The following is a 115343-nucleotide window of genomic DNA, read 5'->3' as shown; positions in this document are numbered from 1 at the left end:
TATCCATAAACTGTTTGGGTTTGGCCGTTCGGCTGAGTGGCCAAAAGCGGCTTCCCAGTCCGCCGGCCATAATTACGCAATACGTATCGTTCATTTTTTGTTTGTTTCGTGCGGGAATCAGTACAAACTTTCTTTCAAAAGGATTTTGGCGTTTGTACCTTGCTTCCTTGGCTATCCTCTGTTTCCCATAAAAGTACCAAATTAAACATCATATCGAAATAACTACGAAGGAATTTTATTTCTATTGTGCGGAATCCGTGAGGCAAAAATTTTGTATCCATTTTATAAGTTGTAATTTTATCCGGACAGAAAAGCAGGAATCGAATGCGAATGGGATTTTTTTTTCACGTAGGCCGTTACTTTTCGATGTTATCGAAAGTATTCGCCCGTCCCGAAAAATCAAAAATGTATGTGCGGCAATTGTTTCTCGAGATTGATAATCTGGGAGTAAATTCGGTGTGGATCGTGGTCATCATCTCCATCTTTATTGGTGGCATTATGACCATCCAGTTTGCGCATGCGCTGGCCAATCCTCTCTATCCGAACGAGCTGGTAGGACTTGGCACCCGAGACACTCTCTTACTTGAGTTCTCATCAACCATGCTCGCGTTGATCATGGCCGGAAAAATAGGATCGAATATTACCTCCGAAATCGGCACCATGCGGGTGACAGAACAGATCGACTCACTGGAAATTATGGGGGTAAACTCGGCCAGCTACCTTATCTTTCCAAAGATCGTTGCTGTAGTATTTATCTTTCCCTTCCTGTACATCATGAGTGTTTTCTTTGGTCTGCTGGGAGGACTATTAACCGGCCCATTGGTTGGCGTGGTTACCGTTCCGCAATTTATCGATGGAATTCAGTGGCTGTTTTATCCGTATTACATCACCTTTTCCATTATAAAATGCCTGGTTTTTGGCTTCCTGGTTTCATCGGTGCCTGCCTATTTTGGGTATTATGTACAGGGTGGCGCGCTTGAGGTGGGAAAAGCCAGCACCAAAGCCGTTGTTAACACCAACATCCTGATTCTGTTTTTTGACCTTCTTTTAACCCGTTTACTGCTTACATGATCGACGTAAAAAATATATCAAAATCGTTTGATGGCAACCAGGTTTTAAAGAACATATCGATAACCTTTGAACCCGGAAAAACCAATCTCATCATCGGCCGAAGCGGCTCGGGTAAAACCGTTTTGCTGAAATCCATACTGGGTCTGTTTGATATTGACGAGGGCGAGATTTGGTACAACGACCGCAACCTGGTAAAAATGAGCAACAAGGAACGAAAACTGCTTCGTAGCGAAATTGGAATGGTTTTCCAGGGAGGAGCTCTTTTTGATAGTATAAATGTGGAAGGGAATGTTCGTTTTCCACTCGATATGTTTACCAATATGAGCGGCCCTGAGAAGACCCAACGGGTTCAGTTTTGCCTCGACCATGTAAATATCGACCGGAAAGCCTACAAACTTTTCCCCAGCGAAATTAGTGGCGGTATGCAAAAGCGTGTGGCTATTGCACGTGCCATTGCCCTCAACCCTAAATACCTGTTTTGCGACGAACCCAACTCGGGCCTCGATCCGGAAACTTCCACAGTGATCGACCAATTGATCCAAAGCCTGACCAAAGAATTTCAGATGACCACCATCATCAACACTCACGATATGAACTCGGTTATCGAAATCGGTGAATCGGTTTTGTTTATCAGCAAAGGCGAAAAAGAATGGGTGGGGACTAACCGCGAAATTCTGGATTCGGGCAGCCAAAAACTCGACGACTTTATTTTTGCCAACAAGCTTTACGCGCAAATGAAGAAGGGGAAGTAATCTTCATCGTTAAAGATTAATATTTTAGAGCCCTTTGCCGAAATCCATCACAGCTAAATTGATGGATAACTTGTCGAAAATATGCACTTTTGTTCACCTTTTGAAGTTCTTTCTATCTTTACACCATGAACTAACAATGCTTGATTTGCCAGGTAAAAGCCCTGGAAAAACGAATGGATAAATACGAAATCGCGGAGGAGAAGCGAAACACACTGGTAAGTGAGTTGATTCAATCTATTGCCGGGATTGATCTGAACACCAGCTATTCTCCCGACATTTCGCGAAATATTATTGAAGAACTGGAGAAACACTCCCTGATTTCCGACCCCTACAAAACAGAAAAAGAAGAAAGTAACCGCGAGATGCTTGCCCGCTACGACGGCTTTCAGGAGATGGTCAACCAGGCTCCCGATCCGTTCGATACGGCTCTGCGGTTGGCCATTGCCGGCAACATCATCGATTTTGGCCCCACACACCATTTTGATGTTTGGCAAACCATCGACCGGGTAATGAGCAGCGATTTTGCCATCGACGACTCGGATCAGTTGCGGAAAGAAATCAAAAAAGCAAAGTCGGTTCTTTACCTCGGTGACAATTGTGGCGAAGTAGTCCTTGACAAGCTTTTTCTGGAAACCATTCAGCATCCAAACGTGATTTTTTCGGTTCGCGAGCGAGCCATTCTAAACGATGTAACCCTTGAAGAAGCTGAAGAAGTGGGCATTCCTCAGGTAGCAGAACTAATATCGAACGGCGACCATGCTCCCTCCACTTTGCTCCACAGGGTTAGCCCGGAGTTTAAAGCAATTTACGATTCTGCCGACCTGATCATTTCAAAAGGAATGGGAAACTACGAAGGACTGATGGACCAGAACGATCCCCGTTTGTTTTCCCTGCTCATGATCAAGTGCCCGGTTATCGGCAAAAAGATCGGTGCACAAAAAGGCGATTTTGTGATTAAGCGCAGTGCTTATTGCTAAGACTTCTGTGTTGAACGCCTATTTTTTAGGAACCAAAGTTACCACCGGGACAATCATTTCTTCCATCGAAATCCCCCCGTGCTGGAAGGTATCCTTGTAATAATTAGCATAATAATTATAGTTATTCGGATAGGCAAAAAAGTCGGTTCCCTGTGCAAAAATATAGCTTGTACTCACGTTTCGCGATGGTAGATAGATCTTTCGCGGGTCACGAATTTCAAATACGTTTTTCGATTTAAAATTAAGGTTCCTACCCAGTTTGTATCGAAGGTTGGTATTGGTCTCCCGATCTCCAATTACTTTCACCGCATTATCGACCCGGATGGCGCCGTGGTCGGTAGTAATAATCAAACGGATATCGTTATCGGCCAATCCTTTCAAAAGTTCCAGTATGGATGAATTCCTGAACCAGCTGAGTGCGAGCGACCGATAGGCTTTTTCGTTGTTCGCCAGTTCGCGAATCATATCCATTTCGGTGCGGGCATGCGAAATCATATCCACAAAATTGACCACCATCACCGACAGATCGTTCTCCAGAATGTTTTTCAGGTTATCGGTTACCCAACGCTCTTTACGAACTCCGGAAGCCTTCTCGAAATACAAACTCTCTTTCCGCCCGTAACGTGCCAGTTGTTTTTGGAGCAGGGTATCTTCGTTCTGGTTCTTGTAGCCTTCGTTGTCATCGTCTTCCCACAATTGTGGATATATTCTCTCAATCTCAGAAGGCATCAGGCCCGCAAACATCGAATTCCGGGCATACATCGTGGCCGTGGGCAAAATACTGAAATAGAGATCTTCGGTTTGCGTACGAAAATACTCGTTTACCACCGGGCTAAAAATCCGCCACTGATCGTAACGCAGGTTGTCGATCACCAAAACCAGCGTTTTTTTCTTTTGATCGAGTTGCGGAAAAACTACGTGCCTGAAAATGTCAGTCGACAACATGGGACGGTCGCCAAAGTCACTGCTAAACCAATCGATATAATTGTCTTTTACATAACGAAAAAAGGCATTATTGGCATCCTCTTTTTGCATCGCCAGAATCTGATCCATGGTCGAATCCTCCGATTCACTCAACTCCAGTTCCCAGTATACAAGCTTTTTGTATATTTCTTTCCATTCTTCAAAGCTAAGCCGGTCGCTGATTTCCATCCCAATCTGAGCAAACTGCATCTGGTATTTGGAAGTGGTTTGCTCGGTTACCAAACGTTTCTGATCGATGTTCTTTTTCAACGTCAGTAAGATCTGCTTGGGGTTAACCGGTTTAATGAGGTAATCGGCGATTTTGGCCCCCACCGCCTCATCCATAATGTTTTCCTCCTCGCTCTTGGTGATCATTACCACCGGAACATTCGGAGAAACGGTTTTTATGCGGGTCAACGTTTCCAGACCGGTCAGGCCGGGCATGTTCTCGTCCAGAAAAATAATATCGAAATAACTACCACTTACTTTCTCAACCGCGTCGAGTCCATTTGTAGCCGTTTCAACTTCGTACCCCTTTTCCGTTAAAAACAGAATATGCGGGCGAAGCAGGTCAATTTCATCGTCGGTCCAAAGTATACGTGGTTTATTCATACTCATTGTTTTATTCTTATTCATGTAAAGATAAAAACAAAAAAAGTACCGCTAAAGTATGGCATTAACAAAGTTTAACCACTTTGTGAGCGAAGAGCTTCGAGCCACGAGCTATGAGCTAATGGCTGCTAAAATGTAGTTGTACCTCCTTTTTTATGAATTAAGGGTGAAACGAACTTGCAGTTAATTCCCCAGGTACACTTTTTTGTAGAAATCCATGTATTGGGTGATGTTCTTTTCTTTCAGGAACACATCGAAGTTCTCGTCTGAAATCAGGAAGTTTCGGTATTCGGCGTTACCCAACGGATTAAACAGACTTCGGGTACGAACCAGATTGCTGAAATACATTCTTCCGGTCTCCTTGTCTTTCATGCCCGAAATAATAACCAAAACACGATAGGCATCCAAAGCCTGCTCAGTTACGGTAAATTTTGATTCGGCAAAATTGTCGCTATTGTACCTTTGAATACCCTGAATAAATGCAGCCTTGTCGATTCCTTCGGCCGGAATTACAAACACCACTGTGTGTGCTCCTTCCACTTCAGGGTTATACGGGCCTTCAACATCAGTTACTTTTGCAGCTTCCTGAACCGCTCCTGAAGTTTGTTGGGTAGCAGTATTCGTACTCTGCGTATTCGACTGCGAAGTACTGCCTCTCTGCGAAGTACCCCGTTGGATGTAATAATTCCGGAAGAAAGTAATGTACTCCTCTACTTTATTCTGGTCAATCAAAGTCTTTAGGTTTTCATCCGTAATCAGGAAGTTTCGGTACGTAGCCTGTCCCAGCGATTCAAATAAACTCCGGTTGGTAACCACCTGGCGGAAATAGGACATTGACTCGTTAAGATTGGGAATACCCGTTACCACCATTAACTGATATTCGTCGGCTTGTTTCGGTTGCACTCCGAGATTCCAGTTTCTGAAATTTTCGCGGTTAAAATCGGCAAAAACACGCAACAACTGGCGAAGCGACATTCCTTTGTCTTTAACGGCCAGCACAAAATTCTGGGTAGTATCCACGTCGGTGTTGAAAGTTCCCGGCGCAGCAGTACTTACACTCACAAAACGTCCTTTTTCCTTCAGGGCATTTGATTCAGCCTCGGCACGCGCCATCAGTTCTTCGGGCGAAATATCCGGACCTTCGTCGGTAAAATTCGAACGAATAAAGCGGCTGTAATTCTTCACGAAGAACTTCAGATAATCGGCTATTGATTTCTCTGACATCATCTGGCGGTAGTTGGCAGATGAGATCACAAAATTCATATAATCAACGCCATGAAGCGATTGAAACACCAGCGCCTTGCGAATGATCGCTCCGTGGTAAATCAAAGCATTTTCTTTGTTTTGCATCGACCGAACCAGCACAAGAGCAGTGTTGTCGTTCAGATTTTCCGTTTCAATATCGTAATCGACTTTTGTATAATGGTCGATGTTGTAGTTGGCAATATCAAATTTCAGGCGGTTCAGATCGATCTTCTTCTCATCTTTTCGCGGATAAGCGATCACAAAATAGTGCAGCAGATCTTCGTCGTACGAGAACTTACCGCCAAACTCATCATCAGCATTTTCGTTGGTCAGCAGTTCTTCATTCTGAATTTCTTCGTTGATGTACCCCATTTCCACCAGTTTCTGGTAGTTGGCCAGTGTGCTGTCCTGAATCAGCCGAAGTATCTCTTTTGCCAGCGGCGACGGTTCTTTTTTCGGATATTTTTCGAGATAGCCTTTCATCAGCGACTCAAACTGACTCATATCCGACTGGGTTCCGCGGGCAATAGTTTCCATAAAATCTATTTTTGGAATGATCACCGTGTCGGGCTTCATCTGCTTCATTTCCGATGCGAGAGTCAAAACTGTCCGGTACCGGCCTGCTTTGTAGTTTTTGAAGGTCTCCTGGTACAGCTTGTTAAGACTGTCGAGACGGGCTTCCATTTCTATAAAGAAGTTCGGGTTAAGCAGGTACTGAGCATATTTGCTTTCAGGATACTGCGAAATAATCAGGTTGCGGTAATAATCCGATTGGGTTTTGTTGCCCATTAACTCGTACAAATCATACAAATCGAAATAAGCTGAAAGCACGTAAATATTGGCCGGGTAGCGTCTGTTCAAATCCTCAAACGACTCTGCCGAGCGCGGATAGTCTTCGAATTCGGCTTTAAAGATTTTTCCGGCATTGTACAGAGCATCCCGAATCCGGTTATGTGAAACCTGCATCAACGAATCGGTTAATGGCAGATCCTGCGTATAAAATTCCTTTTTCAGCGGGTCTTCTTCCCGTTGTTCTTCGGGTTGGGCCTCCTCCGCTATTTCATCTTCTTCACCCAACGAAATCGTATTTTTATTGGCACGCCGCCAGTCGTCTTCCAAAGGTCTTCTGCCCCACTGTTGCTGGAAAGTCACCCTCCCGTACGAGACAGTTTGCGGGTTATAAAAATACCATCCGGTTCCGCCCGAAGTTCCCATTCCCATCCGGTACCGGTTCGAGCGGTAATATCCCTGATCGCGGGAACTCTGCATCGCCAGGTTTTCCATGTTACGCTGGCGTTCCTGCTCTTCCTGCATCAACCGGGCTATCAAAGCTTCGCGCTGGGCTGCCGGCATTTGAGCCACTTTTTGCAGACTATCCTGGCGTTCAACCATTAACAGGTTATCTACCAAACTGGTGAGGCTTTTATATCTTAATTCAACGTTCTTGTAGTCCGGATAATTTTCATCGATGATGATCATGGCACTGTCGTAATACGCCTGTGAACCGCGATAATTTCGATCTTCGAAATACAGATTTGCCAAGGTTATCGATGACAACGCACGCTGGTATTGGTTTTTAAAGCTCGACGCCACCGACAAACGATAATTGTTTTCGCCTTCGCCGCGGTTACCTTCTTTCATCAACAAATTTCCCAATGCGTAATAAATCTGGTCGCGGAATTCGATGTTCTTTTTATCGCGCAGCATTTTGTTCAGATCCTTTTTAAGCTGAGCAATATCTCCTTCACCCGAAAATATTCCCGCTGAGTTGATCCGTGCATTAAAAGCCATCGTATAATTGGGACTGATGCGCGCCACCTGGCTGAATGTTTCCGAGGCTTTGGCATTTTCCCCCATTTCCTGGTACAACTGTGCAACAATGTAAAGGATACGCGCCCTGTCTTTTCGCCACAATGTTTTGTTCACCGCAATGTCCAGCATTCGGATGGCTTCGCTGTAACTTCCTTGTTTTTTATAATAATCGGCAGTGGCAAGCGCCAGTTCGCGTTCGTATTTGCGCGGAAAGTCGTCGTAACTCTGAATGGCCTGAATTACTTCGTTGGCCTCGATGTATCTTTCGAGTTGCGTGTAGGCCCTGATCAGGTAGATCTGCGCCATGCTGGCGGTTTCTTCCTTCGGATATTTACGGACTACATACGAGAAATTATCGATGGCCGCAAAATAATTTTGCTGATAGAAGTAAGCCCTACCCATCAGAAGATAACTGTCATCGACCCATTTGTTGAATTCTTCCTGACTGGCAAATTCCTGGTACTTGCGTGATCCTCCTCCTTTTTTCCTTTTAGGTTTTTTGGTAATCGAATGAATTTCAACCAGCTTCGAACATTTAATAACGGCATAATCCATATCCGATTTTACCATTTTACCGGCTGCCGGATCGTTCTCCTTAAAAATTGGAAGGATGTGGGTGTAGTCGTCTTCAATGCGCGAATCGATCATTTCGAGTCCCGATTTTACACTTTCGTTGGCATTAAAGTAGATGTTGTACTTCGAGGTTATATTATGAACAGTACGCGATGCCCGGGTATTCTTTTCGGTGGAACACCCTCCAAATACAGCAACCAATAAAAGAAATAGTATGGTATGTAAAAAAAGTCTCTTCAAACAGGTATTTTATTTGCTCTAAGAATAAACTCCCGAAACATCAGATTATTGTTGATAATCATTATTTATTCTCATTACGGGTGTAGCAAAAATAAGAAATTTTGATTGCGTAAAAACACCCAAAACAATTTGGGTAAAAATACAGAAGAGATCTGCTGTAAATGAACAGATCTCTTACGTTTCCGAGGCCTCCGCAACCGAAAGCCTATTTTCTTGAAATTTTTACTTTTTTGGTAGGCGCCATTTGCAGGTTTCGCAGGTGTATCCTGTGTTTTACGCTTCCGGCAATTTCGGCAAAAGCCTTTCCGGTAATCGACCCGGCGTCAGCAGCAACCGGACTACCCGAGTCCCCTCCTTCGCGAATACCCTGTACAATCGGAATCTGACCTAAAAATGACAGTCCCAGTTTATCAGCGAGCTTTTTACCACCATCTTTACCAAAAATATAGTACTTATTTTCAGGTAATTCTTCCGGAGTAAACCAGGCCATGTTTTCAACAAGTCCAAGTACCGGAACATCAATCGATTTACTCTGGAACATGCTGGCTCCACGCACTACATCGGCCAGTGCCACATCCTGGGGAGTGGTAACAATTACAGCTCCTGTAACAGGTACCGATTGCACCAGTGTTAAATGAATATCGCTGGTTCCGGGCGGAAGGTCGATCAGTAAATAATCGAGATCGCCCCAGTTTCCTTCAGAGATCAGTTGCTTTAAGGCATTTGAAGCCATAGGCCCGCGCCAGATTATAGCGCTGTCGGGATCCACAAAAAAACCTACCGAAAGAAATTTAACGCCATATTTCTCTAACGGATTGATCATCTCGCGACCATCAATCTTGATTCCTGCCGGGCGGTCTCCTTCTGCACCAAACATTTTGGGAATGGAAGGGCCAAAAATATCGGCATCCAACAATCCTACTTTTGCTCCTGAATTGGCCAGTGCCACTGCCAGGTTTACCGAAACAGTTGATTTACCCACACCACCTTTCCCGGAGGCAATAGCAATGATATTTTTTACATTTGGAAGTACCGGGCGCTCCATATCGTGGATGTATTTTACCGCGATATTATCCTCGATCTCCACTTCTTCGCCCACATAGGTTTTTATTGCTTTCTCGCACTCGAGAATCAGCGTTTCGATATTGGGATCATCACTTTTCTGAAAAACCAAGGAAAAACTTACGCGTTGTCCGGCAATCCGAATTTCCTGTGGCATTTCCAGCGCAACAATGTCTTCATTACTTCCCGGGTATTTTACCGTACGCAAAGCATCGGTAATATTTTTGGGGACAATTAACTTTCTTGGTATATCAGCCATTTCAAATGAATCTTAAGTTCTTATCTAATCTTAAAACGATGCAAAAGTAACAATTGCCCTATAAAAACACCTGGATAGGCGAATTGTTTTTGAGAATATTCATTTGAACATTTGTTTGTTTTAATCCAAGCCGAGTTCCTTCGCCGGGTCCCAGAATCGTTCTTTAAAATTCTGTATTTGGTCGTCCTCAATAAGAAATCCTTCGGCTTCGAGCAACTCCTGCATGGCATTGGGCGTATCAAAATGATGTTTGCCGGTGAGTAAACCGTTGCGGTTCACCACGCGGTGTGCCGGCACATAATCGGCAGAAGAATGACTGGCATTCATTGCCCAGCCGACCATCCGGGCCGACCCTCCCGTTCCCAGGTAGCGGGCAATCGCTCCATAGGAGGTTACCCTACCGGGAGGTATTTGTTTTACAACTTCGAAAACCTGCTGAAAGAAATCAGACATTACTTAGATTTTAGACATTCGTAGTGAGTCGTGAGTACCAGTGCATTTTGCGACTACAATCTCACTTCTTTGTACTCGTTACGCTTTACGCTCTATTCCCGCGCCGAGCGGCCAAAACTGCGGTACTCGTCTTTTTCGATTTCTACGTTTGGTTCCAGAAATTCTCCTTCACCCGGTTTAAAAGCGATGTATTTGATTTTGATTCCGCGGTCGAGCCACTGTTTTTCATAAAAAGTACGAATACGAAGTGTATCATCCAGATGTTCCCATTCATACACATCGTCGGTATCAGCCAGAATTTCAAACTTGTTCAGTTTCACCAACTCCCGGGTGTAATTGTACTGGAAACTACTGTCGGTTTTTAAATGAATGATACCTCCGGGCTTCAGAAACTCCCGGTATTTATTCAGAAACATAGTGGAAGTAAGACGTTTGCGTGCTTTTTCCATTTGCGGGTCAGGAAAAGTCAGCCAGATTTCATCTACTTCACCGGAACCATAAAACTGTGTAACCTGCTCGATATTTGCACGCAAAAAGCCAACGTTGGTCAATCCCTGGTCCTTGGCAAGCTTTGCCCCTTTCCAAAGCCGGGCGCCCTTTATGTCGACTCCCATGTAATTCACATCTGAATTTTTTGCCGCCAAAGCCACGGTATATTCTCCCTTGCCACACCCCAATTCCAGGATCAGCGGATTTTCATTCTTAAAAAATTCTTTACCCCACTTTCCTTTTAACTGAAAATCGTTGTGTTCAACCACATTAAACGGAGCCTGAACCACATGTTCGAAGCTCATCAACTCGTTAAACTTTAAAAGTTTTCCTTTTCCCACTTTCGTCTATCGTTACTTTTACTGTTTTACTGAATTATTATTGCCGGCTAAGTATTAGCCTTTTCGATACGCACACCGATATCGCTGATTCCTTTTAACACATCTTCCCGCATTCCCTGCTGAAGCTTGATTGTATAATTTCCTGATGAGGGGAAAAAGATATTGTGGCGGAACAAAACCTCACGCGTTTTTAGTCCGCCCATTCCTTCTCCGAGCCATTTCCCCGAAGGTTCGGCCAGCGTAACTTCAAATTTGTTCTTAATGGATTCTCCATCCGGTTGCTCGATAGTGACAAAAAGCCATAAATTGCTGTATCTGTAGTTTACATCGTTACGAACGTTGATGTAGAGGTCAAAATTATGGGTGGTATCTGTCACCGGAATCTCGAACACCGCCAATGAGTCTTTATTCCAGCTACGCTGATCAATTTCCTTGTATGTTTCGTAGATAATTTTTGGCTGACAGGCAGCTATCCAGCACAAGCAAAAACCAGCCAAAGCCCACTGAAAAATCTTTTTCATCTATCTCCTTCTAATTCGGTTTTGATCCCTTTCTCCTGTATTTCTTTGCCCGGCATCGTTTGCCGATCCGCCTCCTCTTCGGTGAGAACGTTTATTGCTGCGATTCTTTTTCCTGCTCCGTGACGGATTATCAAAACGATTCAAATCTTCCTGTCCGACTTCATTACGAAACGTATCTTCCTGCTTGGTAGTATTCTCGTAACGCTCCGTAACCAGTTTTTCCGGTTTCCGCCCTTTGCGGTTCATCCGAATCACTTCTTTCACCCGTTCAACCGGAACCCCGACAAGGCTTGCAGGTCCATCGCCCCGCTGAGAATACCAGTAAGTACCACTGAAAATATCAGCTTTCAAATATATATAGCTTGCCTTTTCGGTTTCAAGCGGAACATTGGTAGGCGGAAAATCCTTTTGCGCATCGATGTAAGCATCTACTTCAAAATTCAGACAGCATTTGAGTTTTCCACACTGCCCGGCCAGCTTTTGCGGGTTCAGCGAAATTTCCTGGTAGCGCGCTGCGTTGGTGGTTACCGAAATAAAATTGGCCATCCAGGTAGAGCAGCAAAGTTCGCGGCCACAGGGACCGATTCCGCCGATACGACCGGCTTCCTGTCGTGCTCCGATTTGCTTCATTTCGATACGAATACGGAATGTATCGGCCAAAACTTTAATAAGCTGCCTGAAATCGACACGTCCGTCGGCGATATAATAAAAAATAGCCTTTGTTTTATCGCCCTGGTACTCCACATCGCCGATCTTCATATCCAGATTCAGATCTTTTACCAACTGTCTCGACCGGATCATGGTTTCGTGTTCGAGCGTAATGGCTTCTTTCCATTTTTCAATATCCACCTGCTTGGCCAGCCGGTAAATCTTCCGAAGTTCACCGTTGTTCAGCGTAACACGGTGGCGCTTCATCTGGTCGTACACCAGCTCTCCTTTTAAAGAAACCACTCCGATATCGTGCCCCGGGTTTCCCTCAACAGCAACAATATCGCCAACTTTTATTTTAAGATTATTGACATTCCGGTAGTAATCCTTGCGCGTATTTTTAAACCTGACTTCCACAATTTCGTCGCCCTGAACCACCGACTTAATATCGGCCAGCCAGTCTGTAACATGCAACTTGGCACAACATACGTTATCCGATTTGCAGACTCCCCGCTCTATTGTATTAACTTCCGGCATAGTAATTTTCTACGTTTAGATTTTTCTTTCAGGTTTAGCTTACCTACACAAAAATAACGATTAATACCATTTGAACCGGAAATGCCAACTATTTTGAACGAATCTATACCGATTTAGCGTTTTATCAGCCTTACCATCCGCAAGGCGGTATCTAAAAACACGATGCGCGGGTTACCGTTCATCCCGATGTGCTGAATGCCCAGTTCAAACTCTTTGGCAAAGGGAACGATGTTTCGTTCGTTGATAAACGGAGCAAATTTTTGCCCCCATTCTTTTTCCTCGCGGTTCATATAAGAGAGTTCCTCCCGTTTGAGGTTCGAAATAAAATATTCGCGCACCAAACGCAGCGAAGCCGCAAAAAAGGCTTTTTGCTTATCGCGCCCAATACCGGCCATTTCGTCGGCCCAGGTGATTAGCTCACTCACTTTACGGGCATAGGCAAACCGCATCATCTCCTGAAATTTCAGCAGATAGAACCGTTCATCTTCTCCGGGATTGAGGTAACTAAGCGCCCTGATGTAACTCCCCGAAGCCAGGTGTACCGCATCGGGAACAATTTCCGGATCGATGCCTTCAATTTTCAACAAAGCATTTTCAATTTCCCCGGCTTCAATAAACGGGAACTTCACCAACTGTGAACGAGAACGAATCGTTCCGATAAGGTCTTCTTCGTTTTCGGTGATCAGCAGGAAAAGTGTTTTGCTCGGCGGTTCTTCAATCATTTTGAGCAATTTGTTGGAACAGGCCACATTCATTCTGTCGGCCAGCCAAATAATCATCACCTTAAATTCCGACTCAAACGATTTCAGGTTCAGTTTACGAAGGATCGATTCGCTTTCGCGTTCGTAAATTTCGCCTTGTGCATTTCCGGCATCGATGTGTTGCAGCCATTCGCCCAATCCGAAATAGGGCGACTTTAAAACTTTTTCGCGCCATTGTGGCAGAAAATCGTCGCTCACCGGCTTGTTCAGGTTTTTTGCATTGAAAATCGGAAATACAAAATGCAGGTCGGGATGTGCAAGCTTTTGGTATTTGTGGCACGACGGGCAAACGCCGCACGAATCCTCGTCGGTGCGGTTGCGGCACGATATATACTGGGCATACGCCAGCGCCATGGCCAGCTTACCTGTTCCCGACTGCCCGGCAAACAACTGGGCATGACTGATCCGCTGTTCCTGCACCGAGCGAATCAGGCGCTTTTTGATTTCGTTTTGTCCTACAACGTCTTTGAAAAACATAAGCCAAAAATAACCAAATTCCGGCGGCAAAAAATACCTTCGAAACAAATTAAGGCTTCAGGTCTTCTCCAGCATTCTAACAGTCAGCGCATCCGCGTAAATACAAGTTATCCAAACATTAAATTACAATACGCGCATATTTCGCGATGTTCTCACGTTGCTTTAATTTTTATCTTTGAATGATTTTTTCAAAAAATACTAAAAACATAATATCATGCAAACGATTAGCAGCTATGACTTTAAAGGAAAAAGAGCACTTATTCGTGTTGATTTCAACGTTCCTTTAAACGAAAACTTCGAGATTACCGACGATACACGTATGCGTGCAGCAGTTCCAACAATCAAAAAAATTATTGAAGGTGGTGGCTCGCCCATTATTATGTCGCACTTCGGTCGTCCGAAAAACGGACCGGAAGACAAATACTCTATGCGTCATTTGGTGGGACACTTAAGCGAATTGCTGGGTGTTGAGGTAAAATTGGCTCCCGACTGTATTGGTGCGGAAACAAAAGCAATGGCCGATGCACTTCAACCCGGAGAAGTATTGGTTCTTGAAAACCTTCGTTTCCATAAAGGTGAAGAAAAAGGTGATGTTGAGTTTGCAAAACAACTGGCCGACAACGGCGACTGCTGGGTAAACGATGCCTTTGGTACCGCTCACCGTGCACATGCTTCAACCGCTGTTATTGCTCAATTCTTCCCGAACGACAAAATGTTTGGCTACCTGATCGAAAGCGAAGTTGAAAGCCTCGACAAAGTGATGAAAAATCCACAACGTCCGTTGACTGCCATTATGGGCGGGGCTAAAGTTTCATCGAAAATTACCATCATCGAAAACCTGCTTGACAAAGTAGACAACCTGATTTTAGGCGGTGGAATGAAATTTACGTTCATAAAAGCACACGGCGGTAAAGTTGGCAGCTCTATTTGTGAAGACGATTTCCTGGAAACAGCGCTGAATATTGAAAAACTGGCCAAAGAAAAAGGCGTGAATTTATACATGGCCACCGATGTTGTTGCAGCCGATGCATTTAGCAACGATGCCAACATTAAAGTTCTTCCCGTAAACGAAATCCCTGACGGATGGATGGGATTGGACTCCGGCCCTGAAGCCATCAAAAGCTTTACAAAAGTAATCGAAAACTCAGGAACCATTCTTTGGAACGGCCCTGTTGGCGTTTTCGAAATGGAGAATTTTTCGGCAGGATCCAAGGCCATTGGAACCGCCATTGTTGAAGCAACAAAAAAAGGCGCTTTCTCGCTTGTAGGCGGTGGCGATTCGGTTGCCTGTGTGAACCAGTTTGGTTTTGCTGATGGTGTATCGTACATCTCAACTGCAGGTGGCGCATTACTGGAATACCTCGAAGGAAAAACACTTCCGGGCGTTGCAGCTGTTCGCGGCGAATAAGCAATCAACTGAAATAAAATAGTAAGACCCGGTTCGTTATCTGACGGACCGGGTTTTTTATGCTTTCTTTTGAAGAAAAAATATTCAGCTGAAATAATTGACACCGCAAATCCGTTTTGTAACAGAACAACGATGGTGTTATGATAATCAACCTGAAATTGAACAGATAGGGAATCAAAAAACTTTCTAACTTTAAATAAAAAATGGCCAACAAATCAAATCAAGTCGACGAGCGTTTCTCCGTTTTTAACTGTGCACAAACCGTTTTTAGCCTTTACGCCGAAGAGTTGGGGCTGAATGAAGAAACGGCGTTAAAAATTTCGAGCGGGTTTGGAGGGGGAATGAATTGCGCCGAAACCTGTGGTGCAGTTACCGGATCGTACATGGTAATTGGGTTGCGCCACGGAAACGCAACTCCTGATCCCGAAGCCAAAGCGCTCACCAAACAAAAAATCCTCGAATTCAACGAACGATTCAAAAAGGCTCACGGAAGTTTGATTTGCAAAGAATTAACAGGCTACGACATTTCAACACCCGAAGGCAATGCCGCGGCAAACACCGAGGATGTTTTTCGGAAAAAGTGTCCGCATTTTGTTAAAACAGCCTGCAACATTCTGGATACACATTTCTAAGCAATTAAACTCATTGAATAATAGGTTGTTTCAAAATAGATAACTTTAAAACAAATCAGGTATGAAAAGTAATGTAGGTGCAATCGATCGGCTGATAAGAATTATTTTCGGAATGATTCTGGCCATTGCAGGTATTATTTTCGACAGTTGGTGGGGACTCATCGGGATTATTCCGCTGGCAACGGGATTATTAAAATTTTGTCCGCTTTATGTACCTTTCAAACTGTCGACCACCGAAAAAGACAGTTAAAGTCCTGAACAACAACAAAAATGCCATCTACCCCTCGTTAGATGGCATTTTTGCAGGAACTCTTTTTTAACAATAAATCTAGGTAATTCGAAGTGAAATTGTCATTTTTAACCACGCTTTATAATACAGAAATATCCATGCATTCTATCTTCAAAACAACCGTAATGGCGGCATTTGGCTTGCTTTTGGCAAGCTCCTGCCAGCAAAGCTCAAAAGATCCCAACCTGATGGTCATAAAAGAAATAAATCAGGACTGGACATTCAAACAGGCCGATAAAGAAGAATGGCTGCCCGCACAAGTACCGGGAACCGTGCATACCGATTTACTGGCTGCCGGAAAAATTGAAGACCCGTATTACCGACTGAACGAACTCGATCAGCAATGGATCGATAAAGTGGACTGGGAGTACAAAACAACCATTGCCGTTGACTACAATTTCCTGGATCGCGACAATATTGCCCTCGATTTTAAAGGACTTGACACTTATGCCGATGTATTTGTGAACGGGAAAAAAGTACTTTCGGCCGACAATATGTTCCGCGAATGGAAAGTGGATGTGAAAGAACTGCTGGAAGAAGGAGATAACGAACTCCGCATTTTGTTTCGTTCGCCCATAAACGAAGGCCTGAAAAAATACGATGCCAACGGTTTTGTATACCCAGGCGCTGAAAACGACCAGGCAGAACGCGGACAGGTGGAGGGAGGAAAACGGGTAAGCATTTATACACGCAAAGCAGGCTACCACTTTGGGTGGGACTGGGGACCACGACTGGTGACCAGCGGCATTTGGCGCCCGGTGTACCTGAAAGCCTGGGACAAGGCAAACATCGAAGATCTTCAGATCGTTCAGCATGAAGTTTCGGAAAAAAAAGCCACATTTACCGCAGTTTTTGAAATTACCTCAGATAAAAAAAGAAAGGCCACCCTGGCCGTTACCAACGAAGGAACCATCCTGGCCACGCAAACGCTTACACTCAGCGAAGGCACAGCCAATTACCCGGTTGATTTCGAAATTGCCAATCCGCAATTGTGGTGGTCAAACGGATTGGGAGAAGCACATTTATACAACCTTTCGGGAAGCCTGGAAATTAAAGACAGAAAGGAAAACAAAAATACGCGCATCGGGATTCGCACGCTGGAACTGGTCCGGGATAAAGACGAAGACGGAACGTCGTTCTATTTTAAACTGAACGGGCACCCGGTGTTTATGAAAGGAGCCAATTACATTCCCAACGATATGTTCCTTCCGCGTGTAACCGAAGAGAATTACAAAACCGTAATTGAAACCGCCAAAAACTCGAACAACAACATGTTGCGCGTTTGGGGAGGTGGAATCTACGAAAACGATATTTTTTACGACCTGTGTGATGAAAACGGAATTCTGGTTTGGCAGGATTTTATGTTTGCCTGCGCCATGTTCCCCAACAATCCCGACTTTTTGGAAAACATTAAACAGGAAGCGATCGACAATGTAAAACGTCTGCGCAATCATCCGTCCATTGCCTTGTGGTGCGGCAACAACGAAATCCTGACGGCCTGGAACACCTGGGGTTGGAAAGCTCTGGCCGAAAAAGAAGGAGCAGACGTACCGGAAAAAGTATGGCAGGCTTATGTCGACATTTTCCACAAAACGTTGCCCGACGTGGTAAAGGAACTCGATCCGCAACGCAGTTACTGGGGCTCCAGTCCGTCGTCGGGTTTGGGAGTGCAGGCCGACCTGGTGAATGGCGACGATCATTATTGGGGCGTTTGGTGGGGGAAAGAGCCTTTTAGTACTTATGCGACCCACCTGGCTCGTTTTATGAGCGAATACGGATTTCAGAGTTTCCCCGAGATCTCAACCGTCAGAAAATATGCTGAGCCCGAAGATTACGACATTTATTCTGAAGTAATGAAATCGCATCAGCGTTCGTCCATCGGAAATGGTACCATCGAATACTACATGTTGCAGGAATACAAACACCCGAAAGACTTTGAGTCGTTCCTGTATGTCAACCATGTGCTGCAGGCTGATGGAATCAAGTTCGGGCTGGAAGGACACCGCCGTGCCATGCCTTATTGTATGGGAAGTTTGTACTGGCAAATTAACGACTGCTGGCCGGTTGCATCCTGGAGTTCTACAGACTACTACCAAAAATGGAAAGCGCTTCAATACGCCGTAAAAAAAGGATTCAGCCAGGTATTAATCAGTCCTTACGAAGAAGATATAAAATTTAAAGTGGGAATTGTAAACGATCGTTTGGAGCCCATTAAAGCAGAGCTTCGTATGCGTTTGGTTGATTTCGACGGAAAGGTAATCTGGGAAGAAGCATCACTACTCGACATTCCTGCCAATTCAAGCGACGACTATTTCGATGTAAACCGGAACGAATGGAGGTTTAAATACCGCAAAGAGCTTAACGAGGCCGTTTTTGTAGCTGAAATTGTGGAAAACGGGCAAGTTCTTTCTCAGAACAAATACTATTTTGAAGCCTTCAAAAACCTGAAAATCAAGAAACCAACCGTTGAATACAACATTCAAAAATCAGATAACGGATTTGACATCACTTTAAGCACTGACAGGCTGGCTAAAAATATTTACCTGCAAATCGATGATGAAGAAGGCTACTTCTCAGATAACTATTTTGACCTGCTACCCAACGAAAAACTAAGCGTGAATCTCAAAACTGCTATTTCAGAGGAAAAACTGAACGAAATACTAAGTGTACGAACGCTGGATGATGCATTTTAAATAACCAGTGGTCATTCTGTCAGGCAGGATGACCATTGTTTTTTAACTCAAAAACTGACATGAAAATATTAGCCGTTCTTTTCGTAATTTTTAATTTCCTAACTCCCGGAAAACCGACCCCAAAAGCTGAAGTTTATCTTGAAAAAGGGGCCGAAACCATTGCTTATCAATCCACCGGCGAAACAGGCAAAGCAATTTTTCACTACCTCGATGCCGGCAGCTACCGACTGCTACTTACCTTTCCGCAACAGGAAGGAAAATTTATCAAAGACAAGCCCCGGAACCGTACGCTTACCAAAGCTACTTACAACGCCAAAAACAAAACCTATTACTACCAAAGCGCCGAAGGATATTTTGCCGTTCGCTTTTACGGACTTTCAAAAATAAGAAGTGAGAATTTTCAGGCTTCGTTTAGCGAGGAAAAAGAAGAAGAAGTCAAATATATCGTTATCGCAAAATTTGGCGCCCATCAGCGCAATGCATCCATCGGCGTATCCATTCGGGCAATAACGGCTGCCCGGTTTAAAAAAGCAGCCGAAAAGGCCCAATCTAACCTTTCCTCGCTCTCTACTCCCAACATCAGATAACAAAATGCCATCGCTTGGTGTTATTAATTCATCGATAATGGACAAGAGAGTTCATTTTCAATTAATTTTACCAACCGATAGTCAAATTTATGATCAAGTCTGCATCGCTGCTGCTTCCGATCTACGTGACGTTCATGTGGACCCTGGTGTTCCTGTTTCAAAAAAGAACGCATCTTAAAGCCAACAAGGTACTGGGCGTATTAATGCTTTCGGCCTGCACCATCTACTTAACCCTTGCGGCATTCTTTCTACACTACTACCAACTATATTCTTTTATCGAATGCCTTTATTTTCTTACTCTTCTATCCCTTTATCCCCTGTTTTATCTCTATGTTCTGCTGCTTGCATCCAACAAAATAAGATTTGAACGGTATTTCGTTCACTTTCTACCCGGAATCATTTTCTGCATTTTTTCTCTTGCCTTTACCTTGTTGCTTAATCACAACCAGCGCTTAGATTATATAACGAAAGTACTTGTTGACGGAAAGATGAAAGGCATGAATTTCGCATCAATTGAAGGGCTAAAGGGATTAATGAATCTGATGGTTCGATTAATATTTATTGCACAATCACTGGTCTACCTTCTGGCAAGTATCCGGATTACCAACAAACATACCAAAGAGCTTAATGAATACTATTCCAATATTGAAGGCAGAAGTGTACACTGAATTCGAAATATCAGCATCATTTTAATCCTCATTTCGGTTCTTGGAATATTTTTCACCATTTTGGGGCGGAGTATTTTTGCAAAAAATGAAGTACTGCTGTTTTTCCCTTCCTTCATATTCAGTGTAATATACTTTCTGATCGGCTTTTTTGGCAACCAACAAATTGTAATTACTGAAGAGTTAACGGATCAGACCGAATCTGCTGCCGCCGAAAATGAAATGTTGGGAGATTCACACCTAAAGCTTTTAAGAACCAAACTCCTTTCCCTATTTGAAGAAGAGAAGATCTATCGCCTTTCCGATTTGCGCATTACAACCGTGTCGGAAACACTGCAAACCAACCGCACCTACATTTCCCGGCTGATCAATGAAGAATTTGGTGTAAATTTCAACGAGTTTGTCAATAAATACAGGGTAGAGGAAGCCGAAGCACTTCTGAAAAACGAAGACAACGCCCTGTATACACTCGATTACATTGCTGAAAAAGCAGGATTCGGGTCGACAAACTCTTTCACCCGGGCTTTTAAGGAATACAAAGGCATAACTCCGGGCACTTTCCGAAACAAGCTCACTGAAGCATAACCGATTTCCGAGCTGCTTCCCGCACTACGAATCAAATATCAAAACGCATTTTACACAAAATCAATAGCTTCGTAACCTTTTTGTGATACTTTCTTGTTAACAGTTACAGGAACAAAAGAATTGTATCATGGACAGGCTTTTGTTAATTGAAGACGATCCGCACATTGGCGAACTGGTCAGCATCCACTTAAAAGTTCTGAATTGCGAAGTAGATATCTACATCAGCATCAATACCATTTATTCGAAAAGCCTGCCCTTGGTTTATGCCGACATTCAAAATGACCGACCGCGTTTTTCAAAATATTCTGGATGATGCCATCAAAAATTGCAGCCCCGGCGACGTGTTTACCTTTGAATTCGAATTGCTAACAGATTCAGTGCTCGTAAAAATCAACGATACCGGAAAAGGCATCACCGAAGATGAGCTCCCTTACATTTTTACACGCTACTACAAAGGCAGCAAAACGAAGGAAGAAAACAGTACCGGATTAGGACTGGCCATCGTCAAAAAATTCCTTTATTTGCACAAATCCACTATCCGGGGATACAGCAAAATTAACCAGGACACCCGCTTCGAATTTCAACTGCCCCTTTACGGCTAGGATAAAGGATTTTTGGCGGCAAAAGCCACGAAACAAAAACAATCTTCTATTTTAATAGTAGTTCAAATTGCCTTATTTAAAGGGACATTCAGACCTGTCAATTACACTATTCATAAATATGAAACAGCGCTTCTACCGTTCTATATTCCCGTCAAAAAAAGGTGATTTATAGTCCGTTTTAAAAGCTTTGCACAAACCAGCCAACAAACACACCCTACTATTTTTGTAGTATTTTTTTAAAGCTGATTTTCAAGGACTTTAAATATGTAAATTAAACATTAACGCGCCAAGAAACAACCAATAGAAATGAAAGTAAAGATGCCTACTCCTATCCGGGATTGATTTTTAATTTTTAAAACAGAATATCCAATGCCAAATGCCCAATATCCAATTTTTCGGATTTTGTTGAATACTTTACATTCAAAATTGAGAATTGGATATTTTTAAAAATTAACTTTCAGAAAAAAGGCAACCTCAATGAGATTGCCCAATCTGATATTCTTGTGAATTTCTTAAACTTTTGGAAGTTCCCAGGGCGCCCGGTACTGAGGAACCAGCAATTCGTTAGCTGCATCGTTACCAATAAAGCGGCTATTGTCGGCATCCCAATAGAGGCGTTGCCCCATTTTAAGTGCCATATTCCCGAGGTGAGCCACCCTTGCGGTGTTGGCCGCAATTCCGATGTTACAATGTGTATTCTGATCGTTATCGCGAATACAGTCCACAAAGTTTTGCATGTGATTGCTTAACCCCTGACCATCGCCTTTGATTAACTCCACACGCTCCATTCGCGGATTCTTGCTTCCGCCTTCAGGTATTACTTCCCAGCCGTTACGATCGACGACAAGCGTTCCTTCGTTTCCAACAAAACCAACACCATGGCTTCTTCCGTAATAACCCCCGTCAATTCCGATTGCATGATCCCACAACATGGTATAGCCATCGAATTCATAAAGCGCCTGCATCGTATCCGGAGTTTCTGCTGCATCCTCGGGGTAACCGTATTTGCCGCCCATTGCCATTACCGACTTGGGAGCTTTGGCCTTCATCCCAAATAATCCGTAATCAATAATATGTACGCCCCAGTCGGTCATCAAACCTCCGGCATAATCCCAAAACCACCGGAAATTGAAATGAAACCGATTCTGGTTAAACGGTCTGGCTTTTGCCGGCCCCAGCCACATATCGTAATCCACTCCCTCTGGCACGAGCCCGTCGGGTTTTACCGGTATCGATTTCATCCACCCCTGGTACGACCAGGTTCTCACGGCACGTATTTGCCCCAATTTTCCGGAATGAACAAATTCAACGGCATCCAGCCAGTGCTTGTCGCTTCGTTGCCACTGCCCTACCTGAACGATGTTCCCGTAACGTTTTTGTGCGCGTTCCATCACATTGATTTCCTCGATGTAGTTAGCCAGTGGTTTCTCACAATAAATGTGCTTACCCAACTGGGCCGCATACACAAAAGGCAGGCAGTGCCAGTGATCGGGTGTACCGATAATAATTACATCAATGCCTGGTTCTTCGAGCAATTTCCTGAAATCCTTAAATCCCTTCGGACGTTTACCCTGGATCTTTTCCACTTCGTCGATTCGCCTGTTTAACACATGCTCATCCACATCACACAGTGCTGCACACTCTGTATTTTTCTTCTCCAAAAATGCCTTAAGGTCAGAAAATCCCATCCCGTTAACTCCGATTGCACCGCAAACAATTTTATCGTTTGCCCCGGCACAGGAGTTCATAGCCAGTGGCATACCTGCCGCCATTGATACTCCGGCAGTGGCCATGGCTGTTGTTTTAATAAAAGCTCTTCGATCTGTCATTGTAAAAATTAAATTCAGTTGGTGATCCTTTCCGGATCGTATAGGTTGCAAAATTACTATTTCTGCATAGCATCGTCAAAGGCAATATCAGATGGTGCAAAATCCATCTTTTTCACAAAAGCACAAGCTTCTGTTGCTCCATGCTCACGGTTCATACCGCTGTCTTCCCACTCTACAGAAAGCGGCCCGTTGTAACCAATATCGTTTAGCGCCCTTATGATGTTTTCAAAATTAATTTTCCCTCTTCCCAAACTCCTGAAATTCCAGTAGCGGCGGTTATCCCCAAATTCCATGTGCCCACCGAAAACACCTACCGTTGTTGGGGTATCGCTCCAGTAAGCATCTTTCATATGAACATGAAAAATGCGGTCGGCAAACTCATAGATAAACCGCACATAATCCACATGCTGGTATCCGAAATGACTGGGATCGTAGTTGAAGCCAAAAGCCGGATGATAATCCAGCGCTTTTAACGCCAAATGTGCCGTGTGAATGTCAAAAGCAATTTCGGTCGGATGTGCTTCCAGACAGAATTTTACGCCCAAGCTTTGATATTCATCCAGAATAGGCTTCCACCTTCTTGCAAATTCGGCATATCCTTCTTCAATCATTTCGGGCGGAACAGCAGGAAACGAATACAGTAAATGCCATATCGGACTTCCGGTGAACCCAACCACCCGGTCGAGCCCCAGCTTTTTGGCAACTTCAGCGGTTTTCACCATTTCCCGGGCAGCCCGCTGGCGAACGCCTTCCGGATCGCCATCGCCCCAAACATGAGCACTGGCAATGCTTTTGTGCCGTTGATCGATGGGATCACACACACATTGTCCGTCCAAATGACAAGAAATGGCAAACAATTTCAGGTCGTATTTGGCGAGTAATTCAAGTCGTTGATCACAATACGCCTGGTCCGCTTTCGGGATTTCCATGTGATCTCCCCAGGTACACAGTTCGAGCCCGTCGTAGCCAAACTGCTTTGCTTTTTGGCACATGGTTTCAATAGGTAAATCGGCCCATTGCCCGGTGAATATAGTTACAGGTCTGGACATGATTATTCGTTTATCAGGTTTGAATACTTAAATTGTTTTTCCGAAAGGCACCCATTTCACCTCATCGTTGTAACCCGCGCTAACTGCGGTTTCAATAAACTGCATCCCGCGAATTCCATCTTCCACTCCCGGAAAATCGAGCATCTCAGGACTTGGTTCTTCTCCGTTTGCTTTGGCACGAACGGTTAAGGCAAAATTCCGGTAAATATTGGCAAAAGCTTCTAAATAACCCTCCGGATGACCTCCCGGAACGCGCGTGTTATGAGCCGCAATCGCACTGTCGAGGCTTGTTCCCACACGCAAAACCTGCATGGGTTCGCCCAGCCACTTCACCCTTAAAGTATTAGGTTCCATCTGCTCCCAGTCGACACCTCCTTTGTCGCCATAGATCCGAATCCGAATGGCATTCTCCTCGCCCACCGCAATCTGAGTGGCCATCAAAACGCCTTTTGCTCCGTTTTCGAACCGAAGCAGAACGGCTCCATCATCGTCGAGCAAACGATTGGGAACAAAAACATTCAATTCGGCACACATTTCGGTGACTTTCAAACCCGTCATATATTCCGCCAAATGATGCGCGTGCGTACCAATATCTCCCATACAGCCGGCTTTCCCAGAGCGTTTTGGGTCGGTTCGCCACGATGCCTGCACATTTCCGGCATCTTCCACTTTTGAAGCCAGCCAGCCCTGCGGGTATTCCACAAATACTTTCCTGATTTTACCCAATTTTCCGTCAGCGATCATTTTTTTGGCGTGCTTCACTGCCGGATATCCCGAATAGGTATGCGTCAATGCAAAGGTCAACCCCGTTTCGTCCAGTTTGTCCTTTAGCTGAAAAGCTTCTTCAAGCGTAAACGTCATGGGTTTATCCAGAACAACGTGAAATCCATGATCCAGGGCCATCATTGCCGGAGCAAAATGCACAAAGTTTGGCGTTACAATCGTAACAAAATCCATTCTTTCGCCTTCCGGCAGTTGCGACTCTTTCTCAAACATTTCCTGATAAGAAGTATATACCCTATCTTCCTGAAGAAAATAAAGTTTCCCTGAAGACTTTGAAACTTCAGGATTTACACTAAAACAGCCACAAACCAGTTCGATTTGATTATCCATAAAAGCAGCCAGCCGGTGAACTGCACCAATAAATGCGTCGGTACCTCCACCGACCATTCCCATTCGAAGTTTTCTATTCATTTAGTGATAGTTTAAGTTGATTCAGAAATCAGTTGTTAAATGTAATAACTCTTTTTATCGGAAGCAATTTTGACAGAAAGCAGTTTGCTTGAATAAAGCGATAAAGATATCCCGAAGACTCGAAAAACAGAAGTACTTACTTCTCTTTAAATGCGTTACGCAGATCTTCGTCGGGCTTAATGATGTTGTAATTTTCCCAGTATTTTTCATCAAACTGTCCCAACCGTTCCACAAAAACATCGTCGCGGTTAAACCGCTCGTCGCTGGGGAAACGCTTTAATTCGGTGGGCTGAATGTTGGTTATGAGCAAATCGGAAACGCTGTGAAATTCGCTGTTTAACCGATCACGTTTACTTTTGACTTTAAATTTCACGGAAGCCTGAGCGGTCGACAAATGCCATTTCCCCTGATATTGCTGGTAATTCACGTTGTATTGAACGTAAGTGGGACGCGCTATTACTTTTGGCGGCTTTTTGCGGATCATGGTCGAAGTAGCTTCTTTTAAACTGCTTTTATTAAAACGAAAGCTGGCGTGCACAATCGCAAAACTTTCGCGATGCACATACAATTCACCCATGTAACCCGGAAAAACATTTTCCGACACCGGAGTAAATGTCAACACATAAACCGGTTGTTCGTGGTACCAGACCACCCTTGAAACCTCGTATTTGTAGTTCCCCTGAAATTCTTCACTGATAAAGCTCTCCATGGTTTTCACGACATCAAGTTGGACGATTGTAAACGGACCTCCCTGGAGCTTAAAATTCAGCCAGCGAAAAGGCTGCACATCCGGACTTTTTCGGCCTTTTACCAACCGAACCAAATCGGTTCGAACAGTATTGGCATAAGGCGACTTCAGGATTTCGAGCACCGCCTCCGACACATTAATATAAGCGTCGTCCTGTTCCACAGTTTCCCGGTAAAAGGCCGTCATCAAACGTGGGTGAGCCGTGTAGTTCCGCTCCAGGTTAAGACGGATATTCTCCAGCAATTTTTGCGCCGAGATTGCAGTAACCGTCACTTCTTTTATACGGATGGATATGGGTTTCAGAATAAACAAATCCTCGTCGAGCAATTTGCAGGCAGGCAGCAAAATTTGTGCATAACCCATACTCGAGATCACCACCGTATCATTAATATTTTTGGGATGAAGTTTCAGCAAGAATTCACCATCCAAATTGGAGATCGTACCGATGGGCTGATTCAGCACAGATACAGATGCGTAAGGAACCGGTTTCGCCTTGCGGTCTTCCACCAGTTTTCCACTCAGAAAAAAATATTTAACAGGAATACTGTCGGCGCGGATTTCGTCGACCGGCAACATTTCGGGCCTTAGCGAAATAATGATCTGATTTTCGCGCTCAATCAGGTTGTATTTGTCCGAATCAAACAATTGGTGCAGCACCGTATACAGCGATTTGTTTTCAGCCTCCACCGAACATTTTTGATCAGCCTTTACCGCCACAGCATCATACGAAAAATAAACACCGGCCTGCCAGCTGATTTGCGCCAAAATATTATCGATCGCCTGATTTTCAACACGAAGCGTAACTCGCCGCTCCAATACAGAACCATCCTGCTGCTGGCCCTTCGCTAGAAAAGCAAACAACAGGATGGCAATTGATATGACTATTTTTTTTTGCGGGTGCATCTATTAAAACATCCTTTTCAGCTCAAATGAAGTTTTAACTTCCTCCCCATTTCGCAATACTTTGACGCGAATCTTCTTGTTTTCCTTGCTTTGAAGCAGTAAGTTAATATCGTTAAGTTCCATCGACCGGTGACTGCTATTGTTGATCGACAGAATCTGATCGTCTTTTTGCAACCCGGCATTATAAGCCGGCGAATCCTTCCGAATATCGGTAATCGTAAAAATCGGCAAACCGGGCATCGGATTAATCACTTCCATGCCACTCATGTTATAATTGAAATCTTCTTTTACCCGGGATGTTGGGCGCAAAGTAAGCCTGCTGTTGCGATAATCGATGGTAACATCGAACCGTCTCAAAATTTCGGCACCAATGGTTCCGTTGCGATCGTTTGCCGTAATCAGGCGTTCCATCAATTCCGAGTCAGGAAAAGCAACAATCGGATGCGACATCAAAAGCGGGCCCACCCAAATGGCATCTATCCTGCCTTTTGTGCCGTAAACATCTCCGCTCAATCCTCTTCCAAGGAAAGTTTCAACGTGTTTTTGCGGCAGTTTAATACGTTCATCCGACATTTCAGAAAGCCAAAGCGCATCGCTGGCGCCCGTGTCTACCAACAATTTCACCGGAACATCCTTCATTTCATCTGTAACAATAGTGGTACGAACAAAAGGTTTGTTACCGTCGAAATGCAAAGGCATAATAATATCACTTTTGCGATCGCGGTATTTGTAGTACTCCGGTTTATAAAGCATCAGTCTCTCGGCTGCGTAGTCGATTTCCACCACATAATCTTTAAAAAGGTTGAAACCGATCATTCCATGAACCGGGATTCCCAAAATGTGTGAAATCTGAAAGTCCTCATCAATCACCATCTGCACTTCCTGGTTCCTGGCGGTAAGCCCCTCAATGTGCATCGTATTTCCTCCCGAACGATAAGCTGTTAAACCTTCGCCATCGCCAAGGCCTTTCACTTTTACCGGCATCATGTAGTTCAGGTTCAGCTTATTCACAAACGGAAGCTCGGTAATAATGGGAAAACGAACCCCGGTATCCAGAATAAAGTTCAGGGTATCCGAATCGTTAATATTTACCGGGATAATAATAAGGTTACTGGCCGACTTAAATTTGATGCTGACACGCTTATCGCGTGGGTCATCGAATAAGAAACCACGGTTGCTGGAGTAAAACTGCTGCGCGTTATTCTCAAAATCGATACTCTTATCGAGCGGAACATAATCGCGCACTACCAACAGGTTATCTTCGATCTCAAATAAGAGATAGAAATCGTTCATCAGTTTATCCAGCACATATTTGATCGGCTTATTGGAAATGTTCAGGCTGATCTTTTTACCCTCTACCAAATCAGCATTATACGAATAATCGATATTCAAGTACTTACAGATCTTTTCAATGACGCTGGAAAGCGGTTCATCCTCGGCAAAAATAGAGATGTTCTGGTCGAGTGCCTGACTTTTCTCTTCCTGTGCATTTAACTGACCGGGCATAACCATCACTGCCATCCCGATCAGGAGGATGAAGATTTTTATTTTATTCAACATTGTTTTCATAGCTCATACGTTTTACTGGTCGTTTTTACGGCCCGAAAGTGTGTAATGTTCGTTTTCGCCGGTGAGTTCGAGATTGAATGTGAGCCGTATAACATCCAAAACAAAATCAGCGGGTTTCCGGTCGAAATGACCTTCGTACAACAAATCATTTAACTCAGGCTCAGCAACGTCGACCGTTATGTGGTAAGTTTTCTCCAAACAACGGATTACTTCGCTTAACGGAACCTTGTTAAAAATGAGATCATGTGTCTTCCACGACAGGAAATTGGGATCGGCATTGACCGATTTCTCCAGTGTTTTGTTTTGGGTGAAAAAAGTTCCTTTCTCTCCCGGAATCAAAAACACTTCTGCCGTTTCTGTTTGCTTTTCAGTGCTTTTGCCGATCACCTGCACTTTGCCGGTTTCGACAATTACTTCCACGGTTTCATCTCCCGGATACGCACTCACGTTGAAAGAGGTACCTAAAACTTTCACCTGAGTTTCGCCGGCATTAATTACAAAAGGCTTTTCGGGATTGGGTTTTACATCAAAAAATGCTTCTCCTTCGATGCTTACTTCACGAACGTCGCCTTTAAATTTTTTAGGAAACGTAAGTTTCGAATTGCTGTTCAGAGCAATTACAGAACCATCGGGTAAAACATACTGTTGCAAAACCTGGTTTTCCCCCGAAATTACCTCGCTGTAAACAGCCGGAATCTGGTTTCTGAAACCAATGTAATATCCAACTGATCCCAGTAAAAGAGCCACCACCAGTATCGCAGCATATTTGTAAAATGTTGCAATTCCCTCCTTTCTTTTTTTCTGAAGCGATACCACTGTGCCTTTTTTTGTCGGGACAAATTGTGCATGAACGTTTTTCCAGGCAGCATTTGTATCAAAACGCTTTTCCTGGTAATATGAGTCAACTTTCGAGAGCATCTTCCTGCTCTCCTCCCACTCAGCCCGGTTTTCTTCAGCTTGTTCCAGCCAGGCTTCCAACTCCGCTTTTTCCCGGTCGCTTGCTTCTCCAACCAACTGCTTGGCCATTAGCTCACGGGCCTGATTCTCGATGTTCTCCATTTTACTCATTACATTTAAATGACAATGCACAATGATTTTACCCCTAACCTATTTTCTATAAAAAGGCACAAAAAAGAATAAGAAGGTGTTATATCGTTTCAATTTTTCGCGTAATATTTTGATAGCCAATCCCATTTGAACTTCCACCGTTTTTATCGATATATTCAATCGTTCAGCAATTTCGCGGTATTTCAAGCTTTCTTCACGGCTTAGACGAAATATCTCGCGACGTTTCTCGGGCAGTTCGTTAATACTTTTTTCGATGGCGAGCTCCAGGTCTACTTCCAGGAAATGATCTTTGTAATCATTCGCTTCGGCTTCAGCGATAGACTGTTGCGCATGCTTCAGTTTAATTTGCTCGTGCTTAATTACATTAATGGAAAGATTTTTGACCGACCGAAACAGGTAATTTTTAACAGAAGTGTCAACAATAAATCCTTCCTTTCTTTCCCAAAGTTTCACGAAAAAATCCTGAACAACTTCTTCAGCCATTTCATAATCTTGCAAAATTCGGGTGGCAAAAACGCATAGGGGCCGGTAGTATTGGCGGAATAGTTTTTCAAAAGCCAACTCGTTGCCAGCTCTGATTTTATCCACCAGTATTTTTTCTTCGTTCAGGTTCATTTCTTTCGGTTCAATCACTTGAAGCTAAGTTAGAAAAAAGAATTACCCCGGAAAAGGATTCTGTTTATGTTAAAAAACGTAGATTTTGCCAAACCGGAGAGTCTGTTATTTTTGTGGCTCAAATATTTAAAATCAGAAATGGAGAAAAAAGAAACCTGGAAATTTCCACGGGCATTTTGGGTAGCCAACACGGTAGAATTGTTTGAACGGGCTGCCTACTATGGCTTGTTTATAGCTATCACTTTATATTTATCACGCATCATCGGTTTTAACGACATTGAAGCCGGAGCAATTGCAGGTACCTTCTCTGCATTATTATATTTTCTGCCAACTTTTGCAGGCGCTTATGCCGATAAAATCGGATTTCGCAAGTCGTTGATGCTGGCTTTTGGGCTGCTTACGCTCGGATATGCAGGAATGGGGGCCCTTCCCAGCTTGTTTGAATCAGCGGGCCTGGCAGAATATGGCGACACCACCGTCTTTAAAGGACTGGAAACATCGTCCTACCGCTATGCAGTAGTACCGGCCATGGTACTCATCATCCTGGGAGGATCTTTTATTAAATCGGTAATTACCGGAACGGTTGCCAAAGAAACCACAAAAGAAAACCGCGCCAGGGGATACAGTATATTCTATGCAATGGTAAATATCGGAGCCTTCTCCGGAAAAACCATTGTTAAACCCCTGCGCGAAGCCTGGGGTAATGAAGGATTGATTTGGATTGGTTACTTCTCGGCTGCCATGACTTTGATCGGACTCCTGGTCGTTTTTTTCCTCTTTACCAGTAAAAAGCATGAAGGAGAAGGAAAATCAATTGCTGAACTTTGGAAGGGCTTCTTACGCGTTCTCACAAATGCGAGATTAATTTTCCTCATTCTGATTATCACCGGTTTCTGGATGGTACAACACCAGATGTATGCGACCATGCCCAAATACGTTCTTCGGCTTGCCGGAGAAGGCGCTTCGCCCGAATGGTACGCCAACATTAACCCGCTGATTGTATTTACCACCGTTGGGCTGATTACCCACTTTATGCGTAGGCGATCAGCTCTGTTCAGTATGACAGTGGGTATGTTCATCATGCCTGTATCAGCGCTCTTTATGGCTTCAGGAAACCTGTTCCCCAACGAAATTATGGGAATGCATCCGGTAGCATTTATGATGGTTATTGGGATCGCTTTTCAGGGGTTTGCCGAAACCTTTATTTCTCCGCGCTTCCTTGAATACTTTTCGTTACAGGCTCCCAAAGGAGAGGAAGGACTTTACCTCGGATTCAGTCACCTGCATTCATTTCTCTCTTCCATTTTAGGCTTTTTAATGTCGGGGGTGCTGCTCGACCGGTATTGTCCCGATCCGCGATTGTTCGGTTCGCACGAAGAATGGGCAGTAGCAGCTCAAAATGCCCATTATATCTGGTATTACTTTGTAGGAATTGCAATGATTTCGGCCATTGCGCTGATTATTTACGGGCAGGTGGTAAAAAGAATTGACCGACCAAAACAAATTGCTCATTAATATTTTGGTAATTCGAACGAAATAGTTAGTTTTGCGCACCAATTTCCGTTAAAGGAAAAGCCCGGGTGGCGGAATAGGTAGACGCGCTGGATTCAAAATCCAGTTCTGGCAACGGAGTGCGGGTTCGATTCCCGCCTCGGGTACAAGCAAAGCCGATTCAGAAACTGAATCGGCTTTTTTATTTATTCTTTCATTAGGTTTATTACAACGAATGAAATTCAGTAACTTTTTTGGGATCAAATCAAAAACATCGCGAGGCTTTACTTCTGACCACGCTCCTAAGCCCTTCCTGAAAATGATTTTCCACATTGGGCAGACGATAAAAAATGCTTATTTTGCACTCCTCCGGTGAGGGTAAGCCTAAAATTATGCATTCAGTTAGAATATTATTTTGTTTAGTATTTTTTGCGCCGGGTGTTGCTTTCGGACAGCATTCGCTCGACTCGCTTATGATACGGCTCGATGCAGCTATCGAAAATCATCTTGTCTATACTTCGCAAAAAGAGGAACGTATTCAGGCTTTCAAAGAAAAATTGAAAACTGTCGAAAGAAATTCGATCGAGGAATACAAAATTAATGCTGAACTCTATAATGAATACCGCCCCTACATTTGTGATTCAGCGATTTATTACAAAAACAGAAATATTGAAATTGCAAAGCTCCTGAAAAACACTGAACTTCAATACGAGAGTGAGCTTCAGCTCGCCGATCTCATGGCATCAACAGGAATGTACCTGGAGGCCGTGGATTTGATTATTTCCATAAACCGGGAAAAGGTTCCCGAACATTTACTGGAGGAATACTACAATACCTACAAGCATGTTTATTCTGAACTGGCTTTTTATACACAAGATAAGGCAGGAGCCGAGAAGTACTGGAAAATATCGTCGAAGTATGCTGATTCGTTAAACCTTGAGCTTACTCCTGCCGATAAATTGTATTATACGGTAGAAGAAGACAACCTTCGAAATTCAGGAAAACTGGAGGAGTCGCTAAAGGTAAACGATACTATTCTGGCGAAATATTCTTTGGGAACACGCGAATTTGCCATAACAGCTTACACCCGTTCGTTGACCTACCGAAAGTTGAAAGATGTGGATAACGAAAAGTATTATCTGGCATTGTCAGCCCTTTCCGATATATTGTCGGCAACAAAAGATCACGCCTCTCTCTGGATGCTGGCCGAAATACTTTACAAAGAGAACGATATGGAACGGGCTTACAATTACATTCGCTTTTCGTGGAGCGAAACTGTATTTTACAATGCACGTCTCCGAAGTTTGCAAAGTGCAGGAATACTGTCGCTAATAGACCTGACTTACCAGGCTACCATTGAAAAGAAAAACAAGCAGTTAAAAAACTATCTGTTTCTTACCAGTACACTGGGAATATTGCTGGCGATCGCTTTATTCTTTATCTACGCCCAGATGAGGCGTTTGTCGGAAACAAGAAAATATTTACAGGAAGCCAATACGAGTTTGAAAAAGCTGAATACTGAATTACAGCAGGTAAATCAGCAGTTGCAGGTCGTTAACAGGGATCTTTCCGAGTCGGATCACATTAAAGAAGTATACGTTGGTCATTTTATAAAACTTTGCTCTACCTACATCGATAAGATGGATGGATTCCGTCGGATGGTGAACAAAAAACTAACAACAGGTCATATTTCCGAATTAGTTACGATCACCCGTTCGCAGGAAATGATGGAAGCTGAGTTTGAAGAGTTGTACCGAAATTTCGATAAAGCCTTTCTGCGTATTTTTCCTCATTTTGTAGAAAAGGTAAACGAACTACTCGCTGATGACGAGAAAATGGAGTTGAAGGAGGATGAACTGTTGAATGTCGAATTGAGGATTTTGGCTTTAATTCGACTGGGAATCAGCAACAGCTCTCAAATTGCTGAATTTCTACGCTATTCGGTAAACACCATTTACAACTATCGCGCTAAAATAAAAAGCCGGGCTGTTTCGAGAGACGAATTCGAGGATTTACTCATTCAGATTCGGTAAAACACCTGGCATCCTAATTTCAATTGAACCTGTCACCATCGACAACTTCATGAAATAACCACAATTCCATCAGATTTCGGAAGATAAAGCCCAGAAATTCTGCTAATCAAAACGCAAAAATTTGTTCCATCCAATCCCTTTGCATCCACTTTTTCCATCATCACAATATCCAATAATCACCTGCATGCCTGCCGATTATCCAAAATCTGACAGCAACAGCATCCACTTTAATTACCCTCATTTTTTTAGCAGTTTACCCATTAAATATATTTGATCGGAAAAAACAGACAGGCTAATTCACCAGAAAAACCGTTCGGTATTTAATATATCGAAGGTTGTTTTTAGTCGCATTTGCAAAGGCTATTCCCTTTGGGAAACAAAATAAATTATTGCTTAATGATTAAGCTGATACTAATTAAATGACTTATCTATGGGAACAAATTTCTTAAAAGTAAAAATTCCTCTTATTTATTTGCTTTTGGTTCTTGGCTTGAGTTTATCCGTTCAGGCTCAAAATCCGATAACTGTTAGAGGTGTGGTAAGCGACGTAAAGGGCGAACCGTTACCCGGTGTAAATATCGTGGTAAAGGGAACATTACAGGGAGTAATGACCGACCCGTACGGCAATTACCAGATCAGTGTACCCGGCAGCGATGCCGTTCTGATGTTTTCCTACATCGGATACATTTCACAGGAAGTTACTGTGGGCAGTCGTAATGAGATAAATATTTCATTAAAGGAAGATCTGCAGGAGATTGATGAAGTGGTAGTAATTGGCTATGGTACCGTAGCCCGGAAAGACGTAACCACTGCAGTTTCTACGGTTTCAACAAAAGACATTAATGAACGCCCGATTATTTCGGCAGCACAGGCCATTCAGGGAAAGGCAGCCGGTGTAAACGTGTACTCGCCCAGCGGGGCGCCCGGTGGAGAGATGGTAATCAGGGTGCGCGGTACGACTTCATTTAACGGAAGCAACAGTCCGCTGTATGTGGTCGACGGAGTTCCGGTGGATAACCTGAACTTTCTTTCGCCCCAGGATATTGCCAGCATGCAGATTCTGAAAGATGCTTCTTCAGCAGCCATTTACGGTTCGCGGGCGGCCAATGGTGTTATTCTCATCACAACCAAACAGGCCAGTGGCGAGGCAAAAATTTCTGCCAATGTTCAATACGGAGTCAGCCGGGTTGCCAATCAGATTGAATCGTTGAATGCAGCCCAGTATAAAACACTGATGGACGAAATTCGTCCGGGCGCCATCCCTGAAGGAACAACCGATCAAACCAACTGGTTTGACGAAGTTTACGGCACAGGAATTACTCAAAACTACCAGCTACAGATTTCGGATGGAAACGAAAAAACACGTTACTTCGTTTCCGGTGGTTATCTAAACGAAAAGGGCGTACTTAGTTCGGCATTTTTCCGCAGGTATAACATGCGCAGCAATATTGAAAGCCAGGTGCGCAGTTGGCTGAATTTTGGACTGAACCTGTCGTATTCCGACAATACAAGTAACGGTGTTACTACCGGAGCAGGATCCAACCGTGGTGGTGTGGTGCTTTCCGTAGTTAACCTGCCAACCGCGTCAAGCATTATCGATCCGGAAACAGGATTGTATAACCGCACCTTCTTCGGACAAAACATAACCAACCCGATTGAATCGATCGAAAACGGAAAAAACAACAAGAATAACGAGAACCGTTTGATCGCATCGGGAAGTACAACGATTACTTTCCTTCCCGAACTCAATTTGAAATCATCGTTTACGCTCGACCGCAGAAATGGCAAAGTAACTGGTTTTACTCCTCCGGTTCATGGTGCCGACCGTGACGATTGGGGAAGCGCATGGGATACAAGAAGCACCAACACTCTGCTGGTGTTTGACAACGTGATGACCTACAAAAAGACTTTTGCTGAAAAACACAATTTTGAAGCCATGGCCGGTACTTCCTGGACCGATTCACAATGGTCTCAAAGTTACATTAACGGAACGCATTTCAGAGATAGCAACATTCAGACACTGAATGCGGCGAACAAAATTGCATGGAACAACACCGGATCAAATGCTTCGGATTGGGGAATCATGTCGTTCTTCGGACGCGTTTCATACAACTACGAAAGCAAGTATCTGTTTACCTTCAACATCCGCGAAGACGGTTCATCCAAACTGCATCCCGATTATCGCTGGGGAACATTCCCGTCGTTTTCAGGTGCATGGCGTTTGTCGTCAGAAGAATTCATGAAAGACCTGAACTGGATCGGTGATTTAAAAATCCGCGGAGGCTGGGGACAAACCGGTAACCAGTCGGGTGTTGGTGACTATGCTTATCTGCAACGTTACAGCATTACCCGCCAGGCCTGGTTCGTAACGGGAAAGGACAACGCACTTCCACTTATATCACAAGCAAACCTTCGAACATCAGATCTTACCTGGGAAACCACTTCGCAGATGAACATCGGGTTAGATGCCACATTGTTCCAAGACAGGCTGACCGTAGCAATGGACTATTACTCGAAGCATACCACCGACATGTTGATGTATGTTTCGTTGCCCGAAGGAGCTGCAGCAGCAAGCGACATTGTAAGAAACGAAGGCGAGATGCAGAACCGCGGGTTTGAATTCTCGGCAAGTTCCAGAAACTTTACCGGAGCTTTTAGCTGGAATACCGATTTCAACATTTCGTTTAACAAAAACAAATTAAAAAGCCTCGAACTGCAGCAGATCTATTACGATGCTGAAACTACAGATGCTTTCCATCAAACACGTGTTGTCCGCAACGAACCCGGACGTGCACTTGGGGGATTTTACGGTTACATCAGCGATGGCGTTGACTCAGAAACCGGAGAATTAATGTACCGCGACATCAACGAAGACGGAAAGATTACTGCCTCAGATAAAACCTATATCGGCGATCCAAACCCGCTATTCACCTTTGGATTTACCAATACTTTCTCGTACAAAGGATTCAACCTGAGTGTTTTCATGCAGGGATCCGTTGGAAACGATATTTTTAATGCCTCAAAAGGTGATATCATGGGAATGTACGACCTGAAAAACCAATCGGTGGAGGTTTTGGAACGCTGGCGTACTCCCGGACAAATTACCGATGTCCCAAAAGCCGGATTTAACATGCAACCATCGAGCTATTTTGTGGAAGATGGCAGTTACCTCCGCGTAAAAGACGTGACCCTGTCTTACAATTTCCACGGCGGTATCCTAAACCGTTTGGGTGTTTCGCGTTTGCAACCTTATGCAACAGCAAGTAATTTGCTAACGCTTACCAAGTACAGCGGAATGGACCCCGAAGTAAACCAATGGGGAAACAGTGGCGCTGTTCAGGGAATCGACTGGGGTACATACCCACACAGTAAATCGTTTGTTTTTGGGGTGAATGTTGAATTTTAAAACTGTACAAAATGAAGACAAAATATATTTTAACCATTCTATCTGCCTGTCTGCTTGCTGCCTGTTCGCTTGAATATGATCCGATCGATACGTTTTCGGATGTAACCGAAGGGGTAAGCCAGGACAGTGTACAGGTGGTATTTAAAGACAAAGCAGCTGTATTATTACACCGCCAAACCTTGCTCGATCGGTTTAAAAACGGACAGGAACACTGGTACCTCGATATGTTGCTGCTTGCTGAATCGCATTCAGATAATGCTTATGCCGGTAATCCAAGCTCAGAAACAACTCCGTTTGAGGTAAATTCAATCGAAGGATCAAACACGAACCTGAAACGTGACTGGAACGGCCACATGGCAAATGTTGCCCAGGCCAATAAACTGATCAATTACATCGATGATGTAAACGACGCTTCATTAACGGAAACTGAACGTCAGCAGTATAAAGCGGAAGCAAAAATCCTCCGGGCCATGATCTATTTCGATATGGTAAGAATCTGGGGAAATGTTCCGCTGGTCACAACCGTTGCAGGTGACATTACATCTGAAACAATTGCAGAAGTTTACCCGGCTTATTTCCCTCCTCAAACCGATGCTTTGACCATCTACCAACAGATAGAAAAAGATCTTTTGGAGGGCTTGCAATATGCCCCTGAAAACAATGCGCAGGATAAAACACAACTTTCGAAATCAGTAGCCCGCGCTTTACTGGCAAAAGTTTATGCCGAAAAACCGCTGCGCGACTACGACAAAGTGATTAAATACGCCGATGAACTGGCAGGCGATGGCTTTGAACTGGTGGATGATTTCAGTGATCTTTTTGGTATAATACTCTCTGATCCGAATCTTCCTGCATCGCAGACTAACATGGCGATTGATGCAAAAGCACGCAATACAAAAGAAACCATTTACGAAGCGCAGTTTTTCTCCGGCGATGCCAACTGGGTAACCTGGATGTATGGTCGTTCGATAAATGACTGGACATTTTATTTTGATTGGGTAAAATGGATCACACCATCACGCGACCTCATCAAAGCTTTCAACAGCGAAGTGGGTGATAAACGTTATGCAGAATCCATTGTCTTCTATAAATGCGACTGGAACATTTACTATCCTGCAGACAATTATCCATTTATGTATAAATGCCGCAGTGCATACAACAGCATCATTAAACTGCGTTATGCCGATATTTTGCTGCTAAAAGCAGAAGCATTGATTGCTAAAGGCGATTACAACGGAGCCGCTTCCATTATCAATCAAACCCGCAACCGTGCCGGTTTGGGGAACTTGCCCTCGTGGGCCACTGCCGGACAGCAGGCAATAACCGCTGCCTATCTCAAAGAACGCAGACTTGAACTTGCCTTCGAAGGACAGCGTTGGTTCGACCTTGTGCGATTGGATAAAGTGGAAGAAGTGATGAACACGGTTAACGACAGAGATAATGGACGCCCTGCCCAGGTGTATCCATTTACGAGCCTGTCTTACATTTTGCCCATTCCTCAGGATGTTATTGACCAGAACCCGAATCTTGTACAGAATCCTGGTTACTAAAATTTGTATTGTAAACTTTTAAGAAGGAAAAAATTATGAATTCGATATATAAAATATTCATGTTGATCGGGGTAATCGGATTATTCTTCGCTTCGTGTGAAGATGAATACGGCCCCCGCAAAGAATCAATACCGGTTTTCGAATCGGTAGCGGTTACCCCGGCCAGCTTTTCGTTTGGCGATTCAATTACATTGACCGCAACAATCAGCGATCCGGCCACAATGCTCACTTCCCTGAAATACGAAATTGTTTCAGAAGGCAGGGTGATCACATCGGGGGAAATTCTACTTGTGGGAGATACTTACGAAGTGAATCAATCGATTTTTGTTCCTTTACGCGACAACCAGGCAGACAATGCTGATGTAGTGATGAACCTTGTTGCCAAGAATGTTTTAAAAGGAGCAGACTCATATGAAGTTACCGGTTTAACAGGGAAACGCCCGGTTTACAACCAACTTTACCTGGTGACCGACGATGGAGCCGTTGCAGTACTTTCACCCCGGTCTTCAGATAAAGATAAGTTTGAAGGAACGGAACTGACGCTTGAAACATCTTTCCGCTATAAACTGGCTGAAAAACTGAATGCCGATAAAACCATTGATTACAGCGGTGCGGTTTATGGCAACGTAGATGGTAAAATCGCCATGATCAGTGAAGGTGGAGAATCATCGTTTATTTACACACCGGATGCCGATTACACCCAGGTTTTTACTTACGATAATTATGCATTCAGCGCTTCAACCACCGGAAGTAATTTGGGCGCCGACGACCTCGCATTGTCGGCTTTCGGAGACCAGGATATTTATGGTGAAACATTCCGCACGCTTAAAAGAACACTCGAAAAGGATAAAACTTATACCGTGTTTGGAAAACTGGGCGATGCTGCAAATATTTACAATCCTGATTTCTTTGAACGTATTTCCGATTCACAGGTGAAATTTTTGGGAGAAACCGGTGAATACACCATTTATTACAACCCGGTTCGTAAAAACATAATTGTAGGCGTTGATAATCCTGCATATCCGCAGTACCTGCTGGCATGTGGTTACGGTTTGGGCTATCCCACAAACGTAACTTCCGACGAAATTGGTGCCGTGTATTCAGGACATCACAAAGTTCACACAGAATGGGGCTTTGGTCACATAATGAATTACGTTCTGCTTCGTCAGATCAGTGATGGCGTTTACCAGGGAACATTCTTTACTCCGGGCGATCACGATCATTATGCCGGTTTTAAACCATTTGAAAATACCGGTTGGGCCAACGAAAAGAAAGCAGGCAATTTTACTTTCACCGGCGAACAAATCATCACGGGTGATAACGACTGGACCATTGCCAGTGATTCCGGAACAGAATCGGCAAACTACCGGTTCACCATTGATCTGAACAACAACACAGTGAATATTGAAAAGGTAACGCTTTAATAAAATGAAGATATTATTCAACTATAAAATTCTTTTACTGGTAGCAACGCTTTGTGGTTTTGCTTCGTGCAGCGAAGCAAGCAACGACGATGATGGCGGAGGAGTAGTTATTCCGGACACCGAAACCGGCGATGTGACAATTTATGTTACAACCAACACGCGGACACAGGATTTTAAGTTCCACGCTGTTGACTTTAGCGAGAAAAGTAACATGTCGCCCACCACCATCAAACTGGAGCCATCAACCCGTTACCAGGAAATGGATGGTTTTGGAGCTGCAGTAACCGGGTCAACCTGTTACAACCTGCTTCAGATGACATCAGAGAACCGAACCAGGTTTCTGAAGGAAACCTTTTCTCCAACCGAAGGCGTGGGGATGAGTTACATCCGGATTTCGATCGGTTGTTCCGACTTTTCGCTGAGCGAATATACCTGCTGCGACAACAAGGGCATCGAGAATTTTGGGCTTACGGCAGAAGAGAACGATTACGTTATTCCGATTCTGAAAGAAATACTGGCTATTAATCCGCAGATCAAGATCCTGGGTTCTCCGTGGACCTGTCCCCGCTGGATGAAAGTGAATAATCTGACCGATTTGCAACCTTTCAACTCGTGGACAAGTGGCCAGCTGAACCCAGCATATTATGCTGATTACGCTACTTATTTTGTAAAATGGATTCAGGCTTTCGAGCAACAGGGAATTAATATTTACTCGGTTACTCCTCAGAACGAACCCTTGAATCGGGGAAATTCTGCATCCCTTTTTATGGGCTGGGAAGAACAACTCGAGTTTGTAAAAAATAACCTGGTTCCTGCGCTTAAAGCGGCATCGCTAAACACTAAAATCTATCTGTTCGACCATAATTATAACTACGATAACATGGTTGCTCAGAATGATTACCCGGTGAAAATTTACGATGCCGGAATCGACGACGAGCTGGTTGCAGGAGCTGCTTTTCACAATTATGGAGGAGATAAGGCAGAACTTCTGGATGTACACGAACAATATCCGGAACGGGAGTTGATTTTTACCGAAACATCAATTGGCACCTGGAACGACGGGCGCAACCTACAGGTTCGTCTGATCGACGACATGCGCGAAGTGGCGCTGGGAACCGTGAACAACTGGTGCAAAGGTGTAATTGTGTGGAACCTGATGCTCGACACCGAGCGTGGCCCGAATCGCGAAGGCGGTTGCCAGACCTGCTATGGCGCAGTTGATATCGACCGGTCAAACTATTCGACCATTACCCGCAATTCGCATTACTACATCATCGGGCATTTATCGTCGGTGGTGAAACCGGGCGCAGTTCGAATTGGTACTTCTGGTTTTTCCGATGCCGGATATTACATGTCAGCTTTCGAAAATACCGATGGAACGTATGCTGTGGTTTTACTGAACAGCACTACTTCCGCAAAACTGATTACCCTCGACGACGGTACTCATCACTTCAGTTACGAAGTGCCTGCTAAATCTGTTATTTCATACCGATGGAAAAAATAAAAACTAACACAATGAAGAACTTAAAATACTTGATATTAATACTGGCGGGTTTTGTTGCTTTTATCTCGTGTACTGACGAGGTGAGCGAAATTCAGCCAGCGGGAAATCCTGTGATGGAAGTTGAATCCACCTTTTCCAACGTACATTTCGGCGACGTTTTGCCTTTTACGGTGAACGTAAGTGATGAAATTTCACTTTCAACACTTACTGCTATCCTGTATTTTGGCGACGAAGAAGTGGAAAGAACAACGATCCGTACCAAAGAAAACGGCGAATATTCAGGAACAATTGAAATTCCGTTTCATAAAGATATTCCTAACGGAACAGCCACACTCGAGTTTGTGTTGCTGAATACTACCATGAAAAGTACAACTCAAACTTTTGATGTGCCCATTACCCGTGCTCAATATCCTTACCTGATTTTGGTGACTGAAAACGCATCGTACCCGATGTTGCCCACCGGAACAGCCAACGAATATGCAGCAACCGAAGCATTCCCGTCAACCGATTTGCCCGCATATATTAAAACTCCGGTTCTCGACGAAAAAGGAACTGAAATCGTATTCGGATGGGATGCAGGTGCAGTAATCGAAGGCACCACCACAAATATTCCTTTTGTAAGTCCGGTTGCCGGAACCTTCGCCGTTACGTTTAATACCCTTACCTATGAAGCAGCTCCGTTCTTCGAAATCCTGCTCAACGGAGTAAAAATGAACATGGTTGATAAGGAAAACTATCAGATCGATGTTGATCTTACACAGGGACAGGACGTTACTGTTGAAGGCCTCGAAAACATTGCAGACTGGTGGATCGATGCCGATTACCTGACGAAAAAAGAAGACGGTCTTTATACCTTTGTTCCGATCACTGGAAAATACCGCATTTCAGCCAATCTTAAACTGAACTATTTCAGGGTGGAAGTACTTAGCGGAAATTCGGTTGCATCGTTAAATGCCGACGGAACAGGAGCTATCTGGGTGATTGGAGATAATCTTGGTAAACCTTCGTTACAAGATAATTATTTAGGTTGGAATACCGACAAGGCCTTATGTATGGCTCCGGTAAGCGCTAAAAAATACCAATTGACAGTGGTTGGTGGTGAAACCGTCTCCACTGATGGAATCAATTTCAAATTCTTCCACCAAAAAGGTTGGGGAGGTGAGTTTGGAAGCGCCGCTATTTCAACCACCAGCGAAATTGTATTTATTGGCGATGGTACGAATGGCCGCGATAACGGTAACCTTGGTCTGGTTTCCGGAGTAACACTTGAAGAAGGTGCTACTTATGTGTTCACTGTTGACGTTACGGCAGGAATTGAACAAGCCGTGCTGACCGTTACAAAAAAATAACAGAGAAAAGTGAAGTGTCAAAAAGGTTGTGCATCTTCTTTTAAGCAGATGCATGGCCTTTTTTGCTAAACAGGTTTTAAAAATCATAATCATGAAGAATCCTTTGAAAAGATCAGCTTATCTTGTTGCTGTATCGTGCTTACTAGCTTCGGGGTGCGGCAACCACGATGCGAATAAAATTCTAGAGCAGCCTGCAGAATCCTTTAATCCGCAAAAGGCAAGCGTATTTGTAACCGCAAAAGATACCAATCTTCGGTTGAGTAATGTAGGCGATTTCAGTTTTCAGGTCGTTGATCAACCGCTGGAAATACAGCCCTTTGTTTTTATCGATCCGTCAAAAACCTTTCAAACGATGGAGGGGATCGGCGCTGCTTTGTCTGATGCCTCGGCAGAAACCTTTTATAAAATGCCGAAAGCAATCCAACAGCAAATTCTAACCTCTTTTTTTGATTCAGAGGCAGGTATTGGTTATGATTTTGCGCGTACCAACATTGCGAGTTGTGATTTTTCAAGTGGTTCTTATAATTATGTCGACGAAAATGATTCGTTGTTAGCTACTTTCAGCGTCAAGCACGATGAGGAGTTTCGTATTCCTTTTATTAAGGAGGCTATCGGGGCTGCCGGCGGAAAGCTGAAATTATTTGTTAGTCCGTGGAGTCCGCCAGCGTGGATGAAAGATAACAACAACGTATTACGCGGAGGTAAGCTGCTCGATCAGTACAAACAATCGTGGGCGAATTATTACGTGAAGTTTATTCAGGAATACGAAAAGCGGGACATTCCGGTGTGGGGACTTTCTGTTCAAAACGAACCAATGGCGGTTCAGAAATGGGAGTCGTGCGTTTATACGGCCGATGAAGAACGCGATTTTATAAAAACTTACCTCGGACCAACTTTGCATAACAGCGGAATGAGCGATAAAAAACTGATTGCCTGGGACCACAACCGCGACCAGATCTTTCAACGTGCTTCTACTATTTTAAACGATCCGGAAGCGGCAAAATATGTTTGGGGAATCGGCTATCACTGGTACGAACCCTGGGCCGGCGGCGACATGCAATTTAAAAATGTGCAGTTGGTAAACGATGCCTATCCCGAAACAAAACTGGTATTTACTGAAGGTTGTGTGGAAAAATTCGACCTGAACAGGGTTGACGACTGGACGTTGGGAGAACGCTATGGCTACTCAATGTTGAATGATTTTAACTGCGGAACCGTTGCCTGGACCGACTGGAACATTATTCTGGATGAAACCGGTGGACCAAACCATGTTGGAAACTTTTGCTTTGCTCCTGTTCATGCCAACACACAAACCGGCGAACTGATTTTTACCAACAGCTATTATTACATCGGTCAGTTCTCGAAATTTATCAAGGAAGGCGCAAAAAGGATCGCGGCTTCATCAAGCCGTGACGATCTGCAAACAACAGCTTTCAAAAATCCTGATGGCTCCGTAGCTGTGGTAGTTTTAAATCGTTCAGAAAAAGCATACGACTACCTGTTGATGGTTGGAGAAAAAGCCACAAAACTACAGAGTTTGCCTCGATCGATTATGACGGTTGTGATGTAGGCCAGTCCTCTCCCCGCTTTTGGGTAAAAAAAAATACAAAACCGGCCGTTTAAAACTCCTTCCTAACAAATAAAGGGGATTTAAACAGCCGGTTTTATTACCCTTTATTTTACCGGTTTCTCCATCAGCCAAATCAATGGATTCCGAATCGGTAAATTGCGCAAAACTTCACCGTTTGTAGGGTAGCCTTCCAGCGTTTTCCAAAGCTCAAGGTACTCCGGTTTGTTGTACGCCCTTCCGGCAAACAGCAAAAAAGGCTGCCGCGCCGGCCATTCGTCCCAATACATCACATCGGGCGAATAAGGCCACGTGGATTTATCCTTTATGAAAGGAAACAAAAAATCAGCCGCCTTTTCCAAACTCAGCCCTTCCGGTGTTGTAAACGTAAAAAGATTCTCAGTATCATTGGACAGAATTTCGGCAGTTGTCGTAAAAACATCGAGATTAAAAATGGAATAACCATAAGGTTTTGTCCGGGCAATTTCCTGCGGGAAAGAACCGTCAACAGCCATTTGCCCGGGCAGCAATACCTGTTTAAACCGGTTGCGACACAATTCCAGCACTTCTGCATTGCCTGTCAACCGGGCAAAAGCGCCCACTTGCATCACCCAGCAAGTACCGTGGTTGTTTTTCGCGTTCATTTCATCGATGCCGTACTGATGTGTCGTAAGCCAGGTCACCAGTTCCGCAAACCAGTTTTTAACATCTGCGATAAGTGTTTCAGGCAAAGCCTTGTTTTTGTCCAGAATTTCAACAGAACGCGCCACTTCAACCAAATGAATGGCGTCGATAATTCCGATGCCACGTCCGGTAACTCTTCCTTTTATGGCCTGAACATAAAGCAAGCTGGGATTCATCCGCGTTCCGGGGTTTACAAACCACGCTTCCAAATGTTTGCCGACAGCCATTGCGAATTTCTTATCACCCGTCAGCAAGTACGCTGAAGTTTCCATTCCGACAATTTGACTGAAACGAATCATCGCCTCCCGGTGCGCAGTAAAATTTCCAGGATTGGACTCACCGTCGCGCCGAATGTAAGGTCCATCGGGATTTTCAGGATCAGGCCACCAGTAATCCCCTTCCGAATAAAAATCATGTGCTCCACCCTCGCTGCGCTCGCAAACAGCAGCTGTTACCGTAACCGGCAAGCTGTCAAGAAAAGATGTAGCCTTTTCCACGATATATTGCTGTTCCTCTTCGGAAATCAGCGGGACTTGCTTTTCTTTTTGGCAGGCTGCTATCGCAAGAAAAAATGCTCCTGCGACAAAAATCCGGATTAGATAATTCCTTTTAGGCATGTTATTCAATTTTAATGAAAGACCGGGCAGTCTCAATCAGAATTCAGCAATGCTTATTTTGCTGCTGTCACCACAATTTCGTTTTTGCCAGTGGTTTTCTGATTATTGACAGTGAACACAATACGCGTGATACTGCTCCAGTATCTTTTCAAACCGCTGTCGGTTATTTCGTTGAATTCGATTTTTGGACTAAGCACTTTCGGGTTGTAAGCCATGTTCATTGTAAATCCGTCTCCTTCAAGTTTTAACTTCCCTGGACCCACTTCAGTAACTTTACAACAGGTTACAAAGTTCAGGGTAGAAGGCTCCACCACATTTTTTAAATCATAACTATCGTTGATCAAAAAGCGCTTTCTACGCTCCAATGTGTAAGAGCGAATCCATTTATTTACCTGTGCACTCTCAGGATAAGCTTTCGAAATATCAGTGGAGAATACTGCTTTTTTTGTGTCGGCTTTAAAGGCTGAGTTGGTTGCTACAAAGTTGCGGCCTTCTTTTTGATCAACTCCGTTGATTTTGGGCAGGTTGTGATATTGCGACTGCATGGTCCAAATTTCGTAGCGGTGGCTACTGAAAGTCTTTGCGGTGTAGGTTTCGCGACCGATATCCACCAGACAGGGTTTGCCATTGTAATACAAAACACATGTTCCCAAATCGTTGTGGTTGTGGCTTTCGTTATTATGCCCGCCTTTGGCAGCAAAGAAAAAACCGTTGGAAGATCCTTGCTGATCACGCGCACCGGCAACCTGTAAATCGGGCAACCAAAAATCACTTATGAGTGGTTCTTCTGCTTTTGCATTGGCAATTTCCTTTAAAAACATCAGCTGCATTATCTGCTCGTCGACTTTACCACCCGGAGCTCTAGTTCCCCAATCCTGCTTTTTTGCCAAAAATGCACCAAAACCCTGCATAATGGGATCGCCGATATCTTTTCCATAGCTGTAAATGATTTGCGCACGACCACCGGTTGTAGCATCAGCATCAGCAAAGTTTGTAAAATAAGGATAGCTGATGTAAGCTTTATAAACGTAGCTTCCCATGTTTTGAATCAGGGAATTATCAAATACGTCAAATTTACCATTTGTCGCTCTTTTCAATAAATCGAGGCACTGATACAAAGAAGCCCCTGCCCTGCCCCAATAAGAAGGACCTTCATCGCAGCCTCCATCTGCCGGATAATCGTTTGTAAAAGCATCCAGTGAACGCACTACCTTTTCAACACCTTTTATCTTTTTTGCCTGATCGTCTTCCATGATTAAAATAGCAGTGAGCATATTATGATTTGTCCATGGATTCCAGTTATTTACAGATCGGCTACCATCCAGACCCTGCCACCAGAAATCATTGCGTTCGTAATAGGGAATCACCGCTTTTTTCATAATCTCATTTTTCAACCTTTTGGCAATCAGCGGGTGAATTTTGTTGAACTCGTCTTTGAACAAGAGCCATGTCCACGAAAGGATATTGGTAATTTCGCCAACGCCCAGGTCGATAACCGGTTCATCGACATCGGGTAGCCCGGTTGGTGCTTTCTGAGCGGTCAGGTGTGCCGACCAGCCCCACCAGGTCTGCTCACTGTAGTACCAAACACCGTTCACAATCTGATCGGTAAAACGACCTTTCCCTTCAGCCAGTTCTCCCATTACCAGCGCAAGCAGTGCCTTTTGCGGCGCTGAATATGCCCCCTGACGGCGGTCGCCCGAGCGAATGATTTCCAGGTAATCAGTGGCTTTTACCACCGGCCAGTTGTAATCCAACGCTTCCTCGGCATCTGATATATACTCGTTCCGGATTTCAGCCGGAAGATTGTTCCAGAAACTGCGATCTTTATACGTTGGAAAATTTAACTCCGAAAAGTTTTTCACCAGCGAAGCTGCCAGATCGATCTTAGTCGCTTCCTTTTGAAGCAAATCGCGCTTTTCTGTAGCAAAACCATGCAGCGAAAAGCTGATGAGTACCATAAACACAACGAGGTTTCTCATGATTAATTAATTTTAGTTGGTTTAACAAAATCGTCCTTCATTTCATAAGGGAGCTTCCAGATATTCCCCTCAAAATCGCCAAAGTAAAGTTCCGACTTACTGAATTCATGCGAATTTCCGTCGGCCCAGAAAAAACAGAACGGCGCTTTAAAATTCACAGGCCGTCTTACATACGAATGGCTTAAAGGACTATCGTGCGTTAAGGTTTTTACTTTCTGCCAGGTGGTCCCATTGTCGGTTGAGCTCCAAACAGCCAGTTCGCCGCCTACACCCCATTTCTGCGGACCGGGTTCTGTCGGACCGACAATTTTCCATTCCTTCTTATCGATGTACAAACTGCCCATATCGTAGTTGTGATCCGATTCGGTAACCACTGAAGTCTTCCACCCTTTACCGTCCCATCGCGTGATACACCATTCGTATGGAGCACTTACCGGGCCGGGTTCATGTCCATTACTTCGAATATAGAGGCAAACCGGACTCCCGCTTTTATCGAAACCCATATCTTTCATGTACACATTTTTCCCTTTCGAAGCATAGTCGATCACCCGGGCCGCATTTTCAACCTTCAACAAGGGCAATTCCAGTTTTTCCCCGCTAACATTTGTCCAGGTTTTCCCAAAATCTTCAGTTTGTAAGTAGTACAAATCGGTTCGTTTGTCAACATTGCCCTCTGGATGCCGGTTAAAAAAGGTGCCCAGTTTCTTATCCTTAAAAACAGAGCTTGTTTGGTAGTGGCCCGATTTTTCACCTTCGTGAACCGGGATAGCTGCCAGCAATTTGTCGTCGGTCCAATGGATGCCATCGGTACTGGTTTCGTAAAATAACTGCCGCACTCCCATGTACTTAGTGAAGAAATGGAAGTACCCAAACTTCGTATTCCAAGGTTGCGGATAAGTCATTTCTTCTTCGGTTATTTGTTCGAAACTGTCAATGCTTAGTGGTTTGGTGCTTTTGAATTTAAAACCCATCCGGGCCCGGCCCCTTCCACTAACAAATACCCAAATGTATCCCGAGTCATCGATCATAAGTGAGGGATTATCGTGAGGGTCGTTCACTCCCTGCTTATCGTAAACCACGGTCGGTTTTGAAACCATCCCTGTTTTATGGTTGAATTCGCCGATCATGCAAAGCAAATGGCGTTCGTCTTCGTTGGTAGTTCCACCGTACACAAAAAAGGTTTTATCGGCCTTTTTTGAATAAATCGACAGCGGAGTGTGTTTGGCAGTGTAGGTTCCGAGGGCGCCCGAATATTTATCCCCATATTCGTATTTCTGACTGAGTTCGAACCAAATGGCTCGGTAACCGTCGGCTTTTTTGTTTGACAACGACTGAGCCTTGCCCGGAAAAAACAGTACGGTTAGAAGTAAACATATAATTAAACGTTGCATTGCTTATATCTTTTTTAAATGGATTTTCACTGTTTTCCCTGCGAATTCATTTAAAGGAAGAACTACTTTTATATTGGTTTTCCCTTCCTGCAGCACAATGTTCGCCCCCTTGTAACTGCCACTTATCTCCAAATTTATTTCACTCAGTTTTTGGGTAGGATCTGAAACCGAAAGTGCTACTTCTTCGCCTTCTTTTTTTATCATCAGCAAACAAGGTTGATCCACTTTTATCCCATCCAACAGATTTGTACTCCCGGGTTCATAAAAAACCACACCGGACAGCTTCCTGTCAGCGGAAACAACTTCCTGTTTCATTGTTGTATTGGTGATTTGGAAAGGCAGGTTCTTTTCCATTTCCTCCAGCACCTTCTGCGTTGCATTTGGCACCAGGATGTAAGCATACGACTCGTTCACCGGATTTATTCCGTGATTGAACCACAAGCTGAAAATATCAGCCGAGATAAGTTCTTTCGAAAGCAATTTGGTGACATCCGTCCATCTTCCTTCAACTTTTTTGGTCTCAAGTGTTAAGTGCCCCCCAGCCGGAAAAACATAGCCAATACTGTCGTGTAAAATCCACAGCGGATCAACCAAATTTTCAAATTGTCCTGCATCTTTTTTACCTTCTGCGGTTTTCACCAAGACTTTACCGTTCAAATACGATTGATTTACAGAAGTAGTGAGCGGTAAACCTTGCGAAGAATGAACACCGGCACCTAAACATACAATCTGATTGTTGAAAATAAACCAGGATTTTTTTGCATCCACTCCCAAACGGTTGTAATCGAGAACAGCGATACCGTCACTGCCATCGGAAACACCTCCTACAAAATCACTGGGGATCCGATATCCACTGGCGGTTAATTCAGGTAAAGGCTCATCGTCCTGAAGTGTTGTGGTACCCGGAATCTTCTTCCAGTTCCAATAGGGAAATATGTTCTTGTATTCTTTTCCTGACTGATACAGATAAGTTGCTCCATCTCCGAGGTAATAGCCTTGAATATTTTCAGAGTTACACGATTCCGCACCAATAACCCGGTTCGAACTCATTTTTACCGAAAAATAATATTCAGGTGTTCTTCTTATCTGAATATCAGAACGCCAGAAATGTTTATTTCCTGAAAGGTTACGATAATCCAGTGCCTTTTTATAGTCTTCAGCATACGCTGCATCCAGTGTTATCATTCCTTCAAAATCACGTTTCAGACTTGCGGCTTTTACTTCCGGCTGATCGGGTCCAATTTGTCTTCCACAGGCACTTATATCCATTTCATCTTTCCAAATCACCCACTGCTGTCCTTGCAGTAAATAATTCCTCAGAATCTCCACTTTACTCTCATCGAACTTATAGGGTGTACCTCTTAAAATGGAAATCCATTTCATCATATCCCCCACATACGAAAGCCCGTAATTCCCAAACTGGAGTTGCGGTCCGTGCTGGTGATACGACCAGTCGGGCTGCACGCCTTCGTTGGTACTTAAAACCAATTCTTCATGAATTGACGCACTGGCTTTTTTTATCAATTCAATATCGCGAGTTAACAAAGACCGAAGCAATACATTACCCGATTGCCACACCTTATTCTGACCGGTTCGCCCGATATCGCAACGATTTAAGATGGGCATCGCCTTTTGAAGTTGTTCCTCCGTCAGTTCCGGTTCCATTAAAATCAGAGTTGGAGTTAATACCATCGGTGTTCCGATCACCGGATGCCACCAGTTTGGGCTCTGATAATCGTTGTTTAACCAATGATTCAGCATTGCATGTATTTTTTTTGACACTTCCGGGTCCTGGTAATATTTCGTCTCCGGATTCTGGTACGCACGGGCAATCAACAACATCCGACTCAGGTGAAACCGGGGCGACCAAAAACCACGCGTTTTACTCGGATAGTCAATATCCGGCCAGGTTCCGTCTGCACGCACTTCCTTTAATTGTTGTTCCACCTCATCCAAATCCACTTTATCTCCCAGAAGATTGTTAACAACATTTCGGTGAAGTTGCTGAAGTTCTTCAGGGTAGTTGCTTGTATACTCAAGTAATTTGGGTGACTTATTTTGTGTGCAGGAAAATCCTAATGCAATAAAAACTAACAGTATTAAATTTCGGAATCTCATCTGATAACGGTTTTATTGGTTCAATTTCATTTTCTATTATACCGGTAAGCCCCGGCCTAAACCGGGGATATATACGATTACAACTTACCGGCTATTTTGGTAAACTCAAACTTCACCTTATTACTATTTGAATACGGGATCTCCATCTCCCAGTTTTTATCGTTTTGGGTCACTTTTACTTTTACCGATGTTGAACTTTTCTCTACAATTTTAGCGCTTACTTTTGGTGCTTCTTTCTCGGAGGGCAGTAACAACCAGACAAAACACTGATCATCCTGTATATTTGTTGAACACACGAAAGCTTTGTTCGGACAGAACTTATTATATTCCTCACTATACCACCCCTGTATTTCAGGCTTTTCCTGCCCTTCCACAACTTTCACCTTCCAATCTGTGTTGCCAACCGGAATAACTTGCAGGTTTCCTCTTTCATTTTCTGTTGATATTACACCTTGCTTATCATTTTCAACTTTACAGTCGGGGTGAAAATGCCACAATGTCTCAATCTCCATCGGGTTACTGGTTTCGATATGATCCACTACAACCCAGAATTCATTTCTCACATACATCATCACCCGGTTGTGTTTTACACCTTCCAGGCCTTTATATTTTCCGAATTCACCCCAGGCATAGTCGTAATCCTGCGTTATTACCCAATGATCTTTTGAGAGCGCTTCTTCAGTAACGCTCACTCCGGGCATTTGACCTATGCCATCCATAAGAACCGAATTATGTCCTTGAGTACCTTGTGCGTATCTCCTGAATTTATCCGCCACTTCGCCGGTATAAGCAAAACGCCCGGCATCGACCAGCAAATCGCGGCCAAAGGCTGAGACTGAAATATGTAACATATCATTGTGCTGGTGCCCGCTTCCCCAGGGGCCTACATCAAAAAAAGACCATTGAGCATCTTTGTCAAAACCGCTGCGGGAGATCAAATGCCCTGCCCACGGGAAAAAATAGGAAGGGCCCACTTCCGGCTTTGAGCCCGACTTACCGTTGGTTGCCATATACTCCCATTCGGCGTTGTTATATTTTTCAGCCCCTTTTAAAACCAAAGGAACATTACTGCCAAGATCTCCGTCGTTGTTTAAAACCCGATTGCCGTCGGGACGCATAATAAGAGCCGCGTAACGGTACATGTTTTCAATGGTTTCATTAAAAAAGTCAGGCAGTTTATAATCTGCCCGGTCGCATATTTCCTTGAACAGATCGAAATTTTGTAAGGCCACGTTGTGATAATGCGAAGTAAGCTCCGTTTGCACGCCATCGGGATAAACCTGTCCTTTCATACTTTCGCTAATGGTATTCGCGGCATATTTCAGCCACTCTGCTGATTTTTTATATTCAGGAAAGTTGGTTTCCGCGGTAGCCAGTGCTGAAATTTCCATGGTCAACCAGTTGTTTTGGGCATGAAAATTACGGTTGTAATGCGCATGATCGGGGATACTGCATAGCATCAACAAACGGGTAGCGTCAGAAAAAGCCTCATTATTCAGTGTCCCGTAAAAAATCCGTGACCAAACCTTTACACGGGCGGCTACTTCAAGCCCACGCCATACTGATGTGCCACTTTTTGCAGCAGGGTAAGGCATGCTTTTAATAATGAAGTCGCGTAAAAACAGGTCGATATAATCGAGATATTTGGGATTTCCGGTTTCGAAATACACATCAAAAACATAACTGATCTGGCTGTGACGGTTCGAAAGCCATGCCCATTCCCTGTCGTTGTTCGGCCCTTTATAATACCAGTCGCGATGACCGTCGACACCGTACGGAACCTTTCCTCGCACGTTCTGAATAACAAATACATTGGTTAAAATCGTATCTGCCAAAGCATCAGTTCCTGAAGATAAATCAGGTTCCTCCCTTCGAAGAAACTGTATTTTATCTCCGTTCTTATAATACTCGAGAAGTTCTGTACATGCCTTCTCGATCTCTTCATTCTGCCAGGCTTCCTTCACTTTTTCCAACCCCGGATAGTCCAGATTCAGGTTATCAAAGATGTACTTCATTTTATCAGGAAAAGCCGAGCACACTTCTTCCACAGAGCGTATTCGCGGCCAATCCTTAGAGAGGGAAACTCTTGATACCAGTAGAAAGAACAGACAAAAGATGATGAATTTATGGGTCATGGTAAATTGGTTTAAGTTATCAGGCTGCCTATTAGAGCAAGTTGAATGTTTTGTCAGGTCTTTCTCCCAACAGATTTTATTTTTTCAGAGACAGTCTGAAAAGAGAGAATCCGGTCATCGCGACCGATTATCCGCCTCCCCCTTTCAAACTGTCTTTTATATCATGAAAAAAAACATCGGTTACTCCTTCTCCAGATCGCGTTTTCTTTTCAGCGCTTCCAGAAAATAATAATCGGTATAGTTCAATGGCACATCCACTTCAGAGTTGTGAGGAATGCTACCTACCGAGTGTTCCAAAATGAAATTACCATTTTCACCTAAATTGGCCCGGTATTCAGAGCTAGCCAGGCTCTCCACAATTTTATCAGCCCACCCCTTGTAATACTCACTTTTATTGTAGGTTGACATCTCGTACAGAGCCGAAGCCAGAATCGAAGCCGATGCTGCATCACGTTTTTCGTTCGGGATGTTTGGCGCATTGTAATCCCAGTACGGAACACCATCGGCAGGCATATTCGGATGATTAGCCAAAAACTCAAATGCTTTTTCTGCCTGGTCCAAATATTTTCGGTCGCCGGTTTCGCGGTAGCAAAGCGTATATCCGTAAACTCCCCACGACTGTCCACGTGCCCACGAGCTTTCGTCAGCATACCCCTGTGCCGTATTTTTGTGGCGGATTTCCCCGGTTTCAGGATCGTAATCCACAACATGCCAGGTACTGTAATCGGCGCGATAATGGTTTTTTATGGTGTTATCGGCGTGTGTTACAGCGATATTATAAAACGTAGAGTCGCCCGATAATTTGGTTGCTTCAAACAGCAGTTCCAGATTCATCATGTTGTCGATGATCACGGGGCAAATCCAATCCTTCGATTTATTGGCGTTCCACGATTGGATAATGCCGGCACCTGGTCTGAAACGGGTTGAAAGCGATTTGGCAGCATTGATAATGACACTTTTATAAGCCTCATTTCCGGTTAACCGAAGCGCATTTCCGTAGCTGCAATAGATCATAAACCCCACATCGTGGTTATCGGTATAATACTGAATGGTATCCAATGCTTCGGTATATTTTATGGCCAACGGTTTCCATTTTTCATCGGCTGTCATCTCATAAATGTACCACAAACTACCCGGGAAGAAACCCGAAGTCCATTCCTGTGGCGGAATGTATTTCATTTTCCCGTTGATGATACTTTTCGGGTTCAGAATTTTGTCCGATTTTTCAATCTCAGCTATCTGTAAACCATATTGTGCGGCGGCAAATTCTACGTTCTCTCCCACAAAATCGGGGGCTGCTTTGCCAGACTTATTCTTACACGACTGCGAAAAAATGCCTGCTGCGATCAAGGCAATAAAAATGAATGTTCTTTTCATCTGTATAAATTTATTGTTGTTGTTTTGATTCAATAATTTATTTCTCTTACCATTTCACCTCTGCTCCCATGACCGATGGGATTAGAACCGATACTCCCTTCCCAACCGGCTCTGCCTCTATTTTCTGCGATAACCCATTTATAACCAAAATGACTTCTTCTATCGTTGAATTTTCAAGAATAAGCTTCACGGGACGAGTGCAACTAACTAGATATGAAGCATTTTCTATTCTACGAATCTCTGCAGAAAGATCGTCGCTTTCAGCAGTCAGCGCCATCGGGCCGTATCCAATTTCTTTTCCTTTCCCCAAATAGAGATGTTCGGGCTGATCATTTTTTAGCGAAATAACGCCAAAATAACCCTGAAACAGAATGTTATTTCCGTCAATTTTCGAGTCACAATCGTTTCCCTGTAAGATGATCTGTTCCGAGTCATTTCTGTTATAAACTTTCAGCACAGTATTTTCGTTACTGCACAATTCCTCTATTTTTTCGACCTCCCTTACGGTTTGGGTCCCGTTCCCTTCAAAAGGTTCGAAAACAGCAATAAAAGGCTCATTCCAAGCTTGCCCTCGCGCACGAATGGTAAAAACAGGTTGTGGAAGATTTTTATATTGATGCCCTGACGTTTTAACCTTGGGCGACAACGCGGTGAAGTAGGTTAGGTCCTTTGCCCCCGGAACAAGGACCTGCATATATTTATCGGGATGTTCATTTTCTTTGACAGTAAACAATGCTGTAATATTTCCGGCATAATCTTCCAGCTTCCTGACATCCGTAAAAAAGCGGAATCCCGGATAGTCTTTTTCAGTCAACGGATAAGTTGTTGAAACCGTTTTCAAAACATCGCTGTTTTTGTCGGTTAACACGAGACCTTCCCCCATGTTGTGGTAGACATAATCGTTGCTCACTTCATTGTCGGAGCGGAAAATATCGACATAATAACCCGAAGAAGAGGAAGTCCGCACGACAGCCAAAGTTCTCAATTGATTAGTGTTGGTGGATTTGTCGAAATAACGCGTATCAGTAAACGAATAGTCCGGCGACACTGCATCACTGTCGGGCATAGGTTCCATAGCTTCCATTTCAATCTGCCCGATTTGTTTTGTGCCCGCCGAACCGCTGAAGGGAACCGAACTGGAAGCACCGGCTGCCACTACAGTGTTATGTGCAGCCCACTGGCTGTAATAATTGCGGTGTATCGGATGTTCATAATTGGGTCCTGTCCCGGCGTCAATTCCCATTACTTCGCCCAACCCATACAATTCCATAGCCATCCCGTTGCAATGGTTGTGGTTGTATGTAGCTCCCTGCACTCCAACCATCAGTCCCTTTTTTGGATCTGTTCCGTTACGTTGCAGAAAATAGCGAGCGAAATCGAGTGTTCCGGTTCTGGGCCATTCAAACGATGAGGTTGTTTCGGGTATTTCAGGAAGAAAACAAAGTAATCCAAGGAATCCTGATTCATCGCGCCGGTATTTATCACCATCGATTAGCTTTTTCATCGAAGCCAGCATTTCGGGCAATTCGGGCTGTTTGTATTTGACTGCACCAATAAGCCCGATTTCAAGTGATTCGGCGCTTTGCGAAGCTCGCCCTGTATCACCAAAAGCGGAAACTGTTAGGTTTGGAAACGAATATTTTAACATCGCATAAGAAGCCCTAAAAAGTGCCGGAAACTGAAGAAAAACATCAAATCCGTTGTTTTCAAGGGACAGAGCCGAAATCAACAGATTCCCCACCGGGTAGTTGTGATACCCACCCGGTTCTTTCCAGTGTCCGTCGTGAGTAAGCCATTTTTCTACCGTTGATGGTAACGCCAGTTGCCCGCAACTACCGTTGATGGTATCTTTTTCAAGAAAAAATTGAAGATAATAATCCCGTTTTTGCTGATTATCAAGGCTAAGTGCCGCAAAAACCATTGTCGAGCTTTCGGCAGCATACCAGTTGTTATTCCAGTAACCACGAAATGCCAGAGTTGAAGCAATTTTCTCAAATACCGTATCATAATAACTTAAATCATAATCTTTCTGCCGCATAAACGGCTTAATGAAATCGTATGCAAGAATCAACGGACGTGAAACCGCATCACCGAGAGTCTGCATATCGAGAAAGCCTGTGCGGCATGGTCCTACAATAGGTTCCTGATAATAAGCTCCTTTAACCCATTGGTCAAGAATGTCTGCAGCAAAAGTGGCAAACTTTTCTTCGCCTGTAAGCCAGTAAATTATGGCTGCATCCTGTGCCAGTTTGTTAATGTCACCGTTTATAGATGTGATATAAGCCTGCGGATCAACCCACTCCTTCTTCTCCGTTTCCGGATTAAACAAGTACATCAAACGGCAAGTATCATTTGGAACAAGCTCTTCGATGGTGGGTTTGCGGTACGAAGTACCCTTTTCCGTTATCGGCGTACGCAAATAAGTATTCACCCTTACTGTGGGAACCGGGGCATCTCCCTCCCATTTAATCAACTCCTTCCCCGAGTTATCCGAATAAACCGTCGTGTAACGTTTACCGGGAACACGATTCATCAGGTAACGGCTTAATATCCATTCCTTATCGGTTTGATGGCGATCAGCATAGGACTCCACATTGTTCCGCATTTTGTCGAAAATGGTTTTTGCCCAGGCTTGTCTCTCGATTTTTTCCAATACAGCCTGTCTATTCTCAGGTTTAACCAGAATGTGTGGATTACCTTGTTGCGCCGTAAGCTGAAGGAGTGGAAACAACAGAAAAATCAGCAGAACAATTTTATTCCTATTCATCACCATTTATTTAATGTGTTGTCTGAAGGCACAGCCACGTCGGCATATTTTTCAGGAACCAGCAAAACTTCAAAACTCTCCGAAGTGTTTGCCGGAATATCACATTCAAAGCCCACCATAACCGTTCCCGGATTTTGGGCGTCGTAGTCATTGGTAGGAGCAGTGCTCCATGTTTTCATAGTCAGGTTCTCCAGCCCTTCCACCTTCAGATACAATTTTTTATCACCGATGGTAAGTGTAGCCGACTTTTCACCCAGTTCAACACCCGCGAAAGTGAAGATTGCCCACTTTATCTTAACAGCATTTTCGGGTGTCTCAATCTCATCGCGAACCACCACGTATTTTTCGTCTATGATAGCAACGCCACGAACTGCTTTTTTCAACAAATCTTTATAAACCGATGAAATATCGGAAACAGCAAACCTGAAATTTTCAGTATCCGAGAATTTATCAATTTTTGCATAACCCGATACTTTCTGCAACTCATCGTTTACGGTTAAAACGTTGTGCGAATGATTGTTCATCCGGTAAATGGTCCAGCGCTGAGCATCCTGAGTTCGTCCAAAAATGGACATTCCTTTTGACTCCAGCGATTCGTAATTTTGCATTCCGGGATCGGAAGCCCAACGCACACCTTCGGCCTCCATCACAAAAGACCCTACATCCATATGCCCATGGTTTACGCTTGGTGAACCTGCTTTAAATCCTAGAAAAACAGCATTTTCATCGGACCACGATGTACGCATCATAGCAACAGGATTCGTTCCCTGTCCCATCCAGCTTTTTTCTGATGGCTCGGAGATTTGATCCAGCGGGATGTTTTTCCCCCAGATCATGATAGCCGGAAGAAGGCGATCGCCGGTGAGTTTGGAAAAATCACTGTTCTGAAGGAATTTGTTTTCCGACCACAACAGCGAAGGATTGTCCGATTTTTCAGCAAACCACAACATAGCGGGATTCAGGTTTCCTCTAAGTCCGCAATCGCTGTAGTTAAAACATTTTCCTGAAGGTGCCAGAACATGTTCAAGGTATTTGGATGTCTTCAGGAAACCGGGCGTAGAGGTCAATCCTTCATCCGATCCTAGAACTTTCCCCACGGCGCTTAAAAACATCACGTTGAAGGAACTTCCGTATCCCCAGTAGCCATATCCCTCAGGATAAACGCCATCAGGCTGGTATTCTGCCATCGATAATTTAATGGTTTCAAAAGCACGATCGATAATTTTTGTTGAAAGCTCCGGATAATCTTCCTGCACAGCAAGCGCTCCGTAAGTCATACCGGCATTACAAACCTGATTCCAGTTATTCGAAGAAGTTAAAAACCAATTGTAATCACTGTCTAATGAAGGATACAATCCTTTCGAAACAATGGCATCGCTGATTTTTTTGCGGGATTCTTCCGACAGCTTGTCATAAAGCCAGTCGTAGCCAATCGCCATCCCCATGGTCATTTCGGCCACATCAAGAAAATGCGAGGGATTCCAATCACTAAATTCTGCCACAGCCAGCAACTCTGATTCAGCACGAATAAAGTAAACTTCTTTACCCGTCATACGATAGGCATAAGACAGGTAAAATACCCTACGAAGACATTCCCTTGATTTATCTAGCAACCTTCGGCCAATTAAAACTCTTTCCACCGGCGATTTTGCCAGAATTTTGCTGCATTCAGTTAAAATGGCCTGATGCATTTTTGCCCAGGTAGGATCGGCATTTATCAAATCTTTAATTTGCTGTTCCTCTCCTTTTAAAAGCAAAATACGGGGATGATCAATGCTCCTGGCTTCCTCCTGATTATTTTCACCGTCGGCCTTATCGCAGCCAAAAGATGAAAACAAAATAAAAAACATGAATCCGACTATCAAATAACACTTATTCATTGCTCAATTTCTATAATTTAATGCTTACACTTTTTCCACAGTAAACACCCTGAGGTAAGTCAACTGCAATGCGGGTCAACCCGCTTTTTTCATTCCACGAAGCGATAAAGTTATCACCTTGTTCAGCTGTCTTTCCTGAAATGGCAAGATGATATCTCCCCAAATTCCTTGCGGGATCGGCCACCGATACACTGATTACTTTATCCCCATCCAGTTTTATCATTACAATTCCGGGATGATCAGATATAATCTTCACCTTATCGGAGATTTGAAGCTCACCGGCTTTGTAAAACACAGCCTGGCACACTTGCAGGCCCGAATGTTTCATGGCCTGAATTTCATCTGAATTCGACAAAATTTCTATCTCTCTTCCATCAGAACCAACCAGTTCCTGTTCCGTAACGGCGGGCACCACAATGTATTCGTAACTTTCATTCGCGGGCCGGCTACCGTGATCCAGCCAAAGATTAAAAACATCAAGGCTTACTTCCTCTTTGGGAGAATCAACCTGTTTGTTAATGGAATACCAGCTGCCGGTTTGTGCCTGGTTTGATACGTTTACTTTTACCGGTTGCGGGAACAGGTAACCAATACCATCATGAAAAATCCAGTCAACATTTACCAACTGATGATCTCCTTTTTCAAGGATTGATTTTTGGTTGTTTGATCCCACTGCCACATCTCCGTGCAACAGACATTGGTTGAGCGTGGTAGCTACCGGGAGGTTACTTTGTGCTTTTATTGCTGTTCCCAAACAAACGTATTCTTTATCGAAAAAGAACCATGCTTTTTTTGCGGAAAGCGGACCGTGCGGACTTTTAAAATCGAAACCGACGGCACCGTACATTCCATCTGTTACTGCGCCAACAAAATCAGTTAGGCCATCTTTTTGAATTTCGTTGGGTGCGGGCAATTCAGGTTTTTGCATCACAGTAGTCCCCGGTATTTTCTGCCAGTCGAACACGGGTGCAATATTGGTATATTCTTCGCCGGTAACTGAAATGTAGTTGGCCCCGTCTGCTTTATGATGGTTTTTAAGTCCTTCGCTGTTATAAGGTTCTTCCGTGTTCCGGTTTCGGGTAGAAAACATCCGAACTGAAGTAAAATATTCAGGGCGCTGGTGGGAATAATGTTCGGTTTGCCAGAAAAATTTCCCAAACGACAAGCTTGCTGCAGCTTCTCCTTTCCTGATCTTAATTATTTCCTCCAGTTCCAATTTCCTGTAATCCGCCGATTTCAGCAATCTCTCAGGAGTTGCTGTTCCGGCAGGCCTGCCACTTTCACGACGGGAAACATCGCGGTTTTTTGTTCCGGGGTCATCAGTGCGGCCATAAACCATTTGTTTACAGATTCCATCCAGAAAATAATCCACCAACTGATCAATTTTTTCTTCTGAAAAAGCATATTCGGTACCCGCCACATAGGCAGCCCACTCGGCAAAAGCATCAGCATAACCAAGCCCATACGACAAGGTGTTATTTACCCTGTCCTGGCGGTGATGGAAACTGAAATCGTGTTGCATTCCACGCTGTCCGGTGTTGAATTTTATTTCACTTTCAATTACTTTGATCACCTGATCGAATTGCTCTTTATCGCCAATGAACAGCAGGTTTTTAGCAAGAATGCCCGCAATTTTTATCCGGTCGCCACTGGGACGAGCTCCGGAGGCAGTTAGGTGTGCACGCCCGATAATAGGTTGCGCCTTTTCTACCAAATCCTTGGGAAGATCATCGCCAACAAGCAGCATTAAAGTTACCAGGTTATTCGGTGTTCCAATTTGATTATGCCACCAGTTCTCACAGAAATAATCGTGATCCACCCAGTTTTTCAGGGCTTTTTCAATCGCTGCTTTTACTTCCTTTTTCTTATAATATTTTGACTCTTTACTTTTATATGCCCTAGCCAAAATAACCATGTTTGAAGAATGCCTTGCATGTTGAAAACCTTCGCGTGAAACATCCTCATAATCAATTCCCGGCCAAGTACCATCCGCCTTAATAGAAGCAATTAGATTCTCAATTACAATATTATCGGGTAACGGTTGTACAGCTTGCTCAAAAACACGCTTTTTTATAACATCAATATCAGAGGTAGTTCCGTTGCTTTGGATAAAAACAAATTGAAGAAGAACCACAACAACAGCCTGCAATACATATCTCATAATCAAATTTTTAAATTTTGAAGCCAGATCTTTCTGAAAAAAATATCCATTAAATAGATTCTGCTTTTTCCCGTATTCAGATCCCAAGACCTGTTTTACGCTTTAGTTTTCGGACAACCTGATCCGGATATGATCTTTTCCGTTTTCACAGGTCCAGGCAGGAATACGTAACTCTATCCGTTTCAATCCTTTTATCTGACGATCCAATTGCATTGGAGCAGGGTCAAGAGAAATGACCGTAAAAGTTAATTTCGGATGAGTCAGATTCTCGATCTTAAGCTCTTTCCCGTCTTGTTTTAGCATTGCGCCGGTTGGTGTTATTTCAACATCGGCTGTGGTGAGTAACTGCCAGGTAATTAATTTTGACGATTCGGATGTTTCTATTTCATCATCAATGACGATCGAAACAGGGCTGTCTTTTTCAAAGCTGCGTATTGCTTTCGTCAGGTTTCCTCCGTAAACAGCTGTTAAATCAAATGATGCTTTTGGATTCTCTCCTCCTTTAAAATCTATCAGGGTAGCCTGACCATCGTTAATGAATAACTGATCGTTAACAGAAAGTGTGCTGTGCCCGAAATTATTTTTTGTAAGTAATGTCCAGCGCTCACAATCCTGGCAACTTCCCCACAAATCAAATCCGGTTTTTTCCAGTTCGTTATAAGATTGGTTCCCCGGATCAATCACCCAGCGCACGCCATTCAATTCAAAAATAAAAGAGCCGGCATCCATGTTTCCATGACTTGTAGTTGCCCTGCCTCCTTTTCCTCCAAAGTAATAATCGTGCTTATCATCTGCATCTCCTTTGAAAACAACGATCGGATTTGATCCGTCACCTTTCCATGCATTGGGCATTTTAACATCTTCGCTTTCTTTGTATTGCGACAACCAAACCAAAGCTGCTCCACCAAGTCGCGACAATTTACCCATTTCTTCGGCTGGCATTAAGAATCTTTCTTTTTCAAAAAACGCTGCATTCCCGGTTTTCGTCGCAAACCATGCTAAAATATCATCACCCGAATTGCTTCTTCTATCACCGCAATCTGCAAAATTGTAATACCAGCCCGATGGGGTATTCATTAAATAACGAAATACAGCGCTTTCTTTAAATGCCGGGTAATCAGCAATTCCAAAGTCTGTTCCCAGTGAGCTTTCCAAAAAAGCGGATGTAACTACCGAAAAACTGGTACCATACCCCCAGTACGTTGAACCTTCGGGGTAAACTCCATCGGGAGAGTATTGTTTTAAAGCCTGTACCATGCCATCCAGTGCTCTGCTTATGGTTTTGGCAGCAAGCTCCGGGTCTTTTTCTGCAATCGAAATGGAAGCAGCGATCATTCCACCGTTACATACCTGGTTCCAGTTGTTATGTCCGTATGCCCAACTGGGGTCTTTCCCGCTTTCGGGCCAACTTGGTTTTATCCCTTTTTCAATCAAGGCAGTTTTTGCCATTTCGATGGTCGATTTTGGTAGTTTCCCTGCTGTCCAGTCGAGAGCAAAAGCAACTGCCATCGACATTTCTGCCACATCAAGAAAATGTGATGGATTCCAATCGGTAAAGTTGCAAACAGCAATCAATTCATCGTTGATTCGTTTTAATACCACCGGATTTTTCTCTATTCGATAAACGATCCCCAACATGTTGATACGATAAAGCATCTCGCGGCTTACCCCCAGCAATCTGCGGCCTTCCAGTTTTCTTTCCAAAAAGGACTTATCCATAATACTTTCTGCATTCAACTTGATGGCTTTATACATGTTTTGAACCACCGGATCTGACTTTAAACTCTTTTTCAGATTGCTTTCGATGGCTGAATTCAAGACCAGGCGAGGTTGAGATTTCCTTAAATTGGCCTTTAAATATTGTACCGATATTGGATTATCGAGTTTCTGAATTTCCTTTTCTTCGGTGCCTGCCTTTACTGCCGAAGAAATAAAGATTGCCACGATAACAAGGCAAATAAAAAAGTTAGATTTTGATTTCATTTTAGTTGGTATTTAGATTTTCAATTATTCTCTGTTATCCTTAAAACTCTTTTCTTACGGATATTCCTCTACAATGAATATCCAATTTCCTTCCTCACTCCGCCTTCATTTACGTTAAGTTGCAACCCAGGGATTTCTGAATTTCCAAATTGAATCTTAATGTCCGGAACTTCACTTTCATAAGGGGCAACCAAGGTCACAAATCGAACCTTATCCTGGTTTTGCAATTTTTCAAGGCTGTAGCAAAATGCCGGTCTTGGTTCTTTCTTCGTATATAAAAATGAAACCTGGCCCTCTTCTTTCAACAATTGGATGTCTTTTTGAGTATTGGCCTTGACATGAACATTCCATCCATCGCTAAAATCAGAATTAACTGACAAATCTTCGGAGTTTATAGATACCTTCCCGGGAGCCAGCTGAAAATGGACATCAACAGTGCCTGTTGCAGTCCCAATTGCTTCATCAACAATTACAAAATACCTTTTATCCACGAAAAATACTGACCGGCGATGAGCCAGATTTTCATAACTCTGGTTTTCAACAACAAGTATATCCAGTTTCTCACCCGGTTGCCATAAAACAAGTTTGGGTGCATATTTTGAATTTTCACCATTTAAGGTAAGTGTTTGGTGCACTTTTGTTTGTCGGAACCATCTTCTTCCCTCCGGATCGCCGCTGTATATAAAACTTCCGGCATCGGGCATCAGGTTCCGGCCACCGGCAAAAAGCTCAAATGTTCCATTATCAGGCTGACAGTGTCCGCCGCCGTCGGGGCCGCACTTTAACACCAAACAAATGGCATCATTATCCCAACTACTTCGCATGGAATACAAGCCACTTTCGGGCAACGCGTAGGCAGTTGAATCGGGTTCTTGGCCTTTTTCCCCATTTGTCGCAAGAAATAGAAAATCATCGCGTTTAAATTTTTCAGCCCATTCCAAATATCTTTTGGTATGTTGCCCCGGAGAACCGGCCCAGGCATCGCCAAATTGGGCATTCGTACCATCAGGATGTCCCAGCTTCATTGGAACTTCGCACATAAGCTCTATCGTTTTAAGGTAGGATGGAGGAAACATGTTTTCGAGCTGGTTCATTTTTGCCAGTTCAAAGGTGCGTAAAAACCAGTTTATGCAGCCAAGATGATAACCAATCGCCAGTTCGCGCTGGTGCCCGTCGGGATAAACCTGCAAATTAATTTCATTATTCAGGCGCCGGAAAGCCTCGGTACGCCATTTTACGGCATCTTTAAATTCGGGGAATGTGATCGCGATAAAAGCCATTCCTTCAGCTTCCATCAATCCCCAGTTACTTTTGCTTCGGTAAACTGTCATGAGGTAATCAGCGTGGTCGAACATGCTGTTTAGAAAAGCGACCAGTACTTCGGGAGTAAAATTCGGAGAATCGATAAAATACTGGAACAGTTCGGTCCAGCTATGCCCACGGATTCCAGCCTCAATCGAACGCCAGGCATACTTATGGTCGTTGTCGTTTGTATTTTTGACGGTCCAGTCAACCAGTTGGGCACACCATTCTCGGGCATATTTTTCATCGCCGGTATGCCAATATGCTTTTGCCATCGCGTTCCAGAAATACATTCGGTTGAGTTGCCACACCCATTCATTATCAGCAACCGGGCGTGTTCCCCAATCGATATTATCGCCGCAGAAGTAGGGGGGATAAGCACTTTGACCGACAAAAATATGATTCAAAGCATTGTCTGCCATTTCAAGATCCTTTTCCCCGGCAGCTTTGCCAAGGAAGTTTTCTTTTTGACTCCGGTCTATAAAATGCTTTACTGAGTTCCGTTTTCTGAAATAGTCCAGCAATTCCGCTGCAGCTTTATCCGGACTAGAGGAAAGTTGCTTTACTTTTTCCAGCTCGTTGGCAGACAAGTCGATCCGGGAAAGTAATTTTTCGGTATCATTTAAAAATTGACTGGAGTAAACCGGACCAACTCTAAAAAATATAAGAGTAACAATCAGAAAGAAGTATGGCCTGAATTGTTTTTTGAATTTACCAACAGCGTAGTTTCTCATTCCGGTAACCTTTTACAATCAATAACTAACGGATAAATACCACATTCTGGCAATGTGTTGTTAATTCTACTAACAACACAACTGCAAAAATTAACATGTACCGCAGATATGTTACATTACTCATTACCGAAAGGTAAAAAGAGGCAGTACATATTGGACAGAAAAAAGAGAACTACAACTAAACCGAATATCGGATTAATTGTAGTTCTTTTCGTTAAATATTAATAAACAACAGGAGAGTATACTTCCATCACCACTCCTCTATCACGAGCGACCAGTACATCGCTTGCTTCATAAGTTTGCTGACCATCAGAGATAGTAAAGTTCAGCACAATACCATCGCGCTCTTTATTGCCCCAGGAATAGGCTTTCGACTTAAATTCTCCTGTACCGCTAACGGTATACGCAGCACCCTCAGCACTGGTGATCGTACATTTATTTCCTGAGAAATTCAACAACATTGTGATTTCTCCAGTCATCACATCAGAATTCAAGCTCGTTGTTAATGAAACCTGGTTTCTTCCGGTAGTTACCAACTTGGCAGTTGGGTTATTCTCAACGTACTTTTCACTGTAGGTTTTACTTTCGAGCTCGCTGCCTCCACTGTCTTTCACTTTACTTGCACCATAATGAAAATAGGTACCGTGGTATTCATTTATATATTTAACCGCAAACATGGTAAAGTTCTTAGGAGCAACTGCCCACTGCGACGAAACACGAACATCGGCATTTGGATTCGTAGAACTTCCTGACAGAACGGTATCAACATCAGTTGATCCGATTAATCGAATTGGAACAACATACCCCAGCTTTATTGCCAAAGGATCGTTAAAGAATGCGTCGGTCAACTGAACTATCACTCCCCCGTTCATTTCGCCACTTGGAATAACGATTTTATCTGATGAACTCAAAGTATAGTAACTACTTGGCATTGCCCTAATCGTATCGCCATTAGCGTTAAATAAAATCTGATCGCACAAAGAGTTGTCAACCTCAATCTCAAATTCACGGTCCTGGTTATTTTCATAAACCCCTCCCATTGCAACAGAGATAACAAACTTGTGTGCATTGTCGTTTGTATTATCGTAAATATAATCACCCAGCACCAAGGTTCTCACCGGGAACTGATAAGGAAAATAGCCAGACGTGTATTCAAAATCAGGGTGTTCGATATCAAAATTATGACATGCGGCTAACCCTGAAAATATAAGCAGTATTAAAAATATCTTTTTCATTTTTCTGAATTTTTCTTATTAAATATATTAATTCCATCCATCATTTTGGATCAGATTAAATTTAACAGTTTCCTTATCAGGAATAGGCCCGTAGTGCATATATGAGTTATCATAAGCTCGTTGTTCAACGGTAAAATAGTTGTAAGTACCGTTTTCGATGCGAACACCTTTTGCCGGCTCTGTCAAATCTGCCTTCCATCGCCGCAAATCCCAGAAACGGAAACTTTCAAAACACAGTTCAAGTCTTCTTTCGTTGCGGATTAGTGCGCGCATTTCATCTTTATCGGAAATGGAATTCAGATAATCATCAGGCTGAGTAATTCCAGCACGCTGACGTATGGCTGCAATAACATCTTTAGCAGAGTATCCGTGTTCTCCGGCTCCGTTTGGCCCCCATGCTTCATTAGCAGCTTCAGCATAATTTAAAAACAATTCGGTGTAACGAATGTGTGTGTTAAAATGCTTTTGGTCGCTGGTAGATGACGGATTCAGGTTCACATCCTCCCGAAGCAGTTTCTTCAGATAATACCCTGTACGCGTTGAATTCTGTAGAGCATCCAAGCCATCGTCTCCGGCTCCTACTCCCGTGTTAATCGTAGTGTTTTTCAACTTGCTTCCATCATAAACGATGTACAAACTCAAACGAGGATCCCTTTCTGCGTATGGATTCGCCGGATCGTAACCGGAATTCTCATCTGTAATAGGGTATCCGTTTGCCATCGGAAAAGCATCAACCAAATTCTGTGTGGGATTGATTTCTCCATTTCCGTATAATGACGGAGGAAAGTTATCAGCTTCTCTTGTTCGGTTGGAATAAATTGGCCTTCTCCAAAGAATTTCGGCAATATCCTGCTTATTTCCAGTTGTAATATCTGCATCATCCACTTGAGCTTTCAGGAAAAATGTATGCCCGTTGGGATCCAGGCCAGCCAGACCGCCAATTTCATCCAATAATTGAGCGTGCAGATCAGCAGCTTCTTCCCACAATACGCCGGTATTGTTAGCATTGAATGCCGGGCTGGCAACCAGAAGTGCAAGCCTCGCTTTCATTGCTTCTACATGTCTGCCGCTTATTCGCTGCTGGGTTACATCACCAAAAACGGTATTGTAAAAAGAGATATCTGATATTTCACCAAATCCGGAGGGGAGGTCATCTATACTGCCCAAATTTCCATAATCTAACGGAAGATAAGTTAGAGCTTTATCAAGATCGGTGTAAATACTGTTTACAAAATCAGAAAAACTCGCCCTTGGGCTTGAAAAATCTTCCTCGGTCTCCAGGAATTTGTCATAGATCGGTGTTCCCAATAGTTCTCCACCAGGCGCGTACCCGCCATGATTACGTAAGAGAAAGTACTTAAACAGTCCTCGCAGTGCATACGACTCGCCGGTTAATCGTCTTACATATAATGCATTCAGATTATCATCCGTCCACTTCCAGGGTATGGAATCAACAACATCCAAAAATTTATTTGCATATAAAATTCCTTGATTACAGTTATCCCATAGACTCTGTGGATTATAAAGTGCCGACCATTCTCCCGTTGCAATTCTCATGAAGGAATTTTGCCGGTCGTTGGAAACAGCATCGTCCGTTGCCACCTCATCGTATCGATAATCATTTGTTGGAATATAAGTATAGGCCCGAATGAGCAATCCCTCGCCAAATGATGGATCTTCATAAACGCGTTCAATAGTACTATGATTATCATCAGCAGGTTCTAATAGGTCGCAGGAACCGAACATTACCGGAACTATTAGTGAAAATAAAAATATCTTATATCGTCTCATAATATTATTCTTAATATGAATTAAAAATTAGCTTTTACACCTATCGAAAAAGTACGGTAGTATGGTTCTCCACCAATACGGCGTTCTCTGATTTCTCTGTTCTTTGCAAATTGGATAACATTAGAACCATTTACAAACACATTCAAGTCTTTCATTAGCAATGATTTTGAAACAGATGCCGGAAAATTGTACGTGAGTTGGATTTTCCGAATCTGGAAGTAATCATTGTTATACAACCAAAAACTTGACCGGCGCAAATTATTACTGTTCGATTGAGAGCTAATTCTTGGATATAAAGCAACATCCTTTGTTTCGGGTGTCCAGGCATCCAGAACAACCTCAGAATACTTATCGTTTCCATCAATCCAGTAATAACTTCCTTCTTTGAAAGTTTCAGATCCACTTCTGCCTTCGCCCAGTACGAACATTGTTAAATTCCTGTATGAAACTTTCAATTGTAATCCACCAGAGAAAGGCGCCTGCCAGCGTCGCAGATAAACTTCATCGTTTCCATCAATAATATTATCGCCATTTTGATCTTTATACTTTATGTCACCGGGTTTTACGCTCCCAAACGTCTGATACGGACTGTTGTCGATGTCTGTTTGATCTTCAAAAAAACCGAGTGCCTCCAGTCCAAAAGTTGCATCAACCGGATGGCCTTTCCTGTACTGATAGTCGTTATTGTACACTTCGTCCACTTTTGTTTGTTCAGATGTTACATAAAGTGCATTTGCTGCCAAATAAAAATTCCAGTCGCCAACCGACTTGTTGAAACTAAGTCCAAATTCAATTCCCTTATATTGATTGGCATTAAAATTTTCGTAAGGAATAAAGTTCGAATAAAAACTTGGGTAGGCTGTACTTGGCCTTGTTACCAAATCGTTATAAACATCATAAAACAAATTTACTTCTGCTCCCAGTACTTTGTCGAAAAACAATCCTTCAATCCCCAGGTTAATTTCATTACGTTTTGCATATCCTAATTCAGGATTACTACTCCAACTTGATACAACTCCGGAGCGACTCCGTGTTCCTTCATACCAGCTATAGCTGCCTGATGTACCATATCTGTTGTCGTAATAAAAGAAACCTCCGATAGGTAAGTCCGAATTTAGGATTCCCCCCGAAAACCGAAGCTTTAAATAGTCGATGTTGTTAGCCGAAGCTAAAAAATCTTCATTGCTTACAACCCATGCAAGACCGAGTGAAGGAGAGAAACCTCCTCTGTTTCCATCAGGAAGTTTTACTGAATTAACATAAGCGCTGCTAAAATCGACCAGGTACTTTCTGTTATAAGAATAGGTAAGCTGTAAGCCCAGATGTGAGCTTTTTACTCCCTGAAAACTTCCTTCTTCTTTAAAATTGCTCCCATATCCAAGCAACGAACCTGTAACATGGTGTACATCATCAAAAATCCGGTCGTAGCTAAACTGTCCGTAAAAGCCGAAACGTCTTTGAAAATATGAATTTCCAACTACCTGTGTCCCAGGACGAGAATCATTTCCGTGTTGTTTCAAGTCAATAATAAGGTCTTCATCGTCGGCCCAAACCGCTTCGTAAACCGAATACGTGTTACCAATAGTCTGAAGATAACTTGTGAAATAGTCGAAACTGATATTGGTATGGAAAGATAATCCCTGGGTTATTTTATTCAAATCAAAATCAATTCGGTTGTTGAATGAAAACTTCCTGGAAATAGCCTCAACAACGCCTGCAGCATAACTATCGGCAATCGAATTGGTAAGGAAGTTTGAATTACCTCCCAGAAGATATTTTCCTTCCACATCATTTTTCCGGGCTTTCAACAACGAATTCTCCGGATCGATGAGGTCAAACGGAATTAAAGGAGTAAACTCAAACGGTCTGATCGAACTTGCATTTCCCCAGAAATTTCCTCTCTGCCCTTTGTCGTTTCCAAACAGAGATGAACCATCTACCGATGTTTTAATCCAATCGTTAATCTTCAGGTCAACATTTCCTCTCACATTCATCACGTTATTCCGTGCATTGGCAGCTTCTCCAAAGTCCAGGATCCCTCCTGCAGAATACCAACCTAAATCTGCAAAGTAACTTGCATTTTCGTTTCCTCCTGAAAAGGCTCCGTTCAAGTCAAAATAGGTTTTGAAATCTTTTAAATATTCATTTGAATAATAATCTACATCAGGATAACGATAAATGTTTCCATTGCGATAATTTTCAATGGTTTCATCATCATACAAAGGAGTAAGCCCGTCACTCTCTCTTGCTTTGTTAAAATAGGTCATGTAATCGGCTGAATTCAGGTATTCAGGCGTCTCCTGTGGAGTAGAGATTCCGTAATTAACTGAAAAATCCATTTTCTTTTTATACGGTTCTCCTCTTTTGGTAGTAATTAAAATAACGCCATTAACCGCGGCAGCACCATACAAAACAGCTGCATTTACGTCTTTCAATACTGAAATCGACTCGATTTCCGATAGCCTGAGAGATTCAATATCGCGAGGAAGTCCGTCAACAATATACAGGGCATTTCCTGATTCCAGACCACTTCCGGTCTCCGATGCAACATTGATATTGATACCAATTCCCCTAATGCTATTGTTTCCCAATAATCCCAAGGTACGACCTGTTAACACGTCGCTTGCCCAAATCGTATTATCGATGGCATCAATTTCAGAAGCATTAAGAGTGCTAACTGCTCCCACAACATCTCCTTTAGCTATTCTTCCAAAAGCAACACTTGTTTTATCTTTTTCACCATACAAAAAAGGAGTGCTTTTTAGCTTGATACTTACCAGATTGTTGACTTCATTCTGTGTAAGAATACTTTTTTCAAATCCATCTGCTTCAATTACGATATTCGTACCCCGCTCAACATTAAAGCTAAATCTCCCTTCAGCATCGGTTTTGGTATAAGCTATGTCACAAAATACCTGTGCATTTTCAATAGGATTTCCATTTTCGTCGTTAACAACTGACGCAATGGTTACCAGCTTTTCCGACTGCGCAAGCGTTATATTCGGAGCGAATAGCATTACGACATATAGAAAAGCTAATATTATTGTATGTTTCTCTTTCATTTGTTAATGATTTTAATTTATGATTTAGCTTACCATCCCGGATTTTGTGGAAATCCTTCAAATATCTTGGTATCAGACACCGGTAAAGGAAGCCAGTTGTGCTTCTTTTCCGCTACTCTTTTTATCACAACTCTTTCGTTTATGTTGATCGGTTTTCCATCGGGGTCACGATCAAAATCGATAGCGGTTTTTTCAAGATAACGAGAATCTCCGTTACGGTTCCAGCGACGCAAATCACAAAAACGGGCACCTTCCATAAATAATTCCACTGCTCTCTCACGAACAATCTCTTCAAAAAATACGTCTTTATTTGCAGTATATTTAGCGGTCAGGTCGGGTAATTGAGCTCTGTTCCTTACTGCGTTCACTGCATTAGCAGCAGTCATGCTGTAGTTGGATGAACTTGCACCAGGACTTCCGTTATTGCTAAATAAAACTGCTTCAGCATACATAAGATATACATCTGCCATACGTAAGTAGGGCACGTAAGCAGCCAGGTTTCCGGCTTTGGACACAGTAAAAGACTTATCCATTCCATTAAATTTCCTTGAATAGTATCCGGTAACACTCGGTGGATTTATTTGCGAGCGATGTCGACCTCCGGTGTATAATTCTGCGTATTTATCCGCACTCCGAATATTTGAGAAATTATCACCATCTTTTATAATAAATTTAGAAAAACGAGGCTCGAGGTTTGTCCAGGGATCATTGGGATCGTAACCCGATTCCGGATCGTCAATAGGCAATCCGTTTGCCATTGCAAAATTTTTCACAATATTGTGTGTAGGAACGTCTGCATTCGATCCACTGTTTAATCCAAATGATGATGGTACTGTTGCACCAACAGTTGACCAGCGAATACGTCCACGATCATATATCGTCGGGTTCATTATTGTTTCTATTCCACCCGTTTTCGCGTGGTTAAACCGGTAAAAAATATCCGTATAACTACTCCAAGGCTGCAATCCATATATTCCGGTATCATCAGCAAGTTTTAATAATTCACCAAAGGCCTGGGCAGCTTGCTGGCATAACTCAGCGTTGTAGGAATTGCTTCCGGTTGCTTCTTCGTTCATCATAGGACTGGCACCATACAATAATGCTTTTCCTAGATAACCGAGTGCAAAGAACTTATTAACACGGTCCATATTATGTCCTAAAGTTGCCTGCCCGGCTTCTGTTTCATCCCAATGATTGGGTAAAAGATCAGCAGCTGCACGAAAATCTTTGGCTATTTCAACGGCCATCTCCTGAAATGTGATTCGATTAAACTCTTCTGTAATAAGACTTTCGGTTGGCTCAAGTACTCTTGTTATATAAGGCAATCCACCCCAATATCTTCCAAGCTCAAAATGAAACCAAGCCCTAAAAAACAGGGCTTGCCCTTTTAGCAAGTCTTTCTCTTCCTGTGTTCCTTCAAACAAACCTTCTTCTTCGAGTTTGGCAAGCGCCAGGTTGGCTTTCCGAATGGCGTACCAGGCATACTCATACACTCTTCTATCTCTTCCTTCATTTGAAGTAGTATTTACACTCTTGCCTGAAAAATATCCTTCATTGGACCAGTAGTTTCCGATATCAAAGTTGTATATCTTATTGTTCAGGTTTTCGTCGGCAAACGAATAGTTGTTCCAGGCTCCACCTTTGTCAGGATCCATCACACAATTGTACAGTTCTTCAATTGATCCCTGAAAACTAAAAAAGTTTCCGAAGGCATCCTTTTCCGAAATATCGGCTTCCGGAGCTTTGTCAAGATAATCTTCACATGAAGTCGACAGCAAAATCAACATCATGAGAATCGCATAAAAGCTTATATTATATTTTGCACTTTTCATATTCTTGCGTATTAAAAAGTTAAATCAATTCCTAAGTTAATCCTCTTTGTCGTCGGGTAGGCACCTTCCGTATCGCTCCCTCCACTGTATGAGCTTTCGCGGTCGTCAGGTAAATCTGACCAAAAGAACAGGTTATTACCGTTAAGGAATATTCTTAGATTATCAAATCCGGCCTTTTTAGCCCATTGCAGTTTATTAAATGAATAAGCTATTTCTGCTGTTCTTAGCCGAATGTACGAAGCATCGTATAAGTAATAATTACCTACGTTTTCTGCCGGTGTTTTCCACCGAGGTAAGAAGGACGAGGCGTTTTGATTATCCTTTGACCAATAGTCGCTAACATGACCAAAAACAATATCAATATCATTACGGAAATTATCAAAAGGAATATACCTGTTGGCATTGTTAACACCATAGAACTGAACCATAAAACTCCAGCCCCCATAATTAAGACCAAATGAAAGATTAGCGGTATTCTGCGGAACATTCGAATACCCAATTGGAGCAGTATCTTCATTGTTTTTAATTATCCCATCCGCATTAAAATCGAGTAAATTATAATACCCCGGAAGTTTTTGAAGATCGTTGGTTTCTGTAGGAACGCTGGCAAATACTTCGTCCCAGTTGTTGTAAAATCCAGTTGAAATCAGCCTTTTCTGTTGGCCAATCGGATATCCCTTTGCCTTTAGATAATCTAACTGTAATGGGGCATCATCGCGAAAGATTATCTCGTTTTCGTTGTGGGTAATGGCCAGATTAGACCAAATATCGAAACGGCCAACCTTTTTGTTAAATCCAAGCTCCACTTCAAATCCTTTGGCCTTTACATGTCCAAGGTTGGCACTGGGAGGCGTTACCCCAAAGAATGAAGGAACCGTACGACTACCTCCTGACATTAATATGTCCGTCCTGTCTTCGGTGAAATAATCAACATTTAAGGACAACATGTTTTTCATCAGTCCAAGTTCCAGACCAATATTTTGTTTCAATGCCGTTTCCCATTGAATATCAGGATTCCCAACAGATTTTTCCCGGTAGAAAGTATAAGGACTTCGCCCGTTGCTTCTTTCATTTAAACGTGCATACCCGCCATATGCGAGTTGCGAAGCATATGCCCATCGAGAGCCGCCTACCTTATCATCTCCTACTCTACCAATACTGTACCTGAGCTTTAATCTGTCGATCCAGTCAACATCGAAAAATTTCTCGTTGGAAACATACCATCCTAAGGCAAGCGATGGGAAAAAATCGAAGCGATAACCCGGACCAAACTGCTCTGACCCATTATAAGCACCATTTACTTCAACAAGATACCGGGAGTCATAATCATAAGTAGTACGGAAAACCCAGTCTTCACGGTAATTTTTGAACATACTTCCATAGGCATATTCTTCTCGTTTAAACACGCCCATTGCACTCACATTATGCACATCAAATGTTCTTGCCCAGTTTAATTGTGCTTCATAAGATAATCTTCTGGACACAGGAATACCGCTGGACCAGTTGGCTTGAATTATGTCCTCCTGCCGGATATTCCAGGGCTGAAGAACCCAGTCGTATTCTTCGTCACTAACAGGAAGCAACACCGTGTATTCGCTTGGATCCTGGTCAGGTCCTTCATAAAGCATCGGATAAATCTGCTTGTAGGGAACATTCGTACGTGCCTCATTCGGCCTGATACTGTTTTGCTGGTCCCAAATACCTCCTTGCGACCGGATACTGTTATCGTAAAACAGACTGCCCTTAAACTTCAAGCCTTTGGTGATAAAATCAAGATCTTGTGTAAGCGAAAAATCTGAATTTAATTGGGTGCTCCGTGTTTCGCGAATACCTATGTTATAAACAACCGCCAATGGATTTAAGGTGTTGTTTCCACCTTCCTGATAGGCTCCCCATCGGCCATCTTCATGCATCGGTATCATCAGGTTGGGAGCAATGTAATAGGTTGCTGCCCACATCCACCAGTCAGCCCTGCTCGTACTTCCTTCGTTGTTCCAGTTGGTATTTTTCTGGCTGTAATATCCTGAAAGGTTAACCGATAATTTGGTTGATTTGCTTAATTGGAAATCAATGTTGCTTCTAAAGTTAAACCTGTTGAAATTATAATTAGGATCATATCCTTTAAGGTTATCATAGTCCTTAAACATATCACCTTCGTGGGTATATCCCAATAATCCGTAATACTTTACCGACTTGCTTCCTCCTCGTGCACTAAGCGTAGCCTTGTGGGAGAAACCTAAATCTTTAAACATTGCCTCCTCCCAGTCTACGTTAGGATAAATTACCGCATATTCAGCTGATTGAGGCAGTTGATAACGTTGAACAATCTCATATGGCACATAGGCGTTCCATGACGGCTCGTTTAAAACCCCTTCACGCTCTATCATTTCATTTTTAGCCATCATTGCCCCATAAGAATCCAGCTTATCGGGCTGCTTTGACAACATTATACCCGTAGCAACATAATTGAAATTTAATACTGTTTTTCCTTCTTTTCCACGTTTCGTTGTAATCAGGATAACACCGTTGGCTCCCTTTACTCCAAAAACGGCTGTTGCGGAAGCATCTTTCAGAACTGAAATACTTTCGACTTCATTTACATCAATGTTGTTCATATCCCTTTCAACACCATCAACAAGAACCAATGGTTGACCTCCATTCCAGGTGTTCTGTCCGCGAATGTAAATATTGGTTGAACTCTCTCCTGTAAGTATTCCTCCGGGTTCTCCGGATGACGTTAGAGCAACAATACCGGGAAGGTTTCCGGATAAAGCCTGGCGAAGGTCAGTTACATTACCGGTCCGCTTTAGCTCTTCCTCGGATGCCTGAGCAATTGAACCTACAACACTTTCCTTCTTTTGTACACCATATCCAACGGCAACAACTTCCTCAAGTCCTATGGACTCTTGTTGCATCACAACATTTAATGTTGTTTTTCCAGAGAAAACAACCTCTTGTGTTTTCAACCCCATAAACGAAAAAACCAAAGTTGCACCGTCTTTTACATCGGGGATACTGAATTCTCCATCAATATTTGTTGCTGTTCCAATTGTTGTTCCTTTCACAATTACAGCAACTCCGGGAAGCGGAATCCCCTCTTCATCCAAAACTTTTCCATTCACTGTACTTTGAGCATAAACTCCGGTACATACAGCAATGAAAAAGAAATACAGCATTAAAAAGCGCAATGCTTTTTTAATTCCATTTTTGTTTTTCATAGAGTTTAATTTTAGGTTTTAATTTGAATGTATATTATATTGAAATTGATTATTTGGAGTTAGAATTGTTGAATTTCTGTTTTCGGATAATCGATTCCAGAAAATAATAGTCAGCATATACCAAGGGTACATCGATTTCTGAACCACCTGGTTTATGTCCTGTTGAATGTTTTAATAAAAAACCTCCATTTTCTCCAACACCCGCCAGAAAGTCAGGCGAAGCCAACGACTCTAATAGTTTATCCGCCACTTTCCTGTATTCATTTCCCTTACCTGAATATTGGCTTAACTCATAAAAAGCAGAAGTCATAATCGCACCTGCCGATGCATCATAGGGTTCATCAGCAAGATTAGCTACGTTAAAATCCCAGCAAGGAATTTTCCCGTCTCTTATTCCGGGTTGAGCTAAAATGTAAGTAGCAATTTTTTCAGCCTGATTCAGAAATTCCTTCATCCCGGTTTCCCGGTACATCATCGTATATCCATACAACCCCCAGGCTTGTCCGCGAGCCCATGCACTTTCATCGGCATATCCCTGATGTGTTTGTTTGTGTTGTACTTCACCTGTTTCCGGATTATAATCAACTACATGATACGATGAATTATCTTCCCTGAAATGATTTTTCATCGTAGTTAACGCATGTGTGATGGCAATGTTCCTTAAACTGTCGTTCCCCGCTTCTTTAGCAGCCCACGTCAACAATTCCAAGTTCATCATATTATCAATGATCACTGGAAAATCCCACTTGTCTTTGTTGTGATCCCATGATCGGATACACCCAACTGACGGATTAAACCTTGTAGCTAAAGTTTTTGCAGACTGGATAAGAATTTGACGAAATTCAGGATTTCGGGTTTTCGTGTAGGCATGCCCAAAACTGCACATCATTTTAAAACCCATGTCATGCGTTTTTGCATTCCATTGCTCCTTTGCCAGTGGAAGTGTATAATCTATTGCGATATTCTGCCAAGTTGTGTCTACGGTTAATTCTCCCAGCATCCACAAATTCCCCGGGAAGAAGCCACTGGTCCAATCCCGGCTTGACACAAGTTTTAATTGCTCATTTTCAAAAGTGCGAGGAGACGTAAGAACACTGTCTCGAAGTGGTTCGGCAAGTTCTACAGCGTACTTTAACTGCTCTGATATAACCCTGATAGCCTGTGATTCAGAACGTTCGGATTGCTGGCAGGAAAATAAAAATGCAGTAACAGCCAACAAGCAAAGTTTCACTTTCATAATACTCTTCGTTAGTTTTATAGTCTAGTTTCTCTTCTCAACGATTTCATTCTGATATTTTTTGAATTCTAATGCTGAAAAAGCTCAACATATATGAAATCAATTATCAGATCGATCACAACAATTTGTCTAACAGCTCTTGTTCATATCTATAATTGCAATCGATTGCATAAAGATATTGCAACTTTGTATATATAAAATATGTTATATAACACATTTACCGGCAAATGTAGTTGAGAGAGGATGAAATAAAGCAACATAAAAGATTAATTATCATATCCTTTAACAGCATGAAGGGAAGATTTACTGATGGCTGTAACCTCATGATTCAACTGCCATTTTTTGTGCAACTTTTAATTATTTGGCGCCTAACAAAGAATCGAAAATGAACAATAATTGTAATCTATCCCTACTCTTTCGAGAGCACAAAGCCACGAATCTCAATCTTTAATACCAGCATTTCAATTACATCCCAAAACGGAACAAAGTCTTAAAATAATCCGAGCGCTTTCTATCTTGCTGCAATGTGATACTTTATCAAATCTTTTCGTTAACTCTTCTCTCATCTTTTCCATCAGATCGACCACACAAGACCATTCCCCTTATTTTTGAAATGAATTTTCAGAAGTGGATGTTATGGGATTAAGATATGCAGTTATTGGGACCGGGGCCATTGGAGGTTACTACGGAGGAAAGCTCGCCAAAGCCGGGAACGAAGTTCATTTTCTGTTCAGAAGCGATTTTGAGCAGGTAAAGAAAAACGGACTGCAAATTAACTCTGTCAACGGCGATTTCCTGATCAATCCTGTTCTTGCCTACCATTCAACCAACGACATGCCTGTCTGTGATGTTATTTTGGTTGGACTGAAAACAACCGCCAACCATCAGTTAGCATCGCTTTTGAAGCCGATTTTGCACGAAAACAGCCTGGTGGTGCTCATTCAAAACGGCTTGGGAGTAGAGGAAAAAGTGGCAGAAGAATTACCTAACACAAATATTGCCGGCGGTCTCGCATTTATTTGTGCACAGAAAAACAGCCCGGGTGTAATTTCTCATTTGGATTTGGGCCGGATTAACCTGGGTTTGTACCGCGGAAACAAGGAACAACTGGAACAGGTTTGTGCTGATTTTTGCGCGGCAGGTGTTGATGCACACGTGGCCGAAAGCCTGGGTTTCGCCAGATGGCACAAACTGGTTTGGAATGTTCCTTTTAACGGAATGTGTGTTGTTTTAAATGCCAGTACCGATCACCTGATGGAAAACGAATCCATCCGCGAATTGTCGCGCGAAATGATGACAGAAGTGGTGGAAGCTGCCCAAAAATGCGGATACGACCTCGGGAACGACCTTCCTGAGAAAATGATCAAAATGACCATGGGAATGGAGCCTTATGCTCCCAGTATGAAACTTGATTTTGACAACAACCGCCCGCTGGAAGTGGAAGCCATATATTCAGCTCCGGTAAAAGCCGCTCAGAAAGCAGGCTACGAAATGAAAAAGGTAGCCATGCTCGAACAACAGCTGTTGTTTATCAATTCAAAGATTTCTTAAAAGAAAAGCCGCCTCTTAAAAATGATTAACCCATCCCTTTCGATACGCTGAATTTCTGGTCATAACTCCTCCGGTTGTTCGTATTGTTTCAAATGCGGGCAGCAAGCCGATAGAGATTCTACTCTTTCGGGAACCTGCGGCTACAACAACCAAACCAGTGAAGGAACCTGGACAAGCACCCGTTCAGGTCAGGCTCTCAGCCAGAAAAGCTTAAAAGAATCCCTCTTTTTTGATTTCAATTTTGCTTTCTTTGTGCCTGACAGACCATAAAACGATAATTATGAAACGTTTCTCCTCATCGCGTGGAATGGCCAGGATTTTTATGATTTTGACCTTTTCAATTTTAGTAAGCGCTTGTACAACTTCCAGCCAACGAAATAAGAATCAGAACCAATCCAATATTATCATGTTTTTAGTGGATGACATGGGCTGGCAGGATACTTCTGTTCCTTTCTGGACCAAAGAGACTGAGTTTAACCGGCGTTACCATACTCCGGCCATGGAAAAACTGGCTGAAGGAGGAATAATGTTTACCCAGGCTTATGCCAGTTCAGTATGCTCGCCTACCCGTGTGAGCCTGATGAGTGGCATGAACGCTGCCCGGCACCGCGTCACCAACTGGACCCTAAGAAGAAACCAGTCGGTGGATTCGGAACACCCGGTGCTGACTTATCCGCAATGGAGTGTAAACGGCATTCAGCCGGTAGATTCGATCGAAAACTCAACCTACGCCACCCTGCTTCCGCAGCTCTTACACGACAACGGCTATTTTACCGTCCATTGCGGGAAAGCCCATTTTGGCGCCATGACAACACCCTCGGCAGATCCGTTGAATTGCGGGTTTGATGTAAATATTGCCGGGCATGCCGCCGGCGGGCCGGGAAGTTACTATGGTACCGAAAACTTTGGGAACAAAGAAAAAGGAGGACATACTGAGCCCTGGGGAATTCCGGGGTTGGAAAAATACCACGGCGACAGCATTTTTCTAACCGAAGTACTCACCCGAGAAGCCATCCATGCACTGGATTCTGCCCGCCATTTACATCAACCTTTTTATTTGTACATGTCGCACTATGCGGTACACGTACCTTTGTATGCCGACCTTCGGTTTTACCAAAAATACCTGGATGCAGGTTTGCCTGATGCCGAAGCGCGTTATGCTTCAATGGTGGAAGGCATGGACAAAAGTCTGGGTGATTTGATGACCTATCTCGATGAAAACGGATTAACAGAAAACACGATCATTCTTTTTATGTCTGATAACGGAGGATTTAGCCTCTCGCCCAGAACTGCCGTACACGCCAGTAACAAACCGCTCAACAGCGGAAAAGGCTCGGCTCACGAAGGCGGTATTCGCGAACCGATGATCGTAAAATGGCCGGGAGTGGTTCACCCAAAAACCAAGACCGATAAGATGGTCATTATCGAGGATTTCTTCCCTACCATACTCGAAATGGCAGGAGTTAGCAACTATCAAACCGTACAACCAGTAGATGGCGTCAGTTTTGTTCCTGTGCTGAAAAACACTGAAGCCCAAGATGAAGACCGCGATCTTTTCTGGAATTTCCCCAACAACTGGGGCCCAAAGGGGCCGGGAATCGGAGCCACCTGCACCATCAGAAGCGGCGACTGGAAGCTGATCTATTACTACGCCGACCAACGTTTCGAGTTATTCAATATTCGCGAAGATATCGGGGAGCTCGCTAACCGGGCAGAGCAGGAACCTGAAAAAGTAAAAGAACTGGCTATAAAACTGGGAGAATACCTTCGAAGCGTAAATGCACAACGACCATTTTTAAAGTCCACCGCCCAACCTGTTCCCTGGCCCGACGAAACAATATGACTGTAATCGCGGAGAAAATTTTTGCTGAAAAATCAATGATTTGAGCTTCCTTTTCCAACAAATCAGCCTCAAACTTGTTAGTGGATAGTGTGATAATTTTTAAAGAATAAGCCATGAGCAAAATTTTTTCAACCCAATTCAACTCAACCACCACAAACCTATCCTTACTCATTCTCCGCTTAGGAGCCGGCAGTTTTATGCTCACCCACGGTTATCCTAAATTGCTAAAACTGTTGGCAGGTAACGTTCAGTTTGCCGATCCGTTTGGACTCGGACCCGGTATATCATTGGGGCTGGCTGTTTTCGCCGAGTTCTTCTGTTCCATCTTACTGATTCTGGGCCTTGGTACCCGCCTGGCTACCCTTCCGCTTATTGTTACTATGGCGGTAGCAGCATTTATAGCACATAGCGCCGATCCCTTTGCACGCAAAGAAATGGCTTTGCTATACCTGGTCAGCTATATCGTGCTTTTACTTTCGGGACCAGGTAAAATTTCAGTTGATCGCATACTAAGCAAAGGGTAACGATATAAGAAAACATCCAAACCTTATATCATAAGGTCTGAAGTTGCCAGTAGCTTACTAAACGTGCTTGCTGATGAACCGTTTCGCTTGACACAAAATCGAGGATGGTGAATTACCCGAGCATAATCAGTAAGCCGCCGGTAACAAAGGCCACCACCCACCACAAATAAGCATAACGCGAGTACAGATGAATTTTCTTTGGAATATGGTTATACAACCCATCTTTTATGCAAATGCGCCACAGTAATACGGCATCAGTAAACATGCCGGCAAAAGCCAGGTAACCCAGAATTTTATGCAGCGTAAATGCACTGTCGGGCGATCCCTTAATCATATAAACAATGGCAATAATGTTGAGAATGACACCAAGCGTTATAAAAGTCAAAATGGATTTTGTAAGGAGTCTTTTGCGGTGTTCTCTATAAATACCTATCGAATAGGCTGCCAAGGCAAAAACCACAACAATGGTTCCAATACGTAGCAGTGTACTCATAAAATGACTATTAATGGGCGATGAAATTAGCAGAAATTATGAGAAATAACGTACAATTTCAAATGAAGAAATTCAATTCCATAAAAGACCAAACACTCCGGTATTGAACAACAAGCTATTTGTCAAACCATTATACAGGCTAATCTGACAAATAAATTCTGAAAATACTGACTCAACTTTTTGGTGACATATGATCCTTTTACTTTTTTACCAGTGCCTGTTGAAGCAATTGAATCAACTCAGGAATGTCACGGGTAATCGACATCGCTGACCGGGTCGCCCCCGAAATGGCCGAAATATCCTCACCGTAAATCAGCTTGCCTCCCGAATAAGCTTCAAATTGTGACAGCCATTTTTTTGAAGCAATTTCTCCCCCGTGTTCCGATCGATATTTTAACACGTGCACAGATTGAATTTGCCCGCTTTCGCTGGTGATCACCAGGTAATCAAACATATCGTACCGGCCTTTCGACTCGGTGAAAACCGCAAACACCGCATCGGGGTTACTATCACAGGAAAACCGATACACCACTGTTTTCCGTCCGTCCTTTACCTGATCGGTTAAATCAAAACGATTGGAAACCTCTACCTTTTTTGCCTTCAGATTTTTCTGAAGATATCCAATGGCCTTTCCCTGGGGGTAAAAATCTGCTGCCGGGTCATTGACACCGGCAACAGTTATAAGGCATACAAAAATTAAGAAACGTAACATGTTAACTTCTTTTAGAACCAGATTCCGATTCCGAGGTTAAGTTGACCACCGGCACTTCCGGCAGCTGTATCAAAAAACTGATAATCGGCTTTCAATACTGCTCCCGATGCCAGCCACCAGCCGGCACCAACAGTAACATCGGTCCGGTCAAAAGCTTTATTTTTGGCCAAACTACCTGCTGTTTTTGCGTGCGTATTGTAACGTTCGTAACGCACAAACGGCACCAAACGCTGGTCGTTTTGCAAGCCATGGAAAACATCGTAACCGGCTTCAAGGTACCAGCCTAACATTTGGCTTCCCAGGTCTGCGCCGGTAAAGTCGTTGTACTCGTCGGTATTGGAAACACTTGCCAGGTTAAACTGACCACGGGCTTCGAAACCACCTGCACGGTAACGGGCATCTAACCCCACCATGGCAATGCTTATTACCGAAGAATCGGCCTGCGCCAAAGCTGCGTTATTGTCTTTCTCCAAACCATCATACAAACTCGATTGTGATTTTCCAAGATAGGTGCTGGCTCCCAGTTTTAGCCCGGAAATACCGTAGTAATCCACACGTGCGGCCACTGTAGGCGAACTCATAAAAGACTCTGCTCCTTTCTGACGACCTCTTCTGAAGCCATCCGATCCACGGAACTTGCCCGCACCATCGTAACCGTTAAAGCCATTCATTACATACAGCTGATACTTTAGCGCAGCAGCATCGAAACGGCCGGCAAAACCCAATCCGATTTCGCGCCAGGTGGTCGGAACAATTTTACTATCAAGATTGGTTCGTTCTACTCCGTTAAACGTAGGTGGTTCGTGGTATTCGTTTTGAATTCCCATAGGCACCAGCATCAAACCTCCACGCAGGTTAAGCCACGGCAAGAATTCGTGATTCAGAAAAGCCTGCTCCACGTACACTTCTTCGACGTGTTCCAACTCGATTTCGCTCACAAAACTCGTTTTTTCGTTAAAGCGATAGCCAAACAGCAACACCAAACGGTGAATATCCAATGTCGAATTCTGTTGTGTCCCTTCTACAAATGGCTGATTGTAATCGATCTGGGCATACCCTCCAATCGATAATTTCGACCCTGAACTCAACAGAGTTTCTGCTGCGTTAATACCCGAATTATTATCTGTGTTGTTTTGGGCGGTTGTTGCAAGGCTAATAAAAAGCATTGCGATAAGAATAGTCGATGTAATTCTGCTCATGATTTTGAAATTGATTTTCGCGGCAAAGTTATTTTGAACAATTCAAAATAATATCCCTACATGTTGGGATTTACCATAAGCAGTGAAAGACTCCTTATCAAGACAATTGATCGGCTGAAATATCGGTGGGAGCTACGATTTTCTGGATAATGGCATAAACCGTCAAGCCGGGAATGGATTTGATCCCCAGCTTTTCAGTAATGTTTTTTCGGTGCGATATAACGGTGTGGGTACTGATGAAAAGACTCTCGGCAATGGTTTTGTTGGTGTTTCCCAATGCAATGAGACGCAGCACCTCCTTTTCGCGTGCCGTAAGTTCATCGTTTAACCCGGTGTCATCCTGTTCAAAAAAGCGTTCGGCGATCTCCCGAAGCTGACGTGCCGGCGCATCCAGACGTAAAACTTTATCAAAATGATCGGTCTTGTATTTTTCCTTATCGTGTAAAAGGATTCCAATAAACAGGTGATCACCGATTTTGGTCCTCAATTCCAGCAATTCGGAGGTATGGTGGCAAGTTACCGGCACTAAAAGCAAAAGTTTTGCCGCTGCCTTGTAATCCTCCGACCGTACTTCAGCGAATGTCGCAACACTGATGATCCGGGTTCGCTGCAGATCTTCAAGTGCCGAAACAAGTCCGCGACGAACCAGTTCTGCAGGATGAACGATGATGACTTTTTGTCCCATTATTTCACAACTTTCAATAAATGCGCAACTTGCGGCATCAAAATCGCATCTTCCATTCGCGAATGGTCACGGATATCCTTTTCAAACCGGTAGATTTCTTCCATCAGCTTGTTGCAAACCAACTCATCATACTCCGGAACCAGGTATTTCAGAATCAGATTTTTCAGATCATCCAGTTCAAAATCAACATGCTCGTGCTCCTTCTCATAGTTGGCATCAAAATTATGGTTTTGAATATCGGACGGTCGTAGCACCAAAGTCTCCACATATGGAAAAACCGTTTCCTCTTCTTCTTTAAAATGTTCGAGCAGTTTTCGTTTATAGGCCAGGTAAAAGGTCTCGATCATCTTCATTTCACTGTTTTGCTGTGGCGTACTCAGCAAAAGACGGTGAATCAGGTCTTCGATTTGAGGCAGCGAAAAACTGACATAATAGGCATGTGTTTTTTTCAGATAATCGACAATCAACAAAGGTGAAAAGGAAAGCAACTGTGTTTCCGGGAAAAAATTTTTGTTGTGAAAGGTATTCACAATGGCCAGAAAAAAATCGGTATTTACCCCGTACAACTTGCAAAGCTCCTGCACAGTTCTGTTTCCAAAGCCCAGTCTGATTCCAAAACGGTGAATCACCGGTAATAAGCTATAATTGACCTGCACCAGGTGCACCATTTTATCGCCTTTTGTAAATTCCTGCATAATTGATCTGTTTGTTGCAAAGAAACCTTTTCTTACCGACTCTGCAAGAAGCTTTCTTTTTACTTCACCCTAATCAACAACGATACAGAGTAAAGGTTCCAGCTACCGGAGTTTTTAACCGGCACAGCTAGGTCATTAATAAAACAAGTTCCCAACCTTGATTAACAAAGCAAGCAACTGATCATCAGATCTTACCGACGAATAGCATTGTATTATTGTTCGAATTGAAGGACTAGGAAAAAACGGCAGAAACCTGCTTTTTCAAAAATACCGGGTCAACGGTTAATCCCAATCCGGGTGCCTGAGGAACGGTGACCTTACCGTTTTCGCCATACGAGATTCCGCCAATCACCGGATCTTCTTCCAGCATCAGCGGCGTATCGAAATCGTTAAAAACGATGGTTTCTCCGGCCAAGGCAAAATGGGCCGAAGCCGTAAAACCCAGTCTCGATTCAAGGAAACCGCCCACCTGCAGCGGCATGTTGTTTTGCTCAGCCAATTCCTTAATTTTTAGCGCCTTAAAAATCCCGGAAGACTTGCCGAGTTTGATGTTAAACATATCGCAGGCTTTCAGGTCAATCAGGCGCTTGGCATCATTATGATCACAACACGACTCATCTCCCATCACCGGAATCCGGCACTGCTCTTTTATTTTCGACAATTCCGTATAATTCCAGCGCGGGATGGGTTCTTCACAAAACTGGATGTTCAACGGTTCAAGGGCCTGCAAAACCCGTATCGCCTCGTCGGTGCCCCAGCCCTGGTTGGCATCGAGCCGCAAGGGAATATCCAATCCAATGGCCTCGCGGATAGCGTGGATCCGCTTAACATCCTGTTCGCCATTCTCCCCCAGTTTCACTTTAATAACTTTAAATCCGGCAGCCTTTATTTTGAGCGCGTCGCTCACCATTTTTTCGATGCTTCCCAGGCTAACCGTGTAATCAGTCATTAGTGTTTTATGATTATGCCCACCGAGGTATTCGTACAAAGGGACGCCCGCGTGTTTCGCTGCAATATCGTACAACGCCATATCAAAAGCGCTTTTTACACTGGAGTTGCCATAAATAACACGATCCATGGCAGCTGAGCAGGCCGCAATATCGAGGGGATTTTGCCCCAGCAACATCTGCGCAAGGTATTTCGAAACCACAAAACCGGTTTCCATGCTCTCCCCGTTGATGGTCATAAACGGGCTGCACTCGCCAAATCCGGCCAGGCCTTCGCGGGTGCGAATCACTACCATCAGGTTTTGGGCATATTCCAGCGGCCCCAGCGAGATTACAAAGGGTTCTTTTAGTTTGATCGGCGATTGATATACTTCAATCCTGTCGATGATAAGTTGCAGCGCTTCCATAAGTATGTTGGCTTTCAGCAGTGTTCCGGAAAACCGCTTACAATGTTACTAAATCACCTCCTAAAAGAGACAAGAAAATCCTTCAAATTTGATCAGCCTTATGCTCCTCGTTTCTTTTTAATTTCCGGTTAGGTACCGGACTAACATAAGCTGCTTTAACCAACAGAAGCCGCTGCAGGTAATGTAAACGACACGATTGTTCCTTTCTTTTGTTCGCTTTCGATGGAGATGGTACCTTTGTTTTTTTCCACAAAATCTTTCACCAAAATCAAGCCAAGGCCGGTACTCATCTCATTTTCGGTTCCATGAGTGTGATACGAACTGCTGATATCGAAAATGGTGGCAATCTTTGATTTTTCGATTCCTACACCGGTATCTGCAACACGAACCATCACCGAATTTTTTCCCTTTATTTCGGGCTGAATACTTACACTTCCGCCCCTGTGCGTAAACTTAATGGCATTACTGAGTACGTTACGCAATATCGTTTGCAACATGTTTCGGTCGGCAAAAACAAGGATCTCTGCTTTCCGTTCGAAGCTTACAGTAATTTCTTTATTTCCGGCAATATGCGATAAATCGTTAACCACATTTTCGATACAGTCGACCAGGTTCAGCTGTTCGGGACGGTATTCCATTTTCTCAGCCTGCGATTTTGCCCAGACAAGCAGGTTCTCAAGCAACTGACTCACATTTTCTGCCGACTTGCAAAGAACATCTACCGTTTCCTCTAGTTCATCGCGAGTGAAATGATCGAAATTAGAGCTTAAGTGTTGCAAAAAAGAAGTTAGCGTCCCGATTGGCCCGCGCAGGTCGTGTGAAATAATGGCGAAAAATTTATCCTTGGCGGCATTTGCTTCGTGTAATTCGCGATTGGTACGCTTAAGTTTGCGGTAAAATCCCAAAATGATCCCTGCAATCAAAAATGCCAGAATAATTCCGCTGATCATGATTTTTCGGGTAATCTGCTGCTGACGAAGACTTAAGGCATTAATCTTGTTTTGTTTTTCGAGTTCGGCAATCTGGTTATTCTTCTGGTCGATTTCATACATCGCCGAAAGCTGACTGGCCTTAACATTTCCACCTCCTGCCAGAATCAGGTTCTGAATCTCAATCTGTTTTTTCTGGCATTCAATGGCATTGTTATGATTTCCAATTTCCAAATATGCTTTCGTTAGATTTTCATAAATATCCAGTTGAATTTTTTTCTGATCGTTGGAAATGGCCTGATCCAATCCTTTCCGAATCGTTCGGATACCTTCCTCATTCTGTCCATCCCCAATCATACACAAACCCATATACTTATAAATACTTGCAAGACTTAGTGTCTCTTCCAGCTCATTTTTCAATTCGAGCGCAGTTTGCAAATAATTTTCAGCCTCGCGATAATTCCCCCTTGAATATTCCAAAACACCCAGGCCTTTGTATACATCCGACAGTCCGAATTTGGACCCCTTTGCTTCATAGATTTCGCGGTTTGTTTCAATGTTTTTAAGGGCTTCTTCGTAATCCCCTGACGCGATATTCAGCATGGCGATCTGAGCATAACAAATAGCCTCTCCTCCCCGATCTCCGTCAACTAAGGACAATCGCTTGTATATTTCCAGCGCCTTCTGAAAGGAGTTCATCGCTTCTTCCGAAAGCCCCAGGTCGGCATATGTGCGGCCCAGCAAATAATCGGACCATGCCTTTCCTTCTTTAAATCCGGCTTTCTCATAACTCCACTCCGATTTAATGATGTATTCGATCGCCCGGTCATACAATCCGTTCATCCGATAAATAGTCCCCATCATGGAATAGGAGGATCCCAGTGTTTTATAGTTATCTGCCTTTCGGCAAGCCTGAACAGCATCGCTGTAGGTATCCAGCGCTTCAATCTGATCTCCCAGAAAATGGTTGTTGGTTGCTTTTCGGTACAGAATCTCGCCTTTATACCAGTCATCGTTTAGCGAATTCACGATAAACAAGGCTGTATCCATACAAGCCTGCGAATCTTCGTAGTTTTCCATTTCAATATACACCCGTCCGAGCGTATAGTAGGCCTGCATTACAAGCTTTCTGTTCCCCAACTTTTGGGCAGCAGCCAAAGCCTCTTTTGTTAATTGCAGTGCCAATTGTTTGTCGCTGCCAGCTTCCATCAACGCCAAATCCAGGCGATCAGAAATTGCCTCTTTCGCTGATTTTGAATCAATTTCATTTTTCAGACTATCTATCCTGGACCGATAGCTGGTCTGACCATAGGCATGCGAATATAATACCTGACCACATAAAAGTGCCAGGAAGCAGTATTGCCGGGCAATTCTATTCATCAACCTTACCTTTTTGGTTTATCCGTGTGTTTTTTATCTTTTCGGGGGGAAAATACTATTTTTCTGAAAAACGACCTCATATCTTCTTTCCTATTTATCAATAATAAAACACTTATTTAAGGCTTCGCAATTCCTGACCACAAGGTAAGAAACCGGAAACAGGCCAATAACAGTATAAAGACATTAAAGTCAAACAAAAGTTCGAATGCCCGGCCGGAATCCGTACAATTTCTTTATTTGGTTTGAGGCCTTCTCTTCATCTGAACAAAAAGAAACCTTTTGGTATTATAATAAGAGGCAAAGCTTTTGCGTTTGCCTAAACACAACCATAAAAAAAGGAGTATGATACGAATGAGAAATTTAGCGCTTGGCTTTCTGTCACTGGCAATGGTATTTGCCGCCTGCCAGAAGGATGATAGCAGCAAGAACGACGGCACTTCTGAATTTGGTGTTCAGTTTGAAGCATTGAACCCCGGTTTTTCGCTCCCGGTAAACAGCGGGCTGAAATCGGCAACGGTTGAATCCGACTCCATTGTGTGGGATTCGGCGCACCTGGTGGTATCTACCATCAAATTTGAAGCAGAGTTAAAAAGCCAGCTCACGAACGAAGACTCGGTTGAGATCGAATACAAATGGCACGGCACGGAGTTGGTCGACCTGCTAAACACTGAAATTACCCTGGGTAATTTTGTGCTCGCGCCCGGAATTTACGATGAAATTGAGCTAAAGGTTGAAGGACTGAAGGAAGACGCGGGCGATGATCCGGTATTTTTCCTCAGCGGAATGTACAAAAACAACGCTGGCAGCTGGCCGATTGAAGTACGCGTAACGCAAAATGTTTATTTCAAAACCGAAAAAGAAGATGTGGAGGTGACCGACGAGGCCATTGATATCACGTCGGTGATCCAGCTTTACCTCGATGAACTGATGGCGGATGTCGATCCGGCCGATCTGGACAATGCCGATCAAACCGATGGCGTGATCGTGATCTCGGCCGACAGTAACGCTGACATCTACCAGACCATTGTGCGTAACCTGGCACACGACTGCCGTACCCGCTATAAACACAAACATCATGGCGATCACCACGACCACGATGGTTGGGACGACGATCACGGTGATGATCACGACGACGATTAAATGAAATTAACATAGGGATTTCTTTCCCAAAAGCAGCCATCTGCATTTACCAAGGTAAAAACATCCGACGTTCATGCAGATGGCTGTTTTTTTACCTTCTTCACACAATCACCTCCCCCAGTCTTCAGAAACTCCGAGTGGTTGCTCCACCTGATCAGGAAGAGAAAGTTCCTTTTCAAAACAACCCCTGCACTAGAAATTTTAACTCAACACACAGATCGATTCCCCTCACCAAAAATCAAACATTCCATATTGTTTCTCCCATTTATCACAATACCATTTTCTCTCCTGAAGGACAGATGTCCTGCATAAGGGCAATGGGTAATCCCAGACAGAGAGTTTTTGGGGAAATGCCTGTGTAAGGCTTTAGCGTGGCGGGCAAAGGGGGTTAAGGGTTGGCAGCGACGCAAGTTCTGCCATGGAAAACAGATATCATTTCGCTGACCTAGTGGTCGGTACTATAAGCCATCAACTCCTCTTCACCCGCACAAAGCCCTTCCCATAACCAGCCCCGCAAGAAAACGCCCAAAGGTCTGAAACCTTAGAACATACCAGTGTTCACAAAAAATCTTAGCTTTGTAATAATCTAACAAAAATCAATGACTGCTATTCAAAAATACGGCTATGCCTTGCTGTGTTACCTCCTCTGTCTAATCCCTGTTAAAGCGTTTTCGAACCTGCATTGGGAAAGCGTTTTTCATCCCGATACCATTTTTCAATATGCTTTAAGTAACGATGGAGCTCCGGACAGCAACTGGCGCAACCTCAACTTCGATGCATCGGGATGGAGCCAAGGCAAAGGTGGCATCGGATATGCCGATAACGACGACAATACAATCATTGATCCTACCAACGCACTTTTTCTGCGACGTACTTTTTTCATTCACAATACTTCAGAAATCGAAAATGCACTTTTAAGCATCGATTACGACGATGCCTTTGTGGCGTACCTCAACGGGCGGGAGATCGCCCGATCGGGAGGACTTTCGGCAGGATTCCCGGCTTTCGACGAGATTTCAACCGTTAACCACGAAGCACAGCTTTATCAGGGTGGAAAATACGAATCGTTTCTGGTCGACAAGACCCAACTTGCCGGATTACTACTTGAAGGCGAAAATGTACTGGCGGTGGAAGTACATAATTCCAGTGTCAACTCTTCCGACATGTCGTCAACCCTGCTTTTCTCGGTTGAGGTGAATTCGGAACAAATGCACTACCTGCCACTACCCGAAGGACTGGAGACTCCGCTGGTATTTACAAGCTCTAACCTTCCGATTTTTGTGATTGACACTCAGGGACAAACCATTGTGGATGAGCCCAAAGTAAATGTTCACCTGGGAGTGATCGATAACGGCCCGGGAAAACGCAATTACCTGAGCGCTCCATTTAATCACTACGACGGAACAATCGGTATTGAACTAAGAGGCAATTCCACCCAATCTTTTCCCAAAAAACCATATACCTTCGAAACACGCCTTGAAAATGGCGATAACAACGATGTAGCTCTCCTCGGATTTCCCGCAGAAAACGACTGGATACTTCGTGCTTCGTATTACGACCACACTTTCTTGCGCAACCCCGTAGCCCACCAAATGTCAAGGTTGCAAGGTAACTGGTCAAGTGGGAACAAGCATTGCGAAGTGGTACTAAACGGAGAATACCAAGGGGTATATATTTTGGTAGAAAAGATTAAACGGACCAAGGAACGGCTGGATATTGCCAAGTTAAATCCCGACGAAATATCGGGCGAAGATCTGACCGGCGGATACATCTATGAAATTGCCGGGCAGATAGTCGGACAATACGGTGAATTTGGAGAAGCGCGTCGTTTGCGCTATCCCGACATAGACGACGTGGCCCCTGAACAACTGGCGTACATCCGAAAATATGACGACGATTTCCGATATGCGATGCAACAATTCAATACCAACGATCCCGGACAGCTATATGCTAAATGGATCGACGTGATGAGTTTTGTGGATTACATGCTGGTACAGGAAGCATCGCGTAATCCCGACGGCTATGGATGGAGCTGCTATTTTCACAAAGACAAAAACAGTGTGCTCGAAGCCGGGCCCGTATGGGATTTCGATCAGTCAATGCACAACTCCACCTACCGCGACGGCGATCGCTGGTGGGGATGGAGCATCGATTACCACCTGTGGCCCGATCCTCCTTTCTATATGGACATGATACATGAACCGTATTTTAGTTACCAGATGAAAAAACGCTGGGAAGAATTGCGACAAGATAAATGGAGCACCGAAAACATGTTCCAGTTTATCGACTCCATTGCCACCAACCTCACGGAAGCTACCGAGCGGAATTTCAAAAAATGGCCCAACCTCGGGGTATTGATATGGCGCGAACTCCCCGGATTCGAATTGCTTGACACCTATCCTAAACAAGTGGAAAGTTTGAAAACCTACCTCGAACAACGATGGAAATGGATGGATGAAGAACTCGCCAAAGTACAAGTGTACACCGTAATAGAAGAAGTACAAAACGATACCAAACTCGAAATGTATCCGAATCCGGCCACCAGCTTCCTCAATGTGGACCTCACGCTCGCCGGTGGCCAGCCGGTTTTGCTGACACTCTACAACAACCTGGGACAACCACTACTCCAAACCGATGTGGGACTGCTGACCACCGGGAAAAATCATGTGCACCTCACTCTTCCCGATCACCTGGCAACTGGCGTTTACCTGATGCAGGTGCGCATCGGCGAAAAACAGGTGCTAACCCAACGGTTTATTAAAACCGACCGCTAAGCAGCGCTTTGCATAAGGGCACAAGCTTCAAGATGAGAGAATTGTCTGGTACGACTGATTCATCCGATATCGTAAAAGAGTGATTAAGAAAGTGTGTGAATGAGGAAATCTTTGAGAGATCGCAAGTACTGAAATTTGTGATTATCAACACCGGCAATAACACAAAATATTCTTACTACCTTTAAACACCATGCGCTGGATCAAACAAATACAGGCCCTGTTTCACCCGGAGCGCTACCATGGCTGGGTACGTTCAAATAAATATTTCGAAGGCTGGTACTACAAAATAGTTTCGGCCAACGAGCAACATGCCTTCGCTTTTATCCCCGGAATTGCCAGACGCGAGCCAGGCGAACAACACGCCTTTCTCCAGGTGCTCGATGGAAAAGCACAAACGGCCGAATACATAAAATTTCCCGGCAGTGCCTTTTCTGCCGCCTCTGCTTCGTTCAGGATTGAGATAGACAGGAATCAATTTACCGGCGACTTTATGCACCTTGACCACGACAAGTATTCCGGAACACTTCAATTCAAAAATAAAGTTCCCTGGCCCGGAAGATGGTATTCCCCCGGGATAATGGGACCTTATACTTTTGTGCCCTTCATGGAATGTTATCACGGCATCGTTAGCATGGATCATGAGCTGAAAGGCACTTTAAGAATCGGGGATAAAAACATTGATTTTAGTGGCGGACGCGGGTACATCGAAAAAGACTGGGGCCACTCATTCCCTTCTGCTTATTTCTGGATGCAGTCGAATCACTTTTCCGGGCCCGGTATTTCTTTTAAAGCTTCGGTAGCTAAAATTCCCTGGCTGCGCAGTTCTTTTGTTGGTTTTATTGCCGGTTTCTATTTCAACGGTAAGCTACTTGAGTTCACCACCTACAACGGCACCAAACTGCTGCATTCGTTAGCCGACAGCCAAAAAGTGGAACTGCTGATGGAGAACAAACATTACCGGCTGAAAGTAATGGCACACCGAGATCGTGCTGCCGAGCTGGCCTCACCAATTGCCGGCTTTATGGAGGGACGCATCAGCGAAAGCATGACTTCAGAGCTGGTGATCACGCTCTCCGATAAAAGCAACGGCAACATCCTTTTTCACGACACCGGCCGCAATGCCGCTCTCGAAGTTGCCGGGAAAATCGAGGAAATCATTTTTGATGATTCTATTTTTAGTAAAAGCCATGACTCCTTTTCATAGGAGAGAGTGGCCCCGACCACCGGCTGACGGCTAAGTGTACTCCTACCATCCAGTAGGAGAAAGTTCCCTGGCAGAAACCTACCCTATTAAAAGACAAACCTCATCACTCCTCTGTTTCCGACGGAGCATTCTTACTTTTCAGGAATTCCTTCAACCAGTTATTTGTCACACTCTTGGGCCGGATAATGGGCTGATTCAGCCCCAGTGCAATAATGCTTTGTGCACAAAAACCAAAGGTGCGCGAAATCCCAAACATCACGGTATAGAAATCGAAATGCGTAATCCCGTAGTGATAAAGCAAGGTCCCCGAAATCGCATCCACATTGGGATATGGATTGGCTACCTTGCCGGCTTTGTAGGCTTTCAGAATAGTGGGCACCACATAATAGAGCTTCTTTACCGTTTGCAGATAGGGCGAATTCGGACAATGCCGGTTCCCAAATTCCATAAAAGCCGTAAACCGCGGGTCGGTAACCCGAAGCACTGCATGCCCGTAACCCGGAATTACCCTACCGGCTTTGAGCTCTTCCTTTACAAAATCGTCGAGCTGATCGGTCGAAGGCGATTCTCCAAAACGCTCATGAATGGCGCGGATAAACTTCAGACACACCTGGTTCGCCAGTCCGTGGAGCGGCCCCGCCAGTCCGTTTAGTCCCGCCGATGTGGCATAGTAAAGGTTCGACAGTGCCGAATTCACCACCCTCGACGTAAACGCACTTACATTTCCGCCTTCGTGATCGCAGTGCAGCACCATGTAGAGCCGCACCAGTTCGGCAAACGAAAGTTCGGGATTCACACCCAGCATGTTTGCCAGGTTCGCGCCCCAGTCGAGTGACGGGCGGTAATCGATGGGCTCCTCGCGTAACAAATGAATGCGGTAAATCGCCGCAGCTATAACCGGCAGTTTGGCCACCAGGTTCAGCGCATCTTCGAGCATCAGTTCCCAGTATTCCGACTTTGTCAGTTCGCCGGCTTCGTACCTCTGTTTAAACACCGACTGTCCTTCCAGGGCCAGAATACACAGGCTAAACATAGTCATGGGATGCAGGTGGTGCGGCAGCTGACGGATAAATGTCCACAGGTACTCCGGAAGTTCGGCCCGGAAGCTGAATTCTTCCTGTAGCTCGGCCAATTCGGTTTCGCTTGGAAACTTCCCTGCACAAAGCAAATAAAAGACTTCTTCGGGCAGTTTATCGGCAAACTCGGGGATGGCATAATCGCTGATAAACAAGCCCCGGTAAGGATCTACAAACGAGGTATTACACACCAGGGCCGTGAGTCCGCGCATGCCCCCCAACAGTTGCTTTACACTCACCTCACCCACTGCGGTATCAGCATGCTCCGCGAGCATCCAGGAAATTTCCTTGCCCAGTATGTCGATCCTTTTTTTTACGTTGTTCTTGAATTGTTCCATGGCTGATATGATTTAAAACCTGATAATCGTTGTTTTAGGTTTTACTGCCTTGTGCCAGCCAGGGTTTCAATGAAAAGAAAGCGGAGAACTACGAGCTACGTGCCTCGAACACCAAGTATCGAGCATCAAAAATCCAACTTCTAATTGATCAGCAAACCCAACCGGAGGCCAAAGGAAGCTGCCACCGGAAAATCGCTTCCCGTAGTTGCAAACCCATAGGGAAACGAAAGGTCGTTATCGTCCAGGTTATTGGTACCAATGCCGACACCTGTATACAAATCAATAAGCAAACGATCGTCGTAAATCCATTGATGCCCAAACACCACCAAAAAGGCGAACTTGGTAATCGAATATTTTTGATCGGCTTCGAACCAGTCCTTTTTCGCCTCAACCGAGTAACTGGCGAAATCAAATTCGAGCTTTACATACTTCCCTTTCAAAATATGGGCATAGCGCATCCCCGTTAAATAATGATCCGGATTCTGGGCAAACTTATAGCCACCTTTTAAAAAAATCCCTTTGGCATGCTCGCCTTCCAACCCAAACCCGAGTCCGATCCCCCCGATGCCCAGCTCAATATTTCGCCCCGGACGTAAACTTTGTTCATAGGTCAGACTCAGCGTATTTACCGCCAGACCCAGCACATCAAGTTTGAGTGCTTTTTTTCGCTGAACGGCAAAAAGATCCTCCGAATTCCCTTCTATCGTTTCCAATCCGGTCTTTTCTTTTTCAAAACGCTGTTCCACGCCGTTGGCATAAACAATCCGTTCCACCTCGCTTTTCAGAATTACCATCACCACCTCTTCGTTGATTTGGGGCTGCACATAGCGGATTTCGGTCGTTCCGATTTCACGCACTTTCCCGAGAATTACAGTACCGTTGCGGGTAAAAATCGAGTCTTGTGCCGGTGTTTGTGCCCAGAGTGTGATACATGAGAATAACAGAAGTAAAGTCGTTGCGATTTGCTTTTTCATGACTCTTGGTTTTTGCTAATAATAATTTACGAAAACAGATCAAGAATAGCAATGCACCCGGCAAGCAGCAGAATATGCCGACGGTATACCAAGCGTTTTAAAAAGTAGCCTTTCGTTACGACTCTGCTACCACTCGTTTGTAACAGGAAGTCGCTAAAAACGATTGGATTGCTTCGCTCCGGGACTCATCACCTTCTTCTTTTTTAAGCAGGAAAGGCTGAAATTACTTCGCTCCGCTCGCAATGACGCGCACTGTATAGGAATCAAAGGCAGCGGACAGAAGTAAATCATGCCGGAATGAACATGTTAATTGTCCGCCGCTTTCTGTTAATGAATGATTGTCATTGCGAAGGATCTGTCAGTTGACGGAGACTGAAGCAATCTTTTCTAACTTAGATCCATTGCGATTGACTAACAGATTGCTTCGCTCCGCTCGCAAAGACACACACTGTATAGGAAGCAAAGGCAGCGGACAGGAGTAAATCATGCCGGAATGAACATGTTAATTGTCCGCTGCTTTCTGTTAATGAATGATTGTCATTGCGAGGGATCCGTCAGTTGACAGAGACTGAAGCAATCTTTTCTAACTTAGATTCATTGCGATTGACTAACAGATTGCTTCGCTCCGCTCGCAAAGACGCGCACTGTATAGGAAGCAAAGGCAGCGGACAGGAGTAAATCATGCCGGAATGAACATGTTAATTGTCCGCTGCTTTCTGTTAATGAATGATTGTCATTGCGAGGGATCCGTCAGTTGACGGAGACTGAAGCAATCTTTTCTAACTTAGATCCATTGCGATTGACTAACAGATTGCTTCGCTCCGCTCGCAAAGACACACACTGTATAGGAAGCAAAGGCAGCGGACAGGAGTAAATCATGCCGGAATGAACATGTTAATTGTCCGCTGCTTTCTGATAATGAATGATTGTCATTGCGAGGGATCCGTCAGTTGACGGAGACTGAAGCAATCTTTTCTATACCCCCCATTGACCAATGACCGAATACCAAGACTGCATACTGCAACTACACACCCTCAAACTCCTCGCCGACTGAAACGGTTTTAAAGGCCTGGCAGCCTTCCGACCGCAGTTTTTCAATCGAGTTGTTAAACGAACCGGTGAGTGCGTTTCCCCTTCGCCCGCGGCAAAACGGACAGGCATGAAAATCGCCGTTGGCATCGATGTAGAGGTAGCGGTTCCCGGCGCCCATGCACCCCAGTTTTCGCTGATGATAGCCATAGAACACCACAATGGGATAATCGTTGAATTGCGGATCGTTGTTCATCCGGATCACAAAATCACTGATCAGATTGATCCGATCCTTTCCCAGGTGAACGGACTTATCCGAAAAACGCCCTACCTGCCGCGCTTCGAGGATGCGGATAAAATGCGCACCGATGTTTTTGGCCAGCTCAGTGTATTTTTCCAGGTTTTCTTCGCTTGTGAATTCGCGGATGGCACACAGCGAAAGACTTACCAGTATCCCGGCTTTCCGGCAGTTCTCCACGGCTTTTAACACCCACTCAAAACTGCGGGGATTGTTTCGGAACCTGTTGTGCTTGTCTTCATCCCAGTGATCGAGGCTGATGTTTGCCCCCACCAGCCCCGCTTTTTTAAGTGCCCGGGCTTTTTCTTCCGTCAATCCAAAACCCGATGTCAGCAACCAGAAATCAATGCGTGTGGAGGCTTCTTTCAGGATCGAGATCATATCGTCAAAACGGGTAAGCGGCTCGCCACCGCTGAGCTGCACGTGGCGTATGCCCTGCTCTTCGATCTTTTGCAGAATCTCTTTTAGCTGATCGAGCGAAAGATGATCCCTGCTGTCGATGTTGTCCCAGTCGTAGCAATGCGAACACTGCAGCGGGCAGCGGTTCGTAATTCCCCAGATAATGGTCTGCTGCGGAATCATCCCCGGATTCCCGCTTCCGTTCCCTCTTTTATTCCGGAAAAACTCCTGCTGCATCACTTTCTTCAGGTTGGCCGATGGAAGCCCGGGGAAATCGGTCACCCAGTAGTAAAGCCTGCCCGATTTTACCAGCTTGGTGATCCGCTGGTTTCCGTGCACCGAACTTCTGAGTTTTTTCAGCCGCTTTACTTCCCTCACCGCTGTCAGCGGATTGCGGTTCACTTTCACGATTTGCCAGAAAATAAAGGCACGTAGCCGTCGCACCTGGAACCATACTTTCCGGCCATGGATGAGTTCAGGTATTCTTTCTTGTTTTTCTTTCACTACGCCGGTTTTATGGGTTCGGGAACTGGTCCTTGTTCTGATGCCCTGCCAATTGCTGCAGATATTCATTCACAAAGCGGTTAAAACGCCCGGGTTCCCGGAACGTTTTCAGGTACTCGATATCAGGAGTCCCTTCGGGGTCGCGCAAAATATGGTACCAACCTTTGCTGTGCAGAAAAACCGAACGCGCTTCCTCACGATTCGCGGGAAGATCAAAACTTAGCTCCGCAAAGTCTCCCACTTCGGGCTGATCGTAATAGTGGTGATCGTCGGCCAGTATTTTCTTTGTAATGTCTTTCCCCCACTGATCAATGGCCGATGTTGCCGACACCACCGTGTGGTCGAGCTCGCGGTCGGCAGAATAATCGATCCCCACATAATCGATGTCCCAGAAAAAGTTACCCGCCTCGAGTTTAATTTTTACCGGGTTGCTTTCCGTTCCGTTTAACCCGAACGAAAGGATGTCTTCCTTAAACGCCATCGGGCCGATCACGTTGTAATAATCCACCGCCTCCCATTCGCCGTTTCGTTCCACCGACAAGGTCAACGGGATGTTCTGGTCGGCCGACCATTGCCGCAGCTGCGCCTCGGGAACCCTCTGCTGCTTTTTGTTCCATCGTTTGTAGCGGTCGCCAAACTGATCGTGAAACTGGCTGATCATATAATCGAGCACAAAGGAGTTCTTTGCCCTGATCAATACTTTCGCAGCAGTGGCATTCTCCGGCTTTGGAAATTCCAGGATCATTCCATCGGTGAGCGGCAGTTCCCGATCGCTGATGCGGCCGGTAAAAAACAAACTGTCTTTTTGGGCAATCAAGGTCAAAAGATCGGAGCCGTCGAAAGCGGTGGCCGACACGGGCGACAACAACTGCCCTACTGTATGGTACTTCCCGTATTTATCCACCCAGATGTTCAGATCCGGCGAATGATCAAACACCCACATCTCCATCAGGTTGGTATGCTGGATCTCTTTTACTTCGTTGGCTATTTTTACCCGGTAGTTGCTGTTTTCGGGGGAGTAAACGGGCAGTTTCAAAAAGTCGTGTCGTTCAAGTTGCGGCTGAATGCTTCCGCTGTAAATTTCCCCGGCCAGCGCATACTGTTCGCCGTCCCAGGTATAAATAAAGGGGCACGACGATTTTAACAGCAATACCAAAAGGGTGAGCACGCCCAACGCGCCGACAGTGCCTCCCAGGATGCCCAGTACCCACGATGCAGTGGTGGCGCCTTTGTCTTTTTCATAGATTTCAATTTTTTGGATATCGCTTACCGGAATACCCACCTTTAGCGTTCCCGGGTAACGATTCAGGCTCGAAGCATAAATGTGTACTTCGTTTAATACGGCATTTTCGCGGTAGGGATTTTTTGTCCGGTAGCGGTTTGCTTTATCGGGTACTACCGGTTTGGTAAGCACCGGCTCGTACTTTTCCCAGGTATTCAGTGTTAAGGAATCGGCCGTTACCTTGGGCGTTGTAGCCACCCAGGCCTCTTCCCCGAAATGAAGAATCATTCGCTTGTGCTGAGCGCTTAAATTCTCCATTTCTTCGGCCAACGGTGCGCTGGGGCCACGCACTTTAAAATAGTTCATACAGCCCGACAGGTTGAGCAAACACACGATCAGCAACCAGGAAATAAGCCGATACCCGGGCGACCATTTCCGGAGTTTTGGCGGCGGGTTATACCTGGGTCCGCTCAGTTGAAAGGAAAACCGGTTTTTCATTGCGCCTGATTTTTGGTAATAATAATTTACGAAAACCGGCGCACAATAGCAATGAACCAACCGGGTGATGAATCTCCACCTGTAAGCGAATAAAGGGAGAGCTGCGAGTCATAAGTAACGAGCTGCGAGCCGGGAAAAGCATTCCGGTTGTCGATGAACGAATGTCGAATACCTCATTCCTCCACCCATTTTTCTTTAGAGATTTAATGCCACCGGCATCCGTATGGTAGCAATGGCTTTTAATTGTAATTTTGGAAACGATGGATGTACACGATCAACCTACCCGCTCGTACAATATGAGCCGCATTAAGGGCAAGAATATCAGGCCTGAAATGTTACTTATAGTCCGTTGACCAGTATAAATCATAGGCATAATTTTATGCCAAATGAAAATCTATATTGAATTTGATATTGTAACAGAAAGTGATTTAAGGAGGCTACCTGAATTTTATATATCAGAAGAATTAGTTCCTTGGGATTTTTTAGAAGTTCATCCTGTTAAAGAAATTGAAACTGGCTTTTTCGAGACCTGTAATAATGGTGAAGAAGATTTTTGGAGCGTGTACCTGCATAGAATTGAGGGAGGTCTAATCTGTATTGCAGATGTAAAAACCGAAAATGAAGCAACCGAGTTATCAAAGCTAATATCCGATTGCTCAAATTCAAGAATTCATTACTTCATTTAACCATTTCGTATAAACATAATTCTTTTAACTTTGGGAGATAGTTAACATTAAAACTCTCTCCCAGAATAATGAACCGATCCTACTATTCAAACTCAATTGAACAGTTTATAATATCCTCGAAAGAAGAAATTCTCGGAATACTTGCAGATAATAATGAGTTCGCAACCGAGCAAACACAAAAAGAAGCGTGGAAATTTCAAATTGAATACCTTCAGAATTTGCTTTCCGAATATTCTGGTTCCATTTATTTTGAATATGCCATACCTCGCATGGGAAAGAGGATTGATGTCCTTTTGATCGTCAAGTCGCTCATATTTGTTGTCGAATTTAAGGTTGGAGAAAAAGAATATCCTTCGCATGCGCTCGATCAAGTTTGGGATTATGCACTCGACCTAAAGAACTTTCATGAAACAAGTCACGACAAAATTATTATCCCTGTTTTATTAGCGACTAAAGCTAGAAACGCTGACTTAATCCTTTCTACTTCGAAACATGATGATGGACTTTTTAATCCGATAAAATCAAATACGAATAGCTTTAAAGAAATCATCTCTAACGCAATTCTGTTTCTTGATGGTCATGAACAATTTCACATTGAAGACTGGGAGAAAGGACGTTATCAACCAACACCAACAATAATTGAAGCAGCAACTTCACTTTATGCCAATCATTCGGTTGCCGATATTTCCCGAAGCGATGCAAGTGCTATTAATTTAAGCCAAACTTCTGATGAGATTTCAGCCGTCATAAAAAAGGCAAGAGATAATTCGGAAAAAGCAATTTGTTTCGTGACGGGTGTTCCTGGCGCAGGAAAAACTTTGGTAGGACTAAATGTCGCAACAACTCATTTCGATAAAGACAGCGATTTGTATAGCGTTTTTCTTTCGGGAAATGGACCACTCGTGAAAATTCTCCAAGAAGCTTTAGCTCGTGATAAAGTAAAAAGAGCTAAAGCAAAGGGAGAAAAGCTGACAAAGAAAGTTGCCAAAAGCGAGGTCCAAGCATTTATTCAAAATGTTCATCATTTTAGAGATGAAGGACTAAGAGATGATTCTGCCCCTATTGAACATGTTACGCTTTTCGACGAAGCACAACGAGCTTGGACACTAGAACAAACTTCGAATTTCATGAAACAAAAGAAAGGTGTTCCTGATTTCAACAAGTCTGAACCGGAATTCCTTATTTCTTGTCTCGACCGCCATCCTGATTGGGCGGTTGTGGTTTGTTTAGTTGGAGGAGGCCAGGAAATAAATACCGGCGAAGCGGGTATATCTGAATGGATCGAAGCACTTGAAAGATCCTTTCCTGATTGGAAAATTTACATGTCAACCCGATTAACAGATAGTGAATACAATGCTGAGCAAATACTTCAGCAAATTAGTCACCGCACCAATGTTGTTCACTCTGATTCTTTACACTTGTCGGTTTCAATGAGATCGTTTCGTGCGGAAAATGTTTCCTTACTGGTTAAACAAATACTGGATTTGAACAGGAAAGAAGCACGCGAAACATTGTCTGAACTCAAATCAAAATACCCAATTGCTTTAACGCGTGATTTTAAAAAAGCCAAACAATGGTTAAAGGAAAAAGCGCGAGGAACAGAAAGATATGGAATCGTGGTTTCTTCGCAAGCTCAACGTTTAAAGCCTTATGCTATTGACGTAAAATCCCCGATCGATCCAGTAAATTGGTTTTTAAATGACAAGGACGACATTCGTTCATCCTATTATTTAGAGGACGTTGCTACAGAATTTCAGGTTCAAGGATTGGAACTAGATTGGGCTTGCGTGGCTTGGGATGGAGATTTCAGATATTCCGATCAAGGTTGGGAATATCGTTCGTTTGTTGGGAATAAATGGCAAAATATAAATAAAGAAGAACGCAAACTTTACTTAAAGAATGCTTATCGTGTTCTTTTAACCCGAGCTAGACAAGGAATGGTAATTGTCGTTCCAGAAGGAGATGCGGAAGATCACACTCGATTACCGGAATTTTACAGTGACACTTTTGAGTATTTGAAATCGATAGGTTTTGAAATTCTCTAGAAACATAGTTATTCGATGGACAACTTCCTCTCAGATGAATGGCTTTTAATCGGAACAATGTTTGGCGTTGTCGTCGTAGTAGTGTTTTACCAGGCATACAACCGGGCAATGAGTTTAAAGTCGATTGAAAAGATGCTTATTGATCATTACCGGGAACAGGGCAACGAGGTAGTAAGTATTTCGAAATTAAAAGCAGCCGATAAAATAAAATATGGCATTCCCTTAAATCCCTTCCTGAGTTTTTATACTTCAAGCTTTAAACTATTCAGTGCACCCGACGAAAGCTATCACCGCATTGTAGAAACAAAAGACAGCTCGGGAAAAGAGTATTTGCGATATGTGGAAGTTGCATTTAGCGGTAAACGAGGTATTACGGTCAACGAGTTCGACTGTTACGAATTTTAAGAACATCCTCTCACTAGCAAGGTGTAAGTACCGTCTTATTTCCCCAACCCATCCCCATCAATTTTTCCCGCTTTTGCGCCGATCACCTTTGCAACCATTTCGACGGGGCGACGTAGGCTGTATTTACATGACAGACTCTAGTGTCTTAAATCGAAATAATATGGCAAAGTACCTGGTTTGCGGAAAATACATCGGTGAAGGAGTACAGGGCTTACTCAGCGAGGGAGGCTCGGGCAGGCGTTCGGAGATTCATGAACTGGTCGGTTCGCTCGGCGGAAGAGTGGAAAGTGTTTATTATGCCTTTGGGGATTACGATATTTACGGCATCTTCGATATGCCCGACAACAACAGCATGGCGGCCTTTTCGTTACGGGCTTCGGCCAGCGGTATGCTAAGCGTTACCTGCATTCCGCTGATGCAACCCGAAGACATCGACGAAGCGGCTAAAAAAACAGGCAGGTACCGCCCTCCGGGTGTCGACTGGCTGCCCTGAACGGGGTAACGAAATCCCACTTTTATTCCCCTTTGCCCGGGAAGGACAAAAGTGGCTTGTTCTCTTTATTATTCATACACAGGTAAGGAAGATTGCTTCTCCCGGGTGCCCGGGATCGCAATGACTTTCATTCAAATAATCAATAGGCAGCGGACGTAGTGTAATCTGCCGTGAACCTGTTTGCCGGTGTCCGCTGCAGGACACACCCCAGACTCTCGTCATGGCGAGAGAGTGCAGCGAGCGAAGCCATCTGGTTTGATTGCCTTGCCCATTGCGCACGTATCCCTTTATTCACAGGGCTTTCAGCGGATTTCAAACTTTTGGTAACGGACAAACTACCGGGGGTAAAACGATTTTTACCGTGGTAATCAGCATTTTTACCTCGGGGATAAGAAATATTACCTTTGGTAAGAGAGCAATCCTTTAGGTAAAATCTATGGTTACCTTGGTAATCGAAACCATTACCTCGAGGATGATAGATATTACCATGGGTAACGAAACAATCCTTTAGGTAAAATCTATGATCCGCTTGGGGATGAAAGCAATTACCTTGGGTAAAAGCATGATTACCGGGCTTGGAAAACTAAAAACGTAGGGGAGAATTACAAAGGCTGAGCGGGAAAAAGAAAAAACCGGAGCCGGCAAGCTCCTCCGGTTTTATCACTTTATTATTGCTCCGTTACGGGTTCTTTTTTCGAAGATTTTCCGGAATTACGGAGTTTTTTGATTTCGAGCAACAGGTTGTCGTTTTTTCCCAACAAACCCGAAATAAGATCGACCGTTGCCGAAGCATCGGTGTAGGCAGTATTCAATGTTTCGAGCGTCAGTTTGGTCGCGTTTTTGGCGGCCGCCTTGGCTTCCATTTGTTTCACTTCAGCCGTGTCGGCTGCGATGATTTCAGCTCGTAACTGGGCGATTTTCGCCGTAGGATCGTAACCTTTATCGGTTAATAATTGGGTGTTCTGTTCCAACAGACCAGTAAGCTGCGTTACAAAATCGCGCTTCTTACTTTCAGTTAAATTTCCCATATTTAATTGATTTAATAATTAAGGAACTTATTATTAATTCGGGGTCACCTGTTTGCTTGCCGGCGCAGGTGGCCTTTTTCGTATCCACGCCAACGGTTTCGGAAGGCGTGTACATGTACTGTGGTACATGTGTGCTCAATGGGATCGTTTCGAAAATCGTATGGAATAAATGCTTGTTTGTCGGTTACTTTATTGGATTTGGTTTTTAACTTGTTTGCAAATTATAAAAAACAGGACTGACAATCAAAATGTTGTACAGCAGAGTAAAGAGATTGCTTCTCCCGCGCACTCGCGCTCGCAATGACTTTCATTCAAACAATCAACAGGCAGCGGACCTGGTGTAATCTGCTGTGAACCTGTTTGCCGCTGTCCGCTGCCGGGTATACACCACACTGTTGTCATGGCGAGAGAGTGGAGCGAAACGAAGCCATCTGGCTTCATTCCACGACTTCGCCCACAATACCAAACAAACAGATTGCTTCCTCCTTCCGTCGGCAGACGGTTCGTCGTCGCAATGACGCAAGCTTTGTTATCAACAGACAGCGGACCTAGTGTAATCTGCTGTGAACTTTTTTGCCGCTGTCCGCTGCCGGATATACACCACACTGTTGTCATGGCGAGAGAGTGGAGCGAACGAAGCCACCTGGCTTGATTCCACGACTTCGCACACAATACCAAACAAACAGATTGCTTCCTCCTTCCGTCGGCAGACGGTTCGTCGTCGCAATGACGCAAGCTTTGTTATCAACAGGCAGCAGACGTAGTTAATCTGCTGTGAACCTGTTTGCCGCTGTCCGCTGCCGGGTATACACCAGACCGTTGTCATGGCGAGAGAGTGGAGCGAAACGAAGCCATCTGGCTTGATTCCACGACTTCGCACACAATACCAAACAAACAGATTGCTTCCTCCTTCCGTCGGCAGACGGTTCGTCGTCGCAATGACGCAAGCTTTAATAATCAACAGGCAGCGGACCAGAAGAATCAGGTTTCCGACAACAAACTACACGGTCCGCTGCCGGATAAATCCCAACAACTTGTCATAGCGAGGTAGTGAAACGAACGAAGCTATCTTGGTTTTTATAATTTTCGTAACTTTTATAAAAATACTTCATGATGACCCAACACGCTTATATCTACATTCTAACCAACAAAACCAATTCAGTACTATATGTTGGCGTTACCTCCGATCTAAGTAAAAGAATTCAGCAACACAAAGAAGGATACTTTCGCAATTCGTTTACATCAAGGTATAAAGTCACCAAATTGGTTTATTACGAAGAATTTCTAAATATTCAGGATGCAATAAGCCGGGAGAAACAACTTAAAGCCGGCTCCCGTCAAAAGAAAATTGACTTGATTAATCAAAGAAATCCTAATTGGCAAGACTTAATGGACAAACAACACCCTTAGATTGCTTCCTCCTTCCGTCAGCAGACGGATCGTCGTCGCAATGACGCAAGCTTTTAAAATCACGGGCAGCGGACCTAGTGTAATCTGCTGTGAACCTGTTTGCCGCTGTCCGCTGCCGGATAAATCCCAACAACTTGTCATAGCGAGGTAGTGAAACGAACGAAGCCATGTGTGTGAACCCCGGGCATTGTTTCAGGGTCGCGACCAACAACGCAGCAGCGGGAATACGTCATTGGAAATCACTGTTTTTTTGCGTAAATTATTGTCTGCTTTTATTCAAAGCAATGTACTGTGCTGAAGTCCTAAAACGGTCTTAAAAACCATCCCCTGCAGTTTGGCTGAAAACTTTATTCTAACGGGAAAAGAGTGGAGTAACCAAACGGCATTCTCTCCCAATGTTCCACCGTTCTCCTCAATAGTAAGTGTTTCTTTCCCAAAAAACGAATAATCGAATACAATGAAAAAACTCATTTTTGCACTTGTTGCATTGCTGGCATTTCAACCGCTTACGGCACAAAACAAAATTAAAATTGAACGTGCCGAAGACCTTCCCAAACATTACTACGACCTGAAAGGGAACAAAGCCATGGACTACATCAACAACCGCGACCTGCTGCTGGAACTGGCCGCTACAATTGAATCGGACCTGAAAGACGACCTGGAAAAATACGACATTCAGGACAAGGCTACCCTGCGTGGTTATCATTCCAATTTCTCGACCATCAGTTTCTTAAAAAACGACCTTCAACCGGCGCTTGACCAGATATACGCCGGCAGGAAACTGACCGAAAAAGAATCGGATAAATACCTGTGGAACCTCACCGAAGAAGTGTACATAAAAACCAGGCTCGAAGATCCCGATCTTCCGGAAGAAGCGTTTAAAGCTGCCTTCAAAAAAAACCTGGAAGCCGCGCTCGAAAAAATACCTTTTGCGGTGGTACAGGAAGACGTTGAGGGGATGACCGGCTCGCTGGATATCCTGACAGCTAATCTCATCCAGGGGATCATCGAAGGACAGTTACAGCCCATCATCGACAAGGCTGATAAGCAGGTCCCCGCATTTGTGGCCAAAGAACTTCTGGGAATGCGCATGACCTACGACATGACCCTGCCTTACGTCGCGGATGTTTACAAACCGGTATTTCAGGCTTATTACGATAAGAACCACGTTGATGTCACCCTGGTGGATATCTGGAAAGACCGCGACGCGGACCTGGACAACAACACCCAGCTGAAACCGGTGGTGGTAGGAATCTGGGATACAGGAGTGGATGAAGCCGTGCTCCCCGAAAATAACCGCTGGGTAAATAAAGCCGAAAAACCCGACGGCAAAGATGACGACAACAATGGCTTTGTGGATGATGTACACGGAATTGCCTACGACCTTAAGGGCAACAAGGTCAGCGAAATTCTGTTCCCGATTGCCGAGATCAACGCCAACTATCAGCAGTATGAGAAATACATCAAAGGCTTAATGGATCTGCAGGCCATGATAAAAAGCGAGGAAGCCGATGAACTAAAAAAATACATTTCAACACTCGCTCCCGAGGAAGTCAATCCGTTTATCGAGAACCTGGGTATGTACGGTAATTTTTCGCACGGAACCCATGTGGCCGGAATTGCCGCCAAAGGAAACCCGCAGGCCCGGATACTGGCTGCACGTTTAACCTTTCCGTACGAGAACATTCCTGCTCCTCCAACGCTGGAAACGTCGAAAAACTGGGTGGAACTATATAAAAACACGGTACAGTATTTTAAAGACCACCAGGTAAGGGTGGTGAATATGAGTTGGGGGTATTCTCAAAACTACTACGAAAGCCTCCTGGCCATGAATGGAATCGGAGAAAATGAAGAAGAAAGAAAAGCCCTGGCCCAAAAACTGTTTGGGATGGAGAAGGATGCCTTGTATACGGCGATGAAAGAAGCTCCGGAAATCCTGTTTGTGGTTGCGGCGGGTAATGCCAACAACGACATTGATTTTGCCAACAATATTCCTTCCGGCTTAACGCTTCCCAACCTGATGAAAGTGGGCGCGGTTGACATCGAAGGAAAAGAAACCAGCTTTACCACCATCGGCAAGGGAGTGGATGTGTATTCGAACGGATACGAGGTCGAAAGTTTTATCCCGGGAGGTGAAAAACGCAAATATTCGGGAACATCGATGGCTTCGCCGCAGGTGGTGAACCTGGCGGCCAAACTCTGGGCCACAAACCCCGGTTTAAGCGTTGCCGAAGTAAAAGACCTGATCATTAAAGGAGCCACTCCATCGACTGAAAAACCGGATATTCTGCTGATCCATCCGCAACAGTCGCTGAAAATGCTCGAATAAATCCATCGCTTAGCGCTTTTAAAGATATTGGGCTTGTCCAAAAAGTAAATGCCAGGCAAAGCACGCCAAGATTTACTCAAAGGCACGCAAAAAAAGAAGCTAATGATGAGCAATCCGCGATCTTTGCGCTTCTTTTGTGTCTTTGCAAGAACCTGTTTTTGCCAACTTTTTGGACAGCTCCGGGTCAATCGTAATGGAATAAGCGGATTCCTTTCCGTTGCAAACCACAGTCACCCAAAGCTTATAACTTGAAAGCATGAATGCCGCACCGCTTGATTACTGAAAATATATAACCGAGGAATCAAGCGGTGCAAGGCATTTCAGCACAATGAAAATGATCAGTATTTTCTTTACCTACACGATAAGTACATTTCGCCGGCAGCAGTCACCCACTTCCTACTCTTTTCTTTGCTGCGCTTACCGCGTAACATTAAAGCTGTAAGGTTCGTCAGTTCTGGCCAGTACAAAATCGAAATTGCCGTTCACCATTTTCGACACGTCGAAAGCGCGTTGAATGGTAAAGTCGTTGCCCAGGTTTGACCGAAACACCAGCTCGCCATTGTTGTATATTAACATCGAAATATTTTCCCGGTCGAAATTCAGGTACGATACCTTTAACAACTGGCTGTCGTACGCAAAGTAAGGAGCTAGCTCTTTTTCCACGGCTTTTACCTGTACATCGCCACCGTCCACTTCAATTTCACTTTTTACCTGGGCCGTGCCGGTTTCGATTTTTACTGTGTACTTTCCGTCACTCAGCGCCGAAAAATCAAACACTGAACGGAAGACAGCGGCAGCTTTACTGCGTTTGTAATAAACGATGTCGCCGTTTTCGGAGACGATGGAGAATTCGGAGGCCCCCCCGGGATCGGTAACGGCCGTAACCAGCGCCTTCGAATCATCGACTGCAACAATATTCATTTTCGGTATTTTTGTTGCATAGGCACTTACTGATAATGCAACGGCCACCAATACGAATGCTAATTTTTTTGTTTTCATGACTTGTTTTTTTTAAGCGAACGAATATTCGTTTCGCTTTGGTTAATAACTCTGTTCTTAATCTGAATCCATAAGCAACTTTATGCTAAACCGGTTGTTTTCTGATACTTCCATTCCGGCTGGTTTACTCCATTGACTTTCAAACTATAAAAAGGTTAATTCGGGGTCGACGGATAGTTGTTTTGTGAGGACAAACTAATGTATTTTCCTGACGAATGGGATTTTGCAACACTCGTTTGCAACTTCATTCTTTATAAGCTGATTCTTTTTGTAAATTTATGCAAACCAAATATTCAAAGACGATGAAAAACCTGCTATTGGCCATTATTGTCAGCCTGACCTGTATCAGCGTTTCGGCACAGGAAAAGAAAAATGCTATAAAAATTTTACCGGTGAGCTTTTCGTTAAACAGCGCTGCTTTTGAGTACGAACGCATGCTCAACGAGAAAAACGCCTTCGAATTTGGCATTGGCTTGCCCATTAACCGTTCGTTTGTCGATAAGTTTGGGATGACCTGGAGTGAGGATGAAAATATTACCGACGATGAACTGGGTATTTTTTCGCTGCGTGCCGCTTATCGCCACTACACGGGTAAAAGCAGCCTTCCCAAAGGTTTCTACATCGCCCCGTTCATCAAATACCAGGGAATTTCAGGTGCTGCCGACAATGTCAGGGAGATAGCTGCTAACCAGGGATTTTCGACTTACAACGAAAACGTTGATGCAAAGATTCATACCATCGGGGCAGGATGTCAGTTGGGCTATCAGTTTCTGATTTCGAAAACCGTAAGTCTCGACCTGTTCTTTTTTGGTCTTGAAGCCGGTCTGGCTGAGATCGAAGGAAATATTTATGTATCTGAACCTGAACAGGTCGATGAAATATACAATGATGTTTTGGATGCAGTAGATGACCTGCCGTCGATGTGGAAAAACAAAATAGAAGTGTCGTCGCGCAACCAAAACGTGTCGGTAAAGGCGAAAAATCTGTTTTATCCCATGTTCCGGGGTGGAATAAGTCTGGGAATCGCTTTTTAGTTTTTTTACTTCTTAACGCAGATCAGCTCCGAAAGTGTTTCAACAGCAAGTCGTGTTAAAACGTCTCTTTTCACTGATCGTCAGGCCGCTGCCGGATATACCTGTGATATTCGTCATGGCGAGGGGTTTTGTCAAAAGAAAACAGAACCAGAGCCGAACGCTGAAAACATCATCCGATCACACTTAAAGCTTTCCCCACCAGCGACCGGCTTTGCGGAAAAGCTTTTTGGTGGCTTCCTCCAGCGATTGGTCCGCTTTCCGATAGGTTTCGCTTTTGTGTATTTTTTCGGCCGCTTCGTCGATGAATGCTTCGGTCTTATCCACCCACGATTGTTTTTTCTCCGGAGTATCTTCCGGCTTCTTTTCCGGTTTGCTGATGTTTTCTGCTTCCATGGTGTCTTGTTTTTAGTCGGTTGCTGTCGATTCGCTCAAAGATACTAAATACCGGCGAGTTTGGTTCGCGGCTCCATTTTATGGATACAACAAAGTACGATAGCTTCAGGCAGCAAGCCTCAAGCTTCAAGGAAAAGAAGAGCTAACAGCGCAACATCTTTCTGCCAGGCCCTAATTACTTCCGTACCTCGACCAGCCGGGTAGAAACCATCCTTTCTGCGTTTGAATGTCGCGGACATGCGGTACCATGTTTTGCCACAGCTTCATGAAATCTTCGTTGTATTTCTTTTGCAATCCCTCTTCTGTTTCACGCAGCTGGGCTTCGCTTTCGGCCGATACCTCCATAATCCAGCAGGGAGTATGTTCGCCAAACACCACTTCGTACATCTCCCACGGGTAATTTTCTTCAATGCTTTTGTAAAAATCGATGTATTTCTGACAAGCGTCGGCGGCTTCCTTCTCATGCCCCGATTTCAGGTAAATAAACATCCATTCATAAAACTTATCAGGCACGGCGCCTTCCGCTCTCTCGGTCTTGCGAAACGACAGGTCCTTATTCCAGCGCACTACAAACTGACTGATATTGGAAAGATCGCGAAACTTGGCTGCCGGATCGTAACCGTTTTCGATTAACTGCTGATGGAACTCCACGCTTTTGGTATAGAATTCATCGATCGCAGCAAAATTTTTGAGGGGTATCGCCCAGTAAAACGAATTGTGATCGGTACGGTAGGTCCAGAATTTCATGTCGAAATTCATTTTATCGAACAGTTCCATGGCTTCCGACTGTACTTTCCAGAACTGCGGCATGTCGGATGGCGCAACAAATTCTTCCATCACCAGGACGAGACCCGGATCTTCCGATTCCTGTGCATAACCTGGATTCACAAAAAGCGATGCCATAATCAGGCATGCGGCAATAAACAAAGTAAACTTTCTCATAGTGGTAATTTTAGGTGAAACACAAAGGACTACGTAATTCAATGCGAATTGGTTATGATCGTCTTTTCTCCCGGTTTTCTCATCCCCAATCTCGCCCATCCTTTCGTAATCGTCGCAATAAATTCTTACCTTTGGTTTTCTTACAGCCTGGTGTTTTGTTGAGTAGTACTCCGTAATGTTTTGTCCGTCTTTTATTTGCGGATATTCTGATCGAAAATTGTCTTCAAAATCAACCTCTTGTTTGGGCAATCCGTTAAAAGGAGTATCACATCTCAATTGCGGACGGATATTTAGAACCATGCATTCGGGTGTTGGACAGAGAAATTAGGAAAAAACTGGTATTTTCCCGTTCAAAAATACCAGCAGAGAATGAAAAAAATTACATTAAATACAAGTGAATGGGTAGATCAATCTCGTATAACAAAAGAGAATTAGAAAAGAAAAGAGAGCAAAAAAGAAAAGAAAAACTGAAACGCAAAGAAGAGCGTAAAGCCAATGCCGGCGGCAGTTCTTTGGATGACATGATTGCGTATGTCGATGAAAACGGCGTGATCACTACTGAAATGCCATCAGACGAGAAAAAGGAAGAGATTAAAGTAGAAGACATCGCCGTTTCGACACCTAAAAAAGAAGAGGTGGAAGACGTTCCGCTGACGGGACGAGTGGAACACTTCAAACAAGATAAAGGCTATGGTTTTATCAAAGACACTGCCAGTACTGAAAAGTACTTTTTCCACATTTCCGAAGCCTATCCTGAAATTCGTGAGGGAGATATGGTAACTTTTGAATTAGTAAAAGGCACACGTGGATTGAATGCCGCAAACATTCAACCGGTATAAACCACTGAATTTAATTCCGGCAGCGTTCTTTTCTCCTCCATAGTAAATCAGACATTCCACTTTATTTCCCCCGAGGGGGAAATGTCTGCGTAAGGCTTTAGCGCGGCAGACAAAGGGGAATTCAGGAGGAGAAACTTTCATGCTCCAGGTTAAAGTCTGTGCTAAAGTGATTCTATGGACACCTTATCACAACAACATCAGGTTTCCATCATTCCTTTTGCCCAAACGGAGAATCAATTTTAAATCCGAAATTGAACAGAAACAAACCTGAGTCCTCGCCATCGAACGACTGCATGGTCCCGATGGATGCGGCAAATTTTGGAATCCAAGTTGCAGCATCCGGCTCCTTTAATGCGTATTCAATTCCCAGCATAAAAGTATGGCGCGGATCGTCAAAACTGTCTGAGTTCGGAAAAAATCCATCGCTGATTAATCCGTAACGATACATAAAAGTAGGCATTACCCGGTTGTTTACAGGCAAACTAAAATAAAGCGGTAAAGTAGTGATGTGTACCTGCGCATCTTCCTTGTAAACATATCCCTTAAGCAGCCCCGATGAAAAAGTCAACTTTTTGTTTTCGTTGCTGTGGTTCGAAAACTGATATTTTACATCTCCCCAAATGGTATTAAAGAGGGCATCGTTGTCTTTGGTCACATCCAGGGTATGTTCAAAACCCAAATCCAGGTTTTCCGCCACTCCCAAACGGGCATTCATACCAATGAGTTGCGTGGAACCACCGTCTTCAGAACCATTTGTACTTTGCGCATTTAAATACCCGGCACTAAGTTCTACCTGCCCGGGTGCTTTGGTCCGGGCGGTTTGAAGCGTTGTTGCAATACAGCTGAAAAAGAACAGTCCCGCCCCCAAAAGAAACAGCAGATCCATCCGGTTTAAAGGATAAAATTTTTTCATTCGTTTGTGTTTTTTGTTTTGACAAATAGCGCATACACCCGCAGAATGACGGTTTGGAGTATGAACAGGCCATTCACAATCACCGCCAGCACCAACAGGAGTGTTACCACCGACCAGAGATCGGCATGAAACAAGAGCAATCCCAAAAACAGGATTATAAATATCATCGGAATTGCCCGGCAAATACGGGAGGCTACTTGGCTGCTTTGGCCAACAAATTGGTTCCGGTAAGCGATGCCCAGCAGCGAAAATGCCACACCGCCCGCCAGTCCGCTCAACAACCGGCTGGCAGCTGTAGAATGAATTATACCGGTTTGAGCCAGCATCCATTCTGAAAACAAAAAGAGCAAAGCCACCACAACAAGGCTCTTAAAAGCCCGGCCGGTTTTTAAATTCTTTACCCCGTTAACCAGTAACAGCACCAGCATCGTAATAAAAAAACCGGCTTGCAAACCCGAACAGCGCGGACACAACATCAGCGTTCTTCCATTCAGCGCTATCAAAATGGAAGCATCCTGGTGACATACATAACTAAACAGACTTTCAGAAAACGATTCGAGCGTTATGGAGAATATCATAGCTGATGTAATTTACTTTTTGTTTATCCGGAGAAGGTACAACGAAAAGGTGTACGTGATTGCAGGGTATTTAGTTATACCGGTGCCCGCTGTTTTATTGCTGCTCTCTCCACCGATAGATTCACTTTGATCCCCGGACTGAAAAGGTTTTAGGATTTGTCATCAATGCTTCATAATTGCAAAACTATGCTTCAAAACTAATATGTACCGCATTTGGGGTCTTCCTAACTTGTTGTTCTAACTCACTAGTGGGTATTAAAAATTAATAGACGTTCTTTGAAATTCTTTGTTAGTCGTACTTGTAGCGATTTTTGATAGCGTGACGATTTGAATTGAAAATACGGATTTTTGCATGCAAACAAGCAATTA

84 protein-coding genes and 1 tRNA gene (1 of these 85 running past the window's edge) are annotated in these 115343 nt (G+C 43.9%); 34 read left to right on the top strand and 51 right to left on the bottom strand.

Translation table 11 applies throughout. From position 1 onward, the window contains the following. A protein-coding gene (locus MR764_RS14800) for a mannose-1-phosphate guanylyltransferase (RefSeq protein ID WP_247980215.1) crosses the window boundary here: on the bottom strand, nt 1-94 show its 5' end (the start). The gene continues 995 nt to the left of window position 1, outside the view; the window shows 94 of its 1089 coding nt (coding positions 1-94); it begins with the start codon at nt 92-94; the stop codon falls past the left edge of the window. A gap of 236 nt (nt 95-330) precedes the next feature. Between MR764_RS14800 and MR764_RS14795 the strand changes: the two genes are divergently transcribed. From MR764_RS14795 to MR764_RS14785, 3 genes are all read left to right on the top strand, one after another. Then, entirely contained in the window at nt 331-1071 is a 741-nt protein-coding gene (locus MR764_RS14795) for an ABC transporter permease (protein ID WP_247980214.1), read from the top strand. After that, nucleotides 1068-1823, top strand: coding sequence for an ATP-binding cassette domain-containing protein (locus MR764_RS14790; protein ID WP_247980213.1), 756 nt, complete (start codon nt 1068-1070; stop codon nt 1821-1823). Before MR764_RS14795 ends, MR764_RS14790 begins: the two co-directional genes overlap by 4 nt. Before the next feature lie 140 nt (nt 1824-1963). After that, nucleotides 1964-2800, top strand: a complete 837-nt coding sequence (locus tag MR764_RS14785; RefSeq protein ID WP_348773084.1) for an ARMT1-like domain-containing protein — start codon at nt 1964-1966, stop codon at nt 2798-2800. 18 nt (nt 2801-2818) lie between these two features. On the opposite strand, the gene MR764_RS14780 is transcribed toward MR764_RS14785, so the two are convergent. The 8 genes from MR764_RS14780 to MR764_RS14745 form a co-directional block, all read right to left on the bottom strand. Further along, nucleotides 2819-4375, bottom strand: coding sequence for a bifunctional response regulator/alkaline phosphatase family protein (locus tag MR764_RS14780; protein ID WP_247980211.1), 1557 nt, complete (start codon nt 4373-4375; stop codon nt 2819-2821). A 183-nt stretch (nt 4376-4558) separates the two neighbouring features. Beyond that, nucleotides 4559-8245: a tetratricopeptide repeat protein gene (locus MR764_RS14775; RefSeq protein WP_247980210.1), complete on the bottom strand. Its 3687-nt coding sequence runs from the start codon at nt 8243-8245 to the stop codon at nt 4559-4561. 205 nt (nt 8246-8450) lie between these two features. Continuing rightward, complete coding sequence (locus tag MR764_RS14770; protein WP_247980209.1) at nt 8451-9566, bottom strand: Mrp/NBP35 family ATP-binding protein; 1116 nt, start codon at nt 9564-9566, stop codon at nt 8451-8453. 120 nt (nt 9567-9686) lie between these two features. Beyond that, on the bottom strand, nt 9687-10019 hold the full coding sequence (locus MR764_RS14765) for an MGMT family protein (RefSeq protein WP_247980208.1): 333 nt from the start codon (nt 10017-10019) through the stop codon (nt 9687-9689). Between the two features lie 92 nt (nt 10020-10111). Continuing rightward, the gene (trmB, locus tag MR764_RS14760) at nt 10112-10849 is read right to left on the bottom strand and encodes a tRNA (guanosine(46)-N7)-methyltransferase TrmB (protein WP_348773083.1); all 738 of its coding nucleotides are present in this window, start codon (nt 10847-10849) and stop codon (nt 10112-10114) included. Between the two features lie 47 nt (nt 10850-10896). Next, a complete protein-coding gene (locus tag MR764_RS14755) occupies nt 10897-11370 on the bottom strand; it encodes a gliding motility lipoprotein GldH (RefSeq protein ID WP_247980206.1) in 474 nt (157 codons plus the stop codon). After that, nucleotides 11371-12555 carry a regulatory iron-sulfur-containing complex subunit RicT gene (gene ricT, locus MR764_RS14750; protein WP_247980205.1) on the bottom strand — a complete coding sequence of 395 codons (1185 nt, stop codon included), beginning with the start codon at nt 12553-12555 and terminating at the stop codon, nt 11371-11373. It lies immediately after the preceding gene. A 113-nt stretch (nt 12556-12668) separates the two neighbouring features. Next, nucleotides 12669-13793, bottom strand: a complete 1125-nt coding sequence (locus tag MR764_RS14745) for a DNA polymerase III subunit delta' (protein ID WP_247980204.1) — start codon at nt 13791-13793, stop codon at nt 12669-12671. Nucleotides 13794-14007: 214 nt separating this feature from the next. On the opposite strand from MR764_RS14745, the gene MR764_RS14740 reads away from it, so the two are divergent. From MR764_RS14740 to MR764_RS14700, 9 genes are all read left to right on the top strand, one after another. Continuing rightward, on the top strand, nt 14008-15201 hold the full coding sequence (locus MR764_RS14740) for a phosphoglycerate kinase (protein ID WP_247980203.1): 1194 nt from the start codon (nt 14008-14010) through the stop codon (nt 15199-15201). A 203-nt stretch (nt 15202-15404) separates the two neighbouring features. Next, nucleotides 15405-15833 (top strand): C-GCAxxG-C-C family protein, encoded by a 429-nt coding sequence (locus MR764_RS14735; RefSeq protein WP_247980202.1) that lies wholly within the window; start codon nt 15405-15407, stop codon nt 15831-15833. Nucleotides 15834-15894: 61 nt separating this feature from the next. Beyond that, nucleotides 15895-16083 carry a DUF2892 domain-containing protein gene (locus MR764_RS14730; RefSeq protein WP_247980201.1) on the top strand — a complete coding sequence of 63 codons (189 nt, stop codon included), beginning with the start codon at nt 15895-15897 and terminating at the stop codon, nt 16081-16083. Between the two features lie 137 nt (nt 16084-16220). Next, a complete protein-coding gene (locus tag MR764_RS14725) occupies nt 16221-18815 on the top strand; it encodes a glycoside hydrolase family 2 protein (RefSeq protein ID WP_247980200.1) in 2595 nt (864 codons plus the stop codon). 59 nt (nt 18816-18874) lie between these two features. Beyond that, nucleotides 18875-19402: a hypothetical protein gene (locus tag MR764_RS14720; RefSeq protein ID WP_247980199.1), complete on the top strand. Its 528-nt coding sequence runs from the start codon at nt 18875-18877 to the stop codon at nt 19400-19402. Nucleotides 19403-19491: 89 nt separating this feature from the next. Next, entirely contained in the window at nt 19492-20070 is a 579-nt protein-coding gene (locus tag MR764_RS14715) for a hypothetical protein (RefSeq protein WP_247980198.1), read from the top strand. Nucleotides 20071-20289: 219 nt separating this feature from the next. Continuing rightward, entirely contained in the window at nt 20290-20652 is a 363-nt protein-coding gene (locus MR764_RS14710; RefSeq protein WP_247980197.1) for an AraC family transcriptional regulator, read from the top strand. Nucleotides 20653-20779: 127 nt separating this feature from the next. Further along, nucleotides 20780-20965: a hypothetical protein gene (locus MR764_RS14705; protein WP_247980196.1), complete on the top strand. Its 186-nt coding sequence runs from the start codon at nt 20780-20782 to the stop codon at nt 20963-20965. Then, on the top strand, nt 20931-21254 hold the full coding sequence (locus MR764_RS14700) for a HAMP domain-containing sensor histidine kinase (RefSeq protein WP_247980195.1): 324 nt from the start codon (nt 20931-20933) through the stop codon (nt 21252-21254). Before MR764_RS14705 ends, MR764_RS14700 begins: the two co-directional genes overlap by 35 nt. A gap of 512 nt (nt 21255-21766) precedes the next feature. Here MR764_RS14700 and MR764_RS14695 read toward each other — a convergent pair. The 7 genes from MR764_RS14695 to MR764_RS14665 all read right to left on the bottom strand — a co-directional run bounded on the left by MR764_RS14695 (nt 21767) and on the right by MR764_RS14665 (nt 30247). Then, complete coding sequence (locus MR764_RS14695; protein ID WP_247980194.1) at nt 21767-23083, bottom strand: Gfo/Idh/MocA family oxidoreductase; 1317 nt, start codon at nt 23081-23083, stop codon at nt 21767-21769. Nucleotides 23084-23139: 56 nt separating this feature from the next. Further along, nucleotides 23140-24132 (bottom strand): sugar phosphate isomerase/epimerase, encoded by a 993-nt coding sequence (locus tag MR764_RS14690; RefSeq protein WP_247980193.1) that lies wholly within the window; start codon nt 24130-24132, stop codon nt 23140-23142. Nucleotides 24133-24159: 27 nt separating this feature from the next. Beyond that, the gene (locus MR764_RS14685; protein WP_247980192.1) at nt 24160-25326 is read right to left on the bottom strand and encodes a Gfo/Idh/MocA family oxidoreductase; all 1167 of its coding nucleotides are present in this window, start codon (nt 25324-25326) and stop codon (nt 24160-24162) included. 136 nt (nt 25327-25462) lie between these two features. Further along, nucleotides 25463-26977: a carboxypeptidase-like regulatory domain-containing protein gene (locus tag MR764_RS14680; protein ID WP_247980191.1), complete on the bottom strand. Its 1515-nt coding sequence runs from the start codon at nt 26975-26977 to the stop codon at nt 25463-25465. Nucleotides 26978-26980: 3 nt separating this feature from the next. Next, entirely contained in the window at nt 26981-28546 is a 1566-nt protein-coding gene (locus MR764_RS14675) for an aspartyl protease family protein (RefSeq protein ID WP_247980190.1), read from the bottom strand. Between the two features lie 12 nt (nt 28547-28558). Beyond that, entirely contained in the window at nt 28559-29605 is a 1047-nt protein-coding gene (locus tag MR764_RS14670; RefSeq protein ID WP_247980189.1) for a FecR domain-containing protein, read from the bottom strand. Nucleotides 29606-29653: 48 nt separating this feature from the next. Then, nucleotides 29654-30247, bottom strand: coding sequence for an RNA polymerase sigma-70 factor (locus tag MR764_RS14665; RefSeq protein ID WP_247980188.1), 594 nt, complete (start codon nt 30245-30247; stop codon nt 29654-29656). Between the two features lie 48 nt (nt 30248-30295). On the opposite strand from MR764_RS14665, the gene MR764_RS14660 reads away from it, so the two are divergent. The 9 genes from MR764_RS14660 to MR764_RS14620 all read left to right on the top strand — a co-directional run bounded on the left by MR764_RS14660 (nt 30296) and on the right by MR764_RS14620 (nt 44556). After that, nucleotides 30296-31744, top strand: coding sequence for an MFS transporter (locus MR764_RS14660; protein ID WP_247980187.1), 1449 nt, complete (start codon nt 30296-30298; stop codon nt 31742-31744). Nucleotides 31745-31803: 59 nt separating this feature from the next. Further along, nucleotides 31804-31887: transfer RNA gene (locus tag MR764_RS14655), tRNA-Leu, on the top strand. A gap of 225 nt (nt 31888-32112) precedes the next feature. Beyond that, the gene (locus MR764_RS14650) at nt 32113-33753 is read left to right on the top strand and encodes a DUF6377 domain-containing protein (protein ID WP_247980186.1); all 1641 of its coding nucleotides are present in this window, start codon (nt 32113-32115) and stop codon (nt 33751-33753) included. Between the two features lie 430 nt (nt 33754-34183). Continuing rightward, complete coding sequence (locus MR764_RS14645) at nt 34184-37159, top strand: TonB-dependent receptor (RefSeq protein ID WP_247980185.1); 2976 nt, start codon at nt 34184-34186, stop codon at nt 37157-37159. Between the two features lie 11 nt (nt 37160-37170). Beyond that, on the top strand, nt 37171-38709 hold the full coding sequence (locus MR764_RS14640) for a RagB/SusD family nutrient uptake outer membrane protein (protein ID WP_247980184.1): 1539 nt from the start codon (nt 37171-37173) through the stop codon (nt 38707-38709). 35 nt (nt 38710-38744) lie between these two features. Beyond that, the gene (locus MR764_RS14635; protein ID WP_247980183.1) at nt 38745-40133 is read left to right on the top strand and encodes a hypothetical protein; all 1389 of its coding nucleotides are present in this window, start codon (nt 38745-38747) and stop codon (nt 40131-40133) included. A gap of 4 nt (nt 40134-40137) precedes the next feature. Beyond that, the gene (locus MR764_RS14630; RefSeq protein WP_247980182.1) at nt 40138-41637 is read left to right on the top strand and encodes a glycoside hydrolase family 30 beta sandwich domain-containing protein; all 1500 of its coding nucleotides are present in this window, start codon (nt 40138-40140) and stop codon (nt 41635-41637) included. An 11-nt stretch (nt 41638-41648) separates the two neighbouring features. Further along, complete coding sequence (locus MR764_RS14625; RefSeq protein WP_247980181.1) at nt 41649-42986, top strand: DUF5125 domain-containing protein; 1338 nt, start codon at nt 41649-41651, stop codon at nt 42984-42986. Nucleotides 42987-43077: 91 nt separating this feature from the next. Further along, complete coding sequence (locus MR764_RS14620; protein WP_247980180.1) at nt 43078-44556, top strand: glycoside hydrolase family 30 protein; 1479 nt, start codon at nt 43078-43080, stop codon at nt 44554-44556. Nucleotides 44557-44660: 104 nt separating this feature from the next. On the opposite strand, the gene MR764_RS14615 is transcribed toward MR764_RS14620, so the two are convergent. The 17 genes from MR764_RS14615 to MR764_RS14535 all read right to left on the bottom strand — a co-directional run bounded on the left by MR764_RS14615 (nt 44661) and on the right by MR764_RS14535 (nt 78059). Further along, nucleotides 44661-45854 carry an alginate lyase family protein gene (locus MR764_RS14615; protein WP_247980179.1) on the bottom strand — a complete coding sequence of 398 codons (1194 nt, stop codon included), beginning with the start codon at nt 45852-45854 and terminating at the stop codon, nt 44661-44663. Between the two features lie 53 nt (nt 45855-45907). Then, on the bottom strand, nt 45908-47836 hold the full coding sequence (locus MR764_RS14610; protein ID WP_247980178.1) for a heparinase II/III family protein: 1929 nt from the start codon (nt 47834-47836) through the stop codon (nt 45908-45910). Nucleotides 47837-47838: 2 nt separating this feature from the next. After that, on the bottom strand, nt 47839-49227 hold the full coding sequence (locus MR764_RS14605) for a BNR-4 repeat-containing protein (RefSeq protein ID WP_247980177.1): 1389 nt from the start codon (nt 49225-49227) through the stop codon (nt 47839-47841). Nucleotides 49228-49230: 3 nt separating this feature from the next. Then, nucleotides 49231-51345 (bottom strand): polysaccharide lyase 8 family protein, encoded by a 2115-nt coding sequence (locus MR764_RS14600; protein ID WP_247980176.1) that lies wholly within the window; start codon nt 51343-51345, stop codon nt 49231-49233. Between the two features lie 77 nt (nt 51346-51422). Beyond that, on the bottom strand, nt 51423-53360 hold the full coding sequence (locus MR764_RS14595) for an alginate lyase family protein (RefSeq protein ID WP_247980175.1): 1938 nt from the start codon (nt 53358-53360) through the stop codon (nt 51423-51425). 300 nt (nt 53361-53660) lie between these two features. After that, nucleotides 53661-54857, bottom strand: a complete 1197-nt coding sequence (locus MR764_RS14590) for a glycoside hydrolase family 88 protein (protein ID WP_247980174.1) — start codon at nt 54855-54857, stop codon at nt 53661-53663. A 46-nt stretch (nt 54858-54903) separates the two neighbouring features. Further along, on the bottom strand, nt 54904-57624 hold the full coding sequence (locus MR764_RS14585) for a heparinase II/III family protein (RefSeq protein WP_247980173.1): 2721 nt from the start codon (nt 57622-57624) through the stop codon (nt 54904-54906). Beyond that, nucleotides 57624-59504, bottom strand: a complete 1881-nt coding sequence (locus MR764_RS14580; protein WP_247980172.1) for a heparinase II/III family protein — start codon at nt 59502-59504, stop codon at nt 57624-57626. Before MR764_RS14580 ends, MR764_RS14585 begins: the two co-directional genes overlap by 1 nt. Before the next feature lie 10 nt (nt 59505-59514). Then, nucleotides 59515-61665: a polysaccharide lyase family 8 super-sandwich domain-containing protein gene (locus tag MR764_RS14575; protein ID WP_247980171.1), complete on the bottom strand. Its 2151-nt coding sequence runs from the start codon at nt 61663-61665 to the stop codon at nt 59515-59517. Nucleotides 61666-61767: 102 nt separating this feature from the next. After that, a complete protein-coding gene (locus tag MR764_RS14570) occupies nt 61768-63648 on the bottom strand; it encodes a heparinase II/III family protein (RefSeq protein WP_247980170.1) in 1881 nt (626 codons plus the stop codon). Nucleotides 63649-63716: 68 nt separating this feature from the next. Continuing rightward, nucleotides 63717-65684 carry an alginate lyase family protein gene (locus MR764_RS14565; protein WP_247980169.1) on the bottom strand — a complete coding sequence of 656 codons (1968 nt, stop codon included), beginning with the start codon at nt 65682-65684 and terminating at the stop codon, nt 63717-63719. 221 nt (nt 65685-65905) lie between these two features. Further along, complete coding sequence (locus tag MR764_RS14560; protein WP_247980168.1) at nt 65906-66919, bottom strand: DUF5627 domain-containing protein; 1014 nt, start codon at nt 66917-66919, stop codon at nt 65906-65908. Between the two features lie 27 nt (nt 66920-66946). After that, nucleotides 66947-68710, bottom strand: coding sequence for a RagB/SusD family nutrient uptake outer membrane protein (locus tag MR764_RS14555; RefSeq protein ID WP_247980167.1), 1764 nt, complete (start codon nt 68708-68710; stop codon nt 66947-66949). A 20-nt stretch (nt 68711-68730) separates the two neighbouring features. Then, nucleotides 68731-71772, bottom strand: a complete 3042-nt coding sequence (locus MR764_RS14550) for a SusC/RagA family TonB-linked outer membrane protein (RefSeq protein ID WP_247980166.1) — start codon at nt 71770-71772, stop codon at nt 68731-68733. Between the two features lie 29 nt (nt 71773-71801). Then, entirely contained in the window at nt 71802-73604 is a 1803-nt protein-coding gene (locus MR764_RS14545; protein WP_247980165.1) for a RagB/SusD family nutrient uptake outer membrane protein, read from the bottom strand. An 11-nt stretch (nt 73605-73615) separates the two neighbouring features. Then, nucleotides 73616-76822, bottom strand: a complete 3207-nt coding sequence (locus MR764_RS14540; protein WP_247980164.1) for a TonB-dependent receptor — start codon at nt 76820-76822, stop codon at nt 73616-73618. A 49-nt stretch (nt 76823-76871) separates the two neighbouring features. Then, nucleotides 76872-78059: a glycoside hydrolase family 88 protein gene (locus tag MR764_RS14535; protein ID WP_247980163.1), complete on the bottom strand. Its 1188-nt coding sequence runs from the start codon at nt 78057-78059 to the stop codon at nt 76872-76874. 636 nt (nt 78060-78695) lie between these two features. Between MR764_RS14535 and MR764_RS14530 the strand changes: the two genes are divergently transcribed. From MR764_RS14530 to MR764_RS14520, 3 genes are all read left to right on the top strand, one after another. Continuing rightward, entirely contained in the window at nt 78696-79610 is a 915-nt protein-coding gene (locus MR764_RS14530; RefSeq protein ID WP_247980162.1) for a putative 2-dehydropantoate 2-reductase, read from the top strand. A 280-nt stretch (nt 79611-79890) separates the two neighbouring features. Further along, on the top strand, nt 79891-81453 hold the full coding sequence (locus MR764_RS14525) for a sulfatase (RefSeq protein WP_247980161.1): 1563 nt from the start codon (nt 79891-79893) through the stop codon (nt 81451-81453). 113 nt (nt 81454-81566) lie between these two features. After that, entirely contained in the window at nt 81567-81977 is a 411-nt protein-coding gene (locus tag MR764_RS14520) for a DoxX family protein (RefSeq protein WP_247980160.1), read from the top strand. Between the two features lie 112 nt (nt 81978-82089). Here MR764_RS14520 and MR764_RS14515 read toward each other — a convergent pair whose 3' ends face one another. The 7 genes from MR764_RS14515 to MR764_RS14485 all read right to left on the bottom strand — a co-directional run bounded on the left by MR764_RS14515 (nt 82090) and on the right by MR764_RS14485 (nt 89424). Further along, a complete protein-coding gene (locus MR764_RS14515) occupies nt 82090-82470 on the bottom strand; it encodes a hypothetical protein (RefSeq protein ID WP_247980159.1) in 381 nt (126 codons plus the stop codon). Nucleotides 82471-82669: 199 nt separating this feature from the next. After that, nucleotides 82670-83182: an FMN-binding protein gene (locus MR764_RS14510; protein WP_247980158.1), complete on the bottom strand. Its 513-nt coding sequence runs from the start codon at nt 83180-83182 to the stop codon at nt 82670-82672. An 11-nt stretch (nt 83183-83193) separates the two neighbouring features. Beyond that, on the bottom strand, nt 83194-84381 hold the full coding sequence (locus MR764_RS14505) for a hypothetical protein (protein WP_247980157.1): 1188 nt from the start codon (nt 84379-84381) through the stop codon (nt 83194-83196). A 97-nt stretch (nt 84382-84478) separates the two neighbouring features. Beyond that, a complete protein-coding gene (locus MR764_RS20290; RefSeq protein ID WP_282189230.1) occupies nt 84479-85066 on the bottom strand; it encodes a LuxR C-terminal-related transcriptional regulator in 588 nt (195 codons plus the stop codon). After that, a complete protein-coding gene (locus tag MR764_RS14495; protein ID WP_247980156.1) occupies nt 85066-85761 on the bottom strand; it encodes a hemerythrin domain-containing protein in 696 nt (231 codons plus the stop codon). The genes MR764_RS20290 and MR764_RS14495 overlap by 1 nt, the downstream gene beginning before the upstream one ends. Nucleotides 85762-85993: 232 nt before the next feature. Continuing rightward, nucleotides 85994-87115: a dipeptide epimerase gene (locus MR764_RS14490; protein WP_247980155.1), complete on the bottom strand. Its 1122-nt coding sequence runs from the start codon at nt 87113-87115 to the stop codon at nt 85994-85996. Between the two features lie 155 nt (nt 87116-87270). Further along, the gene (locus MR764_RS14485) at nt 87271-89424 is read right to left on the bottom strand and encodes a tetratricopeptide repeat protein (protein WP_247980154.1); all 2154 of its coding nucleotides are present in this window, start codon (nt 89422-89424) and stop codon (nt 87271-87273) included. A gap of 342 nt (nt 89425-89766) precedes the next feature. On the opposite strand from MR764_RS14485, the gene MR764_RS14480 reads away from it, so the two are divergent. The 3 genes from MR764_RS14480 (at nt 89767) to MR764_RS14470 (ending at nt 94542) form a co-directional block, all read left to right on the top strand. Further along, entirely contained in the window at nt 89767-90564 is a 798-nt protein-coding gene (locus MR764_RS14480; protein WP_247980153.1) for a hypothetical protein, read from the top strand. Nucleotides 90565-91163: 599 nt separating this feature from the next. Further along, nucleotides 91164-93338: a CotH kinase family protein gene (locus tag MR764_RS14475; RefSeq protein ID WP_247980152.1), complete on the top strand. Its 2175-nt coding sequence runs from the start codon at nt 91164-91166 to the stop codon at nt 93336-93338. Between the two features lie 190 nt (nt 93339-93528). Further along, nucleotides 93529-94542, top strand: coding sequence for a tocopherol cyclase family protein (locus MR764_RS14470; protein WP_247980151.1), 1014 nt, complete (start codon nt 93529-93531; stop codon nt 94540-94542). A 103-nt stretch (nt 94543-94645) separates the two neighbouring features. Here the strand turns inward: MR764_RS14470 and MR764_RS14465 are convergent, their stop codons facing one another. From MR764_RS14465 to MR764_RS14450, 4 genes are all read right to left on the bottom strand, one after another. Next, nucleotides 94646-95956: a citrate (Si)-synthase gene (locus MR764_RS14465; protein WP_247980150.1), complete on the bottom strand. Its 1311-nt coding sequence runs from the start codon at nt 95954-95956 to the stop codon at nt 94646-94648. A 140-nt stretch (nt 95957-96096) separates the two neighbouring features. Then, entirely contained in the window at nt 96097-96930 is an 834-nt protein-coding gene (locus MR764_RS14460) for a hypothetical protein (protein ID WP_247980149.1), read from the bottom strand. A gap of 1024 nt (nt 96931-97954) precedes the next feature. Further along, nucleotides 97955-99160: a radical SAM protein gene (locus tag MR764_RS14455; RefSeq protein ID WP_247980148.1), complete on the bottom strand. Its 1206-nt coding sequence runs from the start codon at nt 99158-99160 to the stop codon at nt 97955-97957. Nucleotides 99161-99170: 10 nt separating this feature from the next. Continuing rightward, on the bottom strand, nt 99171-100880 hold the full coding sequence (locus tag MR764_RS14450; RefSeq protein ID WP_247980147.1) for a hypothetical protein: 1710 nt from the start codon (nt 100878-100880) through the stop codon (nt 99171-99173). A gap of 386 nt (nt 100881-101266) precedes the next feature. Here MR764_RS14450 and MR764_RS14445 point away from each other — a divergent pair, with 386 nt between their 5' ends. The 4 genes from MR764_RS14445 (at nt 101267) to MR764_RS14430 (ending at nt 104509) form a co-directional block, all read left to right on the top strand. Further along, on the top strand, nt 101267-101566 hold the full coding sequence (locus MR764_RS14445; protein WP_247980146.1) for a hypothetical protein: 300 nt from the start codon (nt 101267-101269) through the stop codon (nt 101564-101566). Nucleotides 101567-101634: 68 nt separating this feature from the next. Next, entirely contained in the window at nt 101635-103611 is a 1977-nt protein-coding gene (locus MR764_RS14440; protein ID WP_247980145.1) for a DUF2075 domain-containing protein, read from the top strand. Between the two features lie 15 nt (nt 103612-103626). Continuing rightward, complete coding sequence (locus MR764_RS14435; RefSeq protein ID WP_247980144.1) at nt 103627-104016, top strand: hypothetical protein; 390 nt, start codon at nt 103627-103629, stop codon at nt 104014-104016. Nucleotides 104017-104176: 160 nt separating this feature from the next. Then, nucleotides 104177-104509: a GYD domain-containing protein gene (locus MR764_RS14430; protein ID WP_247980143.1), complete on the top strand. Its 333-nt coding sequence runs from the start codon at nt 104177-104179 to the stop codon at nt 104507-104509. Between the two features lie 668 nt (nt 104510-105177). Here the strand turns inward: MR764_RS14430 and MR764_RS14425 are convergent. After that, nucleotides 105178-105537 (bottom strand): hypothetical protein, encoded by a 360-nt coding sequence (locus tag MR764_RS14425; protein ID WP_247980142.1) that lies wholly within the window; start codon nt 105535-105537, stop codon nt 105178-105180. A 1686-nt stretch (nt 105538-107223) separates the two neighbouring features. Continuing rightward, nucleotides 107224-107418: a hypothetical protein gene (locus tag MR764_RS14420; protein WP_247980141.1), complete on the bottom strand. Its 195-nt coding sequence runs from the start codon at nt 107416-107418 to the stop codon at nt 107224-107226. On the opposite strand from MR764_RS14420, the gene MR764_RS14415 reads away from it, so the two are divergent. Further along, nucleotides 107405-109276, top strand: a complete 1872-nt coding sequence (locus MR764_RS14415) for a S8 family serine peptidase (RefSeq protein ID WP_247980140.1) — start codon at nt 107405-107407, stop codon at nt 109274-109276. The two genes, MR764_RS14420 and MR764_RS14415, sit on opposite strands and share 14 nt — an antisense overlap. 417 nt (nt 109277-109693) lie before the next feature. On the opposite strand, the gene MR764_RS14410 is transcribed toward MR764_RS14415, so the two are convergent. Next, nucleotides 109694-110275: a hypothetical protein gene (locus MR764_RS14410; RefSeq protein ID WP_247980139.1), complete on the bottom strand. Its 582-nt coding sequence runs from the start codon at nt 110273-110275 to the stop codon at nt 109694-109696. 302 nt (nt 110276-110577) lie between these two features. On the opposite strand from MR764_RS14410, the gene MR764_RS14405 reads away from it, so the two are divergent. Next, complete coding sequence (locus MR764_RS14405; RefSeq protein WP_247980138.1) at nt 110578-111309, top strand: hypothetical protein; 732 nt, start codon at nt 110578-110580, stop codon at nt 111307-111309. A 183-nt stretch (nt 111310-111492) separates the two neighbouring features. On the opposite strand, the gene MR764_RS14400 is transcribed toward MR764_RS14405, so the two are convergent. Next, a complete protein-coding gene (locus MR764_RS14400) occupies nt 111493-111702 on the bottom strand; it encodes a hypothetical protein (protein ID WP_247980137.1) in 210 nt (69 codons plus the stop codon). A gap of 171 nt (nt 111703-111873) precedes the next feature. Continuing rightward, nucleotides 111874-112944 carry a hypothetical protein gene (locus MR764_RS14395; RefSeq protein ID WP_247980136.1) on the bottom strand — a complete coding sequence of 357 codons (1071 nt, stop codon included), beginning with the start codon at nt 112942-112944 and terminating at the stop codon, nt 111874-111876. Nucleotides 112945-113042: 98 nt separating this feature from the next. On the opposite strand from MR764_RS14395, the gene MR764_RS14390 reads away from it, so the two are divergent. Further along, nucleotides 113043-113483: a cold shock domain-containing protein gene (locus MR764_RS14390; RefSeq protein WP_247980135.1), complete on the top strand. Its 441-nt coding sequence runs from the start codon at nt 113043-113045 to the stop codon at nt 113481-113483. A gap of 208 nt (nt 113484-113691) precedes the next feature. Here the strand turns inward: MR764_RS14390 and MR764_RS14385 are convergent, their stop codons facing one another. Both MR764_RS14385 and MR764_RS14380 read right to left on the bottom strand, forming a co-directional pair. Beyond that, the gene (locus MR764_RS14385) at nt 113692-114396 is read right to left on the bottom strand and encodes a hypothetical protein (RefSeq protein ID WP_247980134.1); all 705 of its coding nucleotides are present in this window, start codon (nt 114394-114396) and stop codon (nt 113692-113694) included. Next, nucleotides 114393-114974: a DUF2085 domain-containing protein gene (locus tag MR764_RS14380; protein WP_247980133.1), complete on the bottom strand. Its 582-nt coding sequence runs from the start codon at nt 114972-114974 to the stop codon at nt 114393-114395. The genes MR764_RS14385 and MR764_RS14380 overlap by 4 nt, the downstream gene beginning before the upstream one ends. Nucleotides 114975-115343: the final 369 nt, after the last annotated feature.

This window comes from Maribellus sp. YY47, assembly GCF_023111095.1.
Taxonomy (GTDB): Bacteria; Bacteroidota; Bacteroidia; order Bacteroidales; family Prolixibacteraceae; genus Draconibacterium.
The sequence above is the reverse complement of the archived record's forward strand: the minus strand, read 5'-3'. Positions and strand labels throughout refer to the sequence as shown.

What these genes read in the sequence shown, in the direction of transcription:
- MR764_RS14680 (WP_247980191.1), bottom strand. Translation starts at nt 26,977, where the DNA reads ATGCACCCGCAAAAAAAAATAGTCATATCAATTGCCATCCTGTTGTTT.
- MR764_RS14650 (WP_247980186.1), top strand. Translation starts at nt 32,113, where the DNA reads ATGCATTCAGTTAGAATATTATTTTGTTTAGTATTTTTTGCGCCGGGT.
- MR764_RS14600 (WP_247980176.1), bottom strand. Translation starts at nt 51,345, where the DNA reads ATGAGATTCCGAAATTTAATACTGTTAGTTTTTATTGCATTAGGATTT.
- MR764_RS14525 (WP_247980161.1), top strand. Translation starts at nt 79,891, where the DNA reads ATGAAACGTTTCTCCTCATCGCGTGGAATGGCCAGGATTTTTATGATT.
- MR764_RS14675 (WP_247980190.1), bottom strand. Translation starts at nt 28,546, where the DNA reads ATGAAAACAATGTTGAATAAAATAAAAATCTTCATCCTCCTGATCGGG.
- MR764_RS14770 (WP_247980209.1), bottom strand. Translation starts at nt 9,566, where the DNA reads ATGGCTGATATACCAAGAAAGTTAATTGTCCCCAAAAATATTACCGAT.
- MR764_RS14630 (WP_247980182.1), top strand. Translation starts at nt 40,138, where the DNA reads ATGAAGATATTATTCAACTATAAAATTCTTTTACTGGTAGCAACGCTT.
- MR764_RS14380 (WP_247980133.1), bottom strand. Translation starts at nt 114,974, where the DNA reads ATGATATTCTCCATAACGCTCGAATCGTTTTCTGAAAGTCTGTTTAGT.
- MR764_RS14405 (WP_247980138.1), top strand. Translation starts at nt 110,578, where the DNA reads ATGAAAAACCTGCTATTGGCCATTATTGTCAGCCTGACCTGTATCAGC.
- MR764_RS14510 (WP_247980158.1), bottom strand. Translation starts at nt 83,182, where the DNA reads ATGTTACGTTTCTTAATTTTTGTATGCCTTATAACTGTTGCCGGTGTC.
- MR764_RS14790 (WP_247980213.1), top strand. Translation starts at nt 1,068, where the DNA reads ATGATCGACGTAAAAAATATATCAAAATCGTTTGATGGCAACCAGGTT.
- MR764_RS14755 (WP_247980206.1), bottom strand. Translation starts at nt 11,370, where the DNA reads ATGAAAAAGATTTTTCAGTGGGCTTTGGCTGGTTTTTGCTTGTGCTGG.
- MR764_RS14570 (WP_247980170.1), bottom strand. Translation starts at nt 63,648, where the DNA reads ATGAAATCAAAATCTAACTTTTTTATTTGCCTTGTTATCGTGGCAATC.
- MR764_RS14645 (WP_247980185.1), top strand. Translation starts at nt 34,184, where the DNA reads ATGGGAACAAATTTCTTAAAAGTAAAAATTCCTCTTATTTATTTGCTT.
- MR764_RS14705 (WP_247980196.1), top strand. Translation starts at nt 20,780, where the DNA reads ATGGACAGGCTTTTGTTAATTGAAGACGATCCGCACATTGGCGAACTG.
- MR764_RS14795 (WP_247980214.1), top strand. Translation starts at nt 331, where the DNA reads ATGGGATTTTTTTTTCACGTAGGCCGTTACTTTTCGATGTTATCGAAA.
- MR764_RS14700 (WP_247980195.1), top strand. Translation starts at nt 20,931, where the DNA reads ATGACCGACCGCGTTTTTCAAAATATTCTGGATGATGCCATCAAAAAT.
- MR764_RS20290 (WP_282189230.1), bottom strand. Translation starts at nt 85,066, where the DNA reads ATGGGACAAAAAGTCATCATCGTTCATCCTGCAGAACTGGTTCGTCGC.
- MR764_RS14625 (WP_247980181.1), top strand. Translation starts at nt 41,649, where the DNA reads ATGAAGAACTTAAAATACTTGATATTAATACTGGCGGGTTTTGTTGCT.
- MR764_RS14475 (WP_247980152.1), top strand. Translation starts at nt 91,164, where the DNA reads ATGACTGCTATTCAAAAATACGGCTATGCCTTGCTGTGTTACCTCCTC.
- MR764_RS14660 (WP_247980187.1), top strand. Translation starts at nt 30,296, where the DNA reads ATGTTAAAAAACGTAGATTTTGCCAAACCGGAGAGTCTGTTATTTTTG.
- MR764_RS14670 (WP_247980189.1), bottom strand. Translation starts at nt 29,605, where the DNA reads ATGGAGAACATCGAGAATCAGGCCCGTGAGCTAATGGCCAAGCAGTTG.
- MR764_RS14565 (WP_247980169.1), bottom strand. Translation starts at nt 65,684, where the DNA reads ATGAGAAACTACGCTGTTGGTAAATTCAAAAAACAATTCAGGCCATAC.
- MR764_RS14635 (WP_247980183.1), top strand. Translation starts at nt 38,745, where the DNA reads ATGAATTCGATATATAAAATATTCATGTTGATCGGGGTAATCGGATTA.
- MR764_RS14425 (WP_247980142.1), bottom strand. Translation starts at nt 105,537, where the DNA reads ATGGGAAATTTAACTGAAAGTAAGAAGCGCGATTTTGTAACGCAGCTT.
- MR764_RS14640 (WP_247980184.1), top strand. Translation starts at nt 37,171, where the DNA reads ATGAAGACAAAATATATTTTAACCATTCTATCTGCCTGTCTGCTTGCT.
- MR764_RS14605 (WP_247980177.1), bottom strand. Translation starts at nt 49,227, where the DNA reads ATGCAACGTTTAATTATATGTTTACTTCTAACCGTACTGTTTTTTCCG.
- MR764_RS14415 (WP_247980140.1), top strand. Translation starts at nt 107,405, where the DNA reads ATGAAAAAACTCATTTTTGCACTTGTTGCATTGCTGGCATTTCAACCG.
- MR764_RS14595 (WP_247980175.1), bottom strand. Translation starts at nt 53,360, where the DNA reads ATGAAGTACATCTTTGATAACCTGAATCTGGACTATCCGGGGTTGGAA.
- MR764_RS14690 (WP_247980193.1), bottom strand. Translation starts at nt 24,132, where the DNA reads ATGTCCAGACCTGTAACTATATTCACCGGGCAATGGGCCGATTTACCT.
- MR764_RS14400 (WP_247980137.1), bottom strand. Translation starts at nt 111,702, where the DNA reads ATGGAAGCAGAAAACATCAGCAAACCGGAAAAGAAGCCGGAAGATACT.
- MR764_RS14720 (WP_247980199.1), top strand. Translation starts at nt 18,875, where the DNA reads ATGAAAATATTAGCCGTTCTTTTCGTAATTTTTAATTTCCTAACTCCC.
- ricT (WP_247980205.1), bottom strand. Translation starts at nt 12,555, where the DNA reads ATGCCGGAAGTTAATACAATAGAGCGGGGAGTCTGCAAATCGGATAAC.
- MR764_RS14515 (WP_247980159.1), bottom strand. Translation starts at nt 82,470, where the DNA reads ATGAGTACACTGCTACGTATTGGAACCATTGTTGTGGTTTTTGCCTTG.
- MR764_RS14585 (WP_247980173.1), bottom strand. Translation starts at nt 57,624, where the DNA reads ATGAATAGGAATAAAATTGTTCTGCTGATTTTTCTGTTGTTTCCACTC.
- MR764_RS14695 (WP_247980194.1), bottom strand. Translation starts at nt 23,083, where the DNA reads ATGACAGATCGAAGAGCTTTTATTAAAACAACAGCCATGGCCACTGCC.
- MR764_RS14710 (WP_247980197.1), top strand. Translation starts at nt 20,290, where the DNA reads ATGTTGGGAGATTCACACCTAAAGCTTTTAAGAACCAAACTCCTTTCC.
- MR764_RS14725 (WP_247980200.1), top strand. Translation starts at nt 16,221, where the DNA reads ATGCATTCTATCTTCAAAACAACCGTAATGGCGGCATTTGGCTTGCTT.
- MR764_RS14620 (WP_247980180.1), top strand. Translation starts at nt 43,078, where the DNA reads ATGAAGAATCCTTTGAAAAGATCAGCTTATCTTGTTGCTGTATCGTGC.
- MR764_RS14615 (WP_247980179.1), bottom strand. Translation starts at nt 45,854, where the DNA reads ATGCCTAAAAGGAATTATCTAATCCGGATTTTTGTCGCAGGAGCATTT.
- MR764_RS14560 (WP_247980168.1), bottom strand. Translation starts at nt 66,919, where the DNA reads ATGAAAAAGATATTTTTAATACTGCTTATATTTTCAGGGTTAGCCGCA.
- MR764_RS14420 (WP_247980141.1), bottom strand. Translation starts at nt 107,418, where the DNA reads ATGAGTTTTTTCATTGTATTCGATTATTCGTTTTTTGGGAAAGAAACA.
- MR764_RS14540 (WP_247980164.1), bottom strand. Translation starts at nt 76,822, where the DNA reads ATGAAAAACAAAAATGGAATTAAAAAAGCATTGCGCTTTTTAATGCTG.
- MR764_RS14435 (WP_247980144.1), top strand. Translation starts at nt 103,627, where the DNA reads ATGGACAACTTCCTCTCAGATGAATGGCTTTTAATCGGAACAATGTTT.
- MR764_RS14490 (WP_247980155.1), bottom strand. Translation starts at nt 87,115, where the DNA reads ATGGAAGCGCTGCAACTTATCATCGACAGGATTGAAGTATATCAATCG.
- MR764_RS14410 (WP_247980139.1), bottom strand. Translation starts at nt 110,275, where the DNA reads ATGAAAACAAAAAAATTAGCATTCGTATTGGTGGCCGTTGCATTATCA.
- MR764_RS14735 (WP_247980202.1), top strand. Translation starts at nt 15,405, where the DNA reads ATGGCCAACAAATCAAATCAAGTCGACGAGCGTTTCTCCGTTTTTAAC.
- MR764_RS14765 (WP_247980208.1), bottom strand. Translation starts at nt 10,019, where the DNA reads ATGTCTGATTTCTTTCAGCAGGTTTTCGAAGTTGTAAAACAAATACCT.
- MR764_RS14445 (WP_247980146.1), top strand. Translation starts at nt 101,267, where the DNA reads ATGAAAATCTATATTGAATTTGATATTGTAACAGAAAGTGATTTAAGG.
- MR764_RS14390 (WP_247980135.1), top strand. Translation starts at nt 113,043, where the DNA reads ATGGGTAGATCAATCTCGTATAACAAAAGAGAATTAGAAAAGAAAAGA.
- MR764_RS14685 (WP_247980192.1), bottom strand. Translation starts at nt 25,326, where the DNA reads ATGAATAGAAAACTTCGAATGGGAATGGTCGGTGGAGGTACCGACGCA.
- MR764_RS14520 (WP_247980160.1), top strand. Translation starts at nt 81,567, where the DNA reads ATGAGCAAAATTTTTTCAACCCAATTCAACTCAACCACCACAAACCTA.
- MR764_RS14460 (WP_247980149.1), bottom strand. Translation starts at nt 96,930, where the DNA reads ATGAAAAAGCAAATCGCAACGACTTTACTTCTGTTATTCTCATGTATC.
- MR764_RS14590 (WP_247980174.1), bottom strand. Translation starts at nt 54,857, where the DNA reads ATGAAAAGAACATTCATTTTTATTGCCTTGATCGCAGCAGGCATTTTT.
- MR764_RS14745 (WP_247980204.1), bottom strand. Translation starts at nt 13,793, where the DNA reads ATGTTTTTCAAAGACGTTGTAGGACAAAACGAAATCAAAAAGCGCCTG.
- MR764_RS14465 (WP_247980150.1), bottom strand. Translation starts at nt 95,956, where the DNA reads ATGGAACAATTCAAGAACAACGTAAAAAAAAGGATCGACATACTGGGC.
- MR764_RS14715 (WP_247980198.1), top strand. Translation starts at nt 19,492, where the DNA reads ATGATCAAGTCTGCATCGCTGCTGCTTCCGATCTACGTGACGTTCATG.
- MR764_RS14385 (WP_247980134.1), bottom strand. Translation starts at nt 114,396, where the DNA reads ATGAAAAAATTTTATCCTTTAAACCGGATGGATCTGCTGTTTCTTTTG.
- MR764_RS14610 (WP_247980178.1), bottom strand. Translation starts at nt 47,836, where the DNA reads ATGAGAAACCTCGTTGTGTTTATGGTACTCATCAGCTTTTCGCTGCAT.
- MR764_RS14575 (WP_247980171.1), bottom strand. Translation starts at nt 61,665, where the DNA reads ATGAGATATGTATTGCAGGCTGTTGTTGTGGTTCTTCTTCAATTTGTT.
- MR764_RS14450 (WP_247980147.1), bottom strand. Translation starts at nt 100,880, where the DNA reads ATGAAAAACCGGTTTTCCTTTCAACTGAGCGGACCCAGGTATAACCCG.
- MR764_RS14495 (WP_247980156.1), bottom strand. Translation starts at nt 85,761, where the DNA reads ATGCAGGAATTTACAAAAGGCGATAAAATGGTGCACCTGGTGCAGGTC.
- MR764_RS14470 (WP_247980151.1), top strand. Translation starts at nt 93,529, where the DNA reads ATGCGCTGGATCAAACAAATACAGGCCCTGTTTCACCCGGAGCGCTAC.
- MR764_RS14480 (WP_247980153.1), top strand. Translation starts at nt 89,767, where the DNA reads ATGATACGAATGAGAAATTTAGCGCTTGGCTTTCTGTCACTGGCAATG.
- MR764_RS14730 (WP_247980201.1), top strand. Translation starts at nt 15,895, where the DNA reads ATGAAAAGTAATGTAGGTGCAATCGATCGGCTGATAAGAATTATTTTC.
- MR764_RS14440 (WP_247980145.1), top strand. Translation starts at nt 101,635, where the DNA reads ATGAACCGATCCTACTATTCAAACTCAATTGAACAGTTTATAATATCC.
- MR764_RS14535 (WP_247980163.1), bottom strand. Translation starts at nt 78,059, where the DNA reads ATGAAAGTGAAACTTTGCTTGTTGGCTGTTACTGCATTTTTATTTTCC.
- MR764_RS14430 (WP_247980143.1), top strand. Translation starts at nt 104,177, where the DNA reads ATGGCAAAGTACCTGGTTTGCGGAAAATACATCGGTGAAGGAGTACAG.
- MR764_RS14530 (WP_247980162.1), top strand. Translation starts at nt 78,696, where the DNA reads ATGGGATTAAGATATGCAGTTATTGGGACCGGGGCCATTGGAGGTTAC.
- MR764_RS14545 (WP_247980165.1), bottom strand. Translation starts at nt 73,604, where the DNA reads ATGAAAAGTGCAAAATATAATATAAGCTTTTATGCGATTCTCATGATG.
- MR764_RS14780 (WP_247980211.1), bottom strand. Translation starts at nt 4,375, where the DNA reads ATGAATAAACCACGTATACTTTGGACCGACGATGAAATTGACCTGCTT.
- MR764_RS14555 (WP_247980167.1), bottom strand. Translation starts at nt 68,710, where the DNA reads ATGAGACGATATAAGATATTTTTATTTTCACTAATAGTTCCGGTAATG.
- MR764_RS14740 (WP_247980203.1), top strand. Translation starts at nt 14,008, where the DNA reads ATGCAAACGATTAGCAGCTATGACTTTAAAGGAAAAAGAGCACTTATT.
- MR764_RS14485 (WP_247980154.1), bottom strand. Translation starts at nt 89,424, where the DNA reads ATGAATAGAATTGCCCGGCAATACTGCTTCCTGGCACTTTTATGTGGT.
- MR764_RS14505 (WP_247980157.1), bottom strand. Translation starts at nt 84,381, where the DNA reads ATGAGCAGAATTACATCGACTATTCTTATCGCAATGCTTTTTATTAGC.
- MR764_RS14580 (WP_247980172.1), bottom strand. Translation starts at nt 59,504, where the DNA reads ATGAATAAGTGTTATTTGATAGTCGGATTCATGTTTTTTATTTTGTTT.
- MR764_RS14550 (WP_247980166.1), bottom strand. Translation starts at nt 71,772, where the DNA reads ATGAAAGAGAAACATACAATAATATTAGCTTTTCTATATGTCGTAATG.
- MR764_RS14395 (WP_247980136.1), bottom strand. Translation starts at nt 112,944, where the DNA reads ATGGTTCTAAATATCCGTCCGCAATTGAGATGTGATACTCCTTTTAAC.